Source organism: Mariniphaga anaerophila, assembly GCF_900129025.1.
Taxonomy (GTDB): Bacteria; Bacteroidota; Bacteroidia; order Bacteroidales; family Prolixibacteraceae; genus Mariniphaga; species Mariniphaga anaerophila.
Map to the genome: position 1 here is coordinate 461,371 of NZ_FQUM01000002.1, position 115,343 is coordinate 576,713.

General features: G+C 43.1%; 95 protein-coding genes and 1 pseudogene (2 of these 96 only partly in view). 48 read left to right on the forward strand and 48 right to left on the reverse strand.

Translation table 11 applies throughout. From position 1 onward, the window contains the following. Window positions 1-857 carry the 3' portion of a glycosylasparaginase gene (locus BUB08_RS05085; protein WP_072999508.1) on the forward strand. The gene continues 142 nt to the left of window position 1, outside the view, so only the last 857 of its 999 coding nucleotides appear in the window; its start codon lies beyond the left edge, outside the window; its stop codon occupies window positions 855-857. Between the two features lie 147 nt (window positions 858-1,004). Here BUB08_RS05085 and BUB08_RS05090 read toward each other — a convergent pair whose 3' ends face one another. After that, complete coding sequence (locus BUB08_RS05090; protein ID WP_072999509.1) at window positions 1,005-1,727, reverse strand: cytidylate kinase-like family protein; 723 nt, start codon at window positions 1,725-1,727, stop codon at window positions 1,005-1,007. 279 nt (window positions 1,728-2,006) lie between these two features. Continuing rightward, the gene (locus tag BUB08_RS05095; protein WP_072999512.1) at window positions 2,007-2,519 is read right to left on the reverse strand and encodes an FKBP-type peptidyl-prolyl cis-trans isomerase; all 513 of its coding nucleotides are present in this window, start codon (window positions 2,517-2,519) and stop codon (window positions 2,007-2,009) included. Between the two features lie 171 nt (window positions 2,520-2,690). Here BUB08_RS05095 and BUB08_RS05100 point away from each other — a divergent pair, with 171 nt between their 5' ends. Then, window positions 2,691-4,727, forward strand: a complete 2,037-nt coding sequence (locus BUB08_RS05100; RefSeq protein ID WP_072999514.1) for a thioredoxin domain-containing protein — start codon at window positions 2,691-2,693, stop codon at window positions 4,725-4,727. Next, complete coding sequence (locus tag BUB08_RS05105) at window positions 4,714-5,763, forward strand: NAD(P)/FAD-dependent oxidoreductase (protein ID WP_072999517.1); 1,050 nt, start codon at window positions 4,714-4,716, stop codon at window positions 5,761-5,763. The genes BUB08_RS05100 and BUB08_RS05105 overlap by 14 nt, the downstream gene beginning before the upstream one ends. A gap of 219 nt (window positions 5,764-5,982) precedes the next feature. Here BUB08_RS05105 and BUB08_RS05110 read toward each other — a convergent pair whose 3' ends face one another. Further along, the gene (locus BUB08_RS05110) at window positions 5,983-8,052 is read right to left on the reverse strand and encodes a prolyl oligopeptidase family serine peptidase (RefSeq protein WP_072999881.1); all 2,070 of its coding nucleotides are present in this window, start codon (window positions 8,050-8,052) and stop codon (window positions 5,983-5,985) included. A 354-nt stretch (window positions 8,053-8,406) separates the two neighbouring features. On the opposite strand from BUB08_RS05110, the gene BUB08_RS05115 reads away from it, so the two are divergent. From BUB08_RS05115 to BUB08_RS05155, 9 genes are all read left to right on the forward strand, one after another. Beyond that, on the forward strand, window positions 8,407-9,480 hold the full coding sequence (locus tag BUB08_RS05115) for a CNNM domain-containing protein (RefSeq protein WP_072999518.1): 1,074 nt from the start codon (window positions 8,407-8,409) through the stop codon (window positions 9,478-9,480). Window positions 9,481-9,593: 113 nt separating this feature from the next. Further along, on the forward strand, window positions 9,594-11,246 hold the full coding sequence (locus BUB08_RS05120) for a diphosphate--fructose-6-phosphate 1-phosphotransferase (RefSeq protein ID WP_072999520.1): 1,653 nt from the start codon (window positions 9,594-9,596) through the stop codon (window positions 11,244-11,246). A 241-nt stretch (window positions 11,247-11,487) separates the two neighbouring features. Continuing rightward, on the forward strand, window positions 11,488-12,102 hold the full coding sequence (locus tag BUB08_RS05125; RefSeq protein ID WP_072999522.1) for an RNA polymerase sigma factor: 615 nt from the start codon (window positions 11,488-11,490) through the stop codon (window positions 12,100-12,102). Between the two features lie 44 nt (window positions 12,103-12,146). Next, window positions 12,147-13,331, forward strand: a complete 1,185-nt coding sequence (locus tag BUB08_RS05130; protein WP_072999523.1) for a FecR family protein — start codon at window positions 12,147-12,149, stop codon at window positions 13,329-13,331. A gap of 183 nt (window positions 13,332-13,514) precedes the next feature. Continuing rightward, on the forward strand, window positions 13,515-16,847 hold the full coding sequence (locus BUB08_RS05135; RefSeq protein ID WP_072999883.1) for a TonB-dependent receptor: 3,333 nt from the start codon (window positions 13,515-13,517) through the stop codon (window positions 16,845-16,847). Window positions 16,848-16,859: 12 nt separating this feature from the next. After that, complete coding sequence (locus BUB08_RS05140) at window positions 16,860-18,758, forward strand: RagB/SusD family nutrient uptake outer membrane protein (RefSeq protein WP_072999525.1); 1,899 nt, start codon at window positions 16,860-16,862, stop codon at window positions 18,756-18,758. Between the two features lie 65 nt (window positions 18,759-18,823). Next, window positions 18,824-19,753 carry an endonuclease/exonuclease/phosphatase family protein gene (locus tag BUB08_RS05145; protein WP_072999527.1) on the forward strand — a complete coding sequence of 310 codons (930 nt, stop codon included), beginning with the start codon at window positions 18,824-18,826 and terminating at the stop codon, window positions 19,751-19,753. Window positions 19,754-19,764: 11 nt separating this feature from the next. Next, entirely contained in the window at window positions 19,765-20,895 is a 1,131-nt protein-coding gene (locus BUB08_RS05150; RefSeq protein ID WP_072999529.1) for a SusE domain-containing protein, read from the forward strand. 84 nt (window positions 20,896-20,979) lie between these two features. Next, a complete protein-coding gene (locus BUB08_RS05155) occupies window positions 20,980-22,140 on the forward strand; it encodes a discoidin domain-containing protein (protein WP_175549951.1) in 1,161 nt (386 codons plus the stop codon). Between the two features lie 106 nt (window positions 22,141-22,246). On the opposite strand, the gene BUB08_RS05160 is transcribed toward BUB08_RS05155, so the two are convergent. The 10 genes from BUB08_RS05160 to BUB08_RS05205 all read right to left on the reverse strand — a co-directional run bounded on the left by BUB08_RS05160 (window position 22,247) and on the right by BUB08_RS05205 (window position 31,289). Further along, window positions 22,247-22,726, reverse strand: a complete 480-nt coding sequence (locus tag BUB08_RS05160) for a hypothetical protein (protein WP_072999533.1) — start codon at window positions 22,724-22,726, stop codon at window positions 22,247-22,249. A gap of 101 nt (window positions 22,727-22,827) precedes the next feature. Then, entirely contained in the window at window positions 22,828-23,478 is a 651-nt protein-coding gene (locus tag BUB08_RS05165) for a DUF4159 domain-containing protein (RefSeq protein ID WP_072999534.1), read from the reverse strand. A gap of 64 nt (window positions 23,479-23,542) precedes the next feature. Beyond that, window positions 23,543-24,247 carry a 16S rRNA (uracil(1498)-N(3))-methyltransferase gene (locus BUB08_RS05170; protein ID WP_072999536.1) on the reverse strand — a complete coding sequence of 235 codons (705 nt, stop codon included), beginning with the start codon at window positions 24,245-24,247 and terminating at the stop codon, window positions 23,543-23,545. A gap of 63 nt (window positions 24,248-24,310) precedes the next feature. Beyond that, the gene (locus BUB08_RS05175) at window positions 24,311-26,743 is read right to left on the reverse strand and encodes a glycoside hydrolase family 94 protein (protein ID WP_072999537.1); all 2,433 of its coding nucleotides are present in this window, start codon (window positions 26,741-26,743) and stop codon (window positions 24,311-24,313) included. A 92-nt stretch (window positions 26,744-26,835) separates the two neighbouring features. Next, window positions 26,836-27,702 carry an alpha/beta hydrolase gene (locus tag BUB08_RS05180; RefSeq protein ID WP_072999885.1) on the reverse strand — a complete coding sequence of 289 codons (867 nt, stop codon included), beginning with the start codon at window positions 27,700-27,702 and terminating at the stop codon, window positions 26,836-26,838. A gap of 268 nt (window positions 27,703-27,970) precedes the next feature. After that, window positions 27,971-28,618, reverse strand: a complete 648-nt coding sequence (locus BUB08_RS05185; RefSeq protein WP_072999539.1) for a peroxiredoxin — start codon at window positions 28,616-28,618, stop codon at window positions 27,971-27,973. A 126-nt stretch (window positions 28,619-28,744) separates the two neighbouring features. Then, window positions 28,745-29,569: a CPBP family intramembrane glutamic endopeptidase gene (locus BUB08_RS05190; RefSeq protein ID WP_072999541.1), complete on the reverse strand. Its 825-nt coding sequence runs from the start codon at window positions 29,567-29,569 to the stop codon at window positions 28,745-28,747. A gap of 38 nt (window positions 29,570-29,607) precedes the next feature. Then, window positions 29,608-30,123: a GtrA family protein gene (locus BUB08_RS05195; RefSeq protein ID WP_072999543.1), complete on the reverse strand. Its 516-nt coding sequence runs from the start codon at window positions 30,121-30,123 to the stop codon at window positions 29,608-29,610. Between the two features lie 58 nt (window positions 30,124-30,181). Next, window positions 30,182-30,598 (reverse strand): alternative ribosome rescue aminoacyl-tRNA hydrolase ArfB, encoded by a 417-nt coding sequence (arfB, locus tag BUB08_RS05200; RefSeq protein ID WP_072999545.1) that lies wholly within the window; start codon window positions 30,596-30,598, stop codon window positions 30,182-30,184. A gap of 1 nt (window position 30,599) precedes the next feature. After that, a complete protein-coding gene (locus BUB08_RS05205; protein WP_083570611.1) occupies window positions 30,600-31,289 on the reverse strand; it encodes a Crp/Fnr family transcriptional regulator in 690 nt (229 codons plus the stop codon). Between the two features lie 185 nt (window positions 31,290-31,474). Here BUB08_RS05205 and BUB08_RS05210 point away from each other — a divergent pair, with 185 nt between their 5' ends. From BUB08_RS05210 to trxA, 5 genes are all read left to right on the forward strand, one after another. Further along, on the forward strand, window positions 31,475-31,831 hold the full coding sequence (locus tag BUB08_RS05210; RefSeq protein ID WP_139249622.1) for a NifB/NifX family molybdenum-iron cluster-binding protein: 357 nt from the start codon (window positions 31,475-31,477) through the stop codon (window positions 31,829-31,831). 38 nt (window positions 31,832-31,869) lie between these two features. Beyond that, entirely contained in the window at window positions 31,870-32,226 is a 357-nt protein-coding gene (locus BUB08_RS05215) for a thioredoxin family protein (RefSeq protein WP_072999550.1), read from the forward strand. Window positions 32,227-32,228: 2 nt separating this feature from the next. Then, window positions 32,229-33,149, forward strand: a complete 921-nt coding sequence (locus tag BUB08_RS05220; protein WP_072999552.1) for an NAD(P)/FAD-dependent oxidoreductase — start codon at window positions 32,229-32,231, stop codon at window positions 33,147-33,149. An 80-nt stretch (window positions 33,150-33,229) separates the two neighbouring features. Next, complete coding sequence (locus BUB08_RS05225; RefSeq protein ID WP_072999554.1) at window positions 33,230-33,652, forward strand: OsmC family protein; 423 nt, start codon at window positions 33,230-33,232, stop codon at window positions 33,650-33,652. Between the two features lie 5 nt (window positions 33,653-33,657). Further along, window positions 33,658-34,077 carry a thioredoxin gene (trxA, locus tag BUB08_RS05230; protein WP_217651562.1) on the forward strand — a complete coding sequence of 140 codons (420 nt, stop codon included), beginning with the start codon at window positions 33,658-33,660 and terminating at the stop codon, window positions 34,075-34,077. A 76-nt stretch (window positions 34,078-34,153) separates the two neighbouring features. On the opposite strand, the gene BUB08_RS05235 is transcribed toward trxA, so the two are convergent. Together BUB08_RS05235 and nhaC are read right to left on the reverse strand one after the other, a co-directional pair. After that, window positions 34,154-34,936, reverse strand: a complete 783-nt coding sequence (locus tag BUB08_RS05235; RefSeq protein WP_072999556.1) for a PhzF family phenazine biosynthesis protein — start codon at window positions 34,934-34,936, stop codon at window positions 34,154-34,156. Between the two features lie 2 nt (window positions 34,937-34,938). Then, on the reverse strand, window positions 34,939-36,405 hold the full coding sequence (nhaC, locus tag BUB08_RS05240) for a Na+/H+ antiporter NhaC (protein ID WP_072999557.1): 1,467 nt from the start codon (window positions 36,403-36,405) through the stop codon (window positions 34,939-34,941). 159 nt (window positions 36,406-36,564) lie between these two features. Here nhaC and BUB08_RS05245 point away from each other — a divergent pair, with 159 nt between their 5' ends. The 4 genes from BUB08_RS05245 (at window position 36,565) to BUB08_RS05260 (ending at window position 45,354) form a co-directional block, all read left to right on the forward strand. Then, complete coding sequence (locus tag BUB08_RS05245) at window positions 36,565-42,387, forward strand: tetratricopeptide repeat protein (RefSeq protein WP_072999559.1); 5,823 nt, start codon at window positions 36,565-36,567, stop codon at window positions 42,385-42,387. Between the two features lie 186 nt (window positions 42,388-42,573). Then, a complete protein-coding gene (gene ffh / locus BUB08_RS05250) occupies window positions 42,574-43,914 on the forward strand; it encodes a signal recognition particle protein (RefSeq protein ID WP_072999561.1) in 1,341 nt (446 codons plus the stop codon). Window positions 43,915-43,968: 54 nt separating this feature from the next. After that, entirely contained in the window at window positions 43,969-44,844 is an 876-nt protein-coding gene (gene folD, locus BUB08_RS05255; protein ID WP_072999562.1) for a bifunctional methylenetetrahydrofolate dehydrogenase/methenyltetrahydrofolate cyclohydrolase FolD, read from the forward strand. A gap of 102 nt (window positions 44,845-44,946) precedes the next feature. Beyond that, complete coding sequence (locus tag BUB08_RS05260) at window positions 44,947-45,354, forward strand: DUF3276 family protein (protein WP_072999564.1); 408 nt, start codon at window positions 44,947-44,949, stop codon at window positions 45,352-45,354. A gap of 270 nt (window positions 45,355-45,624) precedes the next feature. Here BUB08_RS05260 and BUB08_RS05265 read toward each other — a convergent pair whose 3' ends face one another. The 3 genes from BUB08_RS05265 to BUB08_RS05275 all read right to left on the reverse strand — a co-directional run bounded on the left by BUB08_RS05265 (window position 45,625) and on the right by BUB08_RS05275 (window position 48,633). After that, the gene (locus tag BUB08_RS05265; RefSeq protein WP_072999888.1) at window positions 45,625-46,110 is read right to left on the reverse strand and encodes a methionine-R-sulfoxide reductase; all 486 of its coding nucleotides are present in this window, start codon (window positions 46,108-46,110) and stop codon (window positions 45,625-45,627) included. A gap of 190 nt (window positions 46,111-46,300) precedes the next feature. Beyond that, on the reverse strand, window positions 46,301-47,428 hold the full coding sequence (locus BUB08_RS05270; protein WP_072999566.1) for a dipeptide epimerase: 1,128 nt from the start codon (window positions 47,426-47,428) through the stop codon (window positions 46,301-46,303). Window positions 47,429-47,451: 23 nt separating this feature from the next. Then, the gene (locus BUB08_RS05275; protein WP_072999568.1) at window positions 47,452-48,633 is read right to left on the reverse strand and encodes a C40 family peptidase; all 1,182 of its coding nucleotides are present in this window, start codon (window positions 48,631-48,633) and stop codon (window positions 47,452-47,454) included. Between the two features lie 63 nt (window positions 48,634-48,696). On the opposite strand from BUB08_RS05275, the gene BUB08_RS05280 reads away from it, so the two are divergent. Beyond that, a complete protein-coding gene (locus tag BUB08_RS05280) occupies window positions 48,697-49,398 on the forward strand; it encodes an RluA family pseudouridine synthase (protein ID WP_072999570.1) in 702 nt (233 codons plus the stop codon). 105 nt (window positions 49,399-49,503) lie between these two features. Then, on the forward strand, window positions 49,504-52,278 hold the full coding sequence (locus BUB08_RS05285) for a S9 family peptidase (RefSeq protein ID WP_072999572.1): 2,775 nt from the start codon (window positions 49,504-49,506) through the stop codon (window positions 52,276-52,278). A gap of 66 nt (window positions 52,279-52,344) precedes the next feature. Here BUB08_RS05285 and BUB08_RS05290 read toward each other — a convergent pair whose 3' ends face one another. From BUB08_RS05290 to BUB08_RS05305, 3 genes are all read right to left on the reverse strand, one after another. Next, entirely contained in the window at window positions 52,345-54,807 is a 2,463-nt protein-coding gene (locus BUB08_RS05290; RefSeq protein ID WP_072999574.1) for a helix-turn-helix domain-containing protein, read from the reverse strand. 76 nt (window positions 54,808-54,883) lie between these two features. Then, window positions 54,884-55,723, reverse strand: a complete 840-nt coding sequence (locus BUB08_RS05295) for a restriction endonuclease (protein WP_072999577.1) — start codon at window positions 55,721-55,723, stop codon at window positions 54,884-54,886. 262 nt (window positions 55,724-55,985) lie between these two features. After that, window positions 55,986-56,453: a DinB family protein gene (locus tag BUB08_RS05305; protein ID WP_072999582.1), complete on the reverse strand. Its 468-nt coding sequence runs from the start codon at window positions 56,451-56,453 to the stop codon at window positions 55,986-55,988. A 301-nt stretch (window positions 56,454-56,754) separates the two neighbouring features. On the opposite strand from BUB08_RS05305, the gene BUB08_RS05310 reads away from it, so the two are divergent. Beyond that, on the forward strand, window positions 56,755-57,417 hold the full coding sequence (locus BUB08_RS05310; protein WP_072999890.1) for a B3/B4 domain-containing protein: 663 nt from the start codon (window positions 56,755-56,757) through the stop codon (window positions 57,415-57,417). Next, a complete protein-coding gene (locus tag BUB08_RS05315; RefSeq protein WP_072999584.1) occupies window positions 57,418-57,969 on the forward strand; it encodes a 1-acyl-sn-glycerol-3-phosphate acyltransferase in 552 nt (183 codons plus the stop codon). Between the two features lie 80 nt (window positions 57,970-58,049). Here BUB08_RS05315 and creD read toward each other — a convergent pair whose 3' ends face one another. From creD to guaB, 16 genes are all read right to left on the reverse strand, one after another. Next, window positions 58,050-59,372 (reverse strand): cell envelope integrity protein CreD, encoded by a 1,323-nt coding sequence (gene creD, locus BUB08_RS05320; RefSeq protein ID WP_072999585.1) that lies wholly within the window; start codon window positions 59,370-59,372, stop codon window positions 58,050-58,052. Between the two features lie 63 nt (window positions 59,373-59,435). Beyond that, window positions 59,436-59,732 (reverse strand): winged helix-turn-helix domain-containing protein, encoded by a 297-nt coding sequence (locus BUB08_RS05325; RefSeq protein ID WP_072999587.1) that lies wholly within the window; start codon window positions 59,730-59,732, stop codon window positions 59,436-59,438. Between the two features lie 4 nt (window positions 59,733-59,736). Further along, window positions 59,737-60,357, reverse strand: a complete 621-nt coding sequence (locus BUB08_RS05330; RefSeq protein WP_072999589.1) for a hypothetical protein — start codon at window positions 60,355-60,357, stop codon at window positions 59,737-59,739. 258 nt (window positions 60,358-60,615) lie between these two features. Next, window positions 60,616-61,881: a threonine ammonia-lyase gene (gene ilvA / locus BUB08_RS05335; RefSeq protein ID WP_072999591.1), complete on the reverse strand. Its 1,266-nt coding sequence runs from the start codon at window positions 61,879-61,881 to the stop codon at window positions 60,616-60,618. Window positions 61,882-61,953: 72 nt separating this feature from the next. Then, the gene (locus BUB08_RS05340; RefSeq protein ID WP_072999593.1) at window positions 61,954-63,354 is read right to left on the reverse strand and encodes a sensor histidine kinase; all 1,401 of its coding nucleotides are present in this window, start codon (window positions 63,352-63,354) and stop codon (window positions 61,954-61,956) included. Window positions 63,355-63,514: 160 nt separating this feature from the next. Beyond that, window positions 63,515-64,579 (reverse strand): 3-isopropylmalate dehydrogenase, encoded by a 1,065-nt coding sequence (gene leuB / locus BUB08_RS05345; RefSeq protein ID WP_072999594.1) that lies wholly within the window; start codon window positions 64,577-64,579, stop codon window positions 63,515-63,517. 189 nt (window positions 64,580-64,768) lie between these two features. After that, a complete protein-coding gene (locus tag BUB08_RS05350) occupies window positions 64,769-66,352 on the reverse strand; it encodes an alpha-isopropylmalate synthase regulatory domain-containing protein (RefSeq protein ID WP_072999596.1) in 1,584 nt (527 codons plus the stop codon). Between the two features lie 62 nt (window positions 66,353-66,414). Next, on the reverse strand, window positions 66,415-67,005 hold the full coding sequence (gene leuD / locus BUB08_RS05355) for a 3-isopropylmalate dehydratase small subunit (protein ID WP_072999892.1): 591 nt from the start codon (window positions 67,003-67,005) through the stop codon (window positions 66,415-66,417). Between the two features lie 94 nt (window positions 67,006-67,099). Continuing rightward, window positions 67,100-68,500, reverse strand: a complete 1,401-nt coding sequence (gene leuC / locus BUB08_RS05360) for a 3-isopropylmalate dehydratase large subunit (RefSeq protein WP_072999597.1) — start codon at window positions 68,498-68,500, stop codon at window positions 67,100-67,102. Between the two features lie 39 nt (window positions 68,501-68,539). Continuing rightward, window positions 68,540-70,045 carry a 2-isopropylmalate synthase gene (locus tag BUB08_RS05365; protein WP_072999599.1) on the reverse strand — a complete coding sequence of 502 codons (1,506 nt, stop codon included), beginning with the start codon at window positions 70,043-70,045 and terminating at the stop codon, window positions 68,540-68,542. Between the two features lie 367 nt (window positions 70,046-70,412). Further along, window positions 70,413-72,047: an OstA-like protein gene (locus tag BUB08_RS05375; protein ID WP_175549953.1), complete on the reverse strand. Its 1,635-nt coding sequence runs from the start codon at window positions 72,045-72,047 to the stop codon at window positions 70,413-70,415. 49 nt (window positions 72,048-72,096) lie between these two features. Next, window positions 72,097-73,059, reverse strand: a complete 963-nt coding sequence (locus BUB08_RS05380; protein ID WP_072999603.1) for an AAA family ATPase — start codon at window positions 73,057-73,059, stop codon at window positions 72,097-72,099. A gap of 35 nt (window positions 73,060-73,094) precedes the next feature. Continuing rightward, a complete protein-coding gene (locus tag BUB08_RS05385) occupies window positions 73,095-74,453 on the reverse strand; it encodes a peptidylprolyl isomerase (RefSeq protein ID WP_072999604.1) in 1,359 nt (452 codons plus the stop codon). Beyond that, on the reverse strand, window positions 74,440-75,318 hold the full coding sequence (locus BUB08_RS05390) for a hypothetical protein (protein ID WP_072999606.1): 879 nt from the start codon (window positions 75,316-75,318) through the stop codon (window positions 74,440-74,442). The genes BUB08_RS05385 and BUB08_RS05390 overlap by 14 nt, the downstream gene beginning before the upstream one ends. Then, window positions 75,311-77,209 (reverse strand): peptidylprolyl isomerase, encoded by a 1,899-nt coding sequence (locus BUB08_RS05395; RefSeq protein ID WP_072999608.1) that lies wholly within the window; start codon window positions 77,207-77,209, stop codon window positions 75,311-75,313. Before BUB08_RS05395 ends, BUB08_RS05390 begins: the two co-directional genes overlap by 8 nt. A 13-nt stretch (window positions 77,210-77,222) precedes the next feature. Then, on the reverse strand, window positions 77,223-78,695 hold the full coding sequence (gene guaB / locus BUB08_RS05400; RefSeq protein ID WP_072999610.1) for an IMP dehydrogenase: 1,473 nt from the start codon (window positions 78,693-78,695) through the stop codon (window positions 77,223-77,225). Window positions 78,696-78,876: 181 nt separating this feature from the next. Here guaB and BUB08_RS05405 point away from each other — a divergent pair, with 181 nt between their 5' ends. Beyond that, complete coding sequence (locus BUB08_RS05405) at window positions 78,877-80,784, forward strand: RecQ family ATP-dependent DNA helicase (RefSeq protein ID WP_072999612.1); 1,908 nt, start codon at window positions 78,877-78,879, stop codon at window positions 80,782-80,784. Between the two features lie 40 nt (window positions 80,785-80,824). Here the strand turns inward: BUB08_RS05405 and BUB08_RS05410 are convergent, their stop codons facing one another. Beyond that, window positions 80,825-82,351, reverse strand: coding sequence for an alpha/beta hydrolase (locus tag BUB08_RS05410; RefSeq protein ID WP_072999613.1), 1,527 nt, complete (start codon window positions 82,349-82,351; stop codon window positions 80,825-80,827). A gap of 146 nt (window positions 82,352-82,497) precedes the next feature. On the opposite strand from BUB08_RS05410, the gene BUB08_RS05415 reads away from it, so the two are divergent. After that, window positions 82,498-84,102: a fumarate hydratase gene (locus tag BUB08_RS05415; protein ID WP_072999615.1), complete on the forward strand. Its 1,605-nt coding sequence runs from the start codon at window positions 82,498-82,500 to the stop codon at window positions 84,100-84,102. A 131-nt stretch (window positions 84,103-84,233) separates the two neighbouring features. On the opposite strand, the gene BUB08_RS05420 is transcribed toward BUB08_RS05415, so the two are convergent. From BUB08_RS05420 to BUB08_RS05435, 4 genes are all read right to left on the reverse strand, one after another. Next, on the reverse strand, window positions 84,234-84,956 hold the full coding sequence (locus BUB08_RS05420) for a hypothetical protein (protein ID WP_072999617.1): 723 nt from the start codon (window positions 84,954-84,956) through the stop codon (window positions 84,234-84,236). A gap of 122 nt (window positions 84,957-85,078) precedes the next feature. Then, window positions 85,079-85,687, reverse strand: a complete 609-nt coding sequence (locus BUB08_RS05425; RefSeq protein ID WP_072999619.1) for a rhomboid family intramembrane serine protease — start codon at window positions 85,685-85,687, stop codon at window positions 85,079-85,081. Continuing rightward, the gene (gene holA, locus BUB08_RS05430) at window positions 85,687-86,688 is read right to left on the reverse strand and encodes a DNA polymerase III subunit delta (protein WP_072999620.1); all 1,002 of its coding nucleotides are present in this window, start codon (window positions 86,686-86,688) and stop codon (window positions 85,687-85,689) included. The genes BUB08_RS05425 and holA overlap by 1 nt, the downstream gene beginning before the upstream one ends. 1 nt (window position 86,689) lies before the next feature. Continuing rightward, on the reverse strand, window positions 86,690-87,460 hold the full coding sequence (locus BUB08_RS05435; RefSeq protein ID WP_072999622.1) for an AMP nucleosidase: 771 nt from the start codon (window positions 87,458-87,460) through the stop codon (window positions 86,690-86,692). 115 nt (window positions 87,461-87,575) lie between these two features. Here BUB08_RS05435 and BUB08_RS05440 point away from each other — a divergent pair, with 115 nt between their 5' ends. After that, window positions 87,576-88,019, forward strand: a complete 444-nt coding sequence (locus tag BUB08_RS05440; protein WP_217651564.1) for a type I restriction enzyme HsdR N-terminal domain-containing protein — start codon at window positions 87,576-87,578, stop codon at window positions 88,017-88,019. 8 nt (window positions 88,020-88,027) lie between these two features. Here the strand turns inward: BUB08_RS05440 and BUB08_RS05445 are convergent, their stop codons facing one another. The 3 genes from BUB08_RS05445 to BUB08_RS05455 are packed head-to-tail and all read right to left on the reverse strand — an operon-like array spanning window position 88,028 to window position 91,672. Continuing rightward, window positions 88,028-88,999, reverse strand: a complete 972-nt coding sequence (locus BUB08_RS05445; protein WP_072999624.1) for a glycoside hydrolase family 43 protein — start codon at window positions 88,997-88,999, stop codon at window positions 88,028-88,030. A gap of 13 nt (window positions 89,000-89,012) precedes the next feature. Further along, window positions 89,013-90,155, reverse strand: coding sequence for an endo-1,4-beta-xylanase (locus tag BUB08_RS05450; protein WP_072999626.1), 1,143 nt, complete (start codon window positions 90,153-90,155; stop codon window positions 89,013-89,015). A 38-nt stretch (window positions 90,156-90,193) separates the two neighbouring features. Beyond that, complete coding sequence (locus BUB08_RS05455) at window positions 90,194-91,672, reverse strand: MFS transporter (protein ID WP_072999628.1); 1,479 nt, start codon at window positions 91,670-91,672, stop codon at window positions 90,194-90,196. Between the two features lie 212 nt (window positions 91,673-91,884). Between BUB08_RS05455 and BUB08_RS05460 the strand changes: the two genes are divergently transcribed. The 7 genes from BUB08_RS05460 to BUB08_RS05490 all read left to right on the forward strand — a co-directional run bounded on the left by BUB08_RS05460 (window position 91,885) and on the right by BUB08_RS05490 (window position 98,860). Further along, complete coding sequence (locus BUB08_RS05460) at window positions 91,885-93,714, forward strand: sodium:solute symporter family protein (RefSeq protein WP_072999630.1); 1,830 nt, start codon at window positions 91,885-91,887, stop codon at window positions 93,712-93,714. Window positions 93,715-93,758: 44 nt separating this feature from the next. Then, window positions 93,759-94,937, forward strand: a complete 1,179-nt coding sequence (locus tag BUB08_RS05465; protein WP_072999632.1) for a glycoside hydrolase family 130 protein — start codon at window positions 93,759-93,761, stop codon at window positions 94,935-94,937. Window positions 94,938-95,066: 129 nt separating this feature from the next. Beyond that, window positions 95,067-96,071 carry a Gfo/Idh/MocA family protein gene (locus tag BUB08_RS05470; protein WP_072999897.1) on the forward strand — a complete coding sequence of 335 codons (1,005 nt, stop codon included), beginning with the start codon at window positions 95,067-95,069 and terminating at the stop codon, window positions 96,069-96,071. A 47-nt stretch (window positions 96,072-96,118) separates the two neighbouring features. Continuing rightward, on the forward strand, window positions 96,119-97,312 hold the full coding sequence (locus BUB08_RS05475; protein ID WP_083570596.1) for an AGE family epimerase/isomerase: 1,194 nt from the start codon (window positions 96,119-96,121) through the stop codon (window positions 97,310-97,312). A gap of 12 nt (window positions 97,313-97,324) precedes the next feature. After that, window positions 97,325-97,873 carry a lipocalin family protein gene (locus BUB08_RS05480; protein ID WP_083570597.1) on the forward strand — a complete coding sequence of 183 codons (549 nt, stop codon included), beginning with the start codon at window positions 97,325-97,327 and terminating at the stop codon, window positions 97,871-97,873. A gap of 118 nt (window positions 97,874-97,991) precedes the next feature. Then, window positions 97,992-98,645 (forward strand): redox-sensing transcriptional repressor Rex, encoded by a 654-nt coding sequence (locus tag BUB08_RS05485; RefSeq protein WP_072999636.1) that lies wholly within the window; start codon window positions 97,992-97,994, stop codon window positions 98,643-98,645. 20 nt (window positions 98,646-98,665) lie between these two features. Next, on the forward strand, window positions 98,666-98,860 hold the full coding sequence (locus BUB08_RS05490; protein WP_072999638.1) for a hypothetical protein: 195 nt from the start codon (window positions 98,666-98,668) through the stop codon (window positions 98,858-98,860). An 81-nt stretch (window positions 98,861-98,941) separates the two neighbouring features. Here the strand turns inward: BUB08_RS05490 and BUB08_RS05495 are convergent, their stop codons facing one another. After that, on the reverse strand, window positions 98,942-100,039 hold the full coding sequence (locus BUB08_RS05495) for a phosphatase domain-containing protein (protein WP_072999639.1): 1,098 nt from the start codon (window positions 100,037-100,039) through the stop codon (window positions 98,942-98,944). Window positions 100,040-100,090: 51 nt separating this feature from the next. Here BUB08_RS05495 and BUB08_RS05500 point away from each other — a divergent pair, with 51 nt between their 5' ends. From BUB08_RS05500 to BUB08_RS05560, 13 genes are all read left to right on the forward strand, one after another. Then, on the forward strand, window positions 100,091-100,804 hold the full coding sequence (locus BUB08_RS05500) for an SDR family NAD(P)-dependent oxidoreductase (protein ID WP_072999641.1): 714 nt from the start codon (window positions 100,091-100,093) through the stop codon (window positions 100,802-100,804). A gap of 170 nt (window positions 100,805-100,974) precedes the next feature. Then, complete coding sequence (locus BUB08_RS05505; RefSeq protein ID WP_072999643.1) at window positions 100,975-102,642, forward strand: sensor histidine kinase; 1,668 nt, start codon at window positions 100,975-100,977, stop codon at window positions 102,640-102,642. 11 nt (window positions 102,643-102,653) lie between these two features. Continuing rightward, a complete protein-coding gene (locus tag BUB08_RS05510) occupies window positions 102,654-104,000 on the forward strand; it encodes a sigma-54-dependent transcriptional regulator (RefSeq protein WP_072999644.1) in 1,347 nt (448 codons plus the stop codon). 65 nt (window positions 104,001-104,065) lie between these two features. Next, complete coding sequence (locus tag BUB08_RS05515; RefSeq protein ID WP_072999646.1) at window positions 104,066-104,602, forward strand: archaemetzincin family Zn-dependent metalloprotease; 537 nt, start codon at window positions 104,066-104,068, stop codon at window positions 104,600-104,602. Between the two features lie 163 nt (window positions 104,603-104,765). After that, window positions 104,766-105,812, forward strand: a complete 1,047-nt coding sequence (locus BUB08_RS05520; RefSeq protein ID WP_072999648.1) for a zinc-dependent alcohol dehydrogenase — start codon at window positions 104,766-104,768, stop codon at window positions 105,810-105,812. A 29-nt stretch (window positions 105,813-105,841) separates the two neighbouring features. Continuing rightward, window positions 105,842-107,197, forward strand: coding sequence for an Nramp family divalent metal transporter (locus BUB08_RS05525; protein ID WP_072999650.1), 1,356 nt, complete (start codon window positions 105,842-105,844; stop codon window positions 107,195-107,197). 37 nt (window positions 107,198-107,234) lie between these two features. Continuing rightward, entirely contained in the window at window positions 107,235-108,569 is a 1,335-nt protein-coding gene (locus BUB08_RS05530) for a tagaturonate epimerase family protein (RefSeq protein WP_262493937.1), read from the forward strand. A 10-nt stretch (window positions 108,570-108,579) separates the two neighbouring features. After that, window positions 108,580-109,983: a glucuronate isomerase gene (gene uxaC, locus BUB08_RS05535; RefSeq protein ID WP_072999903.1), complete on the forward strand. Its 1,404-nt coding sequence runs from the start codon at window positions 108,580-108,582 to the stop codon at window positions 109,981-109,983. Window positions 109,984-110,061: 78 nt separating this feature from the next. Beyond that, window positions 110,062-111,099, forward strand: coding sequence for a sugar kinase (locus tag BUB08_RS05540; RefSeq protein WP_072999651.1), 1,038 nt, complete (start codon window positions 110,062-110,064; stop codon window positions 111,097-111,099). Window positions 111,100-111,129: 30 nt separating this feature from the next. Further along, a complete protein-coding gene (locus BUB08_RS05545) occupies window positions 111,130-111,801 on the forward strand; it encodes a bifunctional 4-hydroxy-2-oxoglutarate aldolase/2-dehydro-3-deoxy-phosphogluconate aldolase (protein WP_072999653.1) in 672 nt (223 codons plus the stop codon). Window positions 111,802-111,815: 14 nt separating this feature from the next. Then, window positions 111,816-112,799, forward strand: a complete 984-nt coding sequence (locus tag BUB08_RS05550; protein ID WP_072999655.1) for a TRAP transporter substrate-binding protein — start codon at window positions 111,816-111,818, stop codon at window positions 112,797-112,799. Between the two features lie 11 nt (window positions 112,800-112,810). Next, window positions 112,811-113,290, forward strand: coding sequence for a TRAP transporter small permease (locus BUB08_RS05555; RefSeq protein ID WP_217651565.1), 480 nt, complete (start codon window positions 112,811-112,813; stop codon window positions 113,288-113,290). A 4-nt stretch (window positions 113,291-113,294) separates the two neighbouring features. After that, window positions 113,295-114,758: a TRAP transporter large permease gene (locus BUB08_RS05560; protein ID WP_072999907.1), complete on the forward strand. Its 1,464-nt coding sequence runs from the start codon at window positions 113,295-113,297 to the stop codon at window positions 114,756-114,758. Between the two features lie 382 nt (window positions 114,759-115,140). Here the strand turns inward: BUB08_RS05560 and BUB08_RS20765 are convergent, their stop codons facing one another. Both BUB08_RS20765 and BUB08_RS20770 read right to left on the reverse strand, forming a co-directional pair. After that, complete coding sequence (locus tag BUB08_RS20765; RefSeq protein WP_394332729.1) at window positions 115,141-115,278, reverse strand: transposase domain-containing protein; 138 nt, start codon at window positions 115,276-115,278, stop codon at window positions 115,141-115,143. A gap of 21 nt (window positions 115,279-115,299) precedes the next feature. Further along, window positions 115,300-115,343: pseudogene (locus tag BUB08_RS20770) on the reverse strand (hypothetical protein); its annotated part runs 13 nt beyond the window's last position; the annotation flags it as partial.

The following is a 115,343-nucleotide window of genomic DNA, read 5'->3' on the forward strand; positions in this document are numbered from 1 at the left end:
TCCCGGCCAATGATGCTGCGTGGAAAATTCTTTCGGGCGGCGGATATGCTTTAGATGCAGTGGAAGCCGGTGTACGAGTTGCCGAAGATGATCCTGAAGTGAGGACTGTGGGGTACGGCGGCGCTCCGGATGAAAAAGGAAAAGTAACGCTGGATGCTTGCATCATGGATGAAAAAGGAAATGCCGGAAGCGTAGCATACCTGCAAAATATAAAAAATCCGATTTCTGTTGCGAGGCTGGTTCTGGAAAAAACACCTCATGTGATGCTTAGTGGCGACGGGGCGCTGGAGTTTGCACTGGAAAACGGCTTTAAAAAGGAGAAACTGCTGACGAAAGAGATGCGGAAGCGCTGGAAAAAGTGGAAGAAGGAGGAACGCGAATTCAAAGCGAAAATCAATGTGGAAAATCAGTCGGAAGAGAATCACGATACCATTAGTATGCTGGCCATTGATGCGGGTGGCAGATTGTGTGGTGCATGCACAACAAGCGGGATTGCCTTTAAAATGCACGGACGGGTGGGGGATTCGCCAATAATAGGCGCCGGACTTTTTGTTGATGGCGAAGTTGGCGGAGCGGCAGCAACCGGTTCGGGAGAGTTGGTCATGAAAACGCTCGGGTCGTTTCTGGTTGTTGAATTTATGCGAAACGGCTTGTCTCCCCAGGATGCCTGTACCGCAGCTGTTGAGCGGATTACACAGAAAGTTTCCCACTACGAAAAACATCAGATCGGATATATCGCCATCAGTAAGTCAGGAGAAACAGGAGCGGCCAGTATGCAGCCGGGTTTTAATTATGCGGTGAAAACTGCTGATGTTTCTGAACTCCGTGAAGCCGACGCGTGGTTTAAAAAGTTATAACGGCAGGGGAGTGTGTTTCTTTCAATTTGTTTTTCGGAAGGTTTTGGGGTATAAAAAAAACTGCCCTGTTTTACCAAGGCAGCTTTTGTAAGGTGAGAAATAATTTTTAATTAGATTATCTTCTGGTTCAAATATAAGTTTACCTGTTCAATATTCCTCGTGTTGTGCAATAATATTTTTGTTCTTCAAAATATTTACCATTGCATCAATAATTTCGTCGTCTTGCAGCGAGGCGTAATTAAAAATAACGTCAAAATCTTCGTTGTTTGCTTTTCTTCCAATAATCCGCTCAATAAACGAGTCGCGTTTTTCGTCCATCTCTTTTACGTATCGAACTGCTTCTGCCTGCGAAAAATCGCGTAACTGCATAATGCGGTTAATACGCCATTCCATTGGGGCTTCTAGTCTTACGTTTAATTTATTGGGAATATCTTTGAGAATAATTCCGGCCGATCTGCCAACGATAATTGTTCTTCCTTTGCATGCCAGTCGGCAAACTACGCCTTTGAATGTTTCAATCAGCGATTCGTCAGAAATTTCGTAAATGGTTTCGTTGGAAAATGCCTTTGCAACCTGATGCAGCATTTTTATAGCTTCGTCAGCATCATCGTAATTCCCTTTTTTTACTTCTTCAATTATGTCATCTACCACGTCTTTAAAAATGTTTTTATCCACCCATTTCCATTCGGCATCAGTTTTAGTATCAGACATGTAACTGTATCCGGTTAATATTTTTGAGAGTTTAATTGCAATTCGTTGGGCCGAACAACCCGATTGTCTTGAAATGGTAACGATTGGCCCGGGAAAATCTCCCGTTTCCAAATCACAGCAGGTAATGGTTTTCATAAAACTTTTAATAAATTCTTCCATATTTTGGGTTTATTGATTGCTTGTTCAACTTTATATAGTCGAAATTACAATCTTATCTTTTAGATAAAACAAAATATGTTGTAGAATAGGTTGATTTAAAGATGTTCTATAACAATTTCAGAAATAGGAGAACTGCCCGAAAAGTATTTGTTCAGGCGGAAAATCCGGGTTTTTTAGTTCGAATTTTTGTTTTCCAGGTAAGCCTCCAGAGGCAGCTGTTTTGTAGTATGCTGAGTGCCTGTGGTAAAGAAATATGAATAGCAACCAGTTCCGGGATCCCTATTTTTTAGGAGTCATGTCGTTCATGGTTACACGGTAAATCAGTGTTGTAAAAGGCGGAATTCCGCTCGCACCTTTTGCTCCGAATGCAAAATCAGAATGGATGTACATTTCCACCTCGGCACCTTTATTCATGTACCCGATTCCTTCTATCAGTCCGCCAACGTCATGTTGTGGCTTGTATATAAAACTCCATATTCCTTTCGGATAGATTTCACTAGAGTCCTCTATTTTCCCGCCGTCCGATTTGTACCCGATGTAGGAGACTTTACATGAGTCACCAATTTGCGGAAATGGGCCTTCTCCCGGTTTTCTTATCGTGTAAAAAACCATTAAATCTGTGGTGTCGATATCTTCTCCTTCTGCTTCCAGTTTTTTCATCCATGCATCCAGCTCTTCCCATTCTTGTTCCCTTGTTCGGGGTTCCTGTTCCTCTTCCGGAGTACATGAAACAACTGCGGAAAAGAACAGCGCTACAGCCAGAAACAGGAATGATACAGATTTTGTTGACATAATTTTTAGCAGTTAAAATTCAGGCTGAAAGTTACGACTTTCAAATAAAACGGCAATTATTTTTTTTGATGCTCCTGCCGGGAACAGCGGTGTCTAGTGTTCTGACGATACAAAAGAACTTAATTAGGCTTGCATTGTTTGGAAAATAAGAAAATGGTAATCAGATAAAAAATGAAAGAGTCTCATACCAATGCATTGGTTCATTCAAGCTCTCCTTATTTGTTGCAACATGCTCATAATCCGGTTGATTGGCAACCCTGGAGCGAAGAATTGATAGAGAATGCAGCAAAAGAAAACAAACTTCTGCTGGTGAGTATCGGGTACGCGGCATGCCATTGGTGCCATGTAATGGCGCACGAGAGTTTTGAAGATGAAACGGTGGCAGCGGCAATGAACCGCGAGTTTGTATGCATAAAAGTTGATCGCGAAGAACGGCCCGACGTGGATCAGTATTATATGACAGCCGTTCATCTGATGGGATTGCAGGGTGGCTGGCCGCTTAATGTGATAGCCCTGCCCGATGGAAAACCTGTTTGGGGAGGAACTTATTTTCCGAAAGAAACCTGGGTTGACACCATTTTGTCTGTTGCCCGTTTTTGGAAGGAGAACCCGGATAAAACGAGAGAATATGCAGAAAATTTGCAGCAGGGAATTTCCGGTTCGTTGCTGCCGTCGAATGCTGACAATATTATTCCGGCTACACAGCAGATGATTGCCCGAAGCGTTGAAAACTGGAAAGAACGTTTCGATTTGGAGAACGGAGGAAGGCAGGGGTTTCCGAAGTTTCCAATGCCCGGGAACCTCGAATTTCTGTTGTTTTTCGGATTTGTAAAGAGAGACAGGCAGGTGCTGGATTTTGTAAAATTGTCACTTTTGAAAATGGCGCGCGGGGGAATTTACGACCAGCTTGGCGGAGGTTTTGCCCGCTATTCGGTTGACGAAAAATGGAAAGTGCCGCACTTCGAAAAAATGCTTTATGATAACGGACAGTTAATCAGTATTTATTCGAAAGCCTATCAGTATTTTAAATGCGATGAGTTTAAAACAATTGTTTATGAAACCGCTCAGTTTCTGGAGCGGGAACTTACCGACGAGTCAGGGGCATTTTATTCTTCGCTGGATGCCGACAGCGACGGTGGGGAAGGAAAATTTTATGTGTGGAAATCAGGCGAGCTTCGTGAAATCTTGAAGGAAGATTTTGAACTGTTTTCGGAATATTTTAATGTGAATGCCAAAGGTTTTTGGGAAACGGGAAATTATATTCTGTTGCGTGAAACGGGTATGGAGGAGTTTGCCCGGAAGAAAGGTTTTACGTATTCAGAATTTGAGCAGAAGGTGGCAGCGTGGAAAAAACTGCTGATGAAGCAGCGCTCGGAAAGGGAAAGGCCCGGGCTCGACGACAAAACCCTGGCCTCGTGGAATGCCCTGGCAATTACAGGGCTGGCTGATGCTTATAAAGCTTTTGGTGATGAACGTTTTAAAACACAGGCTTTGCAAAATGCCTGTTTCATCAGAGAAAATATGATGAAAGAGGGCGGTAATTTGTTTCACTTGTGGAAAAAGGGGAAGAGCACTATTGCCGGATTTTTGGAAGATTACGCACTTGTTGCCCGGGCTTTTATTTCGCTTTTTGAAATTTCGGGCGACCGGGAGTGGCTCGATTGTGCCGGGCAAATTCTGGAATATTCAGTAAATCACTTTTACGACGAGTCGTCCGGGCTTTTTTACTTTTCGGCGAAAAATTCCAATGCAGTTGTATCCAACTCTTTTCAGAATGAAGACAATGTAATTCCGGCGGCAAATTCGGTGATGTCCAATAATCTTCACGCTTTCGGTTTGTTAACCGGAAATGCAGAGTACCTGGTTATGGCCAAAAAGATGTTGCATCATGTTACGCCACTCTTTCCCAAATATCCGCAGGCTTTTGCAAACTGGGGAACTCTGATGCTGAAAATAACCGAGCCTTTTTATGAAGTTGTGTTAAGCGGAGCAAATGCGTATGAGAAATTTCTGGAATTGCAGGAAGGGTTTTTGCCCCATGCAATTTGTGCGTTTGCAAAGGAGGAAAGCAACCTGTTGTTGTTCGACGGCCGGTTTGTTCCCGGAAAAACACTGATTTATGTTTGTAGTGAAGGAACATGCCGGTTGCCTGTTGAAAACGTTAAAGATGCCCGCAATTTGCTAAATGGAGAGCATGAAAAAGGTTGAGTTTTTGATTGTCGGCAATGGCCTTGCCGGAACGCTACTGGCTTTCGAAATGTTGAAAAACAAGCTGGAATTCAGAATTGTTGCCTCTTCTGAAATACCCCGTTCTTCGGAAGTTGCTGCCGGCATGTTTAACCCGTTGGTTTTTAAACGGCTTACAAAAAGTTGGCTGGTAGACGATCTGTTTCCTGTTATGAAAAGCACATACAGGAAAATTGAGTTGCTGCTGGGACAGCAATTTCTATTTAGTAAAAACATATTAAAGCCGTTGTCGGAAGAGGAAAAAACACTTTGGATACAGCGAAAAGCCGAACCGGAATTTTCAAAATATATTCTTTCGGTGGAAGATGACGGCCCTGAGGAAAACCTTGTTCCTGCTGCCGGTTACGGAATTGTAAACGGTTCCGGCTATTTGGATTTGAAATTATTTCTGAATCTCGCCGACAAGTATTTCAGGGAAAACGGATTATTAATTCCAGCGGTGTTTGATTTCGATGCTTTAAATCCAGCAGAAAAGTATTTTGAAACGGAAAATGTGCAGGCTGCGAAAATAGTGTTTTGCGAAGGAGTCCGTTTATTGGAGAATCCGTTTTTTCGGTTTGTGAAAATTGTTCCTGCCAAAGGTGAAGTTTTGCGTATTCATGCTCCCGGTTTGTCAGAGAAATATATTCTGAACAAAAATGTTTTTGCCCTTCCCGTGGGAAATCAGTGCTTTAAAATCGGTTCAACTTACGACTGGAACGACTTGTCTGTTTCTCCCACAGAAAAGGGGATGCAGCAGATTGTAGAAAAGTTTGAAAAGCTCGTGAATGTCGATTATTCTATTCTGGAACATGTTGCCGGAATACGTCCAACCATTTCAGATCGCCGGCCCGTTTTAGGTGCGCATCCTGTTTTTTCGAATCTTTTTGTGTTTAATGGTCTGGGAACAAAGGGTGTTATGTTAGCGCCGTTTTTCGCAAAGGAGATGATGAATTTTCTGATGTCGACCGATTATTGCCTTAATAAAGAGGTAGATGTAAAAAGATTTCTAAAATGATTTTTGGAAAAGTGTAAGGTAAAAAAACGGACAAAAAAATAATCCCGGCGCGTCATACCGGGATTACTCAATAACCTTCTAAGCGTCTAACTGGTTTCGTGTTCTAGATTTGTATGAAACAAACATACACGAAAATCAAATAAGTGTTGTTAGACAAAAGGCTGATTTTGTAAGGTCAGAATTGCTGATATTGTCGCTTCAGAAATGCTGACTGCTGATTTAGTCCATTAGTTTCATTTGAAGGTAGGAATAAATTAGTGCATTCATTTTTGCCCGTTGTTCGTTGGTCGATGCTCCTGCGTGCCCTCCTTCAGTATTTTCGAAGTAGTAAATTTTATATCCCAAATCGTTCATTTTTGCCACCATTTTTCGCGCGTGTCCCGGGTGAACCCTGTCATCGCGGGTAGATGTGGTGAAGAACACTTCGGGGTAATCCATGCCTTTTTTTACATTCTGATAAGGCGAATATTTTTTGATGTATTCCCATTCTTCTGGAATATCGGGATTACCATATTCTGCCATCCAGCTTGCTCCGGCAAGTAGCTTGTTGTAGCGTTTCATGTCTAGTAGCGGAACAGCACAAACCGCCGCATTATACAAATCGGGGCGTTGGGTAAACGCTACCCCTACAAGCAGTCCGCCGTTACTTCCGCCGTAAATTCCCAATTTTTTTGACGACGTAATTTTGCGTTCAATCAGGTCTTCTGCCACTGCATGAAAATCGTTGAAAACAAGTTGCCGGTTTTCTTTTAGTCCTGCCTGGTGCCATTGCGGCCCGAATTCGCCACCGCCGCGCAGGTTGGCAAGAACATAAACACCGCCTTTTTCAAGCCACGAAACGCCGGTAGCAGCAGAGTAGCGTGGCAGTTGCGGAATCTCAAATCCTCCGTAAGCATAAAGCAACGTGGGGTTGTTTCCGTCAAGTTTCATCGACTTTCTGTGTGCCACAAAATAGGGGATGTGTGTGCCATCTTTCGATACCGCTTCAAATTGCTGAACTTCGTATTTCTCTGTGGGAAACCACGACGGCAGCGATTTTACCTTGCTGATTTCTCCTGAGGAAGCATCTCCGAAATAGAGGGTGCTGGGCTCCAGAAAGTTCTGGAAATAGAAAAAGAATTTGTTGCTGAACTCGTCGGTTGACCCCAGCGAAATGTTGCCAAAATCCGGAGCATTAATTTTTTCTTTTTCCCATTTGTTTTCGAATCGGAACGAATAGAGTTCACTTTTTACGTTTTCCAGCATATTTACCAATAAACGATCTTTTGTGTTAGAAATTTGAGTGATGCTGGAACGTTCTCCCGGCTCAACCACCAGCTCGAAATTTCTTTTTCCGTTAAGCAAATCATTGTAGTCAATGCTAATCACCGCTCCCTGCTGAAAGCTCTTGTTATTTACATCCCACGCCGATTTCAGTTGAAAAATAACCTGGCCATTAAAAATGGTATTCAGTTCAATGTCGTCGGGCAGGTCCAGTTTTACTGCTTTCCCGTTTTCAATAAATAAATAGTCTCCAGAGTAAAAAGAAGTACGACGGGTAATCAATTGGTAAACTTTTTCGGGGTTCTGTTGTGCGTATCCCCAGATTCCCATATCGGTTTCCAGCCCCTTGTAAACTTCCTGCGCATTTTCCAGTTTTGTTCCTCTTTTCCATATTTTTACCTGCATCGGGTATCCCGAGGTGGTTACTCCATCGCCAAAGTCGGTAGAAACCAACAATGTGTTTTCGTCAATCCAGCTGGCTCCGCCCTTTGCTTCGGGAAGAAAAAAGCCGTTTTCTACAAAGGCTTTCGACTGCACATCAAATTCTTTAACGATTGCTGCATCGCCGCCACCTTTTGAAAGGGTTACCAGAAATTTGTTGTAATCGGGGTAAAGCCCGCTTGCTCCTTTAAAAACCCATTTTACATCGTCTTTTTTAGAAAGCTCGTCAATGTTCAGCAAAATTTCCCAGTCAGGGGTTCCGCTCAGGTAACTTTTTAACTCGGCTCGTCTCCATATTCCGCGCTGGTACTGCTGATCCTGCCAGAAATTGTATACATATTTCCCGTATATTCCAGGATTCGCAATGCGATCTGTGGAGTTAAGAATATCGAGGTTTTTCTCGTAGATGTCGTTGTACCCGGGTTGCGACGAAATCACTCCAATCGATTTGTCGTTCCATTCTTCAACCCATTCAAGGGCTTTGGGGGCTTCTACTTCTTCGAGCCACTGATAAGGATCTGCTTCCTGGGCAATAATCATTTGTGTTGCCATCATCAAAAAAATCAAATTTATCACTCTTTTCATTGTGTAATATTTTGGTTGAATACTCATTTTGTTAAACAGTAATTCTCCAATAAAGTTAGATCAAATGCGAATTTGTTTTTATTCTTTTTGAACTTAAGTGTTTCATTTATACTGTTTGTTTATTCGCTCTGCCTCCGTTTTTTGTCGCGTAACTTAATTTGTACGAATGTAATAAATTAACACAAAAATTGGTGCTAAAATTAAATTATCAGCCAGACAACAGATTTTTGGAAATAGTTTTTAAAATGAAGCATTAAATATATATTTTCGTACTTTGAATATAAGCCGGAAGATGAATATATGTTTGAATATTAAAGCGAAAAAGGTATCATCCAAGGAGCATAACACTATAATATGGTAGCGCTATTTTTGTTTTTTGCTTTATCCATTGTTGTTTCTTTTTTTTGTTCGATGTGGGAAGCGGTTTTGTTAAGCAATACCCCGTCTTTTATCAGTAGGTTGCAATCGGAAAAACCATCCATCGGGAACCTGCTCGCTAAAATGAAAGAAGATATTGACAAGCCATTGTCTGCAATTCTGACTCTGAATACTTTTGCCCACACTGTTGGTGCATTGGGAGTTGGACTGGAAGCTGGCAAGTTGTTTGGAAAACATCAGGTAGATCTGATATTTTTCAGCGTCACTTATGAAGCCATAATTGCTGCGGCAATGACCCTGTCGATTCTCATACTTTCAGAAATAATTCCAAAAACGTTGGGGGCAATTTTCTGGCAGAAGTTTACCCCTTTTACGGTAAATTCACTGCGTGTTTTGGTGGTTGTTCTCGCTCCGTTTGTGTGGATGAGCAAAGGAATTACCCGCATGGTAAAAACCGAAAAAGGCCGAAGTGTATTCAGCCGGGCCGACTTGGCTGCAATGGCCGATGTGGGGCTGAAAAGCGGCGCCCTCGACAAAGAAGAAAAATCGATAATACAGAATCTTTTACGACTGGAAAACCTGAAGGTGCGCGACATTATGACGCCACGCTCGGTTATTATTATGATTGACGAAGAGCAGACCATGAGCGAAATATATTCGGAGCTGAAACCAATGGTTTTTTCACGTATCCCGGTATACCAGGAACATCCCGATAATATTATTGGTTTGATTTTGAAAGACAATATTTTGGAAAACCTTGCCCAGGACAAACACTCGGTGAAAGCTTCTGAAATTAAACGTGATATTTTGTTTGTGGAAGATGATTTTACGGTTGCCAAATTAATGGACACCCTTATTCTGAACAGGGAGCATCTGGCAATGGTTGCCGACGATTTTGGCAGTGTGGTAGGGCTTGTTACCATGGAAGATTTATTTGAAACGTTGTTGGGGCTCGAAATCGTTGATGAGTCGGACAAAGTGGAAGACATGCAAAAACTGGCCCTGGAAAAATGGAAAAAAAGAACAGATAAACAGCGTCTGAAATCCTGACCCCTTTTAAGTTTTCTTTAAATCGCCTGAGGAAAAAATTCTTCAATAGCTTATACAGGTAAAATGCATTACTTTTGATGAAATAGTTATTGAAAAATTTAAATCATTTGAATATGAACATCAGCGCATTACAGAAAGAAAGGGCCAAGTATCAGCCAAAACTTCCCCAATCGTTAAAAGGTGCAGTTAAACTGGTTGAAGGAGCTAAAACGGAATCAGTTGCCGACCAGAAAGAAATTGAAGAATTGTTCCCCAATACATACGGAATGCCTTTGGTTGCTTTTGAAGCAGGCGGAGCCGATGAATCCAGAGAACCGGTTAATGTTGGTGTCATTCTTTCAGGAGGACAAGCTCCCGGAGGACATAACGTGATTTCCGGTATTTTCGACGGAATTAAAAAAATTAACCCGGAAAGCAAATTGTACGGATTTTTGGGCGGTCCCGGCGGATTGGTAGACCACAAATATGTTGAGTTGACCTCTGCAATTATCGATGAATACCGTAACACCGGCGGTTTCGATATTATTGGCTCCGGACGTACAAAACTGGAAGAAGAATGGCAGTTTGACAAAGGGCTGGAAATAGCCAAAGATTTAAAATTGAATGCGTTGGTGATTATTGGTGGTGATGATTCAAATACCAATGCTTGCGTTTTGGCAGAATACTATTCACAGAAAAATGCAGGTGTTCAGGTAATTGGATGCCCGAAAACAATTGACGGCGACCTGAAAAACGAAATGATTGAAACTTCTTTTGGTTTCGATACCGCTACAAAAGTTTATTCAGAGCTGATCGGAAACATTCAGCGCGACGCCAATTCTGCAAAAAAATACTGGCACTTTATTAAACTGATGGGGCGTTCGGCTTCGCACATCGGACTGGAATGTGCATTGAAAACACAGCCAAATATTACCCTTATTTCAGAAGAAATAGCAGAAAAGAAACAGACACTTAGCGATATCGTGAATTATATGGCTGCTATTGTAGCCCGCCGTGCCGGTAATGGTGAAAACTTTGGCGTAGCGCTTATTCCCGAAGGATTGATTGAGTTTGTTCCTGAAATGAAAAAGCTGATTGCTGAACTGAATGACCTTCTGGCTGAAGGAACAGATACAGAAAAAGAATTTAAAATGCTGAGGAAAAGCCATCGTTTGGATTGGGTTGCCTCACACCTGTGTGAAGATTCAGCGAACGTTTTCAAATCATTACCGGCAGGAATTGCAACTCAGCTTACTTTAGACCGCGACCCGCACGGAAACGTTCAGGTTTCGCTCATTGAAACAGAAAAGCTTTTGGGAGAAATGGTCGCCGAAAAATTGAGCGCCATGAAAAAAGCCGGTGAATTTGCCGGAAAATTCAGCACTCAGTACCACTTCTTCGGTTACGAAGGACGTTGTGCAGCGCCATCTAATTTTGACGCCGATTATTGCTACTCGTTGGGTTACACTGCGTCACTGCTTGTTTCCGAAGGGAAAACAGGTTACATGTCATCGGTAAGAAATTTGACTGCTCCGGCAGAAAAATGGATTGCCGGCGGGGTTCCGGTTACCATGATGATGAACATGGAAAAACGGCACGGACACATGAAACCGGTTATTCAGAAAGCACTGGTTGAGCTGGATGGAAAACCGTTTAAATATTTCGTTTCAAAACGCGGCGAATGGGCCTACGGAACGCAGTATATTTATCCGGGACCAATTCAGTATTTCGGCCCGGCAGATGTTTGTGATCAGCCTACCGAAACATTGAATCTCGAAAAAGCTTAATAAAAATATTAGCATAATTAAAAAGGTCGTCCCGGAGTTTATCGGAACGGCCTTTTTCTTTTGTCGTTGGTTAATATTTGTATTTTTGTATTTCGTCATCAACAATGCGCTTTTTGATAGCTGTAGTAATATTATAATAAAATTGATATAGACGGTGCAAAACGTAAAACGGGAAAAATGTTGTGTCCCCTGGCTGTATTGCATTTTCTTTGTTATAGTGAAAGTTTGTTGAGCCGAGTGTATGAAAGAGATAGCAGAAGCAAAAACAGGAGAAAACGAAGAGCTTTGGAATAAAGTTCGTTCGGGGAATGAGAAGGCCTATTCCCTGTTGTACCAAAAGTATGCGAATGAATTGTTCTCTTTCGGCAGCCGGCTTTCTCCGGATAGGGAACTGGTAAAAGATTGTATCCAGAATATTTTTGTCCGGATATTTCAAAACAGAAAAAATCTGGCAGCAACCTCAAATGTTCGTTTTTATTTAATGCTGGCTCTGAAAAATGAGCTCTACCAGGCTTTCCGAAAAGATAAAAACGTATCGTTTGCTGAATTTAACCCTTCTTTTTTGGTGACTTACACCGTTAATAACCAGGCCGTAGATGATGAAGAAACCCGTGCCCGTTTGGAAGAGATTGCGAGAATGTTAAATGTTCTTCCTCCCAGGCAAAAGGAGATTATTTATTATCGTTTTATCGAAGAGCTTTCGTTGGATGAAATTGGGCAAATGATGGGGATTAATTACCAATCAGCACAAAATCTGATACAGCGGGCCTTAAAAAAATTGCGACTTGAGTTTGCGTCTCCGGTTGTGTGCGGACTCTTTTTTTACAGTTTTTCTAATTTTTTTCTGTGTAGGTGAGTATAAAAGTAAAATTTCTGCATTTATAAAGGAAAGTACGCAGAATGTCAGGTAGAGATTATTCGAAATATACAGCTGAAGATTTTGTTCAGGACGACTTTTTTATTCAGTCTGTACAGAAACCCTCAGAAAAAAATGATGCCTTCTGGAACGCTCAACTCCAGAATGGAAAAGTAGATCAAAACGAATATCAATTTGCCAGGCAGATTCTGACAACTATTAACGTAAATAGTTCGGAGCTTACAGAAAAGGAGCTTGATGACCTCTACGTCAGAATCCATAAAAAAAATCATCGGATTTCGCAGAGAAGGATTTTCTATTCGGCTGTTGCTGCATGCATTTCTGCTCTGGTAGTTTTGTCCTTCTTTTTTTACAACCATAGAGAAGAAGTGCCGGATGTTAAACAAGTTGCCCAAATCATAAAAACTGCAGAAGAACCAGAGCAGATCGAACTGTTGCTTTCCGGAGAAAAAAGGATTCCTATTGAAAAGAACAACCCTGAAATAAAATACCTGAAAAATAAAAGTATCTCCATCGATAGCGTTATCGTGAAGGAGACTGCGGTGACTCCTACCCGAAAAGTGCAATTCAGCCAGTTAGTTGTTCCGCGAGGAAAGCGAACACAGCTGACACTTGCCGACGGAACAAAACTGTGGGTAAATGCCAGAACCCGGGTTGTTTATCCCGACGAGTTTGCTTCAGATAAAAGAGAAATTTTTGTGGATGGAGAAATATTTCTGGATGTATTTCGCGATGCCACCCGCCCTTTTATTGTTAAAACAGATGCGTTTGATATTACTGTTTTGGGCACTTCATTTAATGTGAATGCCTACGAGACAAGAGAAGAACGTGATGTTGTGCTGGTATCGGGAGCGTTGAAAATAAGTACGGCAGATAATACCGAGTCGCTTCTTAAACCTCAGGAAATGTTTTCTATCGAGAAAGGGGAGAATGTAATAAAACAGGTAGATGTATCTCCTTACATTTTGTGGAAAGATGGATTATACCAGTTTCGGAGAGAAAGACTTGACGTAATAATGGAGCGCCTCGCTTTTTATTATGGAAAAGAAATAGCGGCTTCACCTGCCGCCTCTGCTTTAAAATGTACGGGGAAGCTCGATTTAAAAGAGGATTTGGAGAGGGTGTTAAACGGATTATCGAAAACCGCTCCAATACGGTGGTCGCTAAAAAATAATGTTTATGAAATAAATGAAAATCTAACTAAATAGTTTGCCTATGGGATGAATGAAGGAAAAAAGTACTAGCATGAAAAAACCGGATGATATTGCAGTATCACCCGGTCGAGATTCTAAATTAATATCCAAAGTAAAATCTAAAATCATTACAAAAATATGATAAATGTGCAATTTGTCAGCAGCTTACATGCTGATAAAAGAAAATTATTCAGAATTATGAAGTTAATGGCTTTTTTCATGACTGTCGGAATGAGTGTTTGTTTTGGAGCGAAATCTTATTCACAGGCAACATTATTGTCATTAAACCTTAATGATAAAACGCTGGAAGAAGCTTTTGAGAAGATCGAAAGTATCAGTCAATATGTGTTTTTTTATTACGATGGAACTGTAGATGCTACCCGTAAAATCTCCATCGAAGTAAAAGATAAACCTATTCAGGAAGTATTGGATAGGTTATTTGAAGGGACCACTAACGCCTATCTTATTGATGACAGGCAGGTTTACATCACAAAAAAGAATTCGATAGAAGCCGACCAGCCGTCGTTAAAGGTGGTCGGTATTGTTAAAGATTCCGGCGGTTATCCGTTAGTCGGGGTAAATGTTCAGGAGTTGGGAACGAACAACATAACCGTAACCAATGCTGACGGTAATTTTACTCTTTACAACATTGCAGGAGAAAGTTCGGTACTTAAATTTACATACATTGGTTATAAACCGGTTGAGATAAAAGTAAACGGGCAACAAAACATTGAAGTTGTTTTAAATGAAGATGTTCTCGGGCTCGAAGAAGTTGTTGTGGTTGGATACGGACAGCAAAAGAAAGAGTCTGTAATTGGGGCAATTTCAACGGTAAAACCAACTGTTTTGCAGACCAATCAAACACGTTCTTTAACCAATAGCATGGCCGGCCAGATTGCCGGTGTTATTGCTGTTCAGCGCAGCGGCGAGCCGGGTTACGACAATTCCGATTTTTGGATTCGCGGAATGAACACTTTTGGTGCAAATGCAAAACCGCTGGTGTTAATTGATGGAATAGAACGCAGCCTCGGAAATATCTCTCCCGAAGAGATTGAATCCTTCTCGGTACTAAAAGATGCTACAGCAACTGCCGTTTACGGAGTTAGAGGGGCAAATGGAGTAATTCTGATTCAAACTAAGAAGGGGAAAGTAGGGAAGCCCACTATTACCGTAAAGGCTGATTATGGTTTTTCTAATCCGACGAAGCTTCCGGAATTTGTTGATGCTGCCAAATACATGGAAGTAATTAACGATGCCCAGCAGCTTTCCGGGATGGGAGCTTTGTACTCTGACGAAACAATCAGAAGGACAAGAATTGGGTATGATACCGATTTGTATCCGAATGTCAACTGGATTGATGCTGTTACAAAAGATAACGCCCCCAATGGCAGAATTAGTTTAGATGTAAATGGTGGAAGCGAGCGGCTGAGGTACAGTCTGATTGGTTCCTATTTTTCTGAAAAAGGAATGATTGTTACAGACGATGCAATGAACTACGATTCGCAGCTGAAGTTGAACAAATACAACGTTCGTAGTAATGTTGACCTTGATCTTACCTCGTCAACCAATATTGCAGTAAGTATCGGTGGATACATTACAGATCGTAATGCTCCAGGAGTTGGCATAAGTACAATACTTTCGCACTCAATGGACACTCCTCCCAATTATCACCCGGTTATTTATTCAAACGGGCAAATTCCAAAAGTTGCTGCCCGTTACAATCCCTGGGCCGACGCTACTCAAACCGGCTACCAGAAAAGGTTCGACAGTAACCTGGAAACTTCTGTAAATGTTACTCAGGATGTTGGGATGCTGTGGTCTCCTTTGACCGGGTTAAAAGCCAGTATGTTGGCATCGTTCGATGCGTTTAACAGACACACCCAGAGCCGTACCAAAACTCCGCGTTCTTTTTTAGCTACCGGAAGAAACGAAGAAGGTGAGTTGATTACTACCATGATTGATCAGGGCGGCGAGTTTCTTGGATATTCCAGAAGCTCCGGCGGCGACAGAACAATCTACTTCGAAGGACGGATGAATTATCTACGCCGTTTTAACCACGTACATAATGTCGACGGGCTTTTGCTTTACAATATGAGAGATCATGTTGTTCAGGATGCAAGTAATTCAATATTGGCATTGCCATACCGTACTACCGGTATTGCCGGCCGTGCCGCATACAGTTACAATGATACTTATTTTGCTGAATTCAACTTTGGATACAATGGTTCTGAAAACTTTAAACGAGGATATCGTTTTGGATTTTTTCCGTCGTTTGCCCTTGGTTGGATGGTTTCCAGTGAGGAGTTTATGAAACCGTTTGAAGACTTTATTTCCAAGCTGAAGATTAGAGGGTCGTGGGGACTGGTTGGTAACGACCAGATTGTGAATAACAGGCGTTTTGCATACATTTCTACAATTGAAAGTTCAGGCGGTTATAACTTCGGTTATACAGAAAATTTTAAATATGGACAGGGATGGCGCGAAGGCGATTTCGGAATTGAAAACATGACCTGGGAAACTGCCGAAAAAATTAATATCGGTTTCGAAGCCGGTTTTTGGGAATCAATTAATCTGCAAGTGGATCTGTTTAAAGAATTCCGCGATAATATTTTTATGCAGCGTAAAACCATTCCCGAATTGGCCGGGTACAACGAAATGCCCTATGCTAACTTTGGAAAAGTAGAAAACCAGGGAATTGAAACTGACCTGGTAGTGAATCATCAGTTTAGGAGAGACTGGTTTATTTCGGCAAAAGCAAACTTCACTTTTGCCCGAAACAAAATTACCGAGTATGATGAACCCGATGCTTTAAAAGCTACAACAAGAGCCAGAACAGGCCAGTCGCTGAACCAGCATTTTGGGTTAATTGCCGAAGGTCTTTATACCGAAGATGATTTTGTAGATCCGTTAAAAGGAATTTTGAAACCGGAGTTACCCGAACCTAAATTCGGAGTGGTTAAACCCGGTGATATAAAATACAAGGATTTGAACGACGACGAAAAGATAGACTCTTTTGATGAAACACCCATCGGAAAGCCTTACGTGCCTGAAATAGTGTATGGTTTCGGGTTTAATATGAAGTATAAAAATATCGATGGTGGACTGTTTTTCCAGGGAGCAGGAAACTTTACCAATATGTTACACGGCGCAACTCTTATTCCCGGAAGTGGCGGCGGCGGCGTTGGTAATATTTATGCGAATGTTGACGACCGCTGGACTCCTGAAAATCCCAGTCAGGACGTATTCTGGCCCCGTCTTTCAAACATAGAAAGCGCAAATAACATGCGCTATTCAACCTGGTGGATAAGAGATGCATCGTATTTGAGGTTGAAAAATATGGAGATAGGTTACAGTTTGTCAAAAAATAAGCTCAGAACCGCATCGTTAAGAAATGCCCGCTTCTTTTTGAGGGGGAGTAACTTGCTTACTTTCTCCAAATTCAAACTGTGGGATCCGGAAATCGGTTCCCAAAACGGACTGAAGTATCCGCTTCAAAAAATATTTTCTGCAGGTGTTGAACTTACTTTTTAATTCAAAGTCATTATGAAATATACATCTTCTATAATATTAATTTTAGTAATACTGTTGTCGCTGTCTTCGTGTGAAGACTTTCTGGATAAAGAGCCGGACGATGCCCTTACACTTGAAATGGTCTTTAATGACAAACTGCGCACAGAAGAGTGGCTGGCCGGAATTTACAATAAAGTACCAGATGCACTTATGGATTATCCCCGGAAATGGGGTTGCACTTTTTTCTCCGACGATGCCCAGATAGCCATTGCCATGGGGCAGTTTAACGATTACTGGAAATGGATTGTTGCAAACAATCAGGGCGGGGTTAACCCAACAGTTAAGCCTCCTGTTGATATTTGGTCAAATACCTATAAAGATGTAAGATCCGCTCTTCTTTTTATAGATAATGTGAAAACTCTTCCAGACCAGGGATTAACCGCCGAAAGTGTAAAGCAAATGAAAATGGAAGCCCGGTTTTTAATAGCGTTTTATTATACTAAGATGCTTGAAATCTACGGTCCTTTTCCTTTGGTTACCGAGTTGGTGCCTTCCAACACGTCTATCATGGACATGATGTTGCCACGTACACCGTACGACGAAATTGTTGAATGGCTGGATAAAGAATATCTCGAACTGGCTGGCTTTTTTCCTTCGACATACTCTAACCCCGACCAAATGTTCGGGCGGCCAACAAAAGGGGTTTGCATGGCGCTCAGAGCACGAATGTGGCTTTATGCGGCCAGCCCGCTGTTCAATGGAAATCCCGATTTTGCGGATATGAAAAATGCTGACGGTTCTGCTATTTTCAGCACCACTTACAATGCCGAAAAATGGGAAAAGGCGGCAACAGCAACCCGGGAATTTTTGGATTTGGCAGAAACCGGAATTTACAGCCTTTATACAGAAAAATATAAAAACGGTGAGATAGACCCGTTCCTTTCTTTCCAGAATCTTTTTCTCACAACAGGAAACCAGAACAAGGAAATTATTTTTTCCAGGGCAGCCAGCTCTTATAAATGGTACAACGGGATTGGTAATCCTCGCGGATTTGTTGGTGGTTCAGGATATTACGGTTCTACTCAGAATCTTGTAGATGCGTTTTTTATGAAAAATGGTTTGTCTCCCATAAACGGATACGACGCAACCGGAAACCCGATAATCAATACAGAATCGGGGTATACTGAATCGGGATTTACCACGAAGGAGATTATTTACCAAAACACTGCTTATAACATGGGCGGCGCAAGTGCCCGCGAGGGGCTGGTTTCAGACGAAGGAACATTTAATATGTACGCCAATCGCGAACCTCGTTTTTATATTACTGTTTGGCACGACAACCAGTGGATACCACAGGCCAGAAGAAAAACCCAGTTCAAACATAACGGACTCGACGGTGGCCCGACTCATGATTCCCCGCAGAGTGGCTATTTAACAAGAAAAGCAGTAAATCCGGAATCTGATCCGAGGAACGGAAAAGTTCCGTACCAACCGTCAATCATTCTTCGCCTTGGTGAGTTCTACCTAAACTATGCAGAGGCGCTTAATGAATCAGAACCCGGAAATCCTGATATTATTAAATACCTTAATCTGATTAGAGAAAGAGCCGGAATTCCCGGGTACGGATACGAAGCAGGGCAAGTCACTCCTCCGACAACACAGGAAGCAATGAGAGAAGTAATCAGGAAAGAGCGCCGTGTGGAATTCGCAATTGAAGGAGATGTTAGATACAACGACATCAGAAGGTGGAAAATTGGAGTTGAGTTGTTTAAACAGCCCATTACAGGTATGAATCGCAGCTCTTCGAATAACGACTTTTATACCCGAACAACTTATATGTACCGCCCTTTCGAAAAGAAAAATTATTTGTGGCCGATATATCAAAACTATATCGATAACAACCCCAATCTGGTACAGAATAAATTTTGGTAGGAACAAATGTACAGCCTGGCAGTTTTGACCTTCAGAACTGCCAGGGCTTTTAAATATTCAACGTAATGAAAATAAAAAGAAATCTGATTTACTACATTTTGATGCTAAACGTTCTGTTGTCGTCAGAACCGTTATTGTTGTCCTGCAGGGCAGGTTCAATAAATAGTATCGAAGAAGAAAAGCCGGATGTTGAAAAACCGGAGAAAGAGAGCACGCTTAAAATAAATGCAGCTACTTACAACCTGAGAATGCAGACCTCTGCTGATCAGGAGGAGAAAGCCTGGGAAAACAGAAGAGCGTGGGCGATAAAAATTATTAAGAAACATAATTTTGATATAATCGGAACACAAGAGTGTTTCAAAAATCAACTGGAAGATGTATTGCAAGCCGGAAACTACAGTTATATTGGTGTAGGTCGCGATGACGGCCAATCTAAAGGAGAACACTCTGCTATTATCTACCAGAACCAGAAATTTGAAGTGCTCGACAAAGGAGATTTTTGGTTGTCTGAAACGCCTGAAGTACCTTCTTCCGGCTGGGATGCTACCATAAAAAGAGTATGTTCCTGGGGAAAGTTCAGGGAAAAAGAAACCGGAAAGGTATTTTTCTTTTTTAATGCCCACTACGATCACAAGGGAAAAATTGCCCGCAAAGAATCTTCAAAACTGGTGTTGAAAAAGATTGAAGAGATTGCCGGAGATACCCCAGCGTTTTTTAGCGGAGACCTCAATGCTTTACCCGACGAGGAGTCCATAGTTCTGTTGTCTGAATCGAAAATGCTTTGGGATGCTAGAAATGTGTCATCTACTCCGGTGTACGGAACCGAAGGCACATACCACGGGTATAACCTCGACGGGAAAACAACACATCGAATCGACTACATTTTTGTTTCTGCTGAAATAGATGTGTTGGAATACGGAGTGCTGAATGACGATATAACAGAAGGGGAGTTTTCATCTGATCATTTCCCTGTACTTATTAAAGCCGAATTATAAAATCAGAAATTATGATAACGAATAACCATAAATACTTAATACCCGCTGTTATCGCTTTTATTTCCTTTTTTTGTTTCTCGTGCGAAAAAGATGATTTAGAAGGTATTGACGAAACAAATATAACAACCGGAAATCCGTTGAAGCTGGAAGTATCAAAGGATACAATTATTCTGGATCAGGATTACGACGACCGGCAGGCCATACTTTTTACATGGGAGCCCGGTCGCGATCGTGGATTGAACAGCTCGCTTACTTACCTTTTTAAGGTGGATGTAGCTAACGGAGATTTTACAACTGCTTTGGAAACAGAAGAAATGCCGGAGGGTATATTCTTCAAAAGTTTTACTACAAAGGAGTTGAACGATTTAATAGAAAATCATTGGAAGGAACCCCTGGGCGAAAACATCGAATTCTCGGTGCGGGTAATAGCCAAAGCTAACTCCGAAGATAAATTTCTGAAACCCGATTACTCCACGATAAATTTTGTTGTAAAAGGTTATAAACACCAGCCTTATCCGCTGTTTCTCGTTGGCGATGCTACTCCTTCCGGATGGGATTTGAATAGGGGCATTGAGCTGGAAGAGTTGGAATCGAAAAACAAGTACCGCTGGCGTGGCAATTTAAACGCCGGAAGTTTTAAAATTTTGCAGGAGATTGGTAACGCGCTTCCATCTTTTAATAAAGGCGAGGGCGACGGAACAATGGTTCTCAGAGACTCAGAAGAGCAGCCAGACAACCTTTTTGTTGTGCCCGAAGATGGCATTTACAGCGTTGTTGTCTATCGGCGTAATTTGAAAATTGTATGTGAGAAGACCGGCTTTCAGCGTGTTTACATTCGCGGTAGCGCAACACCTGCCGGTTGGGGAAGTTACTTGCCTCTGGATTGGAACATTACGCGCCCCGATGTTTTCGAGGTAACAATGGAGCTCAAGTCAGGGGAGCTTAAGTTTGAAACGGAAGAGAACAGCTGGTGTCCGACTTTCAGACCGTTGATTCCCAACGGTTCTATTGTAACAGATCTGGATGCTCAGGTAGCCATAAGTCCTGATTTTAAGTGGAGAGTGAAAGACGAAGAGGCAGGAACTTACAAAATTTCGCTGGATACGAAGAGCTTACGAGTGAATTTCGAAAAGATTAACTAGAAAATGAATTACTGGAATTTTTTTCGAAGGGAATCACTTTTCTCTTTGGGTAATAACTATCATATTCACATTAATTCAAAAATTATGAAGTCATTATATAAATTATTTGTCATTGTTGTAATAGCCTCGTTCTGCCAGGTTTTTGTTGCTTGTTCCGATAGCGAGGAAGAGGAGATTGCTGTATATACTTTGCCTGCGGTTAATCAGCTTCGCGCCGAGTCTGGTGAAGATATGATTACACTTTCGTGGAAAAACCCGTCAATTGATGGCGGAACATATTATGTGGAAGTAGAGTTTGAGAAGGAAGACCAAACAGAGACCCTGAAAGTTGAACCGGGCACCGAATCTGGAAGTACCGTAGAAATTCCGGTTGCTGATCAGAAAGTATATAAATTCGGGGTAACCGTTTTTAATGGCACCGGAGAACGTTCCGAAGAAAAAACGGTAAAAGGAAAAGCGTTAACTCCTGAAGTACCTGACGAAACGGAGGGAAATGTTTACGATGCAATATTGGAAACCGTTAATATTTATGGTGCAGCTAACAGCGCAAAAGTTATTTGGGATAATCCGGATAACCGGGCGGCAACAATTTTGGTAAGCTATACCGATGCCTCGGGTAACAGTATAGAGAAATCTGCCGATGCAGCTTCTGTGCTGAAAGAAATGGTTATTTCCGGGTTGGCAGCTGAAGTAGAAGTTGTGTTTACCGTTAGCGTTAAAAACGGCGAAAACGGAAGTTCTTTTTCAAAAACATTGAGCGCAACTCCGAAACATCTGGTCGAAAAGTTGGAGAAAAGCTCCTGGACGGTTAGTGCATCTTCCGAAGAAACAGTTGAAGAAGACGGCCGCGCGGTAAATCTTATTGATGGAAATCCTGAAACTTACTGGAGAAGCCGTATTTCAGGCGATGCAGCAGTATACCCGCATTATGTTGTTATCGATTTGAAAGAGGTTGTTACAGTAACCGCAATATCCTTGGAAAGAAAATGGGGAGATAAAGTGCATAGTTCATGGGACAATACCGTGGCTGTTAGTCTGGATGGCGAAGACTGGAATACTTCGTATGATTATTATCTCACACAAACAGATCCTCAGCTTAAAATAGAATTTAACAGGGGTAAGGAAGGAGAACAAATGTATCCGCTTCCCACACCTGCAAAAGGACGGTACGTTAGGTTAACCTGTAAACGGGCTTCTAAAACATTTGCTGTTTTTGGAGAAATGTCGGTTTATGGTTATCGATAGGTAGTGTGGATTTTGTTTCAAAAGCACTAAAAATAAAAACCCGAAGCATCATTTTTGAGCTTCGGGTTTTTTATTGCCAATTGTATTTTTTTCTTCTTAATCTGGCTTAGAAAATAAACCGAACGGATAATGCCAGTTCATCGCCCCAGAATCCGGTGTAGCCAATCAGGTTAAATCCGGGTTTCCAGTCGAGGCCGATATTAAACGGAATCGCTTCAATGTTGTACTCAATCCCGATAATTCCGTCAATCCCAACTACGGTGTGCGAAGAACCATTGTCATCAAACCACGGGTGGTTTTTGTAGTTGTCTCCCCAAAAACCTACATGCCCGCCAAACCCGTAATACCAGTTTAGTCGCGGAGTGTTGAAAGCCTGTGCGTGTATTTCGTACAAGCCAGTAACATGAAATCCGTGCCAGCGCGTTGACAGCAATCCTTCAATGGCTTTGTTGCTGCCAATAAAATGTTTAACGGTTAACCCATTTGACAAGCCGCCCCTAAAACCGATTCCGGTATTGTAATCCTGAGCATTGGCCGCAAAAGTTGCAAATAAAAAAAGCGTCGCTACAAATAATAGTTTTCTCATCTTCTTTTTGTTTAAATTAATATTTGTGGTAATTATAACATTTAAAGGCTTTTAATGTTTTTAGGCCCCGAAAAATTATGAGCTAATGTTTATCCTTTAGCTTACTGGTTAAAAACATATGATATAATGTTGGCACCCATCTTTAAAGCTTTTTCTCTGAGTTCCGGCGGATCGTTGTGAACGGCTTCATCTTCCCATCCATCGCTTATGTCCGACTCGTAGGTGTAAAGACAAACCATCCGGTCTTCGATGAAAAGAGCAAATGCCTGAGGTCGTTTATTGTTGTGTTCGTGAATTTTCGGTAATCCTTCGTTAAACGTATATTTCTGGTGAAAAATCGGGTGGGAGGGAGGCAGCTCCACCAACTCCTTATTGGGGAAAACTTTTTTTATTTCCCGCCTGAAGTATTCGTCAATTCCATAGTTGTCGTCAACATGTAGAAATCCTCCTGCATCGAGGTAACTCCGCAGATTCATTGCTTCGCTTTCAGACAAAACAATGTTGCCGTGACCGGTTAAATGGACAAACGGAAAGTTAAACAGTTCGGAACTTCCTATTTCAACAGTAGAAGGCTCTGCGTAAATTGTTGTTTTTATGTTTTGATTGCAAAATGCAATAAGGTTGGGAAGCGCAGTGGGGTCTGCATACCAGTCGCCTCCTCCTCCGTATTTTGCCAGTCCGATTCTAACCGGTTGAGCATGAATTCCAATCGTTAGAAAGGACAAGAGTAATAAAGTGAACAATGCTTTCATTGACTCAGATTTTTTGAAAAATACAATTCTTATGCTGATAGCAATAAACAAGAGACCGGGTTTGTCATTTTTCGTTCATTAAATTAACAATATGGCAAGCCACAACACCGGCCGTTTCGGTTCGCAGTCTGGCATTGCCAAGCGAAATTTCCTGAAAGCCTATTGCTTTGGCCTGATTAACTTCCTCCGGACTGAAATCACCTTCGGGGCCAATCAAAACAACAACGCTTTCGCCTTCTGCTACCACATTTTTTAAATGAGGTTTTTCGCCTTCGTAGCAATGGGCAATGAATTTCTGAGATGCCGTGCATGTGTTTACAAAGTCGCTAAACGAAGTTAGCGTGTTCAGTTGCGGAAGGTAAGCTTTTACCGACTGTTTCATTGCCGAAATGAGGATTCGTTCAAAGCGATCCGGCTTAATGCTTTTTCGTTCGCTGTGTTCACACAACAACGGCGTTATTTGGTCGATTCCTATTTCTGTAGCTTTTTCGAGAAACCATTCCAGCCTGTCGGTATTTTTAGTGGGCGCAATTGCAATGTGTAAATTGAAATTGCGTTTCCCGTATTCTTTTTGAGTTTTTAATACCGAAAGCCTGCATTTTTTTTGATTTGGGTCAACAATTTCTGCAAGGTAAAATCCGCCGGTTCCATCTATAACCTGTACCTGATCTCCCTTTCCGAGCCGCAACACTTTTACCGCGTGTTTCGATTCTGTCTCATTAAAAATTAGTTCATCGTTTTGTACTCCGGGTACGAAAAAAAGCTGCATAACAAAACTATTTTGCTGCAAATTTAGAATAAATCGGGACATGCAAGTGGTGGCAGCGCGAAGCTATCCCATTATAACTTTTACCTGGCAAACCTTTTTTTTCTGAACCGGAATTTTATTCCCTTCAATCTGAAGCCCGTCGACAACCAGCATTTTCACCCCTTTTGAAACGCTGTCGGGATTTAAAACTTCAATTTGATACTCGGTATTCCGGAACCTTCGGGTAACGCGGAACCCTTCCCATTTTTTGGGAATGCACGGGTTAACAATTAGTCCGTCGTAGTCGGGCTGAATTCCCAGAATATATTGCGAAACGGCAAAAAAGTTCCAGGCTGCCGTGCCGGTTAGCCATGAGTTTTTTGCTTCGCCGGGTTTCCAGGCATCCTTGCCGGCAATCATTTGCGCATAAACATACGGCTCGGTTCGGTGCAGGTCGCTAATATCTTCGAGGTACGAAGGACATATTTTTTTGTAGTACTCAAATGCCTGCTCTCCGTTTCCCTCCAAAACTTCGCCTATCATTATCCACGGATTATTGTGGCAGAACACCCCTGCGTTTTCTTTGTAACCTTCCGGATAGCTCGAAATTTCACCTTTGCTGATGTCGTATTCGGTAAAAGCCGGGTTGTTCAGAACAATGCCATATTTGCAATCCAGGTGCTTTTTTACGGACAGCAATGCCTGCCTGGTCCACCCTTTTTCCTCCCCAATACCGGCCATGGTACAAAAGCCGTTTGACTCAATAAATATTTTCCCTTCGTTGTTTTCGCAACTGCCCACTTTCTTTCCGAAAAAGTCGTACGCCCGCAAAAACCATTCGCCGTCCCATCCGTATTTTTCAACAGAACTTTTCATTTCATCAACAGCTTTAACAGCTTTTTGGGCTTCTTCTGTTTTGCCGATAAAATTTAAAAGTTTTGCATATTCATTTCCGTAAAGCACAAACATTCCGGCAATCATTACCGACTCGGCAACGTCACCCGATTTGTTTTCAGTGGTTTGAAACGATTCGTCGGGATTGTTGGAAAAACAGTTGAGGTTGAGGCAATCGTTCCAGTCGGCCCGCCCGATTAGCGGCAAGCCATGCGGCCCCAGGTTATTGGTTACATGCAGAAACGATCGGTTTAAATGTTCAAGCAGCGGTTGTGCTTTGGTTGCATCGTTGTTGAACGGAACCATCTCGTTCAATATCGAAAAATCTCCGGTCTCCTTTATGTAAATGGTGGTAGACAGGATTAACCAAAGCGGGTCGTCGTTAAAATTTCCGCCAATATCAGCATTTCCTTTTTTTGTGAGCGGCTGGTATTGATGCCAGGCGCCACCGTCTTCAAGTTGAGTTGCTGCAAGGTCGAGAATTCGTTCTTTTGCCTTTTCCGGAATAAGATGCACGAACCCGATTAAATCCTGGTTGGAGTCCCGGAATCCCATTCCGCGGCCAATTCCCGATTCAAAATAAGAAGCCGACCTGGACATGTTGAAAGTGACCATATTCTGATACTGATTCCAGATATTTACCATCCGGTCAAGTTTTTCGTCGTGGCTTTTAATCTGGAAATTTGAAAGCAGCTCGTCCCAGTATATTTTCAACCGCTGAAGTTCCTGCTCAACGCTTTCTGACGTCGAGAACTTTTGTATCAGCTGGTTGGCTTTTGTTTTATTGATAACTCCTTTCGATTCCCATTTGTTATCCGCATCATTTTCAATATAACCCAGAATGAAAATCAATTCTTTTTCTTCTCCGGCCTGAAGTTCAATTTCAAAATAGTGCGATGCAATGGGAGACCACCCGTGCGCCACCGAATTTTTAGCCTTTCCCTGTCGCACAACATCCGGGTCTGAATAGGAATTGTACAGCCCCACGAAAGCTTCACGATCGGTATCAAATCCGTCCGGATTTTGGTTTGCAGCATAAAATGCATAGTGGTTACGCCGCTCCCGGTATTCTGTTTTATGAAATATGGCAGCGCCTTCCAGTTCAACTTCGCCGATGGAGTAGTTGCGTTGGAAGTTGGTCATGTCATCCTGCGCATTCCAAAGGTTCCATTCCACAAAAGAAAACAGCTTGAAATTTTTTTTCGCCGTGCTCCGGTTTTGCAGTTTTATCCGCTGAATTTCGGCAGAAACACCCAGTGGAACCAGGTACGTTACTTCTGCCACCAGGCTGTTTTTTTCTCCTGTAATTTTCGAATAGCCGAGTCCGTGCCGGCACTGGTAGCCGTCGAGGGGAGTTTTTACCGGTTTCCAGCCCGGCGACCAAACCGTATCGTTCTCTTTAATGTAGAAATATTTCCCGTTATCGTCTATGGGTACATTGTTGTACCTGAAACGGGTGATTCGCCTGAATCGCGGATCTTTGTAAAAACTATATCCGCCCCCCGTGTTGGATATCAGGCTGAAAAAATCATCGTTGCCCAAATAGTTGATCCAGGGCCACGGAGTTTGCGGATGGGTAATAACATATTCGCGGTTTTGGTCGTCGAAAAGGCCGAATTTCATTTTACGCTTAGTTTGTTAATAATAACAAATTTAGCGCTTATTGTAATCGAAACAAAATGAATTGCCGGAAAAATAAAATGCTCAAAAATATTTTATTGTCGGTGAAATCCGGCAGACACAAAACGAAGAACCTCGGGAAGAGATTCGCGCCAGTAGGTCCAGTTGTGCACGCCGTCCCGAACCCTGTACTCGTGCGGAATGTTTCTTTTTTTCAGGGTGATGTGCACTAAAGAATTTCCTTCAAAAAGAAAATCGTCGTCGCCACAGTCAATATACCAGCGAACTGCTTTTAAATCTTCTTCCGGAAGATTTTTTACCATTTCGGTTACGCTGTATTTCTGATACCAGGCGTCCATTTTTTCTTTGGGAGCATCCGGCATTCCTCGTCGCTGCATAAAATTTTCGACACCTTCGCGGGTGAGCGGCCCGGTTGAGGCACTCAGCGGGCAGGCAGCAGAGAACATATCCGGGCGGTGAAGCGCGTAGTAGAAAGTTCCGCCGCCGCCCATCGACAATCCCGCAATTGCCCTGTTGCTTTTCCCTTCTCTGATTCGGTAGTTGTCTTCAATAAAAGGGATGAATTCTTCGAAAAAGAAATCTTCGAAGCGCCAGTTTCCGCTAACATCATTGGTGTATCCACGCTGGCCGGTGTTGGCGTCGGGCATTACAACAATCATTGCAGTTGAAACGCCGTCTTTAATGGCTTTGTCGGTAATTTGTTGCACTTCTCCAAACTGAACCCAACCGGTTTGGTCGTCGCCGGCGCCATGCAGCAGGTATAAAACCGGATAACTTCTTTGAGATGTTTCGTAATCGGGCGGAAGATAAATGGCATACTTACGTTCCATGTTGAGAATTTCGCTGTTCAAAGAAAGGTTGTCAAAAACTTTTCCGGTTTGTGCACCGGCGCTCAGCGCTATAATAAATGCACAAATTGTAGTAATAATCCGATTATTCATTTGTATTGTATTTTTTAGAATTTCCTGACTAAACGCAGTTTTAAACCATTTCAGCAAAAAGAGTTTTTTGTAACCTGGCGCAAAGCACACTTCATTTTTTATCTGAAATAAGCCCGGCAGAAATTGTATTTGTAAAGATACGGAATTGCGAATTAGGTACCATCAGGAATATTGGTTTTGTGCATTTGACAGTTTGTTATTTTTTAATGAGGTTGGCAAAAAAAAAGGCCCTGCAAACTGCAGAACCTTTTTAGAGAATAATTAAAAATTATAAGCTTTTTTTAGCGAGATAGAAATCCATCATTTCATAATCGCTTTTTTCACGTTCTTCCATGTCGTCAACAGTTTTTGGCGGAGGAACAATTACTTTTTCTCCCGGTTTCCAGTTTAACGGTAAAGCTACACTGTATTTGTCGGAAGTTTGCAGAGCTTTTAAAACTCTCAAAATTTCGTCCATGTTTCGTCCTACGTTCAGCGGGTAATACATGATTAACCTGATTTTTCCTTCCGGGTCAATAAAGAATACTGCCCTTACTGCAGAAGTTTCACTTTCGTTTGGCTGAAGCATCCCGTAAAGTTTAGATACTTTCATATCGATATCAGCAATAATCGGGAAATCAAACAGAACGCCGCTGTTTTTCTTTACATTATTTACCCATGCTACGTGAGAGTGAATACTGTCGATACTCAACCCCAGCAGTTTTGCGCCCAACTCTTTGAATTCGTTATGGCGTACTGCGAAGCCACTCATTTCAGTAGTACATACCGGAGTAAAGTCAGCAGGGTGTGAGAACATTACCACCCAGCTTCCTTTGTTAAATTCGGAAAACTGGACAGGCCCGTAAGTTGTATTCGCTTTAAAATCGGGGGCTTTGTCGCCTATCCGAGGCATTGTAATTACTTTTTCTTCTTCCATTTTTTATATGTTTTAGTATTGCTATTAATTGTTAATCAAGTTTCAGAAAGGTAAACATTCTATATGAAAATAAGTTCAATATTGATGTTAAGTAATTCTGAATTTGCCAGAGCCTTTCGGGGAAGCTTATTTTCCTTTCTTTTTTTTAGAAGGCCACAACATACTGAAGTAGATCAGAATTAAAGACAACCCGGCTACAAGTGCGCTAAGGACAAGTTTTTCTTGTTTTTCCATTAAGTAAATGGCGTGGGTACTTATTTGTTCCCAATAAGTAATGGTTAACAAAACCATAAGGTTGTTGAGCGAATGGCCGAGTATGGCCAGCAGAATACTTTTGGTACGGAGCACCAGCCAGCCAAGCAATAATCCGAGCACAAATGTTGCAGGCATTTGCCACGGGTTCAGATGGAAAAGCGAAAACAACAACGCCGAAACAATTACGGCTGTTATTCCGTGGTAGTTTTTTCTCAGTCCGTGCAATATTAATCCTCTGAAAATTAGTTCTTCAATAATTGGTGCAATAACAGCTACTTTGAAAAATGCTCCCCACCAGCCAAAATCGCTGTCGAATATTTTGCCAAAAAGTTCCCAGAACCAGGGCGGTGCAGGAAGTACTTTGTTTAGCGCATTATTTACAACATCGAGCAAATTGTGGGCGCCCCAGAAGAATGTAATAATGGGCAGCACTACAAGTGGATTGAATTTTTTTACCGGAAATACTTCAAAAACGCGGGCTTTCGATTTTTTGAGGCCGTAAAGCAATATGAAAATGGTTGAACCTGCGTTTAATAGAATTTTTTTTACCGGATTGTACAAGTAATCTGTGCCTTTATAATAGTCGATTAATGCCAGTGGAAAATCTATTACCGTTTGGATGAACAGGTACAGAATAATCAGGTGAATGGCCTGGAGTATTGTAGGATAATATGTTTGCCTGAATTGTTGCATCATTCAAAATTCAAGACAAAATAAGCAATTTTTTGTTTACTTCAAGATTGTGCCGCCCTTGAAATTCTTGCTGTTTTAAAAGAAAAATACCTTTGCGAAATGTAGCTGTAGGTAACAACAATAACAGTTGTAAGTGCTTTGGCCAACGTCGCATAAAGCCCGGCATATTCAACAAAAATTTTCAGGAAAATGTAGTTCAGCAAAATAGCGCCTAAAACAGTTAATCCGTAGCGAAACAACTGGATGCGGCCGCGAAGTTCCGACGCCGTAAATGTTACATATTTGGCCAGAAAAAAACCGGTAGTAAACGTTATGGGAAAAACCAGCAAAAAGGCTGCAATGTGCGGACTAATGGCAATAACTTCCAAATCCAGAATTTGCTTGTCGAGTACGTATTGGTAAAAAATAAAGTAGAGAAAAATATCAAAAACAGTGTTGGCGCCGCCCGTAACACCATACCTGAAAACTTCAAGGGGAATAAACCTTAAGAACGGAAAATAGAAAAAATCAACTACCCGGATAATTGCAATCCGGCAAAAATGTAAAATGCTTCGCATAGATTTATTTAGTATCCCTTTTAGCCGCAAAGAAACGATTTTAACCCGAAATAAACAATTAGTAATCCGGTGGTTTGCGAAAGATTTTCTTCTGAGCCTGTTTCTTTTTGTTTTCTATTCGCTTCAGCCGGGAGGCAACAGTTGGCAGGGTTTTCTTTCTTTTTCGGGGTTTGGCCAACGCCTTTTCAATAAGCTCGAAAAATTTCAGAATGGCTTGTTCCCTGTTTCTCCACTGGGTACGTTCCGAGGTAGAGATTACCAGCAATTCGCCCTGGTTGGTTATCCGGTTTTTGAGCTTTGAAAGGAGGAGTTGTTTTTGCATTTCGTCAAGTGCCTCCGATTCCAAAACCTGAAAACGCAGTTCAATTTTTGTATTCACTTTGTTCACATTCTGTCCGCCGGGGCCGCCGCTGCGGCTGGCCGAAAACTGAACTTCATCCAGCAGTTTTGTTTTTACGAAATCAGAAAGTGCCATTTTAACTGGTTTTGCTAATTGTTTCCAGCTTTTTTTTATCGGTTATCGAAATGTTTTTCCCATCCAGCACAACGATATTTTCTTTTTCAAATTCCTTTAAAAACTTAATGGCGCTTTCGGTAGAAATGGAAGCAAAATCGGCCAGTTCCTGTCGGGTGAGAAATTCAAATACATTTTCTTTCAGAAAGTCTTCCTGCGACAGGTAAATGAGGCTGGAAGCGAGTTTCCCCCGCATTTGTTTGTACGAGATGTTTTTAATGATTTCCAGCAAGTGGCGTTCGTTGCGGTAATTTTTCGAAGTGATTTCCAAAGCAAACTGTGGATTTTGCAGCAGAATATCTTTCAAACTTTCTTTTTCAATCATGCAAATTTCCGAGTCTTTCAGCGCCTGAGCAGAATAGGTGTGAATATTTTCGCCAAAAATGGAAGAGAATGCCAGAAAATCGCCTGTTTTGGCCAAATTAATATTTACCTGCTTGTCGTAGCCCGTCTGAAGATAAACTTTAATCAGACCGCTTACCACGTACAAAACGTACGGTGCAAAGGCGCCCTGCTTAAAAATCGTTTCGCCTTTCAAATAGGCAATACGGGTTTTGTTTTGTGCCAGCTGGCTCAATGCCCCCTGAAAATCTTTTTCAAGACTTGTAAAACCTTTGTGCTGACTGTTATTTGCTGAATTTCTGTCGCTCATTTTTATTTGCTGAAAAAACAGTACAAAAATACAAAAACAATCCAAGCAGTCTGACGACAGGAAAAAAACTGAAATATTTCAGCTCTCCGCCTTTCCTGCGCCTGTGTGCTTTTCTTGTCGGGAAAACGGTTTCAGCCTAGTTTTGTCGAAAAGATTTTTTAGTGAAAACAAACAGGTTAAATGAAATGAAAAAACGAGTTGCCATTCCGGTAACAAACGGACAGTTAAGTGAATATTTCGGTGAATGCAATCACTACGAAATTTTCGAAATTGACGGGAAGCTTGTCGGCAAAAAAGAAGAAAGGTTTCCCGCAGGAACTGTTGCTGCCGAACTTCCGGAGTGGCTTGAGAAAAAAGGAATTACCGACGTTATTGTTTACCGGGTAAATTCCAAAATCATTAAACTGTTTGCTTCAAAAAAAGTGAATCTGTTTGTCGGTGTTCCAATCGATTCGCCTCAAAAATTAATCGAAAATTATTTGCAGGGAAAACTGGAATCAGATGAAAAAATTATCCGCGAAATTACTTATTCAACAATATAGAAGGTTATTTACAATATTAACGTATTAATAGATTAATTATGAAATTCTTACAGACAAATCTCCCCGAAATTGAAACAGCAGCAGAGCTGGAAAAACTGATCAACGAAAATGAAAATGTGATGGTGTGCTGTGGTCGTATGGGGCCGATGTGCCTTCCGGTTTACGATGTAATGGAAGAGCTGGAAGAAGACCGTAGCAATGTAAAATTTGCTGTAATGGCGTTCGATAATCCCGAAGCAGCTGTTATTCGCAATGCTCCTGAATGCCGTGGTTTTATGGGATTGCCGTTTACTATGTATTACAAAAACGGAAAAGTTGCAGACGCCACCAGCAGCATTCAGAACATGCAGCAGGTAACTTCAATTTTAGATAAACAATTTGCAGAAAAAGCTTAACAATGGACGAAGTTTTTGATGTGATGATAATTGGTGCGGGGGCAGCCGGGTTAACCGCCGGCATTTACGCCTCGCGCGCCAAACTTTCCACACTTATTCTGAACGAAGGCGCAGTTGGCGGACAGATGGTGCTTACCGAAGAAATTGCCAATTACCCCGGCGTGCCTGCAACCAAAGGCTACATGCTTGCCAATACCATGAAACAGCAGGCCAAAAGCTTTGGATGCAAAATAAAATCGAATGTGAAAATTGTACGCTACCAACTCAATGGAACGGTAAAATCTGTGGAGTTGGAAGATGGCCGGAGTTTTCAGGCCAAAAGTATAATTCTTACCCCGGGCGGAAAACCGCGTTCGTTGAACATTACAGGCGAGGAACAGTTTAAAGGGAAAGGAATTTCATACTGCGCTACCTGCGACGGCGACTTTTTTACAGGAAAAGAAGTAGTTGTGGTTGGAGGTGGAAATTCGGCCCTGGAAGAGGCTGTGGCACTGACCCAATACGCAACCAAAGTGACGATTGTACATCAGTTCGACCATTTTCAGGCTTTTAAACATGCGGTGGAAGAAGCCCAAAAGAATCCGAAAATTGAATTTGTTCTTGAATCGGAATTGAGAGGTTTTTACGGAAACGGGGTGTTGCAGAAAGTGGAAATAGAACATCTTCCTTCGGGAAAAAGAAGTGAACTTAAAACCGATGGGACTTTTATTTTTGTGGGATATCAGCCCAATACCGAAAGCATAAAAGAGTTTGTACAACTGAACGAGCGCGGCGAAATTATGGTTGACCCGGCAATGAAAACCAGTGTGGATGGTGTTTTTGCGGCAGGCGACTGTATTGCGAAACGTTACCGCCAGGTTACAACAGCGGTTGCAGAAGGAACCATTGCCGCGTTAAGCGCAGCAGAGTATTCAAGGAGTTGAGAGATTTCTCCCGGCATTAGTCGGGTAACCCAGAGGTTGTTTGCCTTTTTAAGGCAGCACAAAACAGAAAGGATAAAATTATGGCAAAAGAACAGGTAAAAGTAAAATGGCTGGAAAATATGGCTTTTTCGGCCGAAGTCAGCGGGCACGAAATTATTTTGGATGCCTCAGACAAAGTAGGAGGAGAAAATCGCGGTCCGCGCCCCAAACCGCTTATGCTGACAGCGCTGGCGGGTTGCACAGGGATGGATGTGGTTTCAATACTGAAAAAAATGCGTGTAGAAGTAGATGGTTTTAATGTTTATGTTGATGGCGAACTCACGGAAGAACATCCGAAACAATTTAGCCAAATGCACGTGACTTACGAGTTTAAAGGAAAAAACCTCCCGGTGGAAAAACTCCAAAAAGCAGTTAACCTTTCAGAAGAACGTTATTGCGGGGTGAGTGCCATGTATCGCAAAGCAATCGGCCTCACCAGCGAAATCAAAATCATTGAAGAATAGAAGTTATGTCAGCTACCTTAATCGTAATAATTGCAATACTTGTAGTACTTATCGGGTTAATCACATTCAATTACTACCGGATGAAAAATATGAAGCCGGTGCCCGACAGTGACAGAATTAAAGTGCTCGGGAATAAAAACTTCAAGCCTGTAATCAGCAAGGGAATCACCCTGGTCGATTTTTGGGCTCCGTGGTGCGGCCCCTGTAAAATGGTGGCGCCAATATTAAACGAATTGGCAGAATCTGACACCCGGGTAACCGTGGGCAAAGTGAATGTTGATCAGCAGCAGCAACTGGCCCAGAAGTTTAAAGTGCGTAATATTCCCACGCTTGTTATGTTTCGCGACGGAAAGGAAGTGCGCCGCTATGTAGGCGTAAAAACCAAAAAGTTTCTGGAGAAAGAAATTACCGCCGAACTGGCGTAGCTGAGCTTGCTGTTTAATACTATATATTTTGAACGCTGGCATTGTTTTGAAAACATGTCAGCGTTTGTTTTTACCGTTAAATATCTATTTCGCCAATAAGATAGGTAATTGCATTTCCGCCGATTTCGACCCGATTGCCCAGATTTTTGCAGTACAGCGTTCCACCTCGCTTTGAAATTTGTCGGGCAACCAATTTTGTTTTTCCTGATTTTTGAGACCAGTAGGGGATGAGTACGGTGTGTGCCGAACCCGTTACCGGATCTTCGTCAATCCCTTCGCGCGGGGCAAAAAAGCGTGATACAAAATCGTAGTCAACCGATGGTGCAGTGGCGATAATTCCACGCTCTTCCATTTTCATCAGGCAACTGAAATCCGGTTCAAGATTCTGGATTTCTTTTTCATTTCTGAAAACGAATAGCAAATTCTCCCGTCCTTTAAAACACTGTTGCGGTTCAATCCCGAAAGCTTTAGCGCTATTTTCTGGGAGTTTTATTGCATTTATTTCTGATGTGGGGAAATTGAGTACAATTAGTTTCTCTTCCTTTTTTACGGTTAACTTACCGCTTCTGGAATGAAAAACGATTTCTTTTCCGTTGAACCCGATATGTTCGAATAACACAAAGGCAGCAGCAAGCGTGGCATGTCCGCAAAGATTTACTTCTGTTGTAGGAGTAAACCACCTGATTTCGAAATTTGTGCCGCGGGGAACAAAAAAAACTGTTTCCGAGAGGTTGTTTTCCCGGGCAATATTTTGCATCAAATGGCTGGGGAGCCACTCTTCCAGCGGCACTACCGCAGCGGGGTTTCCGCTGAATGTTTTTTCCGCAAAAGCATCAACCTGAAATAATTTTAGTTTCATGTTTAGTCAACTTTTACATCGTGCTTTATTGTGGAATCTTCTTTTCTTGCAAACCGCCGTATTTTAATATTGAGGTACGCAAAAAGAATAGTCATTATCGGACTGATAATATTAAAAAAAGCATAAGGTGCGTAGGCAAACGTATCAACTCCCAAAACCCGCGACTGGGTGGCTCCGCAAGTATTCCACGGAATGAGCACCGAAGTCATTGTTCCGCTGTCTTCCAGTGTACGGCTGAGCAGTTCAGGTTTTAAGCCTTTTTCTTCGTAGGTTTTTCGGTACATTCTGCCGGGTACCACAATTGAAATGTACTGGTCAGAAGCAGTGGTGTTAAAAAATATGCAGGTTCCAACGGTGGAGGCAACCAGGCTGCCGGTGCTTTTTGCACGTTTTATAATGGGTTGGGTAATTCGGCGCAGCAGCCCTGCCGATTCCATCACTCCGCCAAAAACCATGGCCGAAAGAATAAGCCAGACCGTGTCCAGCATTCCTCGCATTCCCGATGTGCTGAGCAGATCGTTTACCGCCGCGTCGGTGGTAGTTAACGAAATATCGCCAAACATGGCTTGCATAAAAGAAATGTACGACGCTTTAACATAGTTGTCTGCTGTGCCTGCTATTTCTGTAATAATTTCGGGTTGAAAAATAATGGCGAAAATGCCGCCAAGTAATGTTCCTGCCAGCAACGACGGCAGTGGCGGAACTTTTAATATAATGATGGTTAGTAAAATTACCGGAACCAGAAATAAAAGTGGGTTGGTATTGAAAGTGCCGTCAATAGCGGTTTTTACTGCCTGCACATTTTCAAAAACATCCGAGTGATCGCCACTGAACCCGATTACCAGAAAAATGATGAGCGTGAGTGCAAGCGACGGAACGGTAGTATAAAACATGTACCTGATATGGGTGAACAAATCGGTTCCGGCCATGGCCGGTGCCAGGTTGGTAGTATCGCTCAACGGGGAAATCTTGTCACCAAAATAGGCGCCGCTGATTATCGCTCCGGCAATAATCGACGTATTTATTCCGAGCGCTTCTCCAATTCCCAGCAGGGCAACGCCAATGGTTGCAATTGTCGACCATGAACTGCCGGTGGCAACACTAACAATTGCGCTAACCACAACCGCTGTAAACAGAAACAGTCTCGGATTAATGATGTCCAGCCCGTAATAAATCATGGCAGGAACAACTCCGCTTATCATCCAGGTTCCGGCAAGCGAGCCAATCAGCAGCAAAATCAATATAGAAGGCATGGCCGAGCCAATGGTGCTTACTATTTTTTCTCTGATTTTATTCCAGGGCAACCCCAGCCAAATCGAAATAACACCTGCAATAGCAGCCGAAAGTAGCAGGGCAATCTGGTTAGCACCCGAAAGAGTATCATCAAAAAGAAATACATTGGAGGTTAGAAGAACAATCAGTACCAAAATTGGCAACAGAGCTTCAAACAAGCTTGCTTCCCGCTTCATTTAAAATTTTTCTCGGTTAAGTCGGCAAACTAATACATTTTGAGCAAAAACCGGGAATTAATTTTAAAAAAATCGATCAACCTAAAAACCAATTTAAAATAACGCTTCTCAAATAATTAAATGTTCCTATTTTCGTTTTTGGTTTTATTTAGGTTTTGTATGAAAAAAGTATATCTGGGATTATTAACCGGTTTTTTAGTATTGGGATTTGTTACAACAACTCTGGCACAAAGGAGTAACGGTCTTGCCGTGGAAGGAACTGTTTCTGTGGAAGAAGGTTCGGTTGACGGAGCCGTAATACAAATGTTTCGGGACGGGCGCAGACTCGATAATTATGGAATTGGCACCAATGGAAATTATAGAGTTGAACTGAATTATAATCACGAATTCACCCTTATTTTCTCCCGGCAGGGAAATTTCCCGCAAAAAATAGTGGTAAACACAAACGTGCCGCGGCAGGTGTTGCAGACTGCTCCCTCTTTTCCTCCCTTTCCTGCAAATATTAAACTGTTTACCGAAATTCCCGGGATTGACCGCACTTTCTCAGAGAACACCGTTCAGAAAATTTATTACAGCGATAAGGTGGATAATTTTATTTCTGATCTTTTTTACAACGATGCACAAATTAAACGTTTGATAGATCAGGCCATTTTGCAGTCGAAAATGATTGGGCAGGAGGCCGATTTTCTGGCCGGGCTCACAAAAGCCGAGTTGGCCGAGTTGAGAAAAGAGTACGACCAGCACATTAAAGAGGCTGAAACCGAATACAAAAAAGAAGAATTTCTGGCTGCGCTTGATGGTTACAAAGCGGCCAGCAAAGTTTTCCCAAAAGAGCAGTATCCCAAAGACAGGATTGCCGAAATTAACGATTTGCTGGGGCTGTTGATGGTTGCCGATGAAATGAACCAGGCGTTGGCGCAACGGCTCGAAGCGCTATTGAAACAAGCCGATGAATTGTTCGCAAATAAAAAATATGCAGACGCCCGAAATGCCTACCACCGCGCCTTGTCGGTAGACCCGAATAATGCGCATGCTCAACAGCGGGCCGACGAGATAAATGCAATAATCAAACAGCAGCAGGTTGATCAGGAGTATCAGAATTTAATTGTTCAGGCAGATAATTCGTTTAAAGAATTGTTGTATGTCGAAGCTAAAAATACCTTTCAAAAGGCACTGGAACTAAAGCAGAATGAGGGTTACCCAAAGCAGAAAATTGATGAAATTGATGGTATTCTTGCACAACAGTCGCAAAATGCCCAAAAGCTGAAAAGTTACGAAGAGGCTATTTTTCAGGCTGAAGTGAATTTTGAAAAACAGTTTTACGAAAGGGCAATTTCTTTTTATGAAAGCGCGCTTGGTTACAAACCCGGAGACGAGGTGGCAACCCGCCGAATTCAGGAGGTTAAAGAATTGATGAATGAGCTGGCAAATCGAACCATGTACGATAAACTGGTTAAGTCAGCAGATCGTTTTTTCCAGCGGAAGAATTATCAGGAAGCGCTGGCCGGGTATCAGCATGCTTCCGAATTGCTGCCAAAAGAAGAGTATCCACAAAATCAGATTACTAAAATCAACGATATTTTTGCTGAAGAAGCGCGTCTCGCAGCAGAGGCCACAGCCGCAGAACAGGCTCGCCTGGCTGCTTTGCAGGCCGAACAGGATCAGCAATATACACAGGCCGTTTCCCGTGGCGACAGCCTTTTCAACCTGAAAGAATACGATAGTTCCAGAATGGCCTACCAATTGGCTTTGCAGGTAAAACCCGACGAAACTTATCCGCAGCAGAAAATCACTGAGATTGGCGGTTTGCTCAACCAACTTGCTGCCGCACAAGAAATGTACGATGCTGCTGTCAGTCGTGGTGACAATGAATTCCGGCAGGAAAATTTCGACAATGCAAAAACTGCTTACAACGAAGCGCAACAAGCCAAGCCGGCAGAAACTTACCCCGCAGAACAACTGGCCAAAATCGACAGCATTGTAGACACCCGTGCCCGTCTTGCCGCAGAGGCCGCAGCCGCAGAACAGGCGCGCCTTACTGCGTTGCAGGCCGAACAGGATCAGCAATACGCACAGGCCGTTTCCCGTGGCGACAGCCTGTTCAACCTGAAAGAATATGAAACCTCCCGCACAGCGTACCAATTGGCTTTGCAGGTAAAACCCGACGAAACTTACCCGCAGCAGAAAATTACAGAGATTGGCGGTTTGCTGAACCAACTTGCAGCCGCACAAGAAACTTATGATGCTGCTGTCAGTCGTGGTGACAATGAATTCCGGCAGGAGAATTTTGATAATGCAAAAACTGCTTACAACGAAGCGCAGCAAGCCAAGCCGGCAGAAACTTACCCGGCAGAACAACTGGCTAAAATTGACAGCATTGTAGAAAACCGTGCGCGACTTGCCGCAGAGGCCGCAGCCGCAGAACAGGCTCGCCTGGCTGCGTTGCAGGCCGAACAGGATCAGCAATACGCGCAGGCCGTTTCTCGTGGCGACAGCCTGTTCAACCTCGCGGAATACGAACCCTCCCGCGCAGCGTACCAATCTGCTTTGCAGGTAAAACCCGACGAAACTTACCCGCAGCAGAAAATCACTGAGATTGGCGGTTTGCTGAACCAACTTACTGCCGCACAAGAAACTTATGATGCTGCTGTCAGTCGTGGTGACAATGAATTCCGGCAGGAGAATTTCGACAATGCAAAAACTGCTTACAACGAAGCGCAGCAGGCCAAGCCTGCAGAAACTTACCCTGCAGAACAACTGGCCAAAATCGACAGCATTGTAGAAACCCGTGCGCAACTTGCCGCAGAGGCCGCAGCCGCAGAACAGGCTCGCCTGGCTGCTTTGAAAGCCGAACAGGATCAGCAATATGCACAGGCCGTTTCCCGTGGCGACAGCCTTTTCAACCTGAAAGAATATGAACCCTCCCGCACAGCGTACCAATCTGCTTTGCAGGTAAAACCCGACGAAACTTATCCGCAGCAGAAGATTACAGAGATTGGCGGGTTGCTGAACCAACTTGCTGCCGCACAAGAAACGTACGATGCTGCTGTCAGTCGTGGTGACAATGAATTCCGGCAGGAGAATTTTGACAATGCTAAAACTGCTTACAACGAAGCCCAACAAGCCAAGCCGGCAGAGATTTACCCTGCAGAACAACTGGCTAAAATCGACAGCATTGTAGAAACCCGTGCTCGTCTCGCCGCAGAGGCCGCAGCCGCCGAACAGGCCCGCCTGGCTGCTTTGCAGGCCGAACAGGATCAGCAATACGTGCAGGCCGTTTCCCGTGGCGACAGCCTGTTCAACCTGAAAGAATACGAAACCTCCCGCACGGCGTACCAATCAGCTTTGCAGGTAAAACCCAACGAAACTTACCCGCAGCAGAAGATTACAGAGATTGGCGGTTTGCTGAACCAATTAGCTGCCGCACAACAAACTTATGCTGCTGCTGTCAGTCGTGGTGACAATGAATTCCTGCAGGAGAATTTTGACAATGCTAAAACTGCTTACAAGGAAGCGCAACAAGCCAAGCCGGCAGAGATTTACCCTGCAGAACAACTGGCCAAAATCGACAGCATTGTGGAAACCCGCGCGCGACTTGCCGCAGAGGCCGCAGCCGCCGAACAGGCTCGCCTGGCTGCTTTGCAGGCCGAACAGGATCAGCAATACGCGCAGGCCGTTTCCCGTGGCGACAGCCTGTTCAACCTAGCGGAATACGAAAATTCCCGCACAGCGTACCAATCAGCCTTGCAGGTAAAACCCAACGAAACTTACCCGCAGCAGAAGATTACAGAGATTGGCGGTTTGCTGAACCAATTAGCTGCCGCACAACAAACTTATGCTGCTGCTGTCAGTCGTGGTGACAATGAATTCCTGCAGGAGAATTTCGACAATGCAAAAACTGCTTACAACGAAGCCCAACAAGCCAAGCCGGCAGAGATTTACCCTGCAGAACAACTGGCTAAAATTGACAGCATTGTAGAAAACCGTGCTCGTCTCGCCGCAGAGGCCGAAGCCGCCGAACAGGCTCGCCTGGCTGCTTTGCAGGCCGAACAGGATCAGCAATACGTGCAGGCCGTTTCCCGTGGCGACAGCCTGTTCAACCTGAAAGAATACGAAACCTCCCGCACGGCGTACCAATCAGCTTTGCAGGTAAAACCCGACGAAACTTATCCGCAGCAGAAGATTACAGAGATTGGCGGTTTGCTCAACCAACTTGCAGCCGCACAAGAAACTTATGATGCTGCTGTCAGTCGTGGTGACAACGAATTCCGGCAAGAGAATTTTGACAATGCTAAAACTGCTTACAACGAAGCGCAACAAGCCAAGCCGGCAGAGATTTACCCTGCAGAACAACTGGCTAAAATCGACAGCATTGTAGAAACCCGTGCGCAACTTGCCGCAGAGGCCGCAGCCGCAGAGCAGGCTCGCCTGGCTGCTTTGAAAGCCGAACAGGATCAGCAATATGCACAGGCCGTTTCCCGTGGCGACAGCCTGTTCAACCTGAAAGAATACGAAACCTCCCGCACAGCGTACCAATTGGCTTTGCAGGTAAAACCCGACGAAACTTACCCGCAGCAGAAGATTACAGAGATTGGCGGTTTGCTGAACCAACTTGCAGCCGCACAAGAAACTTATGATGATGCTGTCAGTCGTGGTGATAACGAATTCCGGCAGGAGAATTTCGACAATGCAAAAACTGCTTACAACGAAGCTCAGCAGGCCAAGCCTGCAGAAACTTACCCTGCAGAACAACTGGCTAAAATCGACAGCATTGTAGAAACCCGTGCGCAACTTGCCGCAGAGGCCGCAGCCGCAGAACAGGCCCGCCTGGCTGCATTGCAGGCCGAACAAGATCAGCAATACGCGCAGGCCGTTTCCCGTGGCGACAGCCTGTTCAACCTGAAAGAATACGAAAATTCCCGCACGGCGTATCAATCAGCTTTGCAGGTAAAACCCGACGAAACTTATCCGCAGCAGCGTATTGACGAAATCAACGGTGTGCTTGCTGAGCGGGAACGCATCGAAAGTGAATATCGGGAAACGGTGGCTTTGGCAGACCAGCAATTCAACGCAAAGGACTACAGTAATGCGAAAGGCAACTTCGAAAAAGCACTTCAAATAAAACCGGAAGAAAGCTATCCGCAGCAAAAAATTGATGAGGTAAACCGGATGCTGGCTCAGCAGCAGCTCGACGAAGATTATAGCGCAATAATCCTCGCTGCCGATGGATATTTTAGTGCTGACTCGTTGGTTGAGTCCAAAACAGCGTACGAAAAGGCGTTGGTGATGAAGCCCAACGAAACTTATCCCAAGAGTCAGATTGTGAAAATTGATAATTTGCTGAGGCAGCAGCAGGAGAGGGTGCTGGCGGAACAGCGTGCTGCCGAGGATATGGAACGCAGACGCTCAGGAATAGAGCAGCACCAGCAGCAGCTGACCGAACGCCAGGAGATGAGCGAGTCGGGATTGAGCCAGTTGTACGGAGAGTACATTGCGTTGGCCGATGGGTTCTTTGATAAAAAAAGCTACAACGTGTCACGAGCCTGGTATTACAAAGCCTGGGATGTGAAGCCTGACGAGACTTATCCGCCGCAGCGTATAGAAGAAATTAATAAACTGGTTAGCGGACTGCTTTTAAATCAGCGCGACCGGGACTACCAGAATTTTGTAAACCTGGCCGACTCAACTTTTCGTGATAATCAGCTGGCTGTGGCAAGGGGATGGTACAACCGCGCGCTGACGATTAAACCGGCCGAAACATATCCGAAGGAACAGTTGCAGGCTATTGCCGATTTAATAGCTGAGCGGATGGCCGGCAGGTCGGGAGAACAGTTTGATAATCAGATGAAAAATGCTTCTGATGCTCTTGAAAACGGGAACTACAATGTTGCCCGGTTCTGGTTCAAAAAAGCGTTGGAGCTCAGACCCAACGACAATGATGCAAAAGAAGGGCTGTTGAAAATTAAGGAGGCGTTGCAGTAGTTTAGAACATTAGATTTTACGCCATGTGGGGGAGCCGGGACTTTGAATAAGTCACTTCAGTAAAAATGAATATCCGACGAAATTCAGCTTTCCTTTTTAAACGGGTGATATGGGCATTAATATGTTTTGCCTTTTCACATTTTCCTTTTATTTTTGCGACTCATTTTCAAAAGAAAACTAAAATCCATGTTTGAGAATTTATCTGACAGGCTGGAGCGGTCATTTCAACTGCTGAAAGGACAAGGGAAGATTACAGAAATTAACGTGGCTGAAACGTTGAAAGACATTCGCCGCGCGTTGCTTGATGCTGACGTTAACTTCAAAATAGCAAAGACTTTTACCGATGATGTAAAAGAGAAAGCTTTGGGGCAGAACGTACTTACGTCCGTTAAGCCGGGCCAGTTAATGGTGAAAATTGTAAAAGATGAGCTGGCTGAACTGATGGGCGGCACATCTGCCGATATCGATTTAACCGGTTCGCCTTCCATTATTTTGATGGCAGGGTTACAAGGTTCGGGTAAAACTACTTTCTCGGGTAAGCTGGCCAACCTGCTGAAACGCAAAAAAGGCAGACATCCGCTGCTTGTTGCAGGCGACGTTTACCGTCCTGCTGCAATCGACCAGTTAAAAGTGCTTGGTGAGCAAATCGGTGTTCCCGTTTATACCGAAGAAGGCAACATGGATCCTGTAAAAATTGCACAGTCGGCAATTAAGGAAGCAAAAAGGCAGGGGCACGATGTGGTGATTATTGATACCGCCGGTCGTTTGGCCGTTGATGAGCAGATGATGAAGGAAATTTCCGCCATCAAAAAAGCGGTTAATCCCAATGAGATTTTGTTTGTAGTCGATTCCATGACCGGTCAGGATGCTGTAAATACCGCCAAAGAATTTAACGACAGGTTGGATTTTAACGGCGTTGTACTTACTAAACTAGATGGTGATACCCGCGGTGGGGCAGCGCTCTCCATCCGCTCTGTGGTAACCAAGCCGATTAAATTTGTGGGAACAGGCGAAAAACTCGATGCCATTGATGTTTTTCATCCCACAAGGATGGCCGACCGTATTTTGGGAATGGGTGATATTGTTTCGCTGGTGGAAAAAGCCCAGGAGCAATATGACGAAGAAGAGGCCCGCAGACTTCAGAAGAAACTGGCAAAAAATACATTCAATTTTAACGATTTCCTGAAACAGATTAACCAGATTAAAAAGATGGGCGATCTGAAAGACGTGGTTTCCATGATTCCGGGAATGGGAAAAGCCGTTAAAAATATGGATCTCGACGATGATGCATTTAAACACATCGAAGCAATTATTTATTCCATGACCCCGGCTGAACGCGAAGATCCGGCTCTGATTAACGGAAGCAGGAGAAAAAGGATTGCCACCGGATCGGGAACCAATATTCAGGAAGTAAACCGCTTGTTGAAACAGTTTGCTGAAACCCGGAAAATGATGAAAATGGTTTCGCAGGGGAAAAATATTCAGCGGATGATGGGCGGAATGAAACAGCCGGGCAGAAGACGCTAGTTCGGTTTGTTTTACCAGTTTTACCGGAAACAGAACATTTTAATCCAATAGTTTATGATATTGATCGACGGCAAAAAAGTGGCAGCAGAAATGAAGGAGGAAATTGCTGCAAAGGTTAAAGAGTTAAAAGAACGCGGAGAAAAAACTCCTCATCTGGCTGCAGTTTTGGTTGGTCACGACGGCGGAAGCGAAACTTATGTAGCATATAAAATAAAAGACTGCGAGGCAGTTGGGTACAAATCGTCGTTGATTCGCTACGAAGACGACGTAACCGAAGAAGAGTTGCTGGCCAAAGTTCAGGAACTGAACGAGGACGACGACATTGATGGTTTTATTGTACAGTTGCCGTTGCCTGCGCACATTTCGGAACAAAAAGTTATCGAAGCTATCGATCCTAAAAAAGATGTGGACGGATTTCATCCTGAAAACGTTGGGCGGATGGTAATCGGTTTGCCTTCGTTTGTTTCTGCTACTCCGTTCGGAATTGTTGAATTGTTGAAACGTTACAACATCGAAACCAGCGGAAAAAATTGTGTGATTGTCGGCCGTAGCAATATTGTAGGTCGCCCGTTAAGCGTATTGATGTCGCAGAAGGCAATAAACGCCACGGTAACCGTTGCGCACAGCCGAACAAAAAATTTGGAGGAACTCTGCAAAAGTGCAGATATTTTGGTTGCTGCCATTGGCGTTCCCGAATTTGTAAAAGGAAATATGGTGAAAGAAGGCGCTGTGGTTATCGATGTGGGAACCACACGTGTTAAATCAGATCAAACCAAGTCGGGCTGGAAACTGAAAGGCGATGTGCTGTTTGACGAAGTGGCACCGAAGTGTTCATTTATTACACCTGTTCCGGGAGGAGTTGGTCCAATGACCCGCGTATCGTTATTGCACAATACACTTTTGGCCGCATCCGGCGAAATTTACGGATAGAAAAACTATCAGAGAAATTTTAGTTTAATAGAAAACCGAAGACTTTTTATAATAATTTTTTTATTTTTGAGTCTCTAACCAAAAAATCGAAAATTCGGAGGAATGGAAAGTGTAGATCAAAAGGGGGAAAAAAATTCACCAGAAGCAAACATCAAACCCGGTATTTATTCAAAAGCTATTCGCGCAGGGAAACGAACTTACTTTTTCGATGTGAAAAGTACCCGTAACAATGAGTATTATCTGACGATTACGGAAAGCAAAAGAAAGTTTATTGACAACGGAAATTTCAGGTATGAAAAGCATAAGTTGTTTTTGTATCCTGAAGATTTTGAGAAGTTTGCAGGAACGCTTGAAGAGATAATTCAATACATTAAAGACGAGCAGCCAGAGCTGGAGCCAAAAGCATCAGAGGAGCCGGCAGAGCAGAAAAATGAAGAAGAGATTTCTGTTGATGTGGAATCTGAATTAGCCGGTAAAGATTTTAGTGATATTGATTTTGAAGATATATAAACTACTCTTTGAAAAAACAACTGTTCCCTTTCCGCTCCGTGCGGGAAGGGATTTTTTTTACCTTGATTTTTTTGAATCAGCAGGTCAATAGATGTATTTATTGAAATTGATTTGGCGTAGTAATCAGCAATGTTCAATTCATTTTACTACGTGGTTAGTCAGGTTTTACTGACGCTGTCAATAATATTTTTTGTTGTCTGCTGTTGCGCAAACTGACAAGTCAGAACCCCGTAAAAATTGCAGGCTTTACCGCTTTAACAAATCGAATAACTATTCCCCGTCACTTTTTTCTGCCGGAATAAAATCAAGTGAAACGGAATTTACGCAATGCCGTGTGTTTTTTTGAGTAAATCCTTCGCCATAAAAAACATGGCCCAGATGTCCGCCACAATTGTTACAGGTAATTTCTGTCCGCCGGCCGTCAGCATCCAGAGTTTTGTGTACTGCGCCTTCTATTTCGTCGTCAAAACTCGGCCAGCCACAGTTCGATTCAAACTTGTCGGACGACTTGTAAAGCGGTGCGCCACAATGCTTGCAAACGTATGTCCCTTTTTCTTTGTGTTTGTTGTATTCTCCGGTAAACGCGCGTTCTGTTCCTTTTTGAATAATTACATACTCCTCGAATTCTGTTAACGGCTTGTATTGTTTCATTTTTGTTTCCTCCTCTGTTTTTGTCTCATTTTTTTTCTTGTCAGTCGCTTGCCCGCATGCAGTGAATGAGGCTGCGAAAAGTAACATGGCCAAAATTGTTTTCATCTCTTTGAAATTGTACGTTTTCAAATGTATCTATCTCATTCTATCTTTTATCACAAAGATATTCGATAGAATTCGAAAGCTTATTTCGATGGAACTTCCATGATTTGCAATCATTTCTTTTTGTGAATTTTGAATGAATAAAATTCATGTTCATTCCATACAAATAAGACAAATGGGAAGCAAAAATGGTTCAGACCTCTTTTATTCCAATTCCCGGTTTCTCGGCCAGTTCAATTTTTCCGTTGTCAATTTTAATGCCTTCATACGGGTCATTCGAAATTAACAAGTTACCGTCCAGGTCAGCCCATTCAGCCTGAGGCGAAAGCTGGGCTGCTGCTGAAATGGCGCACGATGTTTCTGTCATGCACCCAATCATAACCCGCATGTGGCTTGCGTGTGCCAGGTTTATCATTTTGTGGGCTTCGCGCATACCGGTGCATTTCATCAGTTTGATGTTTATTCCGGAATAAATGCCAAATGCATCCTTTACATCAGCCAACCTCTGGATGGCTTCGTCGCCAATAATCGGGAGTGGTGAATGCTCTGTCAGCCAGGCGTGGTCGTCTTTTCTGTTTTTGGGGAGTGGCTGTTCAACAAATTCAACTCCTTTTTCTTTTAGCCAGTGCACCATCTCCAGCGCTTCTTCTTTGTTATCCCAACCCTGATTCACATCAACACAAAGTGGCTTGTTGGTTACCGAGCGTATGGTGTCAATCATCTCTTTGTCGTTGAGCCCGCCAAGTTTCACTTTTAAAATACGGTATGGAGCGGCTTCCTCAACTTTTTGTCTCACCACATCCGGTTTATCAATGCCAATTGTAAAAGAGGTGTTGGGAGTGTTCTCCGGAGAAAAACCCCATATTTTGTACCACGGCTGTCTCATTATTTTTCCGATTAAGTCATGCAGCGCAATATCTACCGATGCTTTAGCCGCAGTATTTCCGGGCATGGCTTCGTCCACATATTCCAGAATCTCATCCATACGGAACGGATCTGTAAACTGAGATAAGTTTAGTGCATTAAGAAAACGTGCAGCTGTTTTTTGCGATTCGCCCAGGTACGGAGGCATGGAGGCCTCTCCGTATCCGGTTATTCCGTCATATTCAATTTTTGTCAGCATAACCGGTGTGGTAGTCCGCGAACTGGTTGCCAGGGTAAATACGTGTTTTAGCTGCAAGTCGTAAGGTGCAAATGTTAGTTTTAAACCCTGTTGGGGCAATACTCCTTTCATATTCGAATAAGTTAAATGGGGCAGTGCCAAACCGCCCACAGTATATAGTGCTGTTTTTTTGATGAATGCTCTTCTGTTGGTTTTCATTGCAAAAGCTTTCTGGTTCGTTTTTAATACCAGGGATGTTCTTTTATCCACCGGATACCGTTTTCCCCTTCAGAGCCGATTACCCGCCGGGCACGAATAAACGTGTTCTTTCGGTATTCTGAGAAAAGACTGCTTGGTGGATTGAAACTGTTTTTTCGCACATGCGCCGACGCATGAATAAATTCAGTTTCTCCCAAAGAGATGGCAACATGGGTAATTCGCTCCGGTTGATTATCGGTCGCTTTTCTGCCAAAGAAAAGCAAGTCGCCGGGAGCAAGTTTTTCGAATGAGTTACCGGGCTCAGCCATTTGTCCGTGTCGCGCCTGCAAAGAGGCGTCGCGGGCCAGAATAATGCCGTGCATAAAATATACGGTTTTGGTAAATCCGCTGCAATCCATCGCAAGTGCCGAAGTTCCTCCCCAAAGGTACGGCCGGCCGGTTAGTTTTTGAGACAGGCTCACAATAGACGCAGAGTTGGGGTGAGCCGTAGTCAGAAAATCCGAAAAAGAAATCCAGTTGTCTGGTGTTGTATATCCTTCCCGCCCGTCGGGGAGTTTTACTTTTAGTGTATTCCACTTTTCCTCCAGCAGTTCAACAATGCCCCCCATTGAAGCATCGGCGATGGGAATTTCCATCTTTTCTGTTTCGAAAATTTCTGTAAAAGAGGTTTTGAGAATAACCCGTTCTGTGTCTCTCCATTTTTTAAGTGAGCTTTCACTAATTGGAAATACTGCACCGGGAGGCGCCCAGGAAATATATTTGTCTGGAGTCTGAACAAGGCTCCAACTGCCTTTCTTTTTAAGTATTTTAACTGGCGTTCCTAACAAAGCCTGGGTCGAAAGTTCAGACGAATACCGTGGGTCAGTTCTCAAATTAGCAACAGAATTATTAACAAGTCCAAATATTTTATTGCCAACGGTGGAGTCGGGGAGTACCACAATTTTATCCAGAATTTCTAAAGAGTGAAGTTTTTGTAACAGGTTGTTTTTTAGTTCCTGACTATCGGTTTCGCCCGTTACTGCTATTTGCCCGTTTTTGAAAACGGCTTCTATTTCGAATACCGTTTCACGCTTGTCCGGCACAAAAGCCTGTTCAAAATCTTCAATGATTTTTTCTGCCTTTTTGCGGTTGTTTACGTTGCATGCGAAAATAAAAAACAGGCTTGTAAGCAGCAGGATAACAATATTTTTTGATCTTTGGCTCATAATCCGTACTTGCAGTAGAACAAAGATAGAGAAACAATACAGACAATAAACAAAAAAATACCAGTGGAAAAGAATTTTGACATACCAATCCTGTTTCAGGACGAAAATATTATTGTGGTAAATAAACCGGTTGGACTGGCTGTACATAAAAATGATTTTATGCCGCACGACGCACCTTATCTTACTAAGCTTTTGGGAGATGCTACCGGCAAATGGATTCACAACGTGCACCGGCTCGATGCAAAAACCAGTGGTGTGATGGTGCTGGCTTTTTCTTCTGAAATGGCAAAGGAGCTGGCTTTGCAGTTCGAGCGAAAAGAGGTGGTTAAAAAGTACATGGCTGTGGTGCAGGGAAATCCTGGTGAAGGTACGTTTAACGAGAAGGTGCTGGTTAAAAAGAAGTCGAAATTCAGGAAACCTGCAGTTACACATTATAAAACGCTGCATACAGTTAAAACAACTATTTCGTACAAAGAAAAAGTTGATGTCTCTTTGAGTCTGGTGGAAATATCCATTGAAACGGGCCGCTGGCATCAGATTCGTCAGCATTTTGCCAAAAATCATTTCGACATTGTGGGCGATACACATCACGGCGATTTTACCCTGAATAAAATTATTACGGAAAAAACAGGGGTTAACCGTCTCATGCTTCATGCATCGTTGTTGGATTTTACTCACCCGCAGGCTCAAAACCGACAAATGTTCAGTTTGCCTGTGCCAGAAGAATTTAACAAAATAATGGAATTTTATAAGGCCGAAATCTGAATTATCCGGACAGGTATTTCAGTATTATGTTATATTTCTCTGTGGCTCCAACGCTATTTCTTTTATCTTTGGTAGTTCATATTGAATTTGAAAAAGGGAGTTACAATGAGAAGAGCGGCACTTTTACTTATCTGTTTTGTTTCGTTTGGGGTTTTTGCACAGCAACCTGTAAAAAAGCCACTTGCCATTGAAGATTTTGCAACATGGAATACATTGCCCAGTGCAATTATTTCAAACAATGGCAAATTAATAGCGTTTGAACAAAATCTGCAGAAAGGCGACGGGCTTTTAATTTTAAAACGGGATAAAAACGGGTTTGACACCATTCCGCGTGGAAGCAATCCTGCGTTTAGCCCCGAAAATAATTTTATGGTGTTTTCCATCAAACAGCCGGAAGACACTGTTAGAAAAGCAAAACTGGACAAAGTTAAGAAAGACGACATGCCCAAAGATAGCCTTGGAATTTGGGTTTTTGATAACCGGGAGGTGCTGAAATTTCCGAATTTTAAATCGTATAAATTACCCGAAGAGAATGCACGTTGGATTGCATTTACTGTTGAGTTGGCTCCCGAACAGAAAGACACTGTAAATACCGATTCGAAAAAAGAGAATAAAGGAGAGAACAACCTGGCGCTTTTTGAAGTTGCCGGCGCTGACACCGTTTTACTTCGGAATGTGTCGGAATGGTTTTATGCCAAGAAAGGTGATGCTCTTTATTTCTCCAAAGAATTGAAAGACTCCACCGGAACTGTCTCTTCGCTGTATGCTTTCGATACTTTTACCGGACAGGTAACATCAATCTTTTCGGAAAAAGGCTGGTTGAAAAAGCTGGTTGCTGACGAAACGGGTAGCCAGGTTGCTTTCCTATTTTCGCAGGATACTACCGAAACCAAACAGTACTCGCTTTATTTGGGCCGGCAGGATGGAAAGCCGGAGAAAATAGTTGACGCATTTACGAGCGGCGTGCCGGTTAGCTGGGCACCCAGTGAAAACGGAAGTGTCTATTTTTCGGAAGACGGTACCAAATTGTTTTTGGGAACGGCAGAACAACCTAAAGCCGAACAGAAGGATACGATTCCTGATGATGAAAAACCAAAGCTGGATGTTTGGAATTGGAAGGATTTAAAATTGCAACCGCAACAAAATGTTGAAGCGGACCGGGAGAAGAAAAGAACGTACCTGGCTGTTTACCACATCGGACTGAATCGTTTTATTCAATTGGCAGATCCCGGTATGCGAGATATTTCAACGCTGCAAAAAGGCAACGGGGAACTGGCGCTCGGTTCCAACGAACTTCCGTATTTGCGGGCTTTTAGCTGGACGGGCAAGCGCAATAGAGATTATTATTTAGTGGATTTAAAGTCGGGAATAAAAAGAGAAATCGCTCACGAAAAATCGTATTTGCGGCTTTCTCCGCAGGGGAAATACATGGTTTGGTGGGAACCTGCAGACAGTAGCTACTACGCACGTTCTACTGATATTAACCGGTTGGATGCGGTGTCGCTGACAAAAATACTTCCGGTGAATTTTTATTACGAACAAAATGACGTTCCGATGGAGCCTTTTCCTTACGGAATTGCAGGATGGAGTGAGGATGACCGTTTTCTTTATGCCTATGATCGTTACGACATTTGGAAGCTCGATCTTTCAGGAGAACGGGTTCCGGTAAATGTTACCAAAGCTTTTGGCCGGCGAAACGAAACCCGTTTGCGCTACGTAAAACTCGATTCGGAAATTGAGTTTATTCCTGCCGAAAAACCTGTTTTGTTAAGCGCCCTTGACGAAAGAACCATGTCTGGCGGATTTTTTAGCGCCCGCTTTGGAGAAGTGGCCGAACCGAAGTTGCTCGTTATGGACAAAAACTACTTCTCGGGGGTTAAGAAAGCCAAAGATGCCGACCGGTTAATCTGGACAAAGGAAGATGTAAAAACGTTTCCTGATTTGTGGAGCAGCGACCTGAAATTTTCACGCCCGGAAAAAATTTCGGATGCTAACCCGCAACAGAAAAAATTTATCTGGCCAAAAGTGCAAATGGTAGAATGGACGTCTTTCACGGGAGAAAAATTGAAAGGGTTGCTTTACTTTCCTGAAAATCTTGATCCGGCGAAAAAATACCCGATGATGGTCTATTTCTACGAAAGAAACGCAGAAAATTTATACCGCTATTCGAAACCTTCACCCAGCCGTTCTATCATAAACAAGACTTTTTACGCCAGCAACGGCTACGTGGTTTTTGTGCCCGATATTACATATAAAACCGGTTATCCCGGGCAGAGCGCTTACGATGCCATTGTGAGCGGAACACAATATCTGGTAAACACTTTTCCGTACATCAACAGGGAGAAAATTGGGTTGCAGGGACAGAGCTGGGGTGGTTACCAAACGGCGTACCTGATAACTCAAACCGACATGTACGCTGCTGCAATGGCTGGTGCTCCGGTAAGTAACATGACGAGCGCTTATGGCGGCATCCGTTGGCAAACAGGAATCAGCCGGATGTTTCAATACGAACATACGCAAAGTCGGATTGGAGGAACTTTGTGGGAGAAACCCATGCAGTATGTGGAAAATTCGCCATTGTTTTATGCTCCGAAAGTAAACACCCCGCTGCTTATGATGCATAACGATAACGACGGGGCTGTGCCGTGGTACCAGGGCATTGAGCTTTTTGTGGCATTGCGCCGGCTCGATAAGCCTGCTTGGTTGCTTACATACAACGGCGAGCCTCACAACCTGAAAGCCACGAGTTGGGCGAATCGCATCGATTTAAGCAAACGCATGTTCCAGTTTTTTAACCATTATCTAAAAGGAGAACCAATGCCGGAATGGATGGAAAAAGGGATTCCGGCTTCGGAAAAAGGTGAAAATCTGGGATATTGAAATAGGCAGGAATTTGGGACAAGGCCGGAAACGAGATAGGTTACCTGAGTTTAAAATACTGATTTTTTACTTGTAGAAATCGGCCATTACAAGCCTGATTTCGCTGTACGAATATTCGTTTCCCAACTTGTTTTTTACGTCGGCGCTATTTTCGTTCTCTTGCTTTTCCTGCAAGCACCGGGCAATAGTTTCGTAACGATCCCGATCAATGAGTTCGAAAATATCCAACTCGCCCCGGCTGACAAAATGCGACAGATGCCCTTCAACGGTTGAAATTGCAAAATTGCGTTTCTGGGCAATCTCATTGGGCTTGAGTCCTTTTTTGAACAGTGCCAGCGTAATTTCCTTTGTGTTTAGCCCGGCAATTTCTACTTCTTCTTTGGCATTTAACGGAATATCCATTCCTTTTTTCTGCCGGAAATCAAGTATCAGCGCCAGAATATCCTGCCCGAATTGTTCCATCTTTTTGCCGCCCATTCCTTTTACTTTTTTGAGCTCTGCTGCTGTGGATGGCAAAGATTCGGCTATTTCCAGCATCACTTTTTGCCGCAATATTTGCGACTCTTCCATGCCTGTTTCCTGCGACTTTTTTTCGCGCCATTCAAGCAGTTGATTGTAAAATGCGGGGTGACTAATATTTAACGCGGCTGCCTGTTTTCTGGCTTTTGTTGCTGGCTTTTCAATGGAAGCGAGGGCGCGGGCTTCCAGGTATCCGCCGACAGAAAATTCGTTGGATGCCAATTCCAGGCCGGCGCGTTTTACTTTTATTTCGGTTTCGATTTGTCCGAGCAAATCAGCTATTCGTTTTCGTACTGCCCGGTTATCCGTTTCAAACCCCGACTGTTCAATCGGAGTTTCCAGCAGGTTTTGGAGTTTGTCCAGAAAATAAGCGGAGGCTTTTTGCAGCCTTTCCTGAAGTGGATGGTTTTTGTCGGCAAATCCAAATTCCGAAACCAGTTTCTTTGTTTGTGGCCTGAATTTTTCTGCAATATCAATCATTTCCTGCTGTACCGGCAATAATAAATTTTTGAGTTCAGTTTGAAGATTTCCCATGAGAGATGTTTGATTCTCTTCCCAAATTCTTAACAGGTAACCGATTGTTCTGGTGAGCGGTTTGAAATCGAACAGCTCGTTAATGAGCAGTAACTCGTATTCTTTTCGGTGCTTTTCGAGCACTTCGTCATTTGGCTGGTTTTGCTCCACTCTGTGGGTGAAACTGGTAACCGTTTTGTCGTTAATAACGCTCTCCGGATTAAGAGGAGTGCTCAGAACAAGTCCGTTAAGGCTTTTGCAACGACTGAGCGCCACATAAACCTGTCCGTGAGCAAACGACTGTTTTGCATCAATTATCGCTTTTTCAAAAGTGAGCCCCTGACTTTTGTGAATGGTAATTGCCCATGCCAGTTTTAGCGGATGCTGGAAAAAGCGTCCGACTACATCTTCCACTATTTCGCCGGTTTTTTCATTCAGATTGTACCGTGTGTTTTCCCACACGTCAGCCTCTACAATAATCGGTTCGGTTTCGTCAGGGCAAAGAACTTCAATCTGGTTCTCTTCAATTTGGATTACCTTACCAATTTTCCCGTTGTAATATCTTTTTTCAATAGAAGTGTCGTTTTTCAGAAACATTACCTGCGCTCCTGTTTTTATCTCCAGAATTTCATCGGCAGGGTAGGAGTAGTCTGGAAAATCGCCTTCCACCCTGCATTTAAACCTGTGTGCTTTGGTGCTCAGGCTTTTCAGGTGCTCGTCGTTAATGCGTTTTGCCTGGTAGTTGTGTGTGGTAAGCGCAATGTACCCTTCTTCGTCAGAAGGAGAGAAGCCGGGTTGGTACTGGTTGTTCAACAGTTGTAAGTCGTCTGAATCCATCTCGTTGTTGCGCACTTTATTCAACAAATCGATAAACTCCTGTTCGCTTTGGCGGTAAATGTGCTCCAATTCGATGCCGACAAAATCAGATTTTTTTAAGGCGTGGCTGCTGAAAAAATATCCGGTTTCGTAATATTTTCCAAGAATGTTCCAGTCTTCCTCTTTTATTACGGGCGCAAGCTGCTGCAGGTCGCCAATCATAAGCAACTGAACTCCTCCAAACGGGAGGTAGCGGTTTTTGAATCGTCGCAGTGTGGCATCAATGGCATCAAGAACGTCGGACCGAACCATACTGATTTCGTCAATTACCAACAGATCCATGCTTCTGATGAGGTTAATTTTGTTGCGGCTAAAACGGTTGATTCGTCCGGTTTTTTCTGTTCCCGAAGTGGAAGAGAAGAAATCGGTTTTGACAGCGTTCTGCGGAATTTGTGGCCCAAACGGTAGCTGAAAAAAGGAATGAATGGTAACTCCGCCAGCGTTAATTGCAGCAACGCCGGTAGGGGCAACCACAATCATTCGCTTGGGAGACACTTTTCTCAGGTTTTTCAGAAAAGTGGTTTTTCCGGTTCCTGCTTTTCCGGTAAGAAACAGGTTTTGGTTGGTGTAGTTTATAAATTCGAAAGCAAGTTTTAGTTGCGGGTTATTTTCAAAGTGCATAACAACAAATGTTGGATTATTTTGAATGACGAATTTATGGAAGTCCGGGAAAAAACGCAAAACCGGGTTTCATCAATTATAACAGGTTTTTAAGTTCATTCATCAGATTTTTGTGCTGCCTGCTGGTTAATTCAAAGGGGTCAACCACTTTTGGGTTTTCCAGTATCTGCCGACAAATAACAATGCCTTGTTCCATCAGAGCCTGTTTTTGGGCTTTTGTGAGGTAATGAAGAACGGTGATTGGATAAATTTTTTCGCGGTCGATAATGTCTTTCAACCCGTTGCCCAGTGGGTAATCCCAACTGAGCAGGTTAAGTCCGCAACAAGTTCCGTAGGCAATGGCGTCTGATGTAAACCGCGTGTTGGTAGCAACCCAGCCGCCAAATTCGAACCCTTCGTATTCGCCCGATTCTTTTCTTTTTGCAATAATGTCGTCGACCCTGGATCGAATGTAAAGCGGCACCTGCACACTTATTGTTTTCCCGGGGCTCTGTCCGTATTTGCATTCAACAAAATATTGTACTTTGTCGCGGGTTGCCACTACATCTACTTCGTGCGACACGCACCGTCCGTTTATAATTTGGCCAACTTCGGTGGAGTAGCCTTGCTTTTCGAGTATTTTACCCATTAAATGTTCAAACGGAAAACCGGTTGGCCCAAGTTCCATAATTGCCTTCTTTAGTTTATAACGCGAGGCCACCTGTTTTTTCTTTTTCCGCAGCAGACCGAAAGCGCGGGAGTAAATTTTTTGAGTGGTAATTCCGTCGTAAATCCACGAATCAATTTCGCCGGCAACCTGGTGTACAATGCTCTCTTCTGCTCCGGCTCTTCGCAGCGAGCCTTTTAGTTTTTCAACGTCAAATGCTTCTTTTTCTCCGGATGCTTTTTTTATGATGATGTAGTGGTTGTTCTTCATTTGGTATTTTATTCAGATTAATTTCGTCGCGTAAAATATAGGTAACCCGGCCAATCCTGTTTTATTTTGGCAGAAAACAAACAATGCTGTTTCTGCTGTTTTGAAACACGGCGGGTTCCGAAACCCAAAAATAGGGGAATCAGTCCAATGATGAACCAATCTTACGGGTTTTCTTTTATTGATTGGGCTTCCGGCCCGGTTTTTAGTGTTTGTATTTTTGTTTGTGAAGAAACCACAGGACCGGAAAATTGAGGACGCTGGTTTAATGCTGTTGCAGCACGCATTCAATTTCTTTCAGGTGCAACTCCAGGTGCCACAAATAACCTTCGATTACCTGCTCCAGAGTTACTCTAGTACCTTCGAAGTTGTTCCACGTATTTTCAATTTTGTCCAGATTCAGCGAACAGATAACATGTGAAAGGTGGCGATTGTAATATTTCCACAGAAAAACAAGGTTGTCCCAGTCTTCATCCTGATAATCTTGAAGAGAAATCCATAAGTCGTTGTCTTGCTGAAAATCGGGAAACACCAGCTTTTTGTTGTATTGTAGTCTGACAATCCGTTGGTGGTTGTTAGATGCAGAATCGACAAGATGCCCTACTACTTGCTTAATGGTTCGGTTTTGCCAGTTCTTTTTTTCGGTGAGTATTTTTTCCGGAATGGTTTCCAACACAGGAACCCATTTGTTAACTAATTCTGATATCTGGTTGGCGATAGTTGAGAATTTCATTTTCAGAAGTGTTTAAATTGAACAAAAAATAACAGAAATTCGTGCTGCTTGCGATGCGTTTATGTATTTAAAATTCATTGTTTTACGCCTACTTTTTTAGGTTGTTCACAGGCCGTTGGTTATTTCTTGAGCTGATACAAATTACAACAAATCAATTAATTGTAGATCGCAACCGGTTGGAAAATGAGTGCTTTTTTTTGATTGCCCTTTGTTTGACAGTGCTTTGATGCTGAAAATTAAAATGAATGAAAATCCGGTTTTACTTTCATTTTGGTTAGTTTTGCGACGAAAAAGCAAAAAAATGGTACCTGTTTCTATTTCACATGATTTGAAAATGCTTGTGCCGGAATTAACACTTTCCTGCATTGAGTGCGACGTTTTGGTGCAGGAAAACACTGATGCGTTGTGGACACAAATTAAGGGAAAAACAGATGAGATTGCCGCTTCGTTGAAAGTGGAAGCTATTTGCCGAATACCTGAAATAGCAGCATCGCGGCAGGCGTATAAAGTTTGTGGAAAAGATCCTGCACGTTACCGTTTGTCTGCTGAAGCGCTTTTGAGGCGTGTTGTTCAGGGGAAAGGGCTTTACCGGATAAATAACGTTGTTGACTTGCTCAATCTGGTGTCTGTCTCTTCCGGCTTTTCAATTGGCGGTTACGATGCCGGGAAAATATCCGGGAGTGCAGTTTTCGGCATTGGAAAGAAAGACGAACCTTACGAAGGAATTGGCCGTGGTGTTCTGAACATCGAATCGTTGCCTGTTTTTCGTGATGAAAAAGGTGCTTTCGGAACTCCGACGAGCGATTCGGTTCGCACTTCGGTAACAAAGGAAACCGGTCGGTTTTTAATGGTGATTATTGATTATGGTTCTTCTGAAAAGCTGGAAGAAGCAACCACTCTGGCGGTTTCGCTGCTCCGGAAATATGCAAACGCCGGTAATATCGAATTAAAAATTATACAATAGATGAAGAAGTTAAGTGCATTTTTATTGCGGCTGCTTGGCTGGAAAGTAAACGGTTTTGTGGTGCCCGAACCAAAATGTATTATAATTGGCGCGCCCCACACCAGTGCGTGGGATTTTGTTATTTCTTACCTTTTTTATACCTCAATTGGCGGGAAAGCCAATGTGTTGGTAAAAAAGGAGTTTTTTTTCTGGCCGCTCGGGTATTTCGTGCGGAAAATGGGAGGAATTCCAATTGACCGATCGAAGGGTGCCAATGTGATTCGCCAGACGGTACATCTTTTTAATACGCGGGATTACATGCACCTAGCCATGACGCCTGAGGGAACACGAAAACGTGTTGTGCGTTGGAAAGCCGGGTTTCATACCATTGCAAAACATGCCGATATTCCGGTTTACCTCGGAAGTTTCGACTGGGGCAGGAAAGTGATTTCTATTTGGGAAAAGTTTGAACTCACCGACGATTCCAAAGCCGACCTGAAACGGATGAAAGATTTTTATCGCGAAAAAGGCATTCAGGGAAAATTCCCCGAAAATTTCACCACCGAATATTAACCGGGAGTAGAAAACATTTGTATGATGCGCTCGGCAACATCACCTGCCAGGCGCATCATAAATGAATTAGACCTCGTTTTTTACTGGTTGTACCAATTTATTTTTCTGGTAAAAAACATGGTTAAAGCGAGCACTACAAACAGGCCGATACTTCCGGCTAAAAGCGCGTAAGTTTCCAATTGCATCAAAACAAAGATAAATCCGAAGGAGAAGGTCAATATCAATGTTTGTAAAATTGCGCTGCTCCATTTCTTTAAAAATGTGTGGGAATAGAACAGCACCATAACTATTACTGCTACTGAAGAAATAAGGTACGCCTTGTTAAACCCGAGTTGCTCAGAGATGGAGAGCAGCAACAGATAAAAAATGAGTACGGCAAATCCAACCAATATGTATTGAAAGGGGTGAATTTTTTGTTTGGTTATTATTTCGTTCAGAAAAAAGGAGAGGAAAATAAACAGGATAATAAGAATGGCGTATTTGGCTGCGCGGGTGCTTTTTTGGTAATGGTCGGCAACAGTTACTAACCGCACTCCAAAATCGGTGTTTGTAATTCTGTACTCATCGTTTTTCCATTGTTGGGGGTAGTTTCGGTTGAAGTTGAGTACTTTCCAGTTTGCAGTAAAGCCGTTTTCGTTAACCGAATGCTTTAAAGGTAGAAAACTGCCAATAAATCCCGGATCGCTCCATCCTGCGTGCATGGCAACTTCTGTTGTTTCGCCCAGCGGTGCAAAACTTAAAGATTCTGATCCTTTCAGACTGAGGGAGAAGTTGAATTCAGCAGGAAAATCGTTGGGAGAGAGGTTGGTCATTGACAATGAAATGCCGTTTTCGCCAATCAATTTGTTCTCCATTCCAGGGGAAAAAGAATAGGTGGAATCGTTCCACGAAAAATCGACTTTATTGTTGATGCCTCTTAAATCGTTAATTGCTACCATTATTTGCGCTTTTTCCCACAAAACATTTTCCTGGGGAATTTTGAGTGCGTTAAGACCGTCGATATTAAAATACCCCGATAGCTCTGTTTTTGACTCGTAAACCACAGTTTCGTAAATACTTCTTTTTCGCCTTTCGGGGAAAACTTCTGACTTTGCGTTTAACGTCTTCGGCAGAAAATAGCAGGTTTTGATTTCTTTTTTGAGCTCCCTGCCGTTGCTGTCGGAAATTCGCTCTATATACGGAACCGCAAGCACCGGTCCTCTGACTGTTTGCTCCAACGACCATTTCTGCATTATTTCGTGGGATGTTTCCTGCGCAGTGGCTTTTCGTTCCCGAATAAGGTCGATAATCATAAATTTCGGAACAAGTAATACGATGGCAATAATTCCGATGATAAAAACTTTTAAAGTGATCTGCCAGTTGATTGATTTTTGTTTGTCCTGAAAAGTTTCTTTTGTTTCCATGTTTCTTGTTTTTTAGATTATTTGCAAAGAGCTTTGAATTTCAAAGTTGATGATTAAAAAAAATTACAATTGTTTTAACAGTTGTTCCAGCGCGTTTAAATGGGTTTCAAATGCCGCAGTTCCGGCAGGTGTAATTTCGTAGGTAGTATTTGGCTTTCTGTTTTTAAACCGTTTAATAACCGTAATGTACCCTGAGTTTTCGAGCGATTTGAGATGACTTGCCAGATTTCCGTCGGTAACCTCCAGCACTTCTTTCAGGTGGTTAAAAGAAGCACTCGAATTTACCGAGAGAATTGACATGATTCCCAAACGAATTTTATTTTCGAAGGCTTTATTTAAATTATGTATGCTGCTTTTCACGTTGTTAGTTGTTGTTTTTGCGTTCGTACCTGCGGTACATAACAATGCCGTAAACGATGTGAATCAGTCCAAATCCAACTGCCCACATGATTAATCCGGCCGATGGAATTAGTGCAGCCAGAATTCCCAGTGCTACCTGAATCAGTCCCATGAAAAAGATTTCCTGGTGCGTAAATTTGGCTGCGTTAACCAGTGCCAATCCGTAAAAGATGAGGCATCCCGGAGCAACAAATTCAAAAGTGCCCTTTGAAAGAAACAGAAGAATGAAAACTCCACCTGCAAACAACGGTATTGCCAGGTTCAGCAGCAATAACCTTGAGCCGGGATTCCAGATCCTTTTGCCTGTTTTTACGGTTCTGCGCCAGGTGAGTAAAACTGCGGTAATTAATGAAAGGAGCAATATACACAGTGCAACTGCAGTAAGCTGCAGAGTTGTGTTCCCGTTAAAAAAGGCCGGAGGCGTAACTGTTGAGTAGATTAGCCTGTAAGCTACAAAAGTACCAATCAAAGCATAGAACCCGATTAGTACTCCCGATAACCCGCTTAACGAAAGAAACCTACTCGACTCTTCCATCATTTTTCGGATTTCTCTAATCTCAGCTAAATAATTTTCAGTGGTTTTCATTTTAAAGTACTTTGAATTACAAAGTAAATGATTTTTCCTTTATTTCAATGCAGACTTCAAAATTTTATTGAAGTGCAATTGAAAAATTCATTACAAGAGCCACAAAAACTAAAAAGAAAGAGCGACCCAAAATTTTCGTATTCGCAGAATATTAGACTGGTGCGATTCGTTTTGTTGCATTTGTATGTATAAACAGGCAAATGACAAAGGATGCAAAACTGACATTAAAGCTGATAAAGCGAAGAAGTGTGCTTTTTGTCACACGAGGAACTGAAATAAATCGGGTTTCTCATTCAGGTACTCAAACACAAAACCATTTTCTTTCATTCTTTGTATCAGGCCTTCAAAGTCTTCTTTCCGTTGAATTTCAATACCAATTACTGCCGGTCCTTTTTCTCTGTTTGTTTTTTTCGAGTATTCAAAATGTGTAATGTCGTCAGTCGGGCCGAGTACCAAGTCCACAAAAGTTCGCAATGCACCAGCCCTTTGCGGAAAACGTACAATGAAGTAATGTTTTAATCCTTCGAACAAAAGCGAGCGTTCTTTTATTTCTTCCATTCGGGTTATATCATTGTTGCTGCCACTAACAACGCACACCACATTTTTGCCTTTTATTTCATCTTTGAATTGGTCGAGCGCCGCTATAGAAAGGGCGCCTGCCGGCTCCATAACAATGGCGTCTCGGTTATAGAGTTCGAGAATTTTTGTACAAACCCGCCCCTCCGGAATCGTGACCATTTGATTTATTACCTGCTGACAAACACTGAAAGAAGTTTCGCCTACTTTTTTTACCGCCGCGCCGTCAACAAATTTGTCTATCTGCTCCAGTTCTGTTACCTGCCCGGCTTCCAGCGACTTTTTCATAGAAGGGGCTCCGTCGGGTTCTACGCCGATAATTTTTGTTTGCGGGCTAACTTGTTTAAAGTAGCTGCCTACGCCTGCAGCCAATCCGCCACCACCTACCGGTAGAAAAAGATAATCAATGGGTTCTGTGGTGTCCTGTAATATTTCCAGCCCAACTGTGGCCTGCCCTTCAATAATCTGAGGATCGTCAAACGGATGAATAAACGCCATTCCCGAACGTTTGCAGTCATTCTGAGCAGCAGCTTCGGCTGCATCGTAAGTATCGCCGGTTAAAACTACTTCAACGTTTTCTTTTCCGAACATTTCAACCTGCGTTATTTTCTGGCGGGGAGTAGTTGCTGGCATATATATTTTGCCTTTAATATTGAGCTTTCTGCACGAAAAAGCAACGCCCTGTGCGTGGTTTCCTGCGCTCGCACAAACCACTCCTTTCTGTAACTCTGTTTCAGAAAGTTGGGCTATTTTGTTAAACGCACCGCGGATTTTGTATGAGCGAACCGTTTGCAGATCTTCCCGCTTGAGCAGAATATTGGCTTTATATTTTTCAGAAAGCCCCTGGTTTTTTGACAAAGGGGTGTGAATAGCCACTTCGTTTAACGTGATTTTTGCTCTGGTGATGTCTTGAATTTTCGGGAAATAATTGGATGTTGTTTTACTCATACTTTTTGTTTTTGCAAAGATAAAGATTATCGGGGTGGAATACTGTCGGCATGTTTTACTTGGGAAAACATATTATGCTTTGTGTGTGCGAGGCAGGGGAATAGTTACAGTGAAAGTGCTGCCTTTTCCGACTTCGCTCTCAGCAATAATGTTTCCGCCGTGCTTTTCGGCAAATTCTTTACAAAGAACCAGCCCCAGTCCTGTGCCTTTTTCGTTTTCTGTTCCGAATGTGGATTTGACCGCATCTTCAGCAAATAAATTGTTCAATTTTTCAGGAGTTATTCCCACTCCTGAGTCAGTAACCGAAAATTGGATAACACGCTCCTCTTTTTGAGCGCTGACAGAAATTACCCCACCTTCGCCTGTGAATTTTATTGCATTGGAAACAAGGTTTCGGAGAATGGAGCTGAGCATGGCTTTGTCGGCCCAAATCGTGAGTTCCTCGGTCAATTCGTTAACAAGCCTGATTTTTTTTCTTGAAGCATTCTCTTTAAAAAGCCGGAAAGTTGCTTTTACCGCTGAACCCAATTTCTGATTTTCAGGAGAGAACGGAATCTGGTTTTGTTGCAGCCGTGCCCATTCTAGCAGATTTTCTAGCAGGTAATATGTCTGCATTGTAGAGTTCCTTATTAATTGTGTGTTCTCCTTAATCTGGTCAGCGGTCATTTGATCGGCATTTTCGTTTAAAATATCGCTAAGTCCTAATACTCCTGTCATCGGCCCTTTTAAATCGTGCGCAACAATCGACAAAATTTTATCTCGTGTTTTCAGAAGTTTGACCTGGTTTTTTGTCTCCTCTTTTAGATTTCTGTTTTTTGCTTCGAGCAGCCTCGTTTGTTCCTGTATGGTAAATGCCTGTATTGTTTTTGCTCGAAAGGAGTTCCACATAATTGCCGAAATTAGCACAGCCACAGCCGTTGCAGTGAGGCTGTTAAAAATATTGGATAACAATACTACAGAATCTGCCTGAACCTCGGGCATTAACAGGAGAAGAAGCACGTACCCCGTGCCGAAATATACGATTGCCCATAAAGGTTTCATCAGAAAAAAAACTGAAAGCAGTGTACATACAACTAAAAAAGGAGTAATTGTGGTAGTTACCAGCTGATCTGAAATTGTTATTGCTACAGCAATTAGAATCAGAGCAAAATAAAACAAATGAAAAATAGTAGACGTAGTTTTTCTCCCCGGCATTCCGGTTTTTTTGTAAGACAGGCTTGCTAGCGCGGCGGTTGCAATGGTTATAATTATTGCACTGTGCAGAAGGATAATTCCGGTTCTCCAAGTGTGTGTTACTGATTCGGCCTCCGGAAGTTTTAATGCAAATACAATAATGTGGATTAGGGAAATGGGGATTCCCAAAAGGGCCAGATAAACTAAGCGACTTGCGTTTTGTTCAAATACTTCGTTTGCAATGAGGATTTTTGTTTCCCGGGATTCTTTTATTTTTCTTTTAGAAAACCAACGTGTCATAGTGCAAAATGGGTTACAAACCAGGCAAATTTAGAAAAATATTGTAACCCCCTGAAATAAAAAAGAGCAGTCTATTAACGAATTAAAAAACTGCCCTTTTTAATTTATTTGAAAAATGTTAAAAACCAATGTATTAACTCATTTTAATAATATTCTGTGTCTATTGCTTCTCAATCCAGTGCGAAATCCAGTCGCCAACTGCCGATGTTCTTTGCGCCTGTCCTTCTGCTATGTCTTCGGTAACAAAGCCTTCGGCCATTGAAGCAGCAACTGCATCGCGAATAATTTTTCCTTCTTCGGGCAGGTTAAATGCGTATTCAAACATCATGGCAGCCGAAAGAATAGTTGCAATTGGGTTGGCAATGTCTTTCCCTGCAGCCTGCGGATACGATCCGTGGATTGGTTCAAAAACCGAGGTGAAAACTCCGATTGAAGCAGACGGAAGCAGCCCCAGCGAACCGGTTATTACACTGGCTTCGTCGGTTAAAATATCGCCAAACATATTTTCGGTAACCATTACATCAAAGTTTTTCGGCCACTGAATAATTTGCATTGCAGCGTTGTCTACAAACATGTATTCGGTTTGAATATCGGGAAACTGCGGAGCCATTTCCTGGGCAACTTCCCTCCACAGACGCGAGCTTTCCAACACGTTGGCTTTGTCTACCACGGTAAGTTTCTTCCTTCGCTTGCCGGCAAATTCGTATGCCAGTTTCAGAATACGTTCTATTTCTTCACGGGTGTATGTATTTGTGTCGTATGCAGTGTTTCCGTCGTCTTTCCTTCCTTTCTCGCCAAAGTAAATGCCGCCGGTAAGTTCTCTGATACAAACGAAATTAGCACCTTCCACCAATTCGCGGCGCAACGGAGATTTATGCAGTAACGATTCGAACGTTTCTACGGGACGAATGTTGGCGTACAATCCCAGTTTTTTGCGCATGGCCAAAAGCCCCTGTTCCGGGCGTACCTTTGCTTTCGGGTTGTTATCGAAACGGGGGTCTCCAATGGCGCCAAATAACACGGCGTCAGCCTTCAAACACAATTGGTGCGTCTCTTCGGGGTAGGGATCTCCTACCTGATCGATGGCAGCAGCGCCGGTTACTCCGTATTCGTATTCCAGTTCGTGGTTAAATTTTTTGGCCACAGCTTTTACTGCTTTTAGGGCCTGTTCGGTAATTTCCGGACCGATTCCGTCGCCGGGAAGTATGGCAATTTTTAATTTCATTAATATCGTATTTTTAGAATATTGATAATTTGTTTGTTCGTTTCAGATAGTTCGATTTTTTGCGGAGAAGACGTTAGCGAACTGTGTATTTCCCCCGAAAAATCTGGCAGTTGACTTTTTATGGACCGTTTATAGATTGAACGGGCTTTGCCGGATACCAGTCAGTGTTTTTCATTTTTTACAGAAAAGTTACAAAATTCCATTGAGCATCTTTTCCATGATCCCCGGTTTAAAGTCGTTTTCAATAATATTCAACATGCGAATTGTTGCTTTTATTGCAGCTGAATTCTGGTCGGGATCCAGGCCTTTTGTTTTAAACTCCCTTGTATTTTTCCAGGTGATTACAGTTTCTACCAGGGCGTTGGTCCTTCCGCCCGGAGGAATTGTAACTACGTAATCTATCAGTTTTGGAAACGATTTTCCCAGCCGTTTGTAAATTTTGTGCAGCGCTTTTACAAACGCATCGTACTGCCCGTCTCCGTCGCTGATTTCTTCGTAGATTTTTCCTCTCACTTCTAAACTTACGTTGGCGACGGGGCGCAATCCCATGGTATGGTTTACGGAGTAGTTTATCACCCGTATGTTTTGTTCCATGATGTCGTTCTCGAGTACGTCGGAAACAATGTAAGGCAATTCATCAGAAGTAACCGTCTCTTTTTTATCGCCCAGCTCTATAATTCGTTGGGTAACTTTGTTTAACGATTCGGGATCCAGTTCAATGCCGAGGTCTTCCAGGTTCTTTTTAATATTGGCTTTTCCGGAAGTTTTCCCCAGAGCATATTGTCTGATTCGGCCAAAACGTTCAGGTAGTAAATCGTTGAAATACAGGTTGTTCTTGTTGTCGCCATCTGCATGAATTCCGCTACACTGGGTAAATACAAACTCACCAATCAGCGGTTTGTTGGTTGGAATGCGAATTCCGGAAAACATTTCTACCAGCTTCGAAACTTTATTCAACTGGCTTTCGTTTACGTTGGTTTTCATTTTGAGGTGATCCTTTATTGTTGCGATCACACTCGAAAGAGGTGCATTGCCAGCCCTTTCGCCCAGCCCATTTACCGTAGTGTGCACGCAACGGATGCCTGCTTTTATGGCATGAAATACGTTGGCTATTGCCAAATCGTAGTCGTTATGTGCATGAAAATCAAAGTCTGCTTCAGGGTAAGTTTCTACCATTTCCTTGCAGAACTCGTAGGTTTCGTCCGGTTCGAGAATTCCCAGCGTATCGGGGAGCATAATCCGGCTTACATTTTCATTACACAGATTTTTAACCATAAAATGAACGTAATCTTTGGAATTACGCATTCCGTTCGACCAGTCTTCCAGGTAAACATTTACCCGGATTCCCATCTCTTCGGCATTGGTAAGTACCTTTTTTATGTCGGCCCAATGCTCTTCCGGAGATTTTCGCAGCTGGCCGGTAACGTGTTTTAGCGAACCTTTACACAACAGGTTTACCACTTTTCCTCCGGCATCGGCAATCCATTGTAACGAAACTTTGTCGTCGACGAACCCAAGTACCTCTATTTTATCGAGGTGCCCGTTTTCTGCTGCCCATTTAAAAACCCGTTGCGAGCCCTTGAATTCTCCATCTGACACCCTTGCCGATGCAATTTCAATCCGGTCAACACGAACATCATCAAGTAATACTTTGGCTACGCTCAACTTTTCATTTTCCTTGAAGGACACGCCTGTGGTCTGTTCTCCGTCGCGCAGGGTAGTGTCCATTATGGTAAGTTGTTTCCCTTCTATTTCAACTGTTTTACCCGTCATTTTACCTTTTTTGTAGTTTGAAGTTTCATGTTTGAAATCTGATTGGCAGCTTGTATGGTTTTTTATTTTGCTGCTTCAAATGCAGCAATTTCGTCTTTCATTGCTACGAGGTAGTCGATGTCGTCGAGCCCGTTTTGCAGGCAATGCTTTTTGTACGGATTGATATCAAATTCGGCAGATTCCCCGGTTTCCTGAATGGTGAAAGTCTGTTTTTCCAAATCCACATCAAATTCGGTTTTGGGATTTTTTTCAATAGCATCGAATATTTTTTGCAGAAATTCCGGCGTTACAACAACCGGAAGTAATCCGTTATTTAATGCATTGTTTTTGAATATGTCTGCAAAAAAGCTGGAAACTACCACGCGGAATCCGTAATCGTATATTGACCAGGCAGCATGTTCGCGGCTGGAGCCACTGCCAAAGTTCTTTCCGCCAACAAGTATTTTTCCGGTGTATGTTGCATTGTTCAACGGGAAGTCAGCTTTCGGACTTCCGTCTTTATTGTATCGCCAGTCGCGAAAAAGGTTGTCGCCAAATCCCTTGCGCTCCACTGCTTTCAGAAAACGCGCAGGAATAATCTGGTCAGTATCTACATTTTCAACCGGAAGGGGTACCGCCGGAGAAGTTATTTTAGAAAATTTATCGTAAGCCATAATTTTGTTGTTTGTTATCGACGTATTTTTGGCGTGGCTGAGAATTGTTTTCCGCTTGCCATAAATTGTCAATAATCATTGAATAAACTGAAAATTAAAAAAGTTCCCTCGGGTCAGTAATAACTCCGGTAATTGCCGCTGCAGCAGCGGTAAGCGGACTGGCAAGCATGGTGCGTGCGCCCGGCCCCTGGCGTCCTTCGAAGTTTCTGTTTGACGTAGAAACGGCATATTTCCCTTCAGGAATTTTGTCGTCGTTCATGGCCAGGCAGGCAGAACATCCGGGCTGACGAAGCTGAAATCCTGCTTCTTCCAGAATGCTGTCCAATCCTTCGGCGCGAATCTGTTTTTCTACTTTTTGAGAGCCAGGAACCAGCCATGCGGTAATATTATCTGCCTTTTTGCGGCCTTTTACAAAATCTGCAAATTCCCTGAAATCCTCAATGCGGCCATTGGTGCAACTTCCCACAAAAACGTAGTCAACCTTTTTCCCAAGCATTTTGTCGCCTTCTGAATATCCCATGTATTGCAGCGATTTAAGGAAGGTATTTTTGTCGCTTCCCTGCATACCGTTTGTGGTCGGAATATTTTTAGTTATTCCCATGCCCATCCCCGGATTGGTTCCGTAGGTAATCATGGGTTCGATGTCTGCAGCATCAAAAGTGTATTCGGTGTCAAAAACTGCGTTGTCGTCGCTTTTTAATTCGTTCCAGCGAGCTACTGCCTTGTCCCACTCTTCGCCTTTGGGTGCAAACTTGCGGCCTTTTACATAGTTGATGGTGGTTTCGTCGGGAGCAATCATTCCGCCACGGGCGCCACTTTCAATGCTGAGGTTACACAGTGTCATGCGTCCTTCCATTGAAAGGCTGGTAATTGCCGATCCGGCGTATTCAATAAAATGGCCGGTGCCGCCGCTGGTAGATATTTTTGAAATGATGTAAAGTGCTATGTCTTTTGCGGTTACTCCCTTTTTGAGTTCACCGTTTACGGTAATTTTCATTTTTTTCGGTTTGGGCTGCATAATGCTCTGGCTGGCCAAAACCATTTCTACTTCGCTGGTGCCAATTCCGAAAGCAATGGCTCCGAATGCACCGTGGGTTGAAGTGTGACTGTCGCCACACACAATTGTCATCCCCGGTTGTGTCAGTCCCAGCTCAGGGCCGATAATGTGAACAATACCATGGCCTTCGCTTTGCAAATCGTGGTAAAAAATATCGTGTTCTGCACAATTTCTTTTCAGCATTTCTACCTGGTGGCGCGACAGCTCATCCATAATTGTGAGGTGCTGGTTTTCGGTAGGCACGTTATGGTCGGGAGTAGCCGTGGTCTGGTCTGGCCTGAATACTTTCAGCCCCCGGTTTTTCAGTCCTAAAAAGGCAACCGGGCTGGTTACTTCGTGAATCAGATGACGGTCGATATACAAAACGTTTGGCCCGCCTTCCACTTCTTTCACCACGTGGGCATCCCATATTTTATCAAATAGTGTTTTCGCTTCCATTTATTTTTTTCGTTATTACGTATTTATACTTGTTAAGTTTTATTGAACTACAGGCAGTTTATTTACGGCATCCAGGTAAGCTTCAACCGAAGCTGTAACAATGTCGGTATTCGCACCAAATCCGTGGAAGATGGAATCTTTGTAATCAATTTGCATGTGAACTTTTCCTACGTCGTCGCTGCCGCGGGTAATTGCCTGAACCAGAAATTCTTCAATGGTAACCTGCCTTTTAATGATTTGCTTAACCGCTTTTATTGCAGCATCTACCGGGCCGTTTCCGGATGAAGTGGCATCAAATTTTTCGCCTGAAATATCCAGCCGGACAATCGCCATCGGTGTAAGTTTCTTTCCGGTAACAACTTGCAAAAAGTCAAGTTTGATGCGCCTTTCCTGGTGAGTTGCATCGCCAACCAGAAGTGCGATATCGTCGTCGCGAATGTCTTTTTTATGGTCTGCCAGTTTCAGAAATTGTTCGTAAACTTCATCCAGTTTTTCTTTGGTTAACTCAAATCCCATCAGCTCCAGGCGGTGTTTCAGGGCAGCGCGCCCGCTTCGTGCCGTCAGTAATATTGATGATTCGTTGATGCCGACATCAGCCGGATCCATAATTTCGTAATTCTCGCGGTTTTTCAACACACCATCCTGATGGATGCCTGAAGAATGGGCAAATGCATTGCGCCCAACCACTGCTTTATTTGGCTGAACCGGCATGTTCATTAATGTAGAAACCAGCCGGCTTGTATGGAAAATATTTTTTGTGTTTATCCCGGTTTCAATGCCTAAAACCTGGTAACGGCTTTTCAGTGTCATTACAACTTCTTCAAGTGAAGTGTTTCCGGCACGTTCTCCAATTCCGTTAATAGTAACCTCGGCCTGGCGTGCGCCATTCATAATTCCGGCAACCGTGTTGGCAGTGGCCATTCCTAAATCGTTATGGCAGTGTGTGGCAATAACTGCTTTATGGATGCCGGTAACATTTTCAACCAGGTATTTTATTTTTTCGCCAAACTCATTGGGAAGGCAATAGCCGGTGGTGTCGGGGATGTTGACAACTGTTGCCCCTGCTTTTATGACAGCTTCAATTACCCTTGCCAGGTATTCATTGTCTGTACGTCCGGCATCTTCCGCGTAGAATTCCACATCTTCCACATATTTTTTTGCGTATTTAACCGCGGCAACTGCCCGTTCAATAATTTCTTCGGGGGTAGAGTTTAGTTTGTATTTTATGTGGAACGGAGAGGTTCCTATTCCGGTGTGAATACGGCCTTTCTTGGCATATTTTAGTGATTCGGCAGCAACTTCAATATCTTTTTGTACTGCGCGGGTGAGGGCGCAAATAGTTGGCCATGTTACCGCTTTTGAAATTTGTACAACCGATTCGAAATCGCCCGGGCTTGAAATCGGAAATCCGGCCTCGATAATATCTACACCTAAATCCTGTAATGCCTTGGCAACCTGAATCTTTTCGACTGTGTTTAACTGACAACCCGGCACCTGTTCTCCATCGCGCAGGGTAGTGTCGAAAATGAAAAGCTTGTCACTCATTTTTGCTTGTTTTTTAGTTGTTACTCTTTTTTTTCAAGAAAAAAGCCATCCTCTTTTATGAGAATGGCCTATTCCGTTTCTTGCTTTATAATTAACAACACACCATTCTCATTTCTTCTGAATTAGAAGAATAATACCAATAATTAGGCTGAGAAGAGCGATGTTGTTTTTTAAACTCATTTGCTTTTTGTCTTACGATTTGCTGCAAATATTAGAATATTTTTTTGAAATGAAAACAAATAGGTTGCTTTTATTAATAAAAATTAATAAACGGATTGTTTTGTCTGAATTTGGGCGGGCAACAGAAGAAGAGTCTGCCGGTTTTATGCCGGACAGGTAACTTACTGAAACAGATTAAAAACAGAATTTATTTTCTCCGGCTTAAAGGAAGAATATTCTCTTCGTCGGTTACAACAGGCGGAACAGGTTTTTTAAACACATCGTGCCTCGAAAGTGGTCGCTGGTTAATTTTCCATTCGAAGCCTTTCAGTGTTTTTTCTTCTTCGGTGAGGCTGAATAAGGGTTTGAGTATTCCTTCCGGAGCCTGCAAAAATGAGATGCGGAAAATTTTACCCTCGCGAAACCTGATGGAAATCCGGCTGCTTTCAACACGATTTAACCCGATTATTTCTTCTTCCTGGCGCGCATAATAGAGAGTTTGCCCGTTTCCGTTCACATCAATGTTATTGAGTTCGCCGTTTACAACGTACCCCACCATCTCTTTTCCTTTAATCTGGTCGAATCGCCCGGAGTCGAGTTTCGAAATGATAAACCCGTTATTGCGGAGATGCAGCTCGTCGGGGGCATCTACTCTTTGTTTCATCTCAATTTCTTCGGCGCTTAGCTGGTGCGCTTCCGACCAAATAATGGGGTTGTTATAAAGTTGCACAACAGAATCTTTGGTAAAATAAACCAGAGAATCGCAGACTCCCTGTATGTCGGAGCGGTAAAAACGGGTTCCGTAATATGCTTTAATGAGCTTTTCCCCTTCAATTGTATCCGGCACGGTGCGGAGTGTATCTGCGTGCAAAAAAAGCGTATCTTTTTCAGAATACATCATAAAAAGGGCAGAGTCGGTTACCGTGGCAACTTCCAGCTTGTCGTTGTATTCAGACGTGTTTCCGGTAACAATTATTTGGTTGTCGAAATCCTCCATTCTGACATTTCCCAGTGCTTTCCCCTTACCGTCTTCTTCATTGTATTTTATGTAGTTGGCTTTTAATTGCTGGGTTTCGTTATACACAACCGGATTTTTTACCAGTTCTGCTTCGCCGGTTTTGGTGTCATACCATCCGTCTTCGGCATAAAGTGTATTGGACGAATCGCGAATGGTTGTGGGGCCAACAATGAATAACCGGCCGGTTTCAGTATTGTAAATTAGTGTGTCGCCTTCGAGGTTGTAATTGTCGTTGTATGCTTCTACATTTTTATAAAAATGAACAAGATCATCGTTCAAAAAATACTTGCCAATAACGCTGGTCAGAATATTTGTGCTGTCCACAATTTTCCCGTTGTTTTCGTAATACCCAATATTGGCGGCCATGTCATAATCGAGGGTGTCGGTAAAAAGGGTAGTGCTTTTGTTTATCAGTTTAACATCCTGATAGGCCTGAGCAAGGCTGATATCTCCGTTGTAAAAGATTTTTTTTGCATAGAGGTTCAGTGTATCGCCCTGGTTGATGTGAACGTTTCCGAACGCATCTACACGATTTGTCCCGGTGTATGTATAGGCGCTGTCGCACCACATTAACACATCTTTGTGCCGGATGCGCACGTTGCCCACCAAACGTTGTGCATTGGCGGCAATTTTTTCGTCGGCCTCCAGGTAATCTGCCTGTTCAATATCTACCCTTCTTTTTTCCTGAGATGAAGAAAAGAGAGAAGCAAAAATGAAAAAAACAAAAATTGCCAGTTTCCCGGTTAACCGGATTTTTTGCGTTCCGACTACCCGCACGGGAGTTTGCCGTTGTGCTGATTCTCTATTTTTTTTACAGAATGTCAAAATTTGTAGTTTTCTGTTTTGCGATAAATAATGCGGTTGAACAGGGCTTTTACAGCAGTTTCTCAATAATTTTTTCCGCTGAAATATTTTCAGCTTCGGCTTTGTAGTTTTTAATAATACGGTGCCTTAAAATAGACGGTGCCACGGCCTTTACATCTTTTATGTCGGGCGAATATTTTCCGTGAAGTGCTGCGTAGGTTTTTGCTCCTAGAACCAGGTACTGCGATGCACGTGGCCCGGCGCCCCATTTCAGATACTGGTCGGACACGGGGTCTGCCATTTCGCTTCCGGGACGGGTTTTTGCAGCCAGTGTAACGGCATAATTCAAAACATTGTCGTTTATCGGTATTTTCCGGATGACGTTCTGAAAATAGATGATCTCTTCGCGGGATATTACTGCATTTAAATCGAACTGCAGCGTTGATGTTGTATTTTTTACGATGGTAAGTTCGTCTTCGTATTTCGGGTAATCAAGCCACACCGAAAACATAAAACGGTCGAGCTGAGCCTCGGGCAGGGGATAGGTTCCTTCCTGCTCAATCGGGTTTTGGGTAGCCAGCACAAAAAACGGTTTTTCCAGCTCGAAGCGTTTTCCGGCCGCTGTTATGGCGCGTTCCTGCATGGCTTCGAGCAGTGCAGATTGCGTTTTGGGCGGTGTCCTGTTTATTTCATCTGCCAGAATAACATTGGAAAACAGTGGCCCCTGAATGAATTTGAACTGGCGGTCTTTGTCCAGAATTTCGGTACCAATTATGTCTGATGGCATTAAATCCGGGGTGAACTGAATGCGGTTGTATTTTAATCCCAGCGTTTTTGAGATGGTGGTTACCAGAAGTGTTTTTGCCAGCCCGGGAACTCCAACCAGCAGAACATGCCCGCGGCTGAACAGCGACACCAAAACCTGAGTGATTATTTCATCCTGACCATAAATAACTTTCGAGATTTCAGCTTTTAGTTCGTCGTACTTCCCGCGCAGTGCATCCAGCGCTTCCACATCGTTTTTAAAGTTCATTTTTACAAATTACTTTTAATAAAGGGGGTATCGGATTATTTTACCCAGTTGTCGAATTCGAAATTGCAGTTAGCGTAGGTGTTATCAATTCTGATATACGTTTGAGCCTGTTTGTCTGCAATCCATTTTTGCAGTGTTTCTTCTCGTTTTTTAGCAAGAAATAAATCAGACAATTGCTGGTAGTCGTTTTGCAGGTTTGCTTTGTGCCCTTCAATTTTATCTACCATTTTAATGATGGTGTAAACTGATTGCCGGCTTTCTGAATCAACGGTTTCAATGGGGTCGGAGATTTCCCCGATTTTGAGCGTGGAAACTACCTTACTTACGTTTCCTTCCAACTCTTCCAGTGTGAATTTTGATGACAATGTATTTGGGTTGATGGCCAGCCCGCCGTTATTTCTTGTGTTTTTGTCTGATGAAAACCGTGCTGCTGCCTGGGCAAACGAAATTTCTTCTTTGCGGATTAGGTTTGCCAGACTGTCCAGCCTGCTAACGGCCAGTTCTTTTGCCTCCGGAGAAACTTTTGGTGTCATCAAAATATGGCGGGTATTTACTTTGTCGCCGCGTCTGTCAATGAGCTGAATAATATGATACCCAAATTCACTTTTTACCACATTTGAAACTTTGTCTCCTCTCAGGTTGAATGCCGCTGCGGCATATTCAGGGTCGAGCTGGGCACGTCCCAGGTAGCCGATTTCTCCACCGTTTCCTGCAGACGGCCCTTCAGAATACAGAACGGCCATGGCAGCAAAACTTGAGCCTCCTTCTATTCTTTTTTTCAACTCACGAAGTTCAGCTTTTACGCGGTTTTCTTCTTCCAGCTCTATTTCCGGACGCATGGTAATCTGTGCATATTCGTACTGCGTCGGAATTATCGGAACTTCCTCTTCGGGCAGGGTGCGGAAAAACTGGCGAACTTCAGACGGAGTAACCGTAATGTCCTGAATGATTTTGTTACGCATTTGTGAACTCAACAGCTGATCCCGAATTACCAGTCGCATTTCTGCTTTGATGTCGGCAATCGGTTTTTTGAAGAAGCTCTCCACGGCATTTTCTGAACCGAAGTGTGCCACGTACATTTGAATCTGTCCGTCCATCTGCTGGTTTACCTGGCTGTCGGTAACTTCAATAAGCGTATCCAGTTCGGCTTCTGCAACAAGCAACTTATCGATGAGGAAATTTTCGAGGATTTCGCATTTCATGTCGCCGTCAGAAGTTATTCCCTGCGCCTGCTGATCCATGTACATTTTTTCGATGTCAGACTTTAGCACAATATTTCCGCCAACTACTGCAACAATCTGGTCTACCACTTTGTCCTGGGCAAAAACACTGTTTGTTGCAAAAATGGCAAATAGTGCAAAAACTGCTATTTGTAATGCGTTATTTTGTCTCATCTGTTTCTGAATTATAAATTTTAAAATTGTTTCTATTAACTCCTTCCTGAAAGATGTTGTCTTCTAATTCTTTCAAGAATGTAATTTTTCTACGGTTCAAAATTAAACTTTTAATGTTATCCTGCACATAATCTACCGGACCTTGTTCATTTTTCAGCATGTAGTCCTGAATGGCAACCAGGTAATAGTAGCTGGAGTCGGCATATTCAATAAACTGGTTTCGGGGCAGAAACTGCTCCGGATTTTCTATTGTAATCGGAATGTTTTGCATTACCGCGTCCAGTTCAATCCATTTGTCGGCATATATTGCAAAACTTTTAGCGTATTGCAGGCAGTAGTCGCGTATTTCGTCAATGCCGGGCGCAGATGTGTCACTGGCCAGGTCTTTTAACGTTTCGGGGTTTGCAAAATCAGCCGGAACCTTCATGAAAATTGCTTTTACAATGGCCTTTGCCAGTTTGAAATTTTCGGCGTTTTTCGAATAGTAATCCATTATTTTCGAATTACTAACCGTGGTATCCATGCGTTGCGCCATTAATTCGTTTTTATACCTGAACACAATTAGTGAGTTTCGGTATTCCTGAAGTTCGCGGGAAACATCTTTCAATTCCGACGAAAGGTTTTCTTCTGCTTTTTGCAAAACTAGTTCCTGCCTTACCCATTTTCTCATGTAATCGCCGGCCATTGCAGCACTGTCTTCCGGTGCCAGATTGTTGGGAATTACAGCAGCTACCTCGGAGAGAAATAATTTTTTCTCGCCAACTTTAGCAACTACTTTTTGGTTGTCGGGTCTGTTGTGTTCACACCCGAAAACTACCAAAGCAGCTACAAACAAAAAATAGTATTTGAAAAAACGCCTAAACATTCGGTATCGATTTCAGTAGTTTTTTGTTGACTTTTATTTTGTATTTTTTTCGTAGTGCTTTTATCCAGTTTTGCTCCAGGTAATTTTGGTATTCAGAAATGTAAAGGCCCCTTGCTTCGTCCAGCGTTTTTGGTTCAGGAGGGAAAACATCGCCTCTTACAAATGTAAGTTCGGGATTAAACCCGGCCGGTTTTGTTCCGTTCCAAACGTAATAATCTACGGTTGAGTTAGTGCCTTTTTCCCAGGCGCCTGATTCAATTCGTATGAGTTGCTCTTCTTTGTTAATTAAATCTTCTATTTCCGTCGGAGGCATATTTGCTTCAAAATAGTTTTCGGCTTCCTGCCTTGCTGCTTCATTTTTACAGGAAATAACCAACCCTTTAAAACGTTCTCCCCATTTGAACTCTCCTTTGCTTTTGTTGTAAAAAGCTTCCAGCCCGGTGCTGTCTTGTGTTGCAAAGCTCCACACTTTTTCGTCCATAATATTGAACAGCAAAAGTCCGTCGTGGTACTCCTGCATCAGGTAGTTAAAGTCGGGATATTTTTTTTCGAGCTGCGAATCTTCAAACGCAATTATTTCGGCGTCGGTCCATTCATTAAAATGGTTCGAATAATTTCCGGTTGTAATGTTTTTATTCTGAAGGTAGCGTGTAAAATCTTCGGTAAGAAAATCTTTGCCGGCAAATGAAAACAGAAGCAGGTTTTCCGGTTGGTCTTTTCCGATTTTTGCTGATTGTATTTTCTGAAGATTGTCGATATTCTCTTCAAAACCGTACTCTTTTTTCAGTTTGTCGATAAAAACTTTACGGGTGCTGTTGCTCCGTTCGGGATCCCTTTTAATCCGGGCTTCAATGTCGGCACGGACTTCTTCGAGCGAAGGCACCGGTTTTTCGCCCAGCTTTTTTATGATGTGAAACCCATAATCGGTCACTATTGGTTCAGAAATATCACCAATGTTTTTCAGGGCAAAAGCGGGCGTTGCAAATTCCGGAATCATCCTTCCGGCAGAAAACCAAGCCATTTTTCCGCCTTGCGCGGCCGATCGCTTGTCGTCTGAATGGTTTTGAGCCATTTCTGCAAAATCTGCCCCGTTGAGCAGCGCCCGGTAAATGGAGTCGATTTCAGATTTCATTTGCGTTTTGTCGAACCCTGTTTCTTCCTGCGGAAACATTTTCATGATGTGTGCCACCTGAATTTCGCCCTTGTTTTTGCGTACATCATGTACCTGTATGAGATGGTACCCAAACGCCGAACGCACCGGTTCAGAAATTTCACCGACAGGCGTGGTAAACGCTGCATTTTCAAACGGGGTTACCATTTGAAATGCCGTGAAATATCCCAGATGCCCTTTGTTGGATTTTGCTGAAGGATCTTCGCTGTATTCAATGGCCGCGTTGCCAAAGTTCCTTCCATTCAGAATTTCTTCCCGTACATTAAGCGCTTTATTTCGAGCGGCTTGTTCCTGTTCCGGAGTAGCATCTTCCGGTAATCTGAAAAGGATATGACTAGCGTCCACCTCTTTTTGCATACGCCGATGCAATTCTTCAATGAGTTGCTCATCGTATTGCATGTCGGTAAGGTACGGAGCAGCAAGCTCTTTCCTGTATCCGGCCAGCTCTTCTCTGAATGAGCTGATTGTATCCATTTTCAAATCCATGGCCTCAACCACTTTCAACTTAAAATTGACATACAGATCCAAGTAATCTTTCGGCGATTTTACGTCTGCCTGATCCAACAGATTCTGGTTGTTCTTCCGGTAGATCCGTTCGAATTCCTGCTTTGTAATTTCTGTGTTGCCAATCTTAATAAGCACTTCTTTTTTTTGCGCTTCAGCCAGATTGAAAAAAGAAAATGTCGTTGCAAAAACAAGCGATAGAAATATCCCTTTCATACCAGTTATTCATTTATCTGCTACTGTAGTTTGGTGCCTCGCGGGTAATGGCAACATCGTGCGGGTGACTTTCCAGCACTCCTGCACTGGTAATTCTTGTGAATTTAGCCAGGTGCAATTGTTCGATATTTCTTGAGCCACAATATCCCATGCCGGCTCTCAGTCCGCCAAGTAGCTGGTACAAAACTTCATATAAAGTTCCTTTGTAAGGTACACGTGCAGCAATTCCTTCGGGTACGAGTTTTTTGATGTCTTCTTCCATATCCTGGAAATAGCGGTCTTTCGAACCTTTTTGCATTGCTTCCAGAGAACCCATTCCGCGGTACGATTTGAATTTCCGTCCCTGGTAGAGAATGGTTTCGCCGGGTGATTCTTCAACACCGGCAAACAGGCCTCCTGCCATAACCGAGTTGGCGCCGGCAGCAATGGCTTTAACAATATCTCCAGAATAACGAATTCCGCCGTCGGCAATTACCGGTGCTCCGCTGCCTTTAATGGCTTTTGATACCGCATAAATTGCTGAAAGCTGGGGAATACCAACACCGGCAATAATACGTGTGGTACAAATAGACCCGGGGCCAATTCCAACTTTTACTGCGTCGGCTCCTGCATTAACAAGTGCTTTGGCAGCTTCTCCTGTTCCAATGTTCCCGGCAACAATATCTTTTTCGGGGTATTTTGCTTTAATTTTTTTCAGCATTTCCACTACTCCTCTGGAGTGTCCGTGTGCAGTGTCGAGAACCAGCGCATCAACCTGTGCTTTAATCAGCTCGTCCACACGTTCCATGGTATCTCCGGCAATGCCAATTCCGGCAGCTACTCTTAACCGGCCTTTTTCGTCTTTGCAAGCCAGCGGTTTGTCCTTGGCTTTGGTAATATCTTTATATGTAACCAGGCCAATTAATTTATTGTTTTTGTCAACTACCGGCAGTTTTTCAATTTTGTAATGCTGAAGAATTTCAGCTGCTTTTTCCAGGTCGGTAGATTCGGTGGTAGTTACCAGATTTTTACTGGTCATAACCTGTTTTATGGGGCGCTTCATGTCTTTTTCGAACCGTAGGTCGCGGTTGGTGACAATCCCTTGCAAATGGTTATCCTTGTCGACTACCGGAATTCCGCCTATTTTATAGAGCGACATAATTCCCAACGCATCGGCAACTGTTTTTTCCTGAGTAATGGTTATTGGGTCGTAAATCATCCCGTTTTCAGCTCTTTTTACAGTAGTTACCTGATGAGCCTGCTCTTCAATATCCATGTTTTTATGGATAACGCCAATACCACCTTCCCGGGCAATGGCAATAGCCATTTTGTGTTCAGTAACTGTATCCATGGCGGCTGTTACAATAGGAGCATTTATTTTAATAGAGCGTGTAAAGTGGGATGTGAGCTCTACTTCTCGGGGTAAAACTTCTGAATATGAAGGAACTAAAAGAACATCGTCGAATGTTAAGCCTTCAAAAATTACTTTGTCGGAAAGAAATGACATGGGCTACTTTTTTAATTAAAATTGAAGCGCAAAATTACAAAAAATTAGGTTATTGCTGTTTAAATAGATGCAGAATGCCGACTTTCATAATAATAAAAATTGTTAAACCTATTAATCAGCAGGAAATATTAATTTTACCGGCAGCTGGTTCAGTTAAAAAAGAAGCATGCTGATTTATTAAATGGAGAGTTTTGAGCAAATATTGAACCGTTACTGGGGGTATGATAACTTCAGGCCGTTGCAGCTGGATATTATCAAATCGGTTGCAGCCGGAAAAGATACACTGGGGCTGATGCCAACCGGCGGAGGAAAGTCTATCACTTTTCAGGTTTTTTCGCTTTCGAAGGAAGGGATTTGCATTGTGGTAACGCCGCTTATTGCCCTGATGAAAGACCAGGTGGAGAACCTTGCCAAAAAGGGAATTAAGGCGCTGAAAATTCACAGTGGTATGTCGCACATGGAAATCAGGGTTACGCTGGATAATGCCGTGTGGGGAAAATATAAATTTCTTTATGTTTCGCCGGAAAGGCTGAACTCGGAGTATTTTAAGGAGCGCCTGGCTAAAATGGATGTTAACCTGATTGCAGTCGACGAAGCGCATTGTATTTCGCAGTGGGGTTACGATTTTAGGCCGAGTTACCTGAATATTGTTCAGCTGCGCGAACTGTTACCCGATGTGAATTTTCTTGCCCTGACTGCCACTGCAACTCCAAAAGTGGTAGAGGATATTCAGGACAGGCTGGGGTTTGAAAAACACAACGTGCTGAGCATGTCGTTTCAGCGCGAGAACCTGACCTATTTGGTGCGTTCCCGGGAGAATAAAGCGGGATATTTGCTCAACAGCCTGAAAAATGTGAAAGGCTCCGGAGTAGTATATGTACGTAGCCGAAAAGGTACCCGCGAAATAGCAGCAGAATTGAAGAAGAATGGTGTTGCAGCCGATTTTTATCATGCCGGGTTGAGTTCATGGGTGCGTAGCGAAAAGCAGGACGAGTGGTTGTCCGGAAAAACGCGGGTGATTGTCGCCACCAATGCTTTTGGTATGGGGATCGACAAGCCCGATGTGCGTTTTGTAATTCACGTAGATCCGCCCGATTCTTTGGAAGCCTATTTTCAGGAAGCGGGCAGGGCAGGCCGCGACGGGAAAAAGGCTGCGGCGGTGTTGTTGTTTAACAAGGCCGACCAAACCAAGTTAAAAAAGCATGTTTCGGTTGCTTTTCCTGCGGTAGATAATATTAAGCGAATTTACCAGGCGTTGTGCAATTACCTTCAGGTTGCTGAAGGATACGGAAAAGGGCAGTCGTTTGAATTTAGCATTCAGGATTTTGCCCAAACGTTTAAATTTCAGCAGACGATGATTTACAGCAGTTTGAAAATTCTGCAACGGGAAGGCTATGTGGAGTTTTCCGAAGAGGTAGATAATCCTTCGCGCATTTATTTTGCGGTTTCGCGCGACGAACTGTACAAATTTCAGGTTGCCAATGCCGCTGTCGATTCGTTTATAAAACTGGTGTTGCGTTCATACACAGGCCTTTTTAACGGCTATGTAAATATTGACGAAGAGTTGCTTGCCAGATGGGCAGGAATTGATCAGGAAAAAGTTTACAGCTATTTGAAGCACCTCCGCAAATCAAAAATAATTGATTATGTGCCGCGTAACCGAACGCCACTGGTTTATTTCAGTAAAGAACGAATCAGCCTGAGCCGGCTTAAGATTTCGAAAGAGAATTACGATTTTCGGAAAAAAGATTTTCTGGAAAGGGTGAATTCTGTGATTCATTATGCTACCAGCACAACCACCTGCAGAAGCCAGTTGCTCTTGCAATATTTTGGAGAAGATGATTCGCCCGAATGCGGCACGTGCGATGTGTGCAAGGCGATGCATAAAATTGGGCTGAGTTCGTTTGAGTTTACCGACATAAGCAAACAGGTAAAAAAGGTTCTGGAAACTCCCTGTTCCTATGAAACGCTTTTGTTAAAACTGAAAGGAAACCGCGAAAAAGCAATGGAAGTTTTGAGGTGGTTGCTGGATAATAATAATGTGGTAACCCGTGTTGACAGGAAGCTGGAGTGGAGTGAGGATATTTGAAAACTCCGTCCTTTTTTGAAATGCAGAAACCATCTTCAGCTTAAAAATAGCTTTTCCATTTTTCATTGATTTGCATCAAAACGTCACGGTCGTTGTAGCCGTCACAATGTCCGCTCATGGGCGAAAACTGAATAATTGCGTCGGACTTTGGATTTTCCATTTTTTGCAGCATTTTGTCGAATGCCCGCATGGCAGGGTTCAGGTAAAAATTATCCATGTCGCCCATCCATATCCAAATTTTCCCCCGGATTTTAGGCCCGAGTTTTTTCCAGTTGGCTTCTACGTAATGTTTCAAATCGTATTTGCGCCAGTGCTCCGCTACTTCACGATCGATTTCTCCGGTTTGCGGATGAAACAACGGCCGGGGCAATCCGTCTTTTCCTTTAGGGCTGTACAGCGCGGTAAATGCGCTAAATTGTCCACCGGAAGTGGTGTAGGTATCGTTCCATCCCAAAACATTTTCAAACTGAATAAAGTCTTTTTGCGAAACAACCGGTTCTCCCGAATTTCCCCTGACAATGGGGCGAAGGTAGCCGTACTCATTTGTGTAAGCGTTTTCGTCGCGGTAAATATTGATTAGCTGAAAATTCTCCAAATCAACCGGGTCGGCGCTGTACGAGAAACACCCTCCGAAAAAGTCGGGGTAAAAAAGCTGCAACGCCAGCGAAACCCATCCGCCGGTACTGCATCCGTCAACAAATCGAGATTCGGGAGTTCCCCATCCGCGAAACTGCTCTTCGATATACGGAATCAGTTCTGTTGTAAGTGCTTTTCCGTAGGGGCCACTGTTGTCCGAATCGAGCTGGTAACAATCGCCAAACGGGCCTTCTCCATCCAGAAAAACATTTATTATTTGTGGCGCTTCGTCCGACTGCCACCAATCGAGAAATGACTTGTTCCACTGCACATAACTGTTGGCACGTGTGTATCGTCCTCCGTAGCCAGCAATGTTGTAGCGCACCGGGTATTTGCGATTGGGCTCGTCATAAAAGGATGCGGGAAGCAACACTGCAGCTTTTAACCTTTTTTCTTTCTTCCACCATTTGGAAAGCACTTTGCTTTTAATGTTAACTTCTTTTAATAGAGGGTGCTCCGCAAGTTCTTGAGGTTCTGTTTTGATTTTCAGTGGCAATACAACAGATTGTTCTCCGTTCAGGTTTATTTGAACCGATTCGCTGTACAAATTGCCCGGCGCGTTAATGTTCGATTCTTCCCGATTCTGAACCCAAAGTACCTGCACCGTGTAATTCCCGGCAGGAATCTCGTTGAGCGGAATATCAACCGATTTGGTCAGTTGTGCTTCTGAATTGAATGTAAATAATTTGCCCGGGTTCCAGCCTTTCAGGTTGGTGGCAAAAATCATGTTGTTGTGGCTTGGCCAGGTGTTTTTGCGTGGTTGGCTCATCCGGCTGGTGCTCACAAAAAGGAAAATTCGCCCGTCGGATTTGAAATCTTTTAATACTTCTTCGGCAACACTTGTTGTAACAGTAAGCGAACCTGTTTGCGCCTGGCTTTGTATTATGAGCTGGAAAACGCATGCAATTGAAAGAAAGGCTGTTTTTATCATATTCAACTTTTCAGGAGATTGGAAAACTGAATTCCTGTCAAATTTAGAAAATTTTGTTAAACCCTTCTTTGGTCGCAGAAATGTTCAAAGCAAACCAGCGAATAGTTTATATATTTGTAGCAAATTCAATTTAAACAATTCAAAAAATGGCAGATTTTATATACCAGAAACCGTTTCCAATACTTAAAGATGATACCGAATACCGGTTACTCACCAAAGATTTTGTATCCGTTGTTGAATGCGATGGCCGTAAGTTGTTGAAAGTTGCTCCCGAAGGATTGGAGTTACTTGCCCGCGAGGCTTTTACCGATGTTTCGTTTTATTTGCGCGCCTCTCATTTGGAAAAACTGGCAAAAATTCTGGAAGACCCGGAAGCCACTGACAACGATCGTTTTGTAGCACATACCATGTTGTTAAATCAGGTGGTGGCTGCCGAAGGAGAACTGCCTACCTGCCAGGATACCGGAACAGCAATTGTTATCGGTAAAAAAGGAGAAAACGTGTTTACCGGAGTAAACGATGCCAAACACCTGTCGCAGGGCATTTACAATACCTACGAAAACAAAAATTTAAGGTATTCGCAAGTTGTGCCTTTTAGCATGTTCGACGAAAAGAACACCGGCACCAACCTCCCCGGACAAATCGATATTTACGCCGAAGAAGGCAGCAGCTACGAGTTTCTTTTTATTACAAAAGGCGGTGGCTCCGGAAATAAAACCTTTTTGTACCAGCAGACGAAGTCGTTGCTGACCGAAGAAAACCTGACCAAATTTGTGAAGGAAAAAATTAATGATTTGGGTACATCGGCTTGTCCTCCGTACCACTTGGCGCTGGTTGTTGGCGGTACTTCAGCAGAAGCAACGCTGTCAGCAGTTAAAAAAGCATCAGCAGGTTATTTCGATAATTTACCAACCGAAGGAAATGAAGGTGGCCAGGCCTTCCGTGATTTGGAATGGGAAAAGAAAGTGGAAGAAATTTGCCACAAGAGCGGAATCGGAGCTCAGTTTGGTGGAAAATATTTTGTTCATGATGTTCGGGTAATTCGTTTGCCGCGGCATGCTGCTTCGTGTCCCGTTGGATTGGGCGTAAGCTGCAGTGCCGACCGTAATATTAAGGCAAAAATTACCGCCGATGGAATTTTCCTTGAAAAACTGGAAAAAAATCCTGCCCGCTTCCTGCCAAAAGAAGCACCTCATTTGCAACCTGCTGTCGACATCAACCTCGACCAACCGATGGAAGATATTTTGAAGGAGTTGACAAAACATCCGGTGAAAACAAGGCTGAACCTGAGCGGAACATTGATTGTTGCCCGCGATATTGCCCATGCGCAGATTAAGAAGATGATTGACGAAGGCAAACCCATGCCGGAATATTTCAAAAAACATCCGGTTTATTACGCCGGTCCGGCCAAAACGCCGAAAGGAATGGCTTCCGGAAGCTTTGGCCCAACTACTGCCGGCCGGATGGATCCGTATGTTGATGAGTTTATGAACCACGGCGGTTCAATGGTTATGCTGGCTAAAGGAAACCGCTCGTTGCAGGTAACAGCGGCTTGTAAAAAACATGGTGGTTTTTACCTGGGTTCCATTGGTGGCCCCGCAGCTATTTTGGCTAAAAACAGTATAAAATCGGTTGAAGTAATCGATTTCCCTGATTTGGGAATGGAAGCTGTTCGGAAAATTAAAGTGGAAAATTTCCCGGCTTTTATAATTGTGGACGATAAAGGAAACGATTTCTTTAAACAACTGTAGTCTAGAGATAAGAAGTTGATTTTATAAGTGTGTAATCGCACTGTTAATTCCATCTTTAAGCTTGTTTTGATGCAGAAAACAGTTTGAAGATGGAATTTTTTTGTGGTTGAGCACCCTGTAAAAGAAGTCTGTTAAAAGTGAAATTTTGCGTAGAATGTATATTGAAGTTCGGCCGACGGAGCACCCGATTTTTGCGTTGTTTCGTTCCATTTTAACCTTTTGTACGCGTTGCTGAAATCAGCATTTTCTCCACCCAGGGCAACTCCCATGGAAAGCTTTTTTAATAAGCGCATTTCTACTCCGGCATTGATGTTGTAATAGAATTGGGCGTTGAATTTTTGTTCTCCGGAGAACATCACCTTTTCGTTTTCGTCAATCAGTTTTCCTTCCGATTTCATAAAATAAATTCCCATTCCGGCCTCTGCAAAAAGGCGAAGCCCCGTTTCATTGTCCAGGAGCAGGTAGAATTTTGGCGCAACAGTTAGTGCAGTCATGTCAGCATCGAAAAGTTGCCATCCTTTAAAAACCGGTTCGTAGCTGGCCGAGGTTCCCCATAATTCTTCATCGTTCAGCGATTGTTTTCCTGATTTAAGGTTGAGTCCGAGTCCGAGAAAGTCGTGCATTTTGATTTCATATTCAGCTCCCAAAAAACCGGAGAAAAAGCGGCCTTCGGAATTGAGTGATGTCCCCGCGTATATTTTTATGCTGTTTTTTTCCTGCTGGTCGGTGTCGTCGTCTTCGTTCTCGTAGATATTCTTAAAATCCAGCCCGGATGTACTGCTTATCTGCGAGTTTGCCGGCATTATACAAATCATAAACAGGAAAGTCGAAAATAAACCTTTGAGAATTTTCATCTGCTTTTTGTGCAAAAATTAGTGAGTTCTTTTAAACTATTTTCAAATGGAAAACGATTTTATCGATTTAAAAATGCTTTTTCAGAATAAGGATTTTCGCTTAATCTGTACCGATATTCATTTTAAAAATTTGGTAAAAGATCGATAAACCGGCTGAATAATTCCGGCTTTAGAAGAATTGGAAATATAAACCCGAACACAGCGCCCAGAAAATGTGCATCGTGGGCAATATTGTCAGATTTGCGTTTGCCCATCTGGTAGGAATAGATGAGGTAACCTACCCCGAAAACAATTCCGGGAATTGGAATGATGGCAAACAGGTAAAGTTTTTCCCACGGATCAAGAAAAATAAAAGCAAAAAGCACCGCCGAAACAGCACCTGAGGCACCCACTGCATTGTAGTAGTAATCGTTTTGGTGTTTTATGAGGCTCCAGGCATTGGAAACCAGAATGCCACCAATGTACAGCGCAATGAAAGAAAAGTCGGCTCTGTTTCCGAAAAAGTAACTGAAATAGTTTTCTACGTTTCTCCCGAAAAAATACAGAACCAGCATGTTCACTATCAGGTGGGTCCAGCTAATATGTACAAACGCGTGGGAGATGAGGCGGTAATATTGTTTGCGGTGAATGACCTGCGCAGCATTAAACTGCAGCTTTTCCATGAGCGAAACATTCTGGAAAGCTAGGAACGATACAATGGCAGTTATTCCAATAATAAGGTAGGTAATCATCAATGTAATATTTTGTATATCATTTCTTTTTGGAGCTCGGCTGTGTCGGTAAGGGTAGAAACGCCCATCCCTTTGCTTTTTAAATCGTATTCACGCAGAAGCCCGATAATTTCGTACAGCTTGGTGGGATTGTATTTTTTTGCTGCGGCAATAATTTTCCGGATGTAAAACGGGTGCCCTCCCATGGTTCTTGCTGCTCCCTGTTCCGATTTATCTTTAAGAAAATGGTAGGCAAATATTTTTGAAAAGTAACTGAATAGCGTTGCAATGGTCATCTGAATAGGGTGTTGCTGCGGGTTTGAACCAAAGTAGTTAATTATTTGGTTCGCCTTGAAAACGTTTCTGCTGCCCAGAGCATCCTGCAATTCAAAAAGGTTAAAATCCTTACTCAGGCCAATGTTTTTTTCGATGTGCTCAGGTGTTATCTGCTTAGTGTCTTTTACTGCAATAACCAACTTGTTAAGCTCGTTGGCAATTTTGCCCAGCTCGTTACCGAGCGAGTCGGTTAAAATTTGGCTGGCTTGCGGCGTAATTGTATATTCATGCCTTTTCAGGTAGCTTCCAATCCACGCAGGTATTTGGCTTTCATACAGTTTTTTCGTACTCAGCACAACGCCTTTCGATTTAATGGCTTTGTACAGTTTAGTGCGGGCATCCAGGTTTTTGTATTTGTAATTGAGAACCAAAATGGTTGAAGCAAGCGGATGCTCAGCGTAAGGAGTGAGGTCTTCGATTTTTTTCAGGCTTTGAGCTTCTTTTACGATAATTACCTGTTTTTCAGACATCATTGGGTAGCGCAGCGATGCTTCTGCAATAGTCCGTGTTTCGGTGTCTTTCCCGTAAAAAATAGTCTGGTTAAATCCTTTTTCTGCTTCCGGAAGTACGTTTTTTTCTATGTAGTTTGAAACCTGATCAATAAAATAGGGTTCTTCTCCCTGAAGCAAATAAATGGGATGGTAAACCTTTTGTTTGAGGTTTTTAATAATGGCTTCAAAATCCATATTAAAATTTTAAGTGTTTGACTGATAGTCCGTTGTTTTTGATTTCCAGAAGCGCGTCAATTCCTGCCTGAATATGCACGTCAACATATTTGAGCGATACAAGTTTATCGCTTTCGCGTGTTTTTACTCCCGCAGAAATCATGGGCTGGTCAGAAACCAAAAGCAAGGCTCCGGTTGGTATTTTGTTGGCAAATCCCACGGTAAAAAGGGTGGCCGTTTCCATATCAATGGCCATTGCCCGGGTTTTTGTAAGGTATTTTTTAAATTTGTTGTCGAACTCCCACACGCGCCGGTTGGTGGTGTATACAACTCCCGTCCAATAGTCGTGTCCGCTGTTTCGCAGTACGTGGGAAACAGCCCGCTGAATATTAAACGCAGGCAGTGCCGGAACTTCTTTTGGCAAATAGTCCGAAGATGTTCCTTCGTTTCGAATTGCCGCTATCGGCAGAATGAAATCACCCAGTTGGTTTTTCTTTTTCAACCCGCCGCATTTTCCCAGAAAAAGCACTCCTTTGGGTTTTACTGCACTCAGCAAGTCCATTACGGTTGCAGCGTTTGGGCTACCCATGCCGAAATTAATAATTGTAATTCCCTCTGCTGTTGCGTTAGGCATGTTTTTGTCACTTCCCATAATGGGCACCTCAAAACGGAGAGAGAATTTTTCTACGTAATTGGAAAAGTTGGTGAGCAGTATGTATTCGCCAAACTCTTCCAGCTGTTTGCCCGTGTAGCGGGGAAGCCAGTTATCAACTATTTCCTTTTTTGTCTTCATGTTTTTTATAAATTAAAACAGAATAGTTTATTTTGTTCACAGTAGCAGGTTAACACAAAAGTACATTTTTCCTGTTGGCCTGCAATATTTGTGTTGAAGTTAAAAAGAATATTAAATGATGCAGGAGTTAAATCTTCCGGCTTATAAATTCAGGATAAAAGAAGAGGGGGCCAAAAAGTATATTTTTGATTCGGTTCGGAAACGGTTTGTCTCGTTAACACCGGAAGAGTGGGTGCGGCAAAACTTTATCCGATACCTTATTGAAGAACGAAAATACCCGGAACAACTCATGGCGGTGGAGAAACAAATTACGCTAAACGGAAAGCTTTTCAGGTTTGATTTGCTGGTTTACCGGAGAAACGGACGACCGCTATTAATTGCAGAATTTAAAGCTCCTTCAGTAAAAATATCGCAGGATACTTTTGACCAGGTTGTGCGCTACAACATGGCTTTAAAAGTAGAAAGGGTTGTGGTTTCAAACGGATTGCAGCACTACGTTTGCGAAGTAAACTATTCAACAAACAGCTACTCTTTTTTGAAAGAAATCCCGGAATTTTGAATTGATTTTTACTCAGCCAGACCGTCAATGGTTTTTATGGTGCCGTCGTTGTTGTATTCCAGTTCAACCACTTTAATGCTTCGCAGCCAGGTTTTTCCGCCTGACGGTTTGCTGTCGTGGTGAAACAGGTACCACTTCCCGTTAAACTCCACAATGGAGTGGTGGGTTGTCCATCCCACAACCGGAGTCAGTATAACTCCTTTATAAGTGAATGGCCCGTAAGGATTGTCGCCTATTGCGTAACAGAGCAGGTGGGTATTTCCGGTGGAGTAAGAAAAGTAGTATTTCCCATTGTATTTGTGCATCCAGGGCCCTTCGAAATAGCGGCGTTCGTGGTCTCCTGCTTTTAACGGGGTGCCGTTTTCGTCTAGAATAATAACGTCGCGCGGCTCTTCTGCAAACTCCGTCATGTTGTCGGTTAGTTTGGCAACACGGGCACACAATGCTGGTTCGTCGTCTTTTGGCTCGTTGCCGCACTCAATGGCTTTGTTGTTTCGGTAGCGCTGCAACTGCCCGCCCCACAAACCTCCAAAGTAGATGTAAAAGTTTCCGTCTCCATCGTCCAGCACGGCAGGGTCGATACTGAAACTTCCTTTTATGGGATTTTCCAGAGGAATAAACGGGCCTTCCGGGTTTTCTCCCACAGCCACGCCAATACGGAAAATATCATTTTTATCCTTCAGCGGAAAATAAAAATAGTATTTTCCGTTTTTGTAAGCTGCATCGGGAGCCCACATTTGGCGTCCGGCCCAGGGAACATTTTTAACGTCGAGCGCAACGCCGTGGTCGGTTACCGGGCCGTCCACCGAATCCATGGAGAAAACGTGGTAGTCGCGCATGTCAAAATGGTCGCCGAGGTCATTTTCGGGAATGCCTGCATCAATGTCGTGCGACGGATAAATGTATATTTTGCCGTTGAAAACATGGGCCGACGGGTCGGCAGTAAACAGGTGATCAACGAGGTATCTTTTTTTCTTCATTTTGATTGTTTAACTAGTATTTCGAAGCTTCTTCAATAATTGTCTGAACAACCGGTTTGGGTTGGTAATTGCGGTCGAAAAGCAGCGGATAATCTGTTCTTCCGGGAATTGGCCAGTTGTTTTTCCACGAATGGTTGTCGGTTACTCCCCAGGTTGTTACCCGGCTTATTTTGTCGTGATGTTTCAAAAACATTCGGAAAAGCTCGGTGCATTTGTCGCTCCATTCTGTCAGGGCTTCTTTGGTAAAACCATCGGCGTAAGGATTCATGCGCTGTTCGTATTCTGCCCGCATGGCAATGTCGGCAGTTTGGCTTCGGTTGGTGGGCCACGGCAGAATAGTAAGGTCGAATTCGGTTATTAAAACGGGCAATCCTGTTTTTGAAAATGCTACAATGCTTTTTTCTACTTCATCAACAGAGAGGCTTTCCAGGTTCAGGTGTCCCTGCATTCCAATTCCATCAATTTTTATTCCTTTGGCCTGGAGTTTTTCAACCATTTTTATAACTCCGGCGCGTCTTCCCGGGTTAGCCATTCCGTAGTCGTTGTAATAAAGCTCAGTATTGGGGTCGGCTTCTGCCGCAAACTTAAAAGCCAGTTCAACGTAATCTTCTCCGATTATCTGGTAAAACTTGCTTTCCCTGTAAGAGCCATCGTCGTTAATTGCTTCGTTTACCACATCCCATCCGTGAACACGGCCTTTGTACCGCCCTACAACTTCAGAAATGTGAAAACGCATCCTTTCAATTAAAACGTCCCGGCTGACATCATTCCCGTCTTTATCAATAAAAAACCATTTGGGCGCCTGTGAGTGCCAGATGAGCGTGTGTCCTACAATAAACATGTTGTTTGCTTCTCCGAACTCAACAATTTTATCAGGCTGTTTAAAATGGAATTTTCCTTCTTCTGGATGAATGTTTTCGCTTTTCATGCAGTTTTCTGCCACAATTGAGTTGAAATGTTTTTTTACGATTTCAAGGGACTTCGCATCTCCGCCGTTTATTAGCCATGAATTTACGGCAGTGCCAATATAAAATTTGCCTTCGAGCGCTTCTTTTAGCGATTTATCACTCCCGGCCGGGTTCGATGCCGCGGCTGAGAAAAAGGTAAGTAAGAATAGCAGGGAGAAAAGCGACTGAGTTTTTATGAATTGTTTCATTGGTTAAAGTATTAAGTTATTGCCATTCAAAAATGATTTCAGGTATCTGATTTCTGTTCGCGGCGGGTAACTAGTTCTTTCTCAATCCGGTCTTCCATTTTTTTGTTGATCTCGTAAAAGAAGAGACATGCGACACCAATCAAAAACGTAATCGTCGGAAAAATACTTACGGAAAGTTTAATTCCGTTTATTGTTTCGGGCAGTTGAGTGAGCAGTTGTTCGTTGTATCCGAATATTGCAAGAATTCCGGCCACGAGTGCCCCGCCTATGCTCAGTCCTGCTTTCAGCCCGAACACCATGGCAGAAAATATTATTCCTGTAGCACGACGGTTATTTTTCCATTCAGAATAGTCAGCCACATCTGCAATCATTGCCCAAAGCAGCGGAATTGTAAGGCCGTAAAAAAATCCGTGTAGAATCTGGCTGATGTAAACGAGAAATATTGCTGTTGGTGAGTAAAAAATGAAAGCCAGAAGGCTCAGAGCCGAAAGAAACAATCCAATGCCAAACACTTCTCTTTTTCCGTATTTGTCGGCCAGTCGTTTGGAAACGGCGATACCCACAATCATAAAAATAATTCCGGCAGCATTAAACACGCTGAATCCTGAAGTGGGTGCATCTTCGGGCCACTGAAACCCGACAAACCCCATATTTACGAGCACGTTGTTTAACCCGTTAATGAAACTGTTAAATCCGCAGTCATCCAGAAAGGCGGCCAGGTGCGGTTCGCTCAGGTAATATTTGAAGTAGTAAACATACATTCCGCCCTTGAGGGCGAGGGTGATAAAAACGAAAACGGTGAGAATGAGCATGGCAATCCATGGCTTGTTGCGGGCCAGGTCTTTTAAGTCCTGCTTTACGCTCGACTCCTGTTCTTTGTCCGGAACAATACGTTCTCTGGTAGTTAAAAAAGTAATAATGAAGAAGATCACCCCGACAACTGCAAAAATGGTCATTGTTTTCTCAAAGCCCGCAGTTTTGTCGCCATCGCCAAGAATGAGAACCAGCGGGAGTAAAAGTACCTGCACAATAAACTGGGCAATCATAACTGCCGTAAACCGGTATGACGAGATGCTGTTTCGTTCGGCCATGCTTCCGGTAATTACGCCACTGAGCGCAGAATAAGGCGTGTTGTTTGCCGCATAAATAAGCACCAGTAGAATGTAGGTTACCAGCGCATAAATAATTTTTCCGGATTCGCTGAAATGAGGTGTGCTGAACGCCAGAATTGCGAAAATTCCAAATGGAACAGCAGTCCACAAAATCCACGGGCGGAATTTTCCCCAACGGGTAATGGTGCGGTCGGCGATTGCCCCCATTACCGGATTGAAAAATGCACCTACCATTCCGCCTGCAAAAATAATTGCCGAAGCGGCTGCCGGCGGTACTTTGTAAACATCGGTGTAAAAGTAGGCCAGAAAGGTCATGAGTGTCTGAAAAATCAGGTTCGCGGAAAGATCGCCTAAACTGTAACCGATTTTTTCGAGGACTGAGATTTTTTGAGAAACTGGTTTCATTGGTCTTACGGTTTAATTTGACTACACTTTTGATTTAGAATACTTAAAGATAAGATTTTAGATTGTAATTATTACAGTAACAAGGGCGCTTATTTCACTTTTTTTCTTGAAATATTTTGTAACGAAGCCAATTATTTGTTGTAAAATTGTACTTTTAACAACAACGAATAAATCTGTATTTTTTATAAAACCTGAAACTAATCATCTGAGCAATGAAACTAACTGCTGTTGATATTGTCATTATTTTCGTTTATCTCCTTGCCACTGTATTTATCGGGCTTATTCTTAAAAAGGTTGCACAAAAAAGCAAAGCCAATTATTTGCTTGGCGGAAACAAGCTTCCCTGGTATATGTTGGGGTTGTCTAACGCATCGGGGATGTTTGATATTTCCGGAACGATGTGGCTGGTAACATTGCTTTTTGTTTACGGGTTGAAAAGTATTTGGATTCCCTGGCTATGGCCGGTTTTCAATCAGATTTTTCTGATGGTTTTTCTCAGTATCTGGCTGCGTCGTTCAAAAGTAACAACAGGAGCCGAGTGGATCAACACCCGGTTTGGCCGCAGTCGCGACAGCAATCTTTCCCATGGCGTGGTTGTGGTTTTTGCACTTATTATGTGTCTGGGGTACCTGGCCTACGGATTTATTGGGCTGGGAAAATTCGTGATGATATTCATCCCCTGGGATATTGTAGCGCCACACCTGCCGTTTGAAGTTCCATTGGAATATGTGCCGCACATTTACGGGATTGCATTCACACTTTTCGCTGTGTTTTATGCTGTTTTGGGTGGAATGTCCAGCATTGTGTGGGCCGATGTGTTGCAGTATATTATAATGACTATCTCCGCTATTTTAATCGGCGTTTTGGCAATGAAAGCCATGTCTGTGGAAACGCTCAATGTTCCGGAAGGCTGGCATTCGCCGTTTTTCGGGTGGCGGCTGGATGACCTCGACTGGCGTGGAATAATTGATGAAGTAAACACCAAAATTGCAAGCGATGGATACTCGTTGTTTTCCATCTTTTTTATGATGATGGTGTTTAAAGGAATTCTGGTGTCAATTGCCGGTCCGGCGCCAACTTACGATATGCAAAAAATACTTTCGACCAAGTCGCCAAAAGATGCGGCTAAAATGAGTGGTTTTGTTTCTGTTGTGTTAATGCCCATCCGGTATTTTATGATTGCCGGTTTTGCCGTTCTTGGAATTTTATATTACGACCGGCTGAATCTGATGGTTGCCGGGCAAATTGATTTTGAGCAAATTTTGCCTTCTGCTATTTCCGAATTTGTGCCAGTGGGTTTTATGGGATTGCTGCTGGCTGGGCTTTTGGCCGCATTCAACTCTACGTTTGCCGGAACGCTGAATGCTGCTCAGGCGTACATAGTGAATGACATTTACCTGCGCCATGTAAAACCAGAGGCATCCAACATCGAAGTTCGGAATATGAATTACATTACCGGAGTGGTGGTGGTAATTATCAGTATTATTTTTGGCGTATTCGCACAGGATGTAAACAGCATGCTGCAATGGATTGTCTCTGCACTTTACGGAAGTTACGTGGTTTCAAATGTGCTGAAATGGTACTGGTGGCGATTTAACGGTTACGGCTATTTCTGGGGTATGGTTACCGGCCTGATTCCCGCGCTGATTTTTCCGTATGTTTTTTCAGAAACTCTGGATTTGTACTACTTCCCGTGGTTGCTTCTGATTTCAATAGCGGGAGCATTGTTGGGCACTTTCCTTACCAAACCAACCGATGAGGAAACATTAAAAGAGTTTTACCGGACTGTTCGGCCGTGGGGTTTCTGGGGGCCGGTTAAACAGAAAGTGATGGCCGAAGATCCGGATTTTGTACCCAATAAAAACTTTAAGCGCGATATGTTTAACGTGGTAATTGGCACTATTACCCAAACCGCATTGGTAGCGCTTCCCATTTATATTGTGCTGAAAGAAGTGCTTCCAATCTGGATTACCATAATTATTACGGTTGTTTGTGGTTTCATTCTGAAGAAAACATGGTGGGATACCTTGCCGGAAAAATAGCGTGTGTTCAAAACTAAAAATAGAAAAACATAAATTGATACGATATGACTCCTTCGAAAAAAGAGTTTGATAAAAGGCTGAAGAAACTGAAAAAAGAGCATGAAGAACTGTTGGCCAGGAAGAATAAACCGGTGACCAAAAATTACAACGGAATTTATTTTCGCTACAAACGCCCGGTTCTCACCGGTCTTCATGCACCGCTGGAATGGAGATACGATTTGAATTACGAAACTAACCCGTTTTTAATGCAGCGGATTGGCATAAATGCAGCATTTAATAGTGGTGCCATTTATCTCGATGGAAAATATTTAATGGCAGCCAGGGTTGAGGGTTGGGACAGGAAATCCTTTTTTGCCATTGCCGAAAGTCCGAATGGAATTGATAACTGGCGTTTTTGGAACCGCCCGGTTACAATGCCCGAAACCAACGAGCCTGATATTAATGTGTACGATATTCGGTTGGTACAGCATGAAGACGGTTGGATTTACGGCATTTTTTGCTCTGAAAGGAAAGACCCGTCGGCGCCAAAAGGTGACACTTCTATGGCAACGGCAAGCGGCGGTATTGCCCGAACAAAAGATTTGAAAGAGTGGGAGAGGCTTCCCGATTTTGTATCTCACCACGGGCAACAGCGAAACCTGGTGCTGCACCCGGAATTTGTAGAAGGGAAGTACGCTTTTTATACCCGCCCGCAAGACGGATTTATCGAAGTTGGCGGAGGTGGCGGTATCGGCTGGGCTTTGGTTGATGACATTACAAAGGCTGACGCGCCCCACGAAGAGATTATCGACGAAAAAATTTATCACACCATAAAGGAGTTGAAAAACGGGCAGGGGCCAGCGCCGCTAAAAACGGAAAAAGGGTGGCTGCATCTGGCTCACGGCGTTCGTGGCTGTGCTGCCGGATTGCGTTATGTGCTCTACCTTTTTATGACGGAGTTGGATGATCCCTCGAAAGTAATTGCCTGCCCGGGAGGTTATTTTATGGCGCCCGAAGGAGAGGAGCGTGTGGGTGACGTGTCTAATGTACTTTTTTCCAACGGATGGATTCGAAATGAAAATGATGAGGTTTTTATTTATTACGCCTCATCCGACACCAGAATGCACGTGGCCACATCGACCATTGAGCAATTGGTGGATTATTGTTTGAATACGCCCGAAGATGGATTGCGTTCCGCTGAAAGTGTAAAGAAAATCAATGAGCTGATTGACAGGAATAGCTAATCGTTTTAAGATATTTAAGAAGGTGTTAGCTAATTCTGAAAACTGTTTGTCAGTAACGAGATAAAGGTTGTTTTGCATGGTACGCGGTTTCAGCTTAAGGGAATCGTTAACTTTGCCGAAAATTTAAAAATGAAAAAGAAATACAATTGGGCCGTTCTCGGCTGTGGACATATTGCAAGCAAATTCAGTAAAGATTTAAAACTGCTGCCCAATGCAAATCTGTATGCCGCTGCATCGCGCAGTTTGCAGAAAGCACAGGATTTTGCAGCGGAATTTGGTTACGAAAAAGCGTATGGCAATTACGAACAGTTGGTTGCCGATCCTGATGTAGATGTGGTTTACGTTGCTACTCCTCATTCGCATCATCACGAGCACGCCATGCTTTGCCTGAACCACAAAAAAGCGGTTTTATGCGAAAAAGCTTTCGCCCTGAACAAACAGGAGGCAGAAGAGATGATTGCCTGCGCCAAAGAGAACAATACATTTTTGATGGAAGCTTTTTGGACGATGTTCCAGCCGAGTTTCCAAAAAGCAATGGAAATTATTCGCTCCGAAGAGTTGGGCAAGCTAAAAATAGTTCGTTCCGATTTTGCATTTAACGGGCCTTTCGATCCTCAAAGGCGGCTTTATAACGTTGCCCTTGGCGGCGGTTCTTTGCTGGATATTGGAATTTACCCGGTGTTTGCCGCACTTACTTCGTTGGGAAAACCGGAGATGATTAAAACGTTTGCCGATTTTAGCCCCACCGGCTCCGAGGAAACGCTGAACATGATTTTCAAATACAACGGCGGGGAAATGGCCAGTCTCACCTCCAGTTTTGCCGGGTATTCGCCTACACAAACTGAATATTGTTTCGAAAAAGGATACATGGTGCTGAACCCGAAATGGTTTGTGCCAACCAACATAACAATATGGAAAGAGGGCGGGGAAACGCAGACCTGGCCTTCGGAACACAAAGAAGGATTCGGATACCAGTACGAAGCGGGTCATGTGATGGAATGCCTCGATGCCGGGAAAATTGAGAGCGAACGAATGCCGTGGCAGATGAGTCTCGACCTGATGGAAGTTCTGGATCGTATTCGGATTGATGCCGGAGCATTTTTTCCGGGGCGGGATAAAAACATGTTCAGATAGAATAAAATATACAGACAAGGAGTGCCTTGCCGCTAACAAAATTTAATATGAACTGGCATAATCTCAGAAAACAGTTTGAAAATGAATTGGTAGATAATGTGCTGAATTACTGGGTGGATAATGTTTATGATGCAACCCGGGGTACTTTTTTCGGTCGCATTACAAACCAAGGCGAACGATTTGCAGAAGCTCCGCTTTCGGCTGTTTTTGTTACGCGGATAATGTGGACGTTTTCGGCTGCTTATCATTTTTATTCTACCGCAGCTTACAAAAAAATGGCAGACGAAGCTTTTCGTATTCTGCAAACTTCCTTTTGGGATAATCAGAATGGTGGTATTTATTGGAATATTTTTCCAGACGGAAAACCGGTTGACACTAAAAAACAGTTTTATGCACAAGCGTTTTTTATTTACGCTTTGTCGGAATATTACCTGGCTTTTCACGACGAGAAAGCAAAACAACTGGCAATATCCGTGTTTATGTTGATGGAAAAGTTTGCCTGCGATTCTGATTTTGGCGGGTATTTCGAAGTAACAACGGCAGATTGGAAAAGTGCCGACGACCAGTATCTTAGTCCGCAGAATTTGGATGTGAAAAAGTCAATGAACACCCATTTGCATATTCTGGAAGCTTACACCAATTTGTATCGCATTTGGAAAACAGAAGATTCAGAAAAGAAGTTGCGGCAGCTTATTCAAATTTTTTCAGACAAAATTATAAACGAGGAAACGTGGCATTTCCGTCTGTTTTTTGATGCCGACTGGACTGTTCGTTCTGAAATTGATTCTTACGGGCACGACATTGAAGGAAGCTGGCTGCTGTGCGAAGCTGCGGAGGTGTTGGGCGATCCGAAAGTTATTGAAGAAGTTGAACAGATTGCTGTAAAAATGGCCGGCGTTACACGCGACGAAGGTTTTGCTGAACACGGTGGAATGTATTATGAAAAAGAGGCTGACCGTTTAATGGAGCAGTTCGACTGGTGGCCGCAGGCAGAAAGCGTAGTGGGCTTTTTTAATGCCTGGCAGCTGACCAAAAAAGAGGAATACCTGGAGTGCTCAAAACGCAGTTGGCAATTCATTCAGAAATGTATTATCGATAAGAAAAATGGCGAATGGTTTTGGGGGGTGTCAAAAGATTTGCACCCGCTGACTACAGATAAAGTAAACGGATGGAAGGCCCCTTATCATAACGGGAGGATGTGCTTGGAAATGATGCGCAGAATTGATACCTTGATCCGGTAAAATGGATTAAATATGTCAAAAATTGTGTTGAAATTCCTGCTGGTGTTTTCTTCGTTTTTTGCGCTTTTGCCGGCCGGATGCCAAAATGATAAAAACAAAACTGTGGATTTCTCAACAATACAGAAACTCGATCTCGAAAGGTACATGGGAACATGGTACGAAATTGCCCGGTTCGACCATTCGTTTGAGCGCGGCCTGGTTGGGGTAACTGCCACTTACCAGCTGCGTCCTGATGGAAAAATTGTCGTTGTTAACGCCGGGTATAAAAATTCGCTGGACGGAAAATACAGCGAAGCGAAGGGGAAAGCAAAGCAGCCAAATCCTGAGTCTCCCGGAAAACTGAAGGTCGCATTCTTCCTCTTTTTCTACGCCGATTATTACATTCTGGAACTGGATGAAAATTATCAGTGGGCTTTAATCGGCTCCTCTTCTGATAAATATCTTTGGATCTTAAGCCGGACGCCATCTCTCGATAAGCCGGAGTTGGATATCGTTTTGCAAAAAGCAGCAGAGCGCGGTTATAATGTCGGAAATCTTATTTGGGTTGAACAAAAGAAATAATTCCTTCAATTTTAAATTTCGGTTAATTTTTACATAATTTTAATAAAGAAATATTTCTCTATTGGGATTATTCCTACTTTTGGATTGGATTTAATCACGAAAGTTACAATTCACCTAAATGAAAGAAACAGGAAAATATAAACCCAAAAGCCAGGCGCCGGAGCCAACATTAAAAAGGCTGCCCGGTTATTTGTATTTTCTGGAGCAGGTGAAAGAAGACGGAACCATTAATATTTCGGCGCCAACCATTGGAAAGGAACTTGGGCTTGACCCAACGCAGGTTGTAAAAGATTTGGCTTTTACCGGCGTGCGCGGAAAACCGCGGGTAGGGTACAACACGTATGAGTTAATTCACGCGTTGGAAGATTTTCTCGGGTTCAACAAAGTGAATGAAGCTTTTTTAGTTGGAGCCGGAAATCTGGGAGCCGCTTTAATGGCTTACCAGGAACACCAGTCGCTCGGACTGAAAATTCTGGCTGCGTTTGATGTAGACGAAAGGAAAATAGGTAAAACAATCGGTGGAATTTATGTCCTCGAATACAACAAGCTTTTCAGCTTGTCTGATCGCCTGAATGTAAAAATTGGCATTATTACCACGCCTAACCACGTTGCGCAGGAAGTTGCAGAAGATATGGTGAATTGCGGAATAAAGGCCATTTGGAATTTCACCTCGGCTAAATTGGGTTTATCTGAAAAAATTATCGTTCAAAATACTTCAATGAGTTCTTACGCTGCTGTGTTACTGCGGCGATTAAGTGATGCTAATTTGTAATAACTAAAAAACTAAGAGAAATGAAAACTTTAAAAAAATTGATGAATTGTTTGGATTTATATATAAAGAAAAATTTCTTTAATTTATCAAAAGATGATATTTCTCAGGATTGTGAAGATGTGATTGGAATAAATTTATCGGACGAAAATAACAACATGCCGGTAGAAGAATATGCAACAGTTTACCGAAGTGCCACACGCTGGCAAACGTTGTAATTGCTCCGGCCCGTTTATAATTTGCAAAGTATTTAAATAGTGTTTTTAGGGCGTGGTTTTTCGGGAGGTTTTCTTCTGAATTTACCGCGCCTTTTTTTCCTCCTTCTGTTGGTTTCCTTTTTTATCAAAATAATTATTGCCAATTAAACCAAGTTTTTCTGCAATCACAGCCGCTTCCTGCGTATCGGCTATTTCAAAATATTTTGAGGCTGCCTGCCCGGTTGCCCGTTTAAAATCCATTTTTTGAGAAAATGAGTGCGAATCGGTTTTTCGAATAAAAACAGCTTCAATTTTGTTCGGATATCTTTTTGCAAGCTCGTTGTAGATCAGCGGGTCTTGCTGTCCATTATCACCAAATAGCACGAATTTCTGATTGGGATAAAACCGTATCAGGGATTCAATTTTTGTTTGTTTTTGCCTGTAGTTTTCATCCTTTGATGCGGCTGTTTTCAATACGCCATTTTTTAGTTTTCTGAGCATGAAAACTCCTTTGGGAATAGAATTGAAATCAAAGAAATCTTCCATAAAATCGTAAAGGTTCCACTCGCTGTTCGAAACATAAAAAAATGGATTGTCGTCGATTTGGTTTCTTCCGCTTGCAAGCGCCTTGTAGAAATTCGCAACTCCCTGTAACGGCGTTCTTGTGCAGGCGTTTTTCAGGAGCATGAGTTTCAGTTTTTTCCGCGTATTAGTGGAGTGGGAGAGCAACACCGTATCATCAATATCGGAAATAAAAATTCTTTTTTGCTGGTGCGGAATAATTGTTACTTCGCCTGTTGCACTGCACGAAATTTTGTTCTTTGTGTTTGGGCTAATCAGTTCAAAATGCACAGTATGCCACCTGTCGGAAAGCAATCTTTCTGCGGCGTTCTCAAAATGAAAATGAAATGAAACGAACCCGTATTCATCGGTAACAGAAATTTTTGTCTGCTCCATAAAAACGGCTTGTACTTTTATTCCCCGAATGCCGGCGGACGAATAACGTTTTATAGTTGCCAGCATATTGTTAATAGCGTGGTGCTTTTTCTGAGGCCTGATTGGTTGTTTTCTGCTTGTTACCCTGCCGGTTACAAAAACGTCTGCTTCGTTTCCGTATCCTCGGTAGGGAATAATTCTGAAGGCGGTTTGTTTGCGGAGGTTTCGCTTTAAAAGTAATTTGTTTATTAGCAGCGTAAGCAATTTTTTCGGTTATTTGTTTTAGTTTTTAAAATTAGTAAAAACGAATTAATTATGAATGTTTTAATAACCGGGACAGGCTCCGGATTCGGCTTCGGATTGGCAAAAAATTACCTGGAAAAAGGGCATACCGTTTACGGAATCAGCCGGAAAAAGAACGAGGAATTAAGCCTTTTTCCCAATTTTCATTTTTTGGTTCAGGATATTTCCCGGTTCAGAGAAATGCAGACCAACCTGGTTTCCTTTCTGAAAGATGTAAAAACACTTGACCTGGTTATTCTCAACGCCGGAATGCTGAACGAAATAAAAGATTTGAAAGACACCAGCCTCGACGAAATCGAAAAAGTGATGCAGGTAAATGTGTGGGCGAATAAAGTGCTTATTGAGAATTTGTTTCAGGAAATACCGGAGATTAAACAGGTTGTTGCAGTTTCTTCGGGGGCTGCGGTTAGTGGTGCACGGGGCTGGAATGCCTATTCGCTTTCGAAAGCCACGCTGAACATGCTCATCAGTTTGTACGCCAAAGAATTTGTTGGCGCACACTTTTCTGCTTTGGCGCCCGGACTTGTTGATACCGGAATGCAGGAATACATCTCCTCGTTGGGTAACGAAGAGAAATTTCCGGTGGTTCAACGATTGAAACGAGCCAAAGGAACTTCAGAAATGCCTTCGCCAAAAGACGCAGCAGAGATATTTGCAACAGCAATTGAAAAGGTGAGAACTGTTGAAAGCGGCAGTTTTCAGGATGTGAGAAAAATGCACTTGTAGTTGTAAGTGTTGAAAATTTTTACAGATTCCTGAATTTTTCCCAAAACTGTATTTCCCCGATATGTTTTAAAGAACCTTTTTAGTTGCCTGAAACATAAGTTCTTTTTGTAATTTGCACGCAGATGATAACTGTTGAATTTTTATTCACTTTTTACGAAAATTGAACCAAAATGAAGCTGTCAGGAGGACCGGAAAACCTGGGAAGAATAAGGACGTTTGCATACAAATATTTGCGTTTTAAATCGTCTATTTACGCCCGTGTAGTTTACATAATCGCAATTTTGTCTTTTATCCTTTTTATTGCATTCGGAGCCATTTTTAATTCGGTTTATGGCGAATATCTCGACAAGGTAATAAGGCAGCGGGGGAACGACATCGGTTCCATTATCGAGGGTTCGTTGTACTATTCAATGTTGAAAAACGACGATGCCGCCCTGCACAGTACCCTGGATATTATAAACAACATGTCGGGCGTTGATGAAGTTAACCTTTACGACCACGAGAATGAACTGGTACATTCTTCCATTTTTGCAGATACGGTAAGAAATAGCGATCCTGATTGCATCAGTTGCCACGCCGATTTCGGAACCATGTTTCCGCTCAAGGACAAAGTATACAAAATTATAGATTACCAAAGCGCTTGTAACATGAGCGAAAACAATGGCGGCCACCGGCAGTTAATGATTCGCACCCCGATTCTCAATGAACCGTCGTGTTATACTGCTTCGTGCCATTTCCACAGCGCCGATGAGGAAGTGCTGGGTTCGTTAATAATTAAGGTGCCGCTCGAATCGCTGGATAAAGCTGTTTCGCAGTCGTCGGCAGAGTTTTTTCTGCTGGCAACGCTAACAACGTTAATTCTTGTGTCTGTGCTAATTTTCCTTACCAACCGAAAAATCAGAAAACCGCTTACTGCGCTGATTACCGCCAGCGAAGCAGTTTCTAAAGGCGATAGGAACCGCCGGCTGGAAATAAATCCGAATTTGCTGGACGATATGAGAATGGTTTCGCTGGCATTTAATAATATGCTGGATAACCTTGATGCCGCAAACAAGGAATTGGAAAATTGGTCGCACCAGTTGGAATATAAAGTACAGAAAAAGTCTGAAGAGCTTTCCGAAATTCAGAATGAATTGATTCATATTGAGCGTATTGCTTCGCTGGGTAAGTTGTCTTCGTCGGTTGCACACGAGCTTAATAATCCGTTGTCCAGCATTTTAACTTACGCCAAACTGGTTTCCAAAAAAATAAGCCGGATGGATTTGGATGAAAAGTTTTCCGGAACGTTGCTGAAACATTTAACGGTTATTGAAAAGGAGACAAAAAGGTGTGGCGATATTGTAAAAGGGCTTATGGATTTTTCCAGAAAAGGCCAGGAAGATTTTAAAAATATACACCTTCATCAGGTACTCAAAGAAACTTTCGACCTGCTTGAGCATCAGATGAAAATGGCAAACATACATTTCTATGCTGATTTTAAAGCGGCAAATGACTTTGTTTTTTGCAACGAGAATCAGGTTAAGCAGGTTTGCGTGGCGCTTTTGGTAAATGCTTCGGAGGCAGTTACCGAAAACGGCGAAATATTAATGCGAACGGGCAACCCCGACGCAGAGCATTTTAAAATAGAAATTGTTGATAATGGTGCAGGAATTCGGGCCGAAGATATTCCGATGATTTTTCAACCTTTTTATTCGGCAAAACGGCAGGCCAGCGGAATAGGCCTCGGGCTGGCAATTGTTCACGGAATTGTACAGAGCCACAAAGGGCGTGTGGATGTCGATTCGCAGCCGGGAAAAGGTACAACCATGTCAGTGATTTTACCATTGGTTAAAGATTAAATTTTTAGAAAATGACACACAACGTATCATTGTTAATCGTTGATGACGAGGAGTCGGTTCGGGATTCGCTTTACAACTGGTTTATTGAAGACGGTTTTGAGGTGGCGTGTGCCGAAAACGCCAAAAAGGCGTTGTCGATGCTGGAAGCCGGCCATTTCGATATTATTCTGGCAGACATCAAAATGCCGGGAATGGATGGTATGGAAATGCACCGCCGAATCCGGACGCTCGATCCGGACGCCATCGTAATTATTATGACTGCATTTGCATCGGTTGAAACTGCGGTTCAGGCGCTCAAAGACGGCGCTTTCGATTACATCACCAAACCGTTTGATCCGGATGACCTTTCTCATTTGATTCGGAATGCAGCCAGGCAGGTGGAAATGAAATCTGAAAATGAGGTTCTGAAGAGCCGCATTGTTTCGCTGGAAAACATCGAAGATATTGTGGGCAACAGCCCCGAAATGATGAAAGTTCTAAAAGATGTGGAAAGTGTTTCGCAGTCCAATTCATCGGTAATAATTACCGGCGAAAGCGGAACCGGAAAAGAGCTGATTGCCCGTGCAATACATTCTAATTCGTCGCGAAAATTTTTCCCGCTGGTTACCGTGCATTGTGGCGCTTTGTCGGAAGATTTGCTCGAAAGCGAACTGTTTGGCCACGAGAAAGGCGCGTTTACAGGTGCCATGTTTAACCGAAAAGGACGTTTCGAAATTGCCGATGGAGGCACCATTTTTTTAGACGAAATCGGTACCATTTCCGGCAAAATGCAGATTGAGCTGCTGCGGGTGCTGGAGTCGAAACAGTTTGTGAGGGTGGGCGGCAATAAAGAGATTCATTCCGATTTTAGGGTGATTTGCGCAACCAACCGCGATTTGAAAAAGATGGTGGACGAGAAGGCGTTTCGGGAAGATCTTTACTACCGTCTCAATGTGGTTAATATTTCTATTCCGCCGTTACGGGAGCGAGCCGGGGATATTCAGCTTCTGGTTGATTATTTCATAAAAAAATACTGCAATTCAATGAGCCGCGATTTGATAACCATCGAACCGGCTGCCCTAAAACGAATGGAACAGTACGATTTTCCGGGAAATGTGCGCGAACTGGAAAACATGATTGAACGGGCCATCGTAATTGGAAACGGAAAAGAAATAAGGCTGAAAGATTTGCCCATTAGCACATCTGTCCCGGTTAGTTCGGCAGAAAGCCTGCAGGAGCTGGAGAAAAATCATATTCAGCAAATTCTGGATAAACTGGACTGGAATATCAGCCGCTCGGCAAAGCTGCTAAAAGTGGATCGCGTTACGCTTTACAACAAAATAAAAAAGTACAATCTGAAAAAGGATAAAGAAAAGTGAGCTTTCTGCTGCATCTTTTCATCCGTAAAATAAAGAATAGTTGTGTTACCTGAAAAGCATTTCAATTGGATAAACAGCAAATTTTACTGATTTCTTTCGGACAGTTTGAACAGGATTTGTTGCAGCAGATTGCGGCAGAGGTGCAGGCTGTTTTCGGGATTCCCGTTGAGGTGGAATCGGGTTATGCCGATTTGTCCAAATTTTATGATCCTGCCCGGCGGCAGTACGATGGTAACCTGCTCATTCAGTTTATCCATTCAGAATACGGTGCAGACCACCGAAAAACAATCGGGCTTTTTCGGGTCGATTTGTTCATCCCCATTTTAACTTACATTATCGGCCAGGCAATTTACAAAGGCAATGCCGGCGTTGTGTCTGTTTTTCGCCTGAAAAGCGAGTTGTACGGATTGAAAAAAGATGATGACCTTTTGTTTGACCGTTTTGTAAAGGAAATTATTCACGAACTGGGACATACATTCGGACTCACGCATTGCATTTCGCCGGCCTGCGTGATGCGGCCAAGTACATACATCGAAGATGTTGACCAAAAAGAAGCAGCTTTTTGCGCGAAATGCCGGAAAAAGCTGGGAGAAACCCGTTAAATATTTTTTAGCGACTGCCGGAAAAATGTGTGTTAATGTTTTTTCTTGTGGTCGGATTTTGGGCTTTTCTGACTTTTGTCATATTCTACAACATGTATTCCGAAACAACGTAACTAGCAATAAGTTTCTATTTTAGGAGCTTAATTTGTAATCCAAGAAATTGATGAAAGCAGCAGTTTTGGAGTCGTATAACCATTTTGTATGGAAAGATGTTGAAACCCCGAAAGTAAAACCAGACGAAGTGTTGGTGCGTATTCAGTTTGCCAGCATTTGCGGAACCGATATGCATATTTTCCCTGGAGATTTTCATCCGCGTTCGCCTGTTCCGTTTATTCCCGGGCATGAAATGGGCGGGGTGGTTGCCGAAGTGGGAAACGGCGTGTCGGGATTTAACCCGGGCGATAAAGTGGCTGTTGATCCTATAATCTGGTGTGGCGAATGCCCGGCCTGCAAAAGAAAGCATTACCCTGCATGTACCAGTCTGAAACTGCTGGGAGTTGACATGAACGGCGGCTTTGCCGAATACATTTCGGTACCTCCGCACATGCTATTTAAAACCGCTCCACATATTCCCGATCAGCACGTGGCGCTGGTAGAAATTTACGGGATTGGTTTTCATGCCAACAATCGAGCTCAAACTGCAGAGGGAGATATAATCGCCATCTGGGGAGCCGGCAGGGTGGGGCAGGTGATTTTGCAGGCTGCCCGAACAAAAACAACCGGAACTATTTTTATGGTGGATCCGCTGGAAAACCGGTTGCAGATTGCTGTCGGAAATTATGATAATGTTATTCCTGTTAATCCCAAAAAAGAAAATCCGGTGGAGGTAATTCGAAAACACACCGGCGGAAAAGGTGTTGATATCGCTTTTGAGGCAGTAGGACATGCAGAAGAAATAGAGGGCGTTAATACTCCGGTGCGAAGCTGTATTCAAAGTTTGCGCGGAGGTGGAAAAGTGTGTGTGCTGGGGCTTGGAGACGAACCTGCACCAATAGTTTTTAAAGAGCTAATCTGGAAAGAAGGGCAGATAATTACTTCGCGCGTAAGCGATGGCGAATTTACCGAGGTGATTGACCACCTGAATGCGGGAAACCTTAAACCCGATGCACTGATTTCGAAAGTGATGCCCGGCTCCGAAACCCAACAGGCTTTTGAATTGCTTCAAAAAGAAAAGGGAAAATATCTGAAAGTATTGCTGGATTTTAGTTGAATGGTGCATAAAACTTAATCAAATAAACTATGAACGCCGATCCGTATATTCGAACCCACGAAGGCATTAAATCCCCGCCCACATCTTTTGCAGGAAAACTAAAATACCTTGGCCCGGGATTTATTTTGTCGGCTTCGGTTGTCGGATCGGGCGAATTGATTTCCACAACTACCCTTGGTGCTCAGGCAGGGTTTGTTACGCTCTGGGTTATTTTGGTAAGTTGCGCCGTAAAGGTTGCCATTCAGCTTGAGTTTGGAAAACAAGCCATTCGCACCGGCGAAACGGTTTTTACATCGCTCAACCGGTTAGGTGGCCCCCGGTTTGGTAAGCAAAATGCCAATTGGAGTTTATGGACATGGCTTTTTCTGTGGCTTTTCAAACCGTTGCAGTTGGGCGGAATAATTGGCGGGGTGGCAATTACGTTAAACATGGCTTTCCCGTCGGTAAGTATTCACTGGTTTGCCATTTTGGTTGGAATAGTGGTTGCCGCACTTGTTTTCAAAGGCTACTACTTTTTTATTGAAAAAATGTCGGTAGTGCTCATGTTGTTGTTTACCATTTTTACTGTGGTTGCGGTATTTATGCTTCAGCACACGGCCAGCGCTTTTACTTTCAACGAAGTACTGGAAGGGCTGCAGTTTAAACTTCCTGCTGCCAGTGTTGGATTTGCAATTGCTGCCTTTGGCCTCACCGGAGTTGGCGGAGATGAGATTGTTGCTTACAATTACTGGTGCCTCGAAAAAGGGTACGCAAGATTTACCGGTCCGTTTGAAGATACTGCTGAATGGCGTGCACGCGCCAGGGGCTGGATAAAAGTAATGAATATGGATGCCATTCTTTCTTTGATAATCTACACGCTTGTTACCGCTGCATTTTATCTGCTTGGCGCCGCGGTGTTGTACAAAAGAGGCGAAATTCCGTGGGGATTTGAAATGATTGAAGTGCTGTCCAGAATGTACACGGGAGCATACGGAGCCTGGGCAAAAGGATTTTTTCTTTTCGGGTCGTTTATCGTTCTTTTTTCTACGCTGTTTTCTGCGCTCGCCGCCCGCACCCGTATTTTTTCCGATTTGTTCGGCCAGTTAGGCTGGATTGATTTCTTCGACCGGCACCAACGGCGAAAAACCATTGCAATTCTAGCCTGGGTTTTTCCGGTATTGTGGATTATTGCGCTGGTTTGGGTAAAGCTTCCGGTTTTAATGGTTACTATCGGAGGAATCATCACCTTTTTTATGTTGCTTATTATTGTGTATGCCGGTTTGCACTTTCGGCATCGGCAGAAACAGTATGGTTTGGAGTCTTCAAAATTTTACGATGTAATGTTGTGGATAAGCTGTGTTTCTATCTTTTTAGTAGGGTTTTACGGGTTAGTTTCTCTGCTCTGAACCGGAAGATATTTTTCCCATAACATTTGATTTTTCTTTGAAAGTACAAAATATATATCTACTTTCGTGTTCGTACACGGAAACTAAAATCCGTATTAAATCAAAAACTTTAACTACTGAAAACATGATATTGGGAAAGTACAGTTTTGGAGTGGGAGACCGCTTTAACCACGAAGGAGAAGCTCAATTAAAAGCAATTTTAAAGGCAAATGAAAAAGGCGTTGAGGTTTCGCCGGTATGGAATAAGTCAAACCGTGAACACAATACCATTCATTCCGAACCGGAAGGCACACGCCTTGAAGCAGACGCGGCTGTGAAAAAGTTGGGGTGGACAAGACCTTATTTTGTGGATGCCGACCATATCAATCTTACCAACGTGGATCGGTTCATCGATCATGCCGATTTTTTTACGCTTGACGTTGCCATGTATATAGGAAATGAATCGCCTGCCGCCGAAGTGGAGGCATTTAAAAAATCGTGCACCTCACTGGGGACAGAAGTCAACATCCCCGGAATTGCAGAGCCTATTACTGTTTCAGATGATTTACTGGATGAAGTAGCCACAAAATATCTGGCGGCCGTTAAAGAGGCCGGAAAAATTTACCGGCACATTGAGGCCAAAAAAGGCGCTGGCAATTTTGTAACCGAAGTATCCATGGACGAAGTGGAAACACCTCAGACTCCGGTTGACATGTTTTTTATTTTGAAAATGATTGCCGATGAAAAAATACCGGCTCAAACCATCGCTCCGAAATTTACCGGGCGGTTTAATAAAGGCGTGGATTATGTGGGCGATGCAGAGCAGTTTGCCAAAGAATTTGAACAGGATGTGCTGGTTATCGATTATGCCGTAAAAGCATTTGGCCTTCCTTCAAACCTGAAACTCAGCGTTCATTCCGGTTCCGATAAATTTACCATCTATCCGATAATGGCCGCAATTATAAAAAAATACGACAAAGGACTTCATGTGAAAACTGCCGGCACAACCTGGCTTGAAGAGGTGATTGGCCTTTCAATTTCGGGAGACGAAGGGTTGCTTGTTGCTAAAGAAATTTATGCCGGAGCATTGAAACGCAAGGAGGAATTGTGCGCTCCATACGCCGATGTGATTGACATCGATGAATCGCTGCTTCCGTCGCCCGAAACAGTGGCAGGCTGGACCGGCGAAAAATTTGCAAATACCCTGCGACATATCCCGGGGCATGCAGATTACAATCCCAATTTCAGGCAACTTGTGCATGTTGGCTATAAAGTAGCTGCAGAAATGGGAACGAAATACACCGATTTGTTAAAGAAATATGCTGATGTTGTGGGTGGTTGTGTGGAAGAAAATATTTACGATCGCCACCTGACCAGATTATTTGACCTTTAAAATTGAAATCATGAAGAATTTTATGGATGAAAACTTTTTGCTGCAAACAGAAACAGCGCAAAAACTATATCACCAACACGCGGCAAAAATGCCTATTTTCGATTACCATTGTCATATTCCGCCGAAGGACATTGCCGAAGACAAGCAGTTTGAGAATATGACTCAAATTTGGTTGTATGGCGATCATTACAAATGGAGAGCAATGCGTACCAACGGCGTTGACGAGCGGTATTGTACCGGCGATGCTTCCGATTGGGAAAAGTTTGAGAAATGGGCGGAAACCGTTCCGAATACACTTCGTAACCCGCTTTATCACTGGACGCATCTGGAACTTCAGCGTTTTTTTGGAATTAATAAAATATTCAACCCTTCAACGGCAAAGGAAATTTGGGATGAATGCAATGCCAAATTGCAGACCCCGGAATATTCGGTGCGGAATATTATCCGAATGGCAAATGTACATACCATTTGTACTACCGACGATCCTGTTGATTCTTTGGAATATCATAAACAGATAAAAGAGAGTGGTTTTGAAGTAAATGTGTTGCCGGCATGGAGGCCAGACAAAGCCATGGCCGTGGAAAATGCTGCCGCGTTTAATCAATATGTAGATAAACTGGCTGAAGTTTCGCAAACAACCATAAATAGCTTTTCTTCTTTTATGGAAGCCATTGAAAAGCGGCATAAATTTTTTCATGAAAACGGGTGCCGTTTGTCTGACCACGGATTGGAAACAGCTATTGCAGAGGATTACACAGAAGAAGAAATCAGTGTTCTTTTTGAAAAAATAAGGGGTGGAAACGAGTTGACCGATTCGGAAATCCGGAAATTCAAATCGTGTATGTTGTACGAGTTTGGAATTATGGATCACTCTCGCGGCTGGACACAGCAATACCACATGGGAGCATTGCGTAATAACAGCACGCGTTTGTATAACAAGCTCGGTCCTGACACCGGGCTGGATTCCATCGGTGATTTTGAAATTGCACGTCCGCTTTCAAAATTTTTGGATCGGCTGGATATGGAGAACAAACTCACAAAAACCGTTTTGTACAATCTGAATCCTCGCGATAATGAATTGATTGCAACCATGATTGGTAATTTCCAGGATGGCTCTGTCCCTGGAAAAATGCAATATGGTTCGGGTTGGTGGTTCCTCGATCAGAAAGACGGAATGGAAAAACAGATGAATGCCTTGTCGAACCTTGGGTTACTGAGCCGTTTTGTGGGCATGCTCACCGATTCAAGGAGCTTTTTGTCTTATCCGCGTCACGAATATTTCCGCCGTACGCTTTGTAACCTGATTGGTAAAGATGTTGAAAACGGAGAGGTTCCAAACGATATGCAACTGTTAGGGCAGATGGTTGAAAATATCTGCTTTTATAATGCAAAAGCCTATTTTAATTTTGAATAACACATTCGTGTAATTTTTAAATTCCCATAGGAATATTATCTTTGCAATCGATTGCAAAATGTCAAAATATTTTAAACAATGAATAAAAAAGTCGTTACTTTCGGCGAAATAATGTTGCGCCTGGCCACCCCCGGCTATCAAAGATTTTCACAGAGCAATGAATTTACAGCTACTTATGGCGGAGGGGAAGCCAACGTGGCTGTTTCCCTGTCCAATTACGGTATCCCGGTTGATTTTGTTACCCGGCTGCCTAAAAACGATATTGGCCGCGCTTGTATGATGGATTTGCGCAAATACGGCGTTGGCACCGAACAAATTGTTTGGGGTGGCGAACGCCTCGGTATTTACTTTTTGGAAACCGGTGCGGTAAGCAGGGGCAGCAAAGTGGTTTACGACCGCGCTCATTCATCTGTTTCGGAGATTAAACCCGGAATGGTAGACTGGAACGCTGTTTTTGAAGGCGCCGGCTGGTTCCACTGGACGGGCATTACTCCGGCTATTTCTCAGGATGCAGCCGATGTTTGTCTGGAGGCCATAAAAAAAGCCAACGAGTTGGGAGTAACCGTTTCGTGTGACTTGAATTACCGGAAAAACCTGTGGAAATACGGGAAAACTGCCGGAGAAGTGATGCCTGAATTGGTGGCAGGAACAGATGTTGTTCTTGGAAATGAAGAAGACGCTGAAAAAGTTTTGGGCATTAAACCCGAAGGAATTGATGTAACCGGAGGTCATGTGGAAGGAGCTGCTTACGAATCAGTTTCCAAACAAATTATGGCACGTTTCCCACGGTGTAAAAAGGTAATTACCACGCTGCGTGGCTCGGTAAATGCCAACCATAACACCTGGTCGGGTGTGCTTTGGGATGGCGAAAATTTGTTTGAAGCGCCTACTTACCAGATTACCCACATTGTTGACCGCGTTGGCGGCGGCGACTCTTTTATGGGCGGACTTATTTACGGCTTGTTGACCTACAAAGGAGACGACCAGAAAGCACTGAATTTTGCTGTTGCAGCATCTTGTCTGAAACATACCATCTACGGCGATTTTAACCAGGTTACTGTTGACGAAGTGGAAAAACTGATGGGCGGCGACGCCTCGGGCAGGGTAGCCAGGTAAATAAAAAAAAAACTAAAAATCAATTGAAATATGGCTCGATATACAAGAATAGAAGTGGCATTGAAAATGAAAGAGACCGGAATGGTGCCGGTTTTTTACAATGCCGATGCAGAAATTTGCAAAAGAGTGGTAAAGGCTTGTTACGACGGTGGGGTGAGGCTTTTTGAATTTACCAACCGTGGTGATTTCGCCACACTCATTTTTGCTGAATTAAATAAATGGGCACAACAAGAATGCCCCGAAATGATAATGGGAGTGGGATCGGTAGTCGACGAAGGAACTGCCGCCATGTACATTGCACTGGGTGCTAACTTTATTGTTGCTCCGTTAATCGACGAAGCCACGGCAAAAGTTTGCAACAAGCGAAAAATTGCCTGGAGTCCGGGTTGCGGAACAGTTACCGAAATCGGAAAGGCGCATGAACTGGGAGCAGAGGTAGTGAAAATATTCCCGGGTTCGCAGGTTGGAGGCCCCGGTTTTGTGAAAGCTGTAAAAGGGCCGATGCCCTGGGCTAGCATTATGCCAACTGGAGGCGTTTCTCCCACCGAAGATAACTTGAAAGAGTGGTTTGAAGCGGGTGTAACCTGCGTTGGAATGGGGTCGAAATTGTTCCCCAAAGAGGTTTTGGCAAACGGAAATTATTCATACATTACCGAAAAATGCGAAGAAGCGCTAACTATTATTAGCAAGTACAAAAAATAATCAACTGAAATCTAATGGATTATCAAAAACTAATTAAATTTCTGGGAGTTATCTTCCTCATGGCGACCATATCGTGCGCCGGTCCGGATGATACTACCGATCTGAAGCTGGCACATGGTCTTCCTACCGACCACCCGGTGCATAAAGCCATGGAATTTATGGCTCAACGGTGCGCGGAGTTGTCGGACGGAAAGATGACCATCGAGGTTTATCCTGCAGAACAGCTGGGCTCAGAGCAGCAATGCGTTGAGCTCGTGCAAATTGGTAGTTTGGCCATTACTAAAGTTTCGGCAGCAGTAATGGAAAGTTTTGCCGAAGATTACAAAGTATTCGGGTTGCCCTACATTTTTAAATCGAAGGAACACGCCTTTAAAATAATGGATGGCGAAATTGGCCACGATTTGCTGCTGAGTACCGAAAGCAAATGGATACGTGGGTTGTGTTATTACGACGCCGGTTCGCGTAGCTTTTATACCAAATCAAAACCAATTACTCATCCTGATGATTTGTCGGGACTGAAAATAAGGGTGATGCGCAGTATTACTGCTGTGGAAATGATTCGTGCCCTGGGTGGTTCTGCAACTCCTATTTCGTGGGGTGAACTTTACACTGCCCTGCAAAGTGGTGTTGTTGATGGTGCAGAAAACAATCCGCCCAGCCTTTATACATCAAGGCATTATGAGGTGTGTAAGTACTACTCTTTGGATGAGCATACTACCATTCCTGACGTGCTGGTTGTAAGTAAAATTATCTGGGACAAGCTTTCTGAACAAGAACAGAAGTGGCTGCAACAGGCTGCCGACGAATCCGCGACTCTGGAACGAAAACTCTGGGCCGAATCGGAAATCGAATCGCTGGAGGAAGTGCAAAAAGCAGGTGTTAAAATTAACTATCCTGAAAAAGGGCCTTTTATTGAGCGGGTTCAGCCTTTGCTTGAAAGCTACCGCGACAATAAGGTTATTTATTCTTACATCAAAAGAATTCAGGCTGTTGAATAAAATCGGAAATTATGACAATACGAAAAAACATTGACAAAGCCTTGGAATGGGTACTCGTTTTTCTGATGAGTATTTTGGTAATTGATGTATTATGGCAAGTAATCAGTCGTTACGTAATGAGCTCTCCAAGCAGCTTCACCGACGAGTTGGCGGGATTTCTGCTGATTTGGGTCGGATTGCTCGGCGCCACTTATGTTTCAGGAAAACGTGAGCACCTGGCCATCGATTTATTGCTTCAGCGCAGTACTCCTCAGCGGAGGTTTAAACTCGAACTGATAATTAGTGTAGTGGTTATTCTGTTTGCTGTTACGGTACTTTTGGCAGGTGGAACCTGGCTGGTTTACACCCGTTTTTACCTTTCAGTAAAATCAGCAGCGCTAGGGCTGCCGCTCGGACTGGTTTACCTGGTTCTTCCCATTAGCGGTATTCTGATTGCCTACTTTGATATTGATAATATTGTTCGAATGGTTAGAGAAAACCGGAAAAATTAAGACTATGGAATTTGTTGAAATATTCATTCTGATATTCAGTTTTGTGATTTTATTGGCGTTAGGTGTCCCTATCGCTTTTGGTATAGGAATTTCCGGTGTTTTAACCATGCTAGTTAGCATTGATATGATTCCTGCATTAACTACTTTTTCGCAGCGCATGGCAACCGGACTTGACAGTTTTGCGCTGCTTGCCATTCCCTTTTTTATTTTAGCCGGAAACATAATGAACAGCGGGGGAATTGCCATACGCCTTATTGATTTTGCCCGCGTTTTAGTTGGCGGAATTCCCGGTGGAGTGGCTATGGTAAACGTAATTGCAAATATGCTTTTTGGTGCTATTTCCGGTTCTGCTGCTGCATCTGCTTCTGCAATCGGCAGTATTATGCAACCCGAAATGAAAAAAGAAGGATACGCTGAGAATTTCAGCGCTGCGGTAAATATTACTTCGGCAACAACGGGATTGTCAATTCCGCCAAGTAATATTCTAATTGTTTATTCTCTGGCCAGTGGCGGAGTGTCAATTACTGCGCTGTTTCTTGCGGGTTACCTGCCCGGAATTTTAACCGGAGTAGGAATAATTATTACGGCAATAACCATGCTTATTTATAAGAAAAATGGTTTTAAAGCAGCTGTAAAAGCGCTGGGCGTGGTTACATTGGTTGCCGCCGCAGTAATTCTTATTTATCAGGGAATAAGTTTCTCCAGAGCTAATTTTTCTCCTGTGGTTAATCGTATTCTTTTATATGTAATACTTGCCGCTATTGCTGTTTGGGGATTTTTCAAAACCAAAAATAACAAGAAAAAAGCACTGGAAGGAACGAAAAAATTTCTTGATGCTATTCCCAGTTTGTTAATGCTGGTTATTGTAATTGGTGGAATTGTAGCCGGATATTTTACCGCAACCGAAGCATCGGCCATTGCAGTTTTGTATTCGCTGATTTTGGCGTTTATCTACCGCGAAGTTACATTTAAACATCTTCCTGATATTATTCTTCGCTCAGTAAAAACAACAGGAATTGTAATGTTGTTGGTTGCAACCTGTTTGGGCTTGTCGTGGATAATGGCGTACGAAAATATTCCACAAAATGTAAGCGAGGGCTTGCTGTCTCTTACCAGTAACCCATTCTTAATTTTGTTGATTATTAACATGATTTTGCTCTTCGTAGGTATTTTCATGGACATGACGCCGGCCGTACTTATTTTCACACCGATATTCCTTCCGATTGTTACAGCAATGGGAGTTGATCCTATTCACTTCGGAATTATTATGGTACTCAACCTGAGTGTCGGACTTTGTACTCCTCCTGTGGGCTCGGTACTGTTTATCGGCTGTAGTGTTGCGGGGCTTAGTATCGACAAAGTAATAAAACCGTTATTGCCCATGTTTTTGGCTATGGTTGTTGTTTTGTTGCTGGTTACCTATTTTCCGCAAATTAGCTTGTGGCTGCCTGCTAAGTTTGGATTCTGACTTTTATAAAACCGAAGAATAAAAAAACCGGAAACATCTAAATGTGCTTCCGGTTTTTTTTTGTGTTTAAATTTTGAGTTTGTTCCTGTTAATGTTTTGTAATCTATACGGAAAAGGTTGATCTTTCCTGCTGTTGACATAGATATATTCAATTTGGCAATCGAAAAGTTTTGCCGTTATCTTTTTTTATCTGTGAACAGAATAGCTCTAGAGTTTACCTGTTTTTGTTAGTATCTGAGCCTGTATTCATAATTGGGGATTAATTTAGGTATATATAAGTTCTGATATTCATTCTAATTATTTGTTCGTATAAACGTATCCCCTCTACCAAGCAGGTCATAGAAAATCCTTGAATATAGTTTTTCTTTGTTTTATGCTGGGATTAGAGTTCGAGGTTCTGCGGCAATAACTCATGCAGTTTGCTCACTTTGTATTCCGGGATTACTTCCAGTACTTTTTTGAGCCAGTCATACGGGTTGACATCATTCTTTTTGCATGTGCCAAAAAACGAATAGAACATAGCTGCCCTTTCAGCGCCTCTCCTTGAACCGGCGAACAGGTAATTCTTTCTCCCCAACGCAATCG

Bases quoted from the DNA above. Each gene is read 5' to 3' on its own strand.
- BUB08_RS05310 (WP_072999890.1), top strand. From the start codon at position 56,755: ATGGTACCTGTTTCTATTTCACATGATTTGAAAATGCTTGTGCCGGAA.
- holA (WP_072999620.1), bottom strand. From the start codon at position 86,688: ATGGATTTTGAAGCCATTATTAAAAACCTCAAACAAAAGGTTTACCAT.
- ilvA (WP_072999591.1), bottom strand. From the start codon at position 61,881: ATGAGTAAAACAACATCCAATTATTTCCCGAAAATTCAAGACATCACC.
- trxA (WP_217651562.1), top strand. From the start codon at position 33,658: ATGTCAGCTACCTTAATCGTAATAATTGCAATACTTGTAGTACTTATC.
- BUB08_RS05425 (WP_072999619.1), bottom strand. From the start codon at position 85,687: ATGATTACCTACCTTATTATTGGAATAACTGCCATTGTATCGTTCCTA.
- BUB08_RS05090 (WP_072999509.1), bottom strand. From the start codon at position 1,727: ATGGAAGAATTTATTAAAAGTTTTATGAAAACCATTACCTGCTGTGAT.
- BUB08_RS05295 (WP_072999577.1), bottom strand. From the start codon at position 55,723: ATGAAGAACAACCACTACATCATCATAAAAAAAGCATCCGGAGAAAAA.
- leuD (WP_072999892.1), bottom strand. From the start codon at position 67,005: ATGGCTTACGATAAATTTTCTAAAATAACTTCTCCGGCGGTACCCCTT.
- BUB08_RS05470 (WP_072999897.1), top strand. From the start codon at position 95,067: ATGAAAAAGAAATACAATTGGGCCGTTCTCGGCTGTGGACATATTGCA.
- BUB08_RS05220 (WP_072999552.1), top strand. From the start codon at position 32,229: ATGGACGAAGTTTTTGATGTGATGATAATTGGTGCGGGGGCAGCCGGG.
- BUB08_RS05270 (WP_072999566.1), bottom strand. From the start codon at position 47,428: ATGAAAACCAACAGAAGAGCATTCATCAAAAAAACAGCACTATATACT.
- arfB (WP_072999545.1), bottom strand. From the start codon at position 30,598: ATGGCACTTTCTGATTTCGTAAAAACAAAACTGCTGGATGAAGTTCAG.
- BUB08_RS05395 (WP_072999608.1), bottom strand. From the start codon at position 77,209: ATGAAAGGGATATTTCTATCGCTTGTTTTTGCAACGACATTTTCTTTT.
- BUB08_RS05155 (WP_175549951.1), top strand. From the start codon at position 20,980: ATGAAGTCATTATATAAATTATTTGTCATTGTTGTAATAGCCTCGTTC.
- BUB08_RS05450 (WP_072999626.1), bottom strand. From the start codon at position 90,155: ATGAAACAATTCATAAAAACTCAGTCGCTTTTCTCCCTGCTATTCTTA.
- BUB08_RS05175 (WP_072999537.1), bottom strand. From the start codon at position 26,743: ATGAAATTCGGCCTTTTCGACGACCAAAACCGCGAATATGTTATTACC.
- BUB08_RS05455 (WP_072999628.1), bottom strand. From the start codon at position 91,672: ATGAAACCAGTTTCTCAAAAAATCTCAGTCCTCGAAAAAATCGGTTAC.
- BUB08_RS05225 (WP_072999554.1), top strand. From the start codon at position 33,230: ATGGCAAAAGAACAGGTAAAAGTAAAATGGCTGGAAAATATGGCTTTT.
- BUB08_RS05290 (WP_072999574.1), bottom strand. From the start codon at position 54,807: ATGCACTTTGAAAATAACCCGCAACTAAAACTTGCTTTCGAATTTATA.
- BUB08_RS05365 (WP_072999599.1), bottom strand. From the start codon at position 70,045: ATGAGTGACAAGCTTTTCATTTTCGACACTACCCTGCGCGATGGAGAA.
- BUB08_RS05555 (WP_217651565.1), top strand. From the start codon at position 112,811: ATGACAATACGAAAAAACATTGACAAAGCCTTGGAATGGGTACTCGTT.
- BUB08_RS05135 (WP_072999883.1), top strand. From the start codon at position 13,515: ATGAAGTTAATGGCTTTTTTCATGACTGTCGGAATGAGTGTTTGTTTT.
- BUB08_RS05210 (WP_139249622.1), top strand. From the start codon at position 31,475: ATGAAAAAACGAGTTGCCATTCCGGTAACAAACGGACAGTTAAGTGAA.
- BUB08_RS05260 (WP_072999564.1), top strand. From the start codon at position 44,947: ATGGAAAGTGTAGATCAAAAGGGGGAAAAAAATTCACCAGAAGCAAAC.
- guaB (WP_072999610.1), bottom strand. From the start codon at position 78,695: ATGTCATTTCTTTCCGACAAAGTAATTTTTGAAGGCTTAACATTCGAC.
- BUB08_RS05195 (WP_072999543.1), bottom strand. From the start codon at position 30,123: ATGCGAAGCATTTTACATTTTTGCCGGATTGCAATTATCCGGGTAGTT.
- BUB08_RS05110 (WP_072999881.1), bottom strand. From the start codon at position 8,052: ATGAAAAGAGTGATAAATTTGATTTTTTTGATGATGGCAACACAAATG.
- BUB08_RS05380 (WP_072999603.1), bottom strand. From the start codon at position 73,059: ATGAACTTTAAAAACGATGTGGAAGCGCTGGATGCACTGCGCGGGAAG.
- BUB08_RS05245 (WP_072999559.1), top strand. From the start codon at position 36,565: ATGAAAAAAGTATATCTGGGATTATTAACCGGTTTTTTAGTATTGGGA.
- BUB08_RS05485 (WP_072999636.1), top strand. From the start codon at position 97,992: ATGAAAGAAACAGGAAAATATAAACCCAAAAGCCAGGCGCCGGAGCCA.
- BUB08_RS05520 (WP_072999648.1), top strand. From the start codon at position 104,766: ATGAAAGCAGCAGTTTTGGAGTCGTATAACCATTTTGTATGGAAAGAT.
- BUB08_RS05460 (WP_072999630.1), top strand. From the start codon at position 91,885: ATGAAACTAACTGCTGTTGATATTGTCATTATTTTCGTTTATCTCCTT.
- BUB08_RS05160 (WP_072999533.1), bottom strand. From the start codon at position 22,726: ATGAGAAAACTATTATTTGTAGCGACGCTTTTTTTATTTGCAACTTTT.
- folD (WP_072999562.1), top strand. From the start codon at position 43,969: ATGATATTGATCGACGGCAAAAAAGTGGCAGCAGAAATGAAGGAGGAA.
- BUB08_RS05330 (WP_072999589.1), bottom strand. From the start codon at position 60,357: ATGAAAACCACTGAAAATTATTTAGCTGAGATTAGAGAAATCCGAAAA.
- BUB08_RS05150 (WP_072999529.1), top strand. From the start codon at position 19,765: ATGATAACGAATAACCATAAATACTTAATACCCGCTGTTATCGCTTTT.
- BUB08_RS05480 (WP_083570597.1), top strand. From the start codon at position 97,325: ATGTCAAAAATTGTGTTGAAATTCCTGCTGGTGTTTTCTTCGTTTTTT.
- BUB08_RS05445 (WP_072999624.1), bottom strand. From the start codon at position 88,999: ATGAAGAAAAAAAGATACCTCGTTGATCACCTGTTTACTGCCGACCCG.
- BUB08_RS05390 (WP_072999606.1), bottom strand. From the start codon at position 75,318: ATGTTTAGGCGTTTTTTCAAATACTATTTTTTGTTTGTAGCTGCTTTG.
- BUB08_RS05115 (WP_072999518.1), top strand. From the start codon at position 8,407: ATGGTAGCGCTATTTTTGTTTTTTGCTTTATCCATTGTTGTTTCTTTT.
- BUB08_RS05510 (WP_072999644.1), top strand. From the start codon at position 102,654: ATGACACACAACGTATCATTGTTAATCGTTGATGACGAGGAGTCGGTT.
- BUB08_RS05315 (WP_072999584.1), top strand. From the start codon at position 57,418: ATGAAGAAGTTAAGTGCATTTTTATTGCGGCTGCTTGGCTGGAAAGTA.
- BUB08_RS05305 (WP_072999582.1), bottom strand. From the start codon at position 56,453: ATGAAATTCTCAACTATCGCCAACCAGATATCAGAATTAGTTAACAAA.
- BUB08_RS05440 (WP_217651564.1), top strand. From the start codon at position 87,576: ATGATGCAGGAGTTAAATCTTCCGGCTTATAAATTCAGGATAAAAGAA.
- BUB08_RS05285 (WP_072999572.1), top strand. From the start codon at position 49,504: ATGAGAAGAGCGGCACTTTTACTTATCTGTTTTGTTTCGTTTGGGGTT.
- BUB08_RS05420 (WP_072999617.1), bottom strand. From the start codon at position 84,956: ATGAAAATTCTCAAAGGTTTATTTTCGACTTTCCTGTTTATGATTTGT.
- BUB08_RS05475 (WP_083570596.1), top strand. From the start codon at position 96,119: ATGAACTGGCATAATCTCAGAAAACAGTTTGAAAATGAATTGGTAGAT.
- ffh (WP_072999561.1), top strand. From the start codon at position 42,574: ATGTTTGAGAATTTATCTGACAGGCTGGAGCGGTCATTTCAACTGCTG.
- BUB08_RS05145 (WP_072999527.1), top strand. From the start codon at position 18,824: ATGAAAATAAAAAGAAATCTGATTTACTACATTTTGATGCTAAACGTT.
- BUB08_RS05125 (WP_072999522.1), top strand. From the start codon at position 11,488: ATGAAAGAGATAGCAGAAGCAAAAACAGGAGAAAACGAAGAGCTTTGG.
- BUB08_RS05180 (WP_072999885.1), bottom strand. From the start codon at position 27,702: ATGAATAATCGGATTATTACTACAATTTGTGCATTTATTATAGCGCTG.
- BUB08_RS05100 (WP_072999514.1), top strand. From the start codon at position 2,691: ATGAAAGAGTCTCATACCAATGCATTGGTTCATTCAAGCTCTCCTTAT.
- leuC (WP_072999597.1), bottom strand. From the start codon at position 68,500: ATGGAAGCGAAAACACTATTTGATAAAATATGGGATGCCCACGTGGTG.
- BUB08_RS05490 (WP_072999638.1), top strand. From the start codon at position 98,666: ATGAAAACTTTAAAAAAATTGATGAATTGTTTGGATTTATATATAAAG.
- BUB08_RS05350 (WP_072999596.1), bottom strand. From the start codon at position 66,352: ATGACGGGTAAAACAGTTGAAATAGAAGGGAAACAACTTACCATAATG.
- BUB08_RS05095 (WP_072999512.1), bottom strand. From the start codon at position 2,519: ATGTCAACAAAATCTGTATCATTCCTGTTTCTGGCTGTAGCGCTGTTC.
- BUB08_RS05105 (WP_072999517.1), top strand. From the start codon at position 4,714: ATGAAAAAGGTTGAGTTTTTGATTGTCGGCAATGGCCTTGCCGGAACG.
- BUB08_RS05540 (WP_072999651.1), top strand. From the start codon at position 110,062: ATGAATAAAAAAGTCGTTACTTTCGGCGAAATAATGTTGCGCCTGGCC.
- BUB08_RS05505 (WP_072999643.1), top strand. From the start codon at position 100,975: ATGAAGCTGTCAGGAGGACCGGAAAACCTGGGAAGAATAAGGACGTTT.
- BUB08_RS05405 (WP_072999612.1), top strand. From the start codon at position 78,877: ATGGAGAGTTTTGAGCAAATATTGAACCGTTACTGGGGGTATGATAAC.
- BUB08_RS05275 (WP_072999568.1), bottom strand. From the start codon at position 48,633: ATGAGCCAAAGATCAAAAAATATTGTTATCCTGCTGCTTACAAGCCTG.
- BUB08_RS05190 (WP_072999541.1), bottom strand. From the start codon at position 29,569: ATGATGCAACAATTCAGGCAAACATATTATCCTACAATACTCCAGGCC.
- BUB08_RS05525 (WP_072999650.1), top strand. From the start codon at position 105,842: ATGAACGCCGATCCGTATATTCGAACCCACGAAGGCATTAAATCCCCG.
- BUB08_RS05140 (WP_072999525.1), top strand. From the start codon at position 16,860: ATGAAATATACATCTTCTATAATATTAATTTTAGTAATACTGTTGTCG.
- BUB08_RS05265 (WP_072999888.1), bottom strand. From the start codon at position 46,110: ATGAAAACAATTTTGGCCATGTTACTTTTCGCAGCCTCATTCACTGCA.
- BUB08_RS05120 (WP_072999520.1), top strand. From the start codon at position 9,594: ATGAACATCAGCGCATTACAGAAAGAAAGGGCCAAGTATCAGCCAAAA.
- BUB08_RS05130 (WP_072999523.1), top strand. From the start codon at position 12,147: ATGTCAGGTAGAGATTATTCGAAATATACAGCTGAAGATTTTGTTCAG.
- BUB08_RS05415 (WP_072999615.1), top strand. From the start codon at position 82,498: ATGGCAGATTTTATATACCAGAAACCGTTTCCAATACTTAAAGATGAT.
- BUB08_RS20765 (WP_394332729.1), bottom strand. From the start codon at position 115,278: ATGTTCTATTCGTTTTTTGGCACATGCAAAAAGAATGATGTCAACCCG.
- BUB08_RS05185 (WP_072999539.1), bottom strand. From the start codon at position 28,618: ATGGAAGAAGAAAAAGTAATTACAATGCCTCGGATAGGCGACAAAGCC.
- BUB08_RS05170 (WP_072999536.1), bottom strand. From the start codon at position 24,247: ATGCAGCTTTTTTTCGTACCCGGAGTACAAAACGATGAACTAATTTTT.
- creD (WP_072999585.1), bottom strand. From the start codon at position 59,372: ATGGAAACAAAAGAAACTTTTCAGGACAAACAAAAATCAATCAACTGG.
- uxaC (WP_072999903.1), top strand. From the start codon at position 108,580: ATGAAGAATTTTATGGATGAAAACTTTTTGCTGCAAACAGAAACAGCG.
- BUB08_RS05340 (WP_072999593.1), bottom strand. From the start codon at position 63,354: ATGACACGTTGGTTTTCTAAAAGAAAAATAAAAGAATCCCGGGAAACA.
- BUB08_RS05205 (WP_083570611.1), bottom strand. From the start codon at position 31,289: ATGAGCGACAGAAATTCAGCAAATAACAGTCAGCACAAAGGTTTTACA.
- BUB08_RS05545 (WP_072999653.1), top strand. From the start codon at position 111,130: ATGGCTCGATATACAAGAATAGAAGTGGCATTGAAAATGAAAGAGACC.
- BUB08_RS05435 (WP_072999622.1), bottom strand. From the start codon at position 87,460: ATGAAGACAAAAAAGGAAATAGTTGATAACTGGCTTCCCCGCTACACG.
- BUB08_RS05165 (WP_072999534.1), bottom strand. From the start codon at position 23,478: ATGAAAGCATTGTTCACTTTATTACTCTTGTCCTTTCTAACGATTGGA.
- nhaC (WP_072999557.1), bottom strand. From the start codon at position 36,405: ATGAAGCGGGAAGCAAGCTTGTTTGAAGCTCTGTTGCCAATTTTGGTA.
- BUB08_RS05235 (WP_072999556.1), bottom strand. From the start codon at position 34,936: ATGAAACTAAAATTATTTCAGGTTGATGCTTTTGCGGAAAAAACATTC.
- BUB08_RS05500 (WP_072999641.1), top strand. From the start codon at position 100,091: ATGAATGTTTTAATAACCGGGACAGGCTCCGGATTCGGCTTCGGATTG.
- BUB08_RS05550 (WP_072999655.1), top strand. From the start codon at position 111,816: ATGGATTATCAAAAACTAATTAAATTTCTGGGAGTTATCTTCCTCATG.
- BUB08_RS05465 (WP_072999632.1), top strand. From the start codon at position 93,759: ATGACTCCTTCGAAAAAAGAGTTTGATAAAAGGCTGAAGAAACTGAAA.
- BUB08_RS05215 (WP_072999550.1), top strand. From the start codon at position 31,870: ATGAAATTCTTACAGACAAATCTCCCCGAAATTGAAACAGCAGCAGAG.
- leuB (WP_072999594.1), bottom strand. From the start codon at position 64,579: ATGAAATTAAAAATTGCCATACTTCCCGGCGACGGAATCGGTCCGGAA.
- BUB08_RS05560 (WP_072999907.1), top strand. From the start codon at position 113,295: ATGGAATTTGTTGAAATATTCATTCTGATATTCAGTTTTGTGATTTTA.
- BUB08_RS05410 (WP_072999613.1), bottom strand. From the start codon at position 82,351: ATGATAAAAACAGCCTTTCTTTCAATTGCATGCGTTTTCCAGCTCATA.
- BUB08_RS05385 (WP_072999604.1), bottom strand. From the start codon at position 74,453: ATGAGACAAAATAACGCATTACAAATAGCAGTTTTTGCACTATTTGCC.